This is a genomic window from Pseudomonas sp. MHK4, from assembly GCF_054600775.1.
In genome coordinates this window covers 55,726-149,190 of record NZ_BAAIAK010000014.1, presented here as the reverse complement: position 1 = coordinate 149,190, position 93,465 = coordinate 55,726, and the positions used below count along the sequence as shown (strand labels likewise).

The window sequence follows — 93,465 nt, the reverse complement described above, 5'->3', positions numbered from 1 at the left end:
CGATGGTGGTCAACGATGACGCGGGGAGCCTGACACCCCGCGCCGCTCTCAGGTTTTTCGCGAGCAAGCTCGCTCCTACAGAAACCCACTGTGCAGAACAGGAACGAAGCCCCTGTAGGAGCAAGCTCAGGCAGTCACGGGCCGGATAGCTGTGAGGGGCGCAGCGGGGTGCTTCATCTGTTGCCGATAACGCGGCAGCGCCAGGGCCAGGAACACGCTGGCCAGCATCAGCATCGACACCGATGAGGCCAGGGCGTAGCGCAACGATTCACTGCCCAGGGTCGGCACGAAGAAGTCGCTGAGCATGCCAACGAAAAGCGGCCCGATACCCACGCCCAGGAGGGTCATGGACATGACGAAAATCGCCGTGGCCTGGGCCAGGCGTGTTGCCGGGAAAAGGTGGGTAATGGCGCTCAGGCACGGTGTTGCCCACCACACGCCGAAGAAGGCGAACGCGCTGTAGAACAGGAATGCCTGCGGCACGGCGATGCTGCCGATATGGAACGCCGTGCCTTGCGGCCAGAGGAAGTACGCCAGGGCGAAGGGAATGCTGATCAACGTGCCCAGCAGCGGCACGCCGATTTGCCAGCCGACATCGCGCCGTGCCATGCGGTCGGTGAGCATGCCGCAAACCAGGGTGCCGATGGCCGCGCCACCACCGCCAACCACGCCGACCAGGAATCCGGCCTGTTGCATGTTGAGGCCGTGGGAGCGGATCAAAAAGCTCGGGCTCCAGGTGCCAATCGCGTAGCCGGCAATCGCCGCCGCGCCACCGGTGAGCACCAGCCACAGGAACGAGGGCATGCGAAACAGCTCAGTGAGGGTCTTGAGCCAGCCGTCCTGTTGCAAGGTGGCGCTGCTCAGCGGTACGACCCGCTTGGGCGCACGCACAGTCAACAGCAGTAGCAGGCCGAGGAAAATGCCCGGAGCGCCGATCAACAGGAAGGCGTAGCGCCAGCCATGGTGTTGGGCGATCCAGCCGCCCAGCCCCAGGCCGACAACCGCCCCCAGGCTGGAACCGAGCATCAGGAATGCCAGGGCTGTGGAGCGGCGGTTCGCCGGATACAAATCCGAGACCATGGCCACCGACGGCGCGGTGCCGCCTGCCTCACCCACGGCCACGCCGATCCGCGCCAGCACCAGGGTCAGGAAGTTGCCGGCCATGCCGCAGAGCATGGTCATCAGGCTCCAGGCGATGCAACTGAAGGCGATCACCGGCTTGCGCCCGATGCGGTCCGACAGGCGCCCCAGCGGGAAGCCGAACACGGTGTAGAACACCGCGAAGGTCACACCCGACAGCAAGCCGATGCCGGTATCGGAAATGCCGAACTCGAGCTTCACCGGCTCGATCAGGATCGCCATCAACTGACGGTCGATGTAGTTGAACACATAGATGCTGGCGAGCACGAACAGCGCGTAGTGCGTTCGCCATGTGACAGGGGTGGACTGGTTCACTGCGGGTGCTCCCGGTTTTGTTCTAGTTGGCGCGATGCTCTACGTGCACAGTGTTTTTTTCATCGTCCGTTCAGACCATTTTCGGCTTTGCGCACAAGCCGCCCTGCACCTTGGCAAACCTAGTCTTGTCGGACGATGTTTCGCTCGCGCTCAACGTCAATCATTCAGCCCGTATCCGCTGCCATGCCAGGGTTTGCCATGTTGTAGCAAGCCCTGGGACAGCCTGAAAACAATAAGAAGCTGAGGAATTGAAATGAGCGTCTTGTTCGAGCCGATCGCCCTGGGCGAACTGCAATTGGCCAACCGCATCGTCATGGCCCCCATGACCCGCAGCCGCGCCCTTGCCGATGCGATACCCGGCGGCGATATGGTCGAATACTACCGCCAGCGGGCCAGTGCCGGGTTGATCGTGGCCGAAGGCACCGCGCCGTCCGCCAGCGGCCTGGGCTATTGTCGCACCCCGGCGATCTACAGCGACGAGCAGATCGTCGGCTGGCGGCGGGTCACCGAGGCGGTGCATGCCGAGGGCGGGCGCATCGTTTTGCAGCTGATGCACGTCGGCCGCGCAGCCAGCCGCTACAACAAACCTGCAGGGGCGGCCACGGTGGCGCCTTCGGCCTTGCGTGCACGCACCCAGGTGTTCAGCGACGCTGCCGGGCTGGTGGACACTGACGAACCCCAAGCGCTGACCCTGCAAGGCATCGGCGAGGTCATCGAAGACTATCGCCAGGGCGCATTGAATGCGCGCCTGGCCGGCTTCGACGGGGTCGAACTGCACTGCACCAGCGGTTATCTGCCGATGCAGTTCATGGCCTCCGGTAGCAACCGGCGCAGCGATGTCTACGGCGGCGACGTGACCGGGCGAGTGCGTTTCGCCAAGGACGTGATCGAGGTGATGGCCAGTGCCATCGGCGCCGGTCGTGTCGGCTTTCGCCTGTGCCCCGGCAACCCCTACAACGACATCGACGACCAGGATCCGGCCGCGACGGCGGCCGCCCTGTGCGAAGCCGTGGCGCCGCTGGGCCTGGCGTACCTGCACATCATGCGCTCGCCCCTGGCCGAGCTCGACGCCTTCGCCCTCGCGCGTCGGCACAGCCCCCATGCCTTGATCCTCAACGATGGTTTTGACGGCCCTTCGGCCAGTGCCGCGCTCGCGTCGGGCGAGGGGGCTGCCGTGTCGTTTGGTCGTCACTTTATTGCCAACCCCGACCTGGTGGAGCGCTTGCAGCGTGGCCTGCCTTTGAGTGGTTTCAACCGCAAGACCCTGTATACGCCGGGCCCGGCGGGCTACTCGGATTACAGCGCCTATCAAGCCAATGCCCAGGAGGTGGTGCAATGAACCTGAATGACTTGAGCCAAGGCCTGCCGACCCGCGCGGTCCCACGGGAGCAGACCCAGGCCCTGCTCGACCAGCGCTCGGCCGCCGCCGGGCTGATCAAGCCGAGCGACCGCTACACCCTCGCCGACCGCCTGGAACAACGGGCGAGCGAGCAGGGCGATCGCACCTTCCTGATCTACGGCGAGCAGACCCTGAGCTACGCCGAGGTCGATGCCCGGGCCAACCAGATGGCCCACACCTTTTATGCCAATGGCTTGCGCGCCGGCGATGTCTGCGCCCTGGCCATGGAAAACCGTCCGGCGTTCTTCTGCACCTGGTTCGGCCTGGTCAAGCTCGGAGTGGTGGTGGCCTTCATCAACACCCAGGTCACCGGCCGTGCGCTGCTGCATGCGTTGCAAACCACCGACGCCAAGGCGTTGGTGATCGGCGAGGAGTGCCTGGCCAACGTGCAGGCCACCGAAGGTTTTCCGGACCTGCCGTGCTGGCTGATACGCGACGCGGAAAATCCCTGGAGCGGCCCGCTGCCCAAGGGCATCGACGGGCATTTCGCTGCGCGCCTGGAGAAAGCCCCGCGCACGCCGTTTCCCCGGGATATCCGCGCGCACATCGAGGCCCAGGCCGCGACGCTGCTGATCTTTACCTCGGGCACCACCGGCTTGCCCAAGGCGGCGCGCTACAGCCACATGCGCTGGATGTCCTCGGGCGATGTGATGGAAGTCACCCTGAAGGCTACCTGCGAGGACGTGTTCTATTGCTGCCTGCCGCTGTACCACGGCGCCGCGGCCACTTCGGTGACCTCCACCGCGCTGCGTGCAGGTGCCGCCATTGTAGTGCGCCGCAAGTTCAGCGTGCGCGAGTTCTGGAACGATGTCGCGCGCCACCAGATCAGCATCTTCCAGTACATCGGCGAGATCTGCCGCTACCTGCTCAACCAGCCGGTGCGCGCGGGCGAGCGTGAACACAGCCTGCGCTGCATGCTCGGCGCCGGCCTGTCGCCCGATTCCTGGCAGCGCTGGCTGGAGCGCTTCGGCCCGATCCAGGTGTTCGAGGGCTGGGGCGCCACCGAAGCCAATGCCGCCGTGATCAACGTCGACAACTATTTCGGTTCCTGCGGACGGATACCGGACTGGAACAAGACCAACCTGCGACTGGTGCGGTACGACATCGAAAACGACTGCCATCCACGGGACGAAAACGGTTTCTATCAAGTCTGCAAAGTGGGCGAGGTGGGCGAGGCCATGGGCTTCATCGTCGATCACCCCGAGATCGGTGGCGGGCGTTTCGAGGGCTACACCTCGGCTGAGGCGACGATGAGCAAGATCCGCCGCAATGTGTTTCGCGAGGGCGATGCCTACTGGAGCTCCGGCGACCTGATGCGCGAGGACGCCGACGGTTACTGCTACTTCGTCGACCGTATCGGCGATACCTATCGCTGGAAGAGCGAGAACGTTTCGACCCTGGAAGTGGCGGACGCCCTGGGTGATCTGGCCGGGCTGGAGCTGATCAACATCTATGGCGTCCAGGTGCCGGGCCATGAAGGCCGCGCCGGCATGGCCGCAGTGCTGATGCAGGCGGGCGAGGCATTCGATCCCGCCGCCCTGTACGCCCTCAGCGAAGCACGCCTGCCGCGTTATGCGGCCCCGGTTTTCGTGCGCGTCACCCAGTCAGCAGACCTGACGGCCAGCTACAAGCTGCGCAAGGTCGATCTGCAGCGCCAAGGTTACTGTCCGACTCGCTGCAGCGATCCGCTGTTCATCCGCGACGAACAGGCCCGCAGCTATGTGCCCTATTCGCCAGAAGCCCTGGCGCGTGCCGGCCTGACCCCCTTTGCGGTGGCCGACCATGGCTGATCTCGACGCCAACGGTCACGAACTGCGCAGCGGCCTGCGGTACCCATGGCCGCAGGCGCCGGAGTCCGGGCAGGTGCGCGAAGTGGCGCCGGGCGTGTGGTGGCTGCGCATGCCGCTGCCGTTTCGCCTGGACCACATCAATCTCTATCTGCTGCGCCACACCGATGGCTGGGTGGTGGTGGACACCGGCATGAACACCGCGCAAACCCGTGAAGTCTGGGACCGGGTGCTCAGTGAAGTGTGCGGCGCTCTGCCCGTGCTGGCGGTGGTCTGCACCCACTTTCACTCCGACCATGCCGGGGTGGCCGCCTGGCTCAGCGAGCGTTTTCACTGCCCGGTGTACATGACCGCCAGCGAGTTCCAGTCGTTGCATGTCAGGTTTCCCGCCGATCAGCCGCCGGGCTGGGACTTACTCGATTTCTACCGCAAGGCCGGCGTGACGGACGAGCACAGCCGCGAGATGTTCGCGGTGATGAGCAATGCGCATTTCCTGCCGGCGCCACTCAACCATTACCGCCGTTTGCGCGAGGGCAGCGTCCTGGAGATCGGTGGCCGCAGCTGGCAGGTGGTCATCGGTCGCGGGCACTCGCCGGAACATGCCTGCCTGTATGCCGCCGATGACGGCCTGCTGATCTCCGGCGACCAGGTGTTGCCGCGCATCACCTCCACGGTCGGTGTGCATGCCACGGAGCCCCTGGCCAACCCGCTGCGCGACTGGCTCGATTCCATCGAACACTTGCGCAGCGTGCCCGACAGCGTGCTGGTGCTGCCGGCGCACGAGCGGCCGTTTTTCAATTTGCATGAGCGCCTGGATCAACTGCAAGCCCATCACCAAGGGCACCTGGCGCAGGTGCTGGCCAACTGTGACGAGCCGCGCACCGTGCTCGAACTGATGGCCGTGCTGTTTCCCAGGCTGTCGGGTCGTTTCGACGAACTGATGGCGCTGGGTGAAACGTTGGCCCATGCCAACTACCTGGTGGCCGAAGGGTCGCTGGAACGGGAAGAGGACCGGGGGCGATACCGCTACCGGCGTGCTGTAAGGGGAGCGTGCGCTGTTACCCCGCTCAAGGTGTTTTGAGCGGGCGGCACGGCAGCAGTGTTGAACATTCCAGGCAGCCAGCCGGTTGTCATTGAGGAGAGTCAGTGTGATCAACAAGAACAACAATAACTCCACGGTCATCGGTTCGCGTGCGTTTGAGCTCACCAGCCTGGCGGCAGCCATTGCGCTGGTGTCCACACCGGTGTGGGCAGGCGATACGATCGAGTTTGACAACGGCGCGACCATGGATTGGTCGGTGACCACCAGCTACGGCATCGGTGTGCGCACTGGCAGTCAGAGCGATCGCTTGCTGACGGTCAACGCCGACGATGCCAACCGCAACTTCGACAAGGGCAGCCTGACCACCAACCGCGTGGGCGCGCTGGCGGAAATGATCCTGCGCAAGGACAACTACGGCGCCGTGCTGCGCGGCAGTACCTTCTACGACGACGTCTACCACCGCAAGAACGATAACGACTCGCCTGCCACCGTGAACAAGAACGGCGACAACGACGAGTTCACCAGTGACACCCGCTACTACAGCGGCGGTCGCAGCAAATTCCTGGATGCCTATGTGTTCAGCGGCTGGCGCTTTGACAATGACACCATGCTCGACGTCAAGGCCGGGCGGCACATCGAATCCTGGGGCGAGAGTCTGTTCTACCCGGGTGTGAACGGCGTGCAGAACCCTTCCGACGCGGTAAAAGCGTCGCAGCCGGGTGTCGAAGTCAAGGAAATCCTGTTGCCGGTGGGCCAGTTCTCCGGCTCGTTCCGCCTCAACCCCCAGCTGACCTTCGGTGCCTACGTGCAATACGAATGGAAGGGCACAGAACTGCCGCCGGTGGGCAGCTACCTGTCGGGCAGCGACGTGGTCGGGCCGGGGCGCGAGTTCATCCTGTCCAACGGCCAGAAGATCGCCTACCGCGGCACCGACGAGCCGCGCGATGGCGGCCAGTGGGGCGTGCAGGTGCGCTACCGTCCGGTACCGGCCCTCGAGCTGTCGCTGTTTCACGTCAACTACCACGACAAGAACCCGGCCACCGCCCTGGTCGGCTACGACCCGCTGCCAGTGGGTGGTGGCCGCAATGCCTTCGTCAGCAATGGTTACGAGATCAAGTACTTCGAAGACATCAAGCTGACCGGCATCAGCGCCTCGACCAAGATCGGCGACACCCAGGTCGGCGCCGAATGGTCGTACCGTGACGGTGCGCCGGTGATGGTCAATACCGGCCTTGGCGCGGTACCGGCCAAGGGCAAGGGCCAGCAGATGCAGTTGTCGGCGATCCGTATCCTCGGCGATCGCCCGTGGGCCAGCCAGACCAGCCTGACCGCCGAAATCATCCGCGTGCAGGTCGACAGCGTCGAGTCCACTTCGGCGGCGCCCAACCTGCAAGGCGTGAACCTATTACCTTCCCTGGCACCCCTGGTGGCTCCTTCCGATGACTATACCTACAGCACAGCCGCGGGTTACCGCACCAAGTCTTCCAGTGCCTACACCGTGGGCGCATCGTTCAGTTATCCGGGAGTTCTCCAAGGCTGGGATCTGGAAGTCCCCTTCAGTTTCTCCAACGTCTTCAGCGGCTCCACGCCCATGGCCGGAAGCATTTCCGGCGTCGCCGGCGACCGACGCCTGAGCGCGGGCACGACCTTCAAGTACCTGGGCAACCTGGAACTGGGTTTGAAATACATCGCCTACCTGGGCGAGGCCGATGCGATCGACCGTCCGTTCGCCGACCGCGACTACGCCACGTTCTCGATGAAATACACCTTCTGACCGACCACTCAAGCTCCGCGGCGCCTGATGGCGCCCGGACCTCAAACACAACCTGGAAAACGCCGCAGCGTAACGCTTCGGCATGGAGGCACTATGGGGCTCAAAGGGCATGCGGCCATTGTTGGCAGCGCACAGTACAAACCGGAGAAGTACTCCACCGCGCCCAAGATGTTTCACCTTGAACAAGTCGCCGACCTCGCGGCCCAGGCCCTGCGCGATGCCGGGCTCAAGGCCTCGGACCTCGACGGGCTGGTGATCAACGGCCCGCATTTTCATGAAGCCTCGGTGTTCGTACCGGCGATGGCCGCCGAATACCTGGGCCTGCGCCTGAACTTCGCCGAAGTGGTCGACCTGGGTGGCTGCACGTCGGTGGGCATGGTCTGGCGCGCCGCCGCCGCGATCGAACTGGGGTTGTGCCAGGCCGTGCTGTGCGTGATCCCCGCGCGCATGGCGCCGTTGGGTCCCGACGAGGACCCTGGCTGGATGGCCCGCTCCATGCGTTTCGGCGGACACAGTACGGCGTTTGGCGCGCCCGAGGCCGAGTTCGACCTGCCTTACGGGCACATGGGCCAGAACACCGGCTACGCCATGATCGCCCAGCGTTATGCCGCGCAATACGACTATGACCAGCGGGCGATGGCCAAGATCGCCGTCGACCAGCGCACCAACGCCCTGGCCAACCCGCAAGCGATGTTCTATGGCCAGCCGTTGACCATCGAACAGGTGCTGGCGAGCAAAATGGTCGCTGACCCGTTGCACGTCCTGGAAATCGTCATGCCGGTGGCCGGTGGCGCCGCATTGATCATCACCAGCAAGGAAGTGGCGGCGCGGGCCCGCAAGCGTCCGGCGTTCATTACCGGGTTCGGCGAACACCTGGCGTTCAAGTCGCCGTCCTATGCCGAGGACATGCTGCACACGCCCATTGGTCCGGCTTCGCAGCGGGCCTTTGCCATGGCCGGGCTCAAGCCCAGGGACGTGGATGCCGCGCAGATCTACGACTGCTACACCATCACCACCTTGCTCACCCTGGAAGATGCCGGCTTCTGCGGCAAAGGCGAGGGCATGGCGTTCGTGCGCGAACACGACCTGACCTGGCGCGGCGATTTCCCGATGAACACCCATGGCGGACAACTGAGTTTCGGCCAGTCGGCCTCGGCCGGTGGCATGAGCCAGGTGATCGAAGCGGTGACGCAGATCGCCGGCACCGCCGGTGAACGCCAACTGGGCCGCTGCGACAGCGTCTACGTCTCCGGCACCGGCGGCGTGATGAGCGAGCAGGGCGCATTGATACTTCAGGGAGCATAAGCACATGTCCAACAACAAACCGATGCCGGTCGCGACGCCGATCTCCGCGCCCTTCTGGGAGGGCCTGAAGGCTCGCCGCCTGTTGATCCAGCAATGCAACGCCTGTGCGCACTGGAACTTCTACCCGCGCCGGCATTGCCCGGTGTGCCTGGAACACGACCTGGCCTGGCGCGAAGTCGACGGTGCCGCGACCCTGTACAGCTACACCGTGACGCGCATCGCCACCTTGCCCGACTTCATGGATGAGATGCCGCAAAAACTGGCGGTGGTCGAACTGGCCGAAGGGGTGCGCATCAACACCAACCTGGTCGGCCTCGACGAAACCGAAATCCGCATCGGCATGCCCTTGCAGCCGGTGTTCGCCGAAGTCGACGCCAAGGGCAACCGCCTGCTGCGCTTCACTGGCGTGGACAAGGATGCAGCGGCGTTTGAGTCGCTGCCTGCGCAGGACAACGAACCGGCACCTGCGGCCTCGCAACAGCCTGTCGCCCGGCAGATCGATCTCAACGATGACCCGGCCCTGCAGGAGTTGGTCAGCGAGCAGTTCAGCGACTGGAGCAACGTGGTGGTGGTCGACCAGGCACTGATCGACGCCTTTGCCCAATTGTCGGGCGATGATTACTGGATCCACACCGATCCGGAACGGGCGCGCCTGCAGAGTCCGTTCGGCGGCACCATTGCCCACGGCGCGCTGGTGCAAGTGCTGCAGTCGCGGATGAAACTGGCACTGGGCTTCGAGATCAGCGGTTTCAGCACCCAGATCAACTACGGCTCCGACCGCCTGCGCTTCCCGGCGCCGGTACCGGCCGGCTCGCGCATCCACTCGCGGGCCCGGGTGAAAAAAGTCGAAATCCTCGCCCGTGGCACCCAGTTGACCCTGGAACTCAACATTCATGTGGTGGGCCAGGATCGGCCGTCGGTGATCAACGACCTGGTGATCCTGTACATGGCCTGATCCCCGATCCTTTGTAGGAGCCGGCTTGCCGGCGATGGCGTCAGGTCAGACACCGATTAGTCGACCAACTGGACGCCTTCGCTGGCAAGCCAGCTCCTACAGGGTGCGGTGCCAATCAGTTCGGTTTGCACATAAATACCCCCCATTCCCGCCCCATGTCATTCCCGCCATTGCATAAGCCATTTGGACGATGTGCCCCCCCTCCCATGCGCCGACTATTGCCCCAGAGGCAACGCCCATCTCGATTGCCTCGCATGCCCTGGCGCGTGACAAAAACAAGAGGATCGGCCCTATGACTTGCCTTATCCACGCCAACCCCGAGCAGGAGCGTTGCCCATGCGCTCGGTGATCGGCTACGCGGTTTGCCTGGTGGTCGCCTTGACCATTGGCTACACCTTCTCCCCCAAATCCCCACCGCAAGCGCAACTGCTGGCCACGCGCCCGGACCGGGTGCAGATCAACGGCCTGCTCAATCTTGGTGCGCGCGTGGTCGCCGTGGGCGAGCGGGGCAGCGTCCTGCTCAGCGATGACCAGGGCGTCAGCTGGCAGCCGGCGAGCGTCGCCACCCAGCGCAACGCCACCCTGACCGCCGTGGTGGCCCTGGACGACAAGCGCTTGCTGGCCGTTGGGCATGACGGCTGGATCCTGCGCTCCGAAGATGCCGGCAGCAGCTGGCAGGAAATGCGTTACGACAGCGACCTGGGCGAACCGCTGCTGGGTATCTGGAGCGGCGGTGGCGACAGCGTCATGGCGTTCGGCAGCTTCGGCAAGTTCTATCAATCCGTTGACGCCGGGAAGACCTGGACGCCGCAGTCCCTGGACATCGACAACGCCCACCTCAACAGCATGGCCGGTGGCGACGATGGCCGCCGCATGCTGGTGGGCGAGCAGGGCCTGGTACTGCGCACCACCGACGCCGGCCAGCACTGGCAGAGCTTGCCGGCGTTCTACAGCGGCTCGCTGTTCGGCATCGTGCGCCTGAGCGCGAAAGACTGGGTGAGCTATGGCATGCGCGGGCACGTGTTCGTCAGTCACGACTTCGGCGACAGCTGGACCCAGGTCCAGGTCGGCAATCAACTGCCGTTGTACGGCCATGCATTGCTGCCCGACCACTCGGGCCTGGTGATCGTCGGTGCCGGCAGTTCGGTGGTGCGCCTGGATGCACAGGGTGCGCTGGTCGGCGTCGGGCGTCTGGCCGGGCTCGGTACGTTGACCTCGGCGACGATGGTCGGCACGCGGCTGCTGGTCGGTGGCGAGCGCGGGGTATTGCAGGGTTCAAGTGGCAGCGTCGCTGCCCTCGTGGCCACACAGGCCACCCAGTAAATGAGAGGCGGGCAATGAATCAAGGTAAACACTGGGTGACGCGCTGCGTCGAGACGTGCGCGGACCACCTGATGGCCTGGCGCAAGGGACTGCTGGCGCTATTCGTCCTGGTGACGCTGGGCCTGGGCTACAGCGCCACCCACACGCAACTGGATCCGGGGTTCAACAAACAGATCCCGGTGCGTCATGACTACATGATCAATTTTCTCAAGTTCAGCCGCTATTTCACCGGCGCCAACCGCTTCCTGGTGAGCGTGCGCTGGAAGGGCGAAGGGGACATCTATAACGCCGAGTACCTGGAGACCCTGCGCAAGGTCACCGACGACGTGTTTTTCATTTCCGGGGTCAGCCGCCCCAGCGTGACGTCGCTGTTCACCGCCAACGTGCGCTACATCGAAATTACCGAGGAAGGTTTCTTCGGCGACGTGGTGGTGCCACCGCGCTTCGCCGGTACCGCCGAGGACCTGGCGCAGGTGCGCAGCAACACGGCAGCCTCCGGACAGGTTGGCCGCCTGGTCGCCAACGACCTGAAGTCGGCCATGGTCCGCGCCGACCTGCAGGACATCGATCCCAAGACCGGCCAGGCGGTGTCCTATGTGGAGATCGCCCAGCGCCTGGAAGACATCCGCGCCAAATACAACAGCGCGGATATCGAGATCAACATCGTCGGCTTCGCCAAGCTGGTGGGCGATGTGGTCGAAGGGCTGAACACGGTGATCGGCTTCTTTGTGGTGGCCTTCGTCATCACCGGTTTGCTGCTGTGGTTGTACTCGCGCTCCCTGCGCCTGACCGTGGTCGCGCTGATGGTCGCGTTGCTGCCGGTGGTCTGGCTGCTGGGGCTGTTGCCGCTGCTGGGGTTGGGCATCGATCCGATGTCGATCCTGGTGCCGTTCCTGATCTTCTCCATCGGCGTGTCCCATGCGGTGCAAATGACCAACGCCTGGAAACAGGACGTGCTGGCCGGCAGTACCTCGAAGGACGCGGCGCGTTCGGCGTTCTGCAAGATCTTCATCCCCGGTTCCCTGGCCTTGCTGATGAACGCCCTGGGATTCGCGGTGATCATGCTGATCGACATTCCCATCGTCCACGAACTGGGGGTGACGGCCTGCATCGGCGTTATGCTGATGATCATCACCAACAAACTGATGCTGCCAGTGATTATTTCCTACCTGCGCCTGGAGCCTGCGCTGTTGCGTCGGGCGCAATCGCGGCCGGCGGGCAGGCACCGCCTGTGGTGGCGCCTGTCGGCGCTGGCCGAACCGGGGCCTGCCCTCGGGGTGTTTGTGGTCAGCCTGGTGCTGCTGGCGGCGGGGGCCTACAAGGCGCGCGACCTGGCGGTGGGCGATATCGGCGCCGGTGCGCCGGAGCTGCGGGCCGATTCGCGCTACAACCAGGACAACGCCAGGATCATCGGCAGCTATTCCATAGGGCTCGATGTGATGTCGGTGTTTGTCCAGGTCAAGGGCGTCGAAGAAGGTTGCCTGTCGCCTGCGGTGATGCGTGCGGTGGAGGCCTTCGATTTCCGCATGCGCACAGTCACCGGCGTGCAGTCGATCCAGAGCGTGGCGGACATGGGCAAGCGGGTGATCGCCGGCAACAACGAAGGCAATCCGCGCTGGGCGGCGATTCCGGGCTCGCCCCGGGGTTTGAGCCAGGGCGCGCGGGCCTATATGCCGGATGACGGCCTGGTCACCGACGGCTGCCAGCAGATGCAGATCCTGGTGTTCCTGGCCGATCACGAAGGCAGCACCGTCAGCCATGCGATCGCCGAGGCCAAGCGGATCATTGCCGAAGTCAGCTCGCCGCAAGTCGAATTTCTCCTGGCCGGTGGCAATGTCGGGGTGATGGCGGCCTCCAACGAGGCGGTCAAGCGCGCCGAAGTGATCATGCTCGGCGCGTTATTCGGATCGGTGGCATTGTTTTGCTGGCTGACCTTCTTGTCGATCCGCGCGGTGCTGTGCATTCTGGTGCCGCTGGCGATTGTCGCGATCCTCTGTAACGCATTGATGACCCTGCTGGGGATCGGCCTCAAGGTCGCGACCTTGCCGGTGATGGCGCTGGGGGTGGGCGTGGGTGTCGACTACGGCATTTACCTGTATGAACGGATCCAGCACGAGATGCTGCGTGGCGCCAACCTGCGTGAGGCGTTCTACCAGGCCATGTGCCAACGCGGCACTGCCGCGGTGTTCACGGCCGTGACCATGTCGATCGGCGTCTGCACCTGGGCGTTTGCACCGCTGAAGTTCCAGGCCGACATGGGGGTGCTGCTGTCGTTCATGTTCCTGGTCAACGTGTTGGGGGCGATTTTCCTCCTGCCGGCATTGGCCGCCTGGTTCAATCGCGGGCGCCCACTGGTGACTGAACGGGTACGCCAGCCTGCGCCGGCACAAGGGCAGTTCCGCCTGAAAAACAGCCCGGCGGCGCGTGATACCGCGAACGAAAAATAAACCTGCCGGACCTCTTGTGGAGTCCGCAGGCGCTGGTGAAAACTGGCGGGCAAGTAGCAGTCGAGAGGGGGGAGCCCTGGGTTCCCCCGGCCGAAATTATAAAAATAACAAGGGAAGGGCGCAGTCCTTACCCGAGCGAGATAAGACTATGCAGAACGCTGACTTGACCCATGAAGCCCTGGCCAGTCTTGGCCTCGACCTCACGCGCTACAACCAGTTGGTGGGCGAAATCTACGAAGGCGCCCTTGATCCGAAACTGATGGCCACGGCCCTCAGGAGTTTTCTCAAGCTCTACGATGCCAACTTCGTCACCCTGATCCTGCGGGTGCCGGATCAACCCGATACCGGTGTGATGATCATTGTCGGCGACATCGAAGGCGCCGGTGATGTCTGCTACATGACCTACCCGCAGACCAATTCGCCTTTCTGCAATCAGCCGCTGGACAGCGTGTTCACGGTCGATGACATCATGAGCTCCACGGAGTGGGAACACAGCGCCTACTTCAAGGCGTTCTGCGGTCCCAATGATGTGTATCACGTGATGTGCGCGGACATTTCCACCCCGGACGGCGGCAAGCTGCGCTTTCGCGTCACCCGCCCCAAACAGGCTGCCAACTTCTCGGCCCATGACCGGACGGTATGCGCCAGTTTCCTGCCGCACCTGCGGCGCGCCTCGCAGTTGCATAACCTGCTGGACCGCAGCGAATCGCTGAGCGAGTTGTACTCCCAGGCCATCAGCCGGCTATCGGTAGCGACCCTGGTGCTCGACGAGAGTGGCAGCGTGTTGCAGATCAATCCGGTGGCCCAGGAAATCCTTGCCCGCTCCGATGGCTTGAAGCTGGTAGGCGGGCGCCTGGAAGCAACCTATCCCAGCGACAACCGCGAATTGCAGCGCCTGATTCGCGGCGCGTTCTGCCCGGACGCGCCGAAAAGCGCCGAGGCCATGTCGGTAACGCGGCCCTCGGGACTGGTCAACCTTGGCGTGGTGGTGGAATCCATTCGGTCCCTGGACTGGGCCGAGGAGAAGGGCCAGCCGGCGGCGCTGGTGTACATCCGCGATGCATCGAGCAAGTCGCTGGCCAGCGAAGTCGTGACCAAGCAACTGTTCAACCTGACCAAGGCGGAAACCGCCCTGGCCATGGAACTGGCCAACGGGTTGTCCCTGGAGGAAGCGGCGGAGGTCCTGAACATCCGCCGTAACACGGCGCGGGCGCACTTGCGCTCGATCTTCTCCAAGACCGGCGTGCGACGCCAGACCGAACTGGTGCGCATCATGCTCAACAGCGTGGTGGCCTTGGGCAAGCCGCAACTGGCGTTGAAAATGACCGAGAAAATCAAGGTGCCGCCACTGCAACTGGCCGTGCCGATCTATCGCCAGGCCTGACTTGTAGGAGCCCGGCTTGCCGGCGAACCAGACGCTGCGGTGTATCTGTCGCACCGCGATATCGTTCTTCGCCGGCAAGCCAGGCTCCTACAGGGCGATATCCGATCGCAGTGTGACAGGTGTATCGTCCGCACGGACGATGCCGTCCCGTGATCGCCCTGTCGATACTGGGCGGACCCATCACGGAGAACCACCATGCCAATTACAGCCATCACCGGCAGTGCCTCGGGAATCGGCGCCGCCGTATCCGCTGCCCTGCGCGCCGCCGGCCACCAGGTCATCGGGATCGATCGCAGCAACGCCGAAGTCATTGCCGACCTGTCCACTGCCCAGGGGCGCGACGCCGCCATCGGGCAAGTGCTTGAACTCAGCGGCGGGGTCCTCGACGGGCTGGTCTGCTGCGCCGGGGTCGGTGTCACCGCGCCAAACTGCGGCCTGATCCTGGCGGTCAATTACTTCGGCGTCAGCCAGTTGCTCGACGGCCTGCAAGGGGCGTTGGCCAAGGGCCAACAACCGGCGGCGCTGGTGATCGGCTCTGTCGCGGCGACCCATTCGGGCCCCGACGGCCAAGCGCAGATCGACGCGATGATCGCCGGCGACGAGGCCCAGGCGCTGGTTTTGGCCAACACCCTCGGCCAGCCTCACGTCGCCTATGCCGCCTCCAAATATGCCATCAGCCAGCATGTGCGCAGCCTGGCGGTGAGCTGGGGCAAACAGGGCCTGCGATTGAACGTGGTGGCGCCGGGCGCGGTAGAAACCCCGTTGCACCAGGCCTCGCTGGACGATGCCCGTTTTGGCCAGGCGACCCGCGATTTCGTCGCGCCGCTGGGCCGCGCGGGTCACCCTGACGAGATCGCCGCAGTGGTAGCCTTCCTGCAATCGCCGCAGGCATCGTTTGTCCATGGCAGCGTCGTGTTCGTCGACGGCGGCATGGACGCCATGGTCCGCGCCCCGCGCTTCTAAAAGGAACTTGCATGAACAAGGTGGCATTCATCACCGGCGCAAGCCGTGGTATCGGTCGCGAGGCGGCGCTGGCGTTCGCCCGCGCCGGTTTCGACCTGGCGATCAGCGCCCGTACCCTCAACGAGGGCGAACACCATGAACATGCCCTGCGCGACGCTGCCGGAGCGCCGCTGGCCGGCAGCCTCAATGGTACTGCGCAGGCTTTGCGCGAGCTCGGTTGCCGGGTGCTCGTGGTGCCGATGGACCTGCTCGACAGCGACTCGGCCCTGCACGCCTGCCAGGCGGTACTGGCCGAGTACGGGCGCATCGACGTGCTGATCAACAACGCGATCTACCAGGGCAGCGACCTCAACGCCGGGTTCATGGACCTGCAGGCCCAGACCCTGGAGCGGATGTTCCAGGGCTATATCCTCACGCCATTCCTGCTGACGCGGGCAGTGGCCGAACACATGGTGACGCGCGGTGGCGGGGTGGTGATCAACGTCACCTCCGGCGCCGGCGAAAGCGACCCACCGGTGGCGGCGGGCAAGGGCGGTTGGGGTTACGCCTATGGCGCGGGCAAGGCGGCGGTGTCGCGGTTGTCCGGGGTGCTGAGCACGGAGCTGGGCGAAGCTGGTGTGCGCGCCTACACCCTTAATCCGGGCGTAGTGACCACCGAAGCCCTCAAGGCCACCATCGGCGACAAGGGCCTGATCGCCCTGCGCGCCGGCAGTGCGCCGCCCCATGTACCGGCGGCGGTGATGTTGTGGCTGGCGACTGCCGACCAGGCACCAGGGTTTCAACGGCGGACAATCGCGGCGCAGCCGTTTGCGCTTGAACACGGCATCGTCGCCGACTGGCGTTAAACCTATCCATTGACCCCCTGTAGGAGCGAGCTTGCTCGCGATGGACGTCAACGATAACGCGTGCTTCCTGCATGAACGCGTTGTCGAGTCGTTTTTCGCGAGCAAGCTCGCTCCTACAGGGTTCAGTGATTACGACTGCCGCCGCTGCCGGGCCAGGGTCATGGCGGTGTCTTCGATCATGTCTTCCTGCCCGCCAACCATGCCTCGACGCCCCATTTCAACGAGAATTTCCCGAGCCGACACGCCGTATTTCTTCTCGGCGCGCTTGGCGAACAGCAGGAACGAACCATAGACCCCGGCGTACCCCATGGTCAGGGCATCGCGATCGCTGCGGATCGGGAAGTCCATGATCGGCACCACCAGGTCCTCGGCCACGTCCTGGATGCCAAACACACTGACACCGGTGTCGATGCCCATGCGGTCGCACACCGCAACGAGCACTTCCATCGGTGTGTTGCCGGCGCCGGCTCCAAGGCCCGCGCACGCGGCGTCGATGCGGTTGGCCCCGGCGGCAATCGCGGCGATGGAGTTGGAAACGCCCATCGACAGATTGTGGTGGCCATGGAAACCGATCTCGGTTGCAGGCTTGAGGGCCGCACGCATCGCCGCCACGCGGGCGCTGACGTCGTGGGGCAGCAGGTAGCCCGCCGAGTCGGTCAGGTAGATGCAGTTGGCGCCGTAGCTCTCCATCAGCAAGCCTTGCTTGACCAGGCCTTCCGGGCTGTTCATGTGCGCCATCATCAGGAAGCCGACAGTGTCCATGCCCAGGTTGCGGGCGTGGGAAATGTGCTGTTCGCTGACATCGGCCTCGGTGCAATGGGTGGCCACGCGAATGGTGTTGACCCCCAGCTCATGGGCCATTTTCAGATGATCGACGGTGCCGATGCCCGGCAGCAGCAGGGCCGAGACCTTGGCCTTTTTCATCAGCGGGATCACCGCCGACAGATACTCCTCGTCGGTGTGGGCCGGGAAACCGTAGTTCACCGAACTGCCGCCCAGGCCGTCGCCGTGGGTGACTTCGATCAGCGGCACGCCAGCCGCGTCGAGGCCGCAGGCGATGTCTTTCATCTGTTGCAGGCTGATCTGGTGGCGCTTGGGGTGCATGCCGTCGCGCAGGCACATGTCGTGAACGGTGATGCTTTTGCCGCGAAGATCCATGGTCGGCTCCTTATGCGTGGGCGGGTTGGGCGGTGGCTTGCAGCACCAGTTCGCCCTTGAGGATTTCCTCGGCGAACATCTCGGCGGTGCGTGCCGCGGCGGCGGTCATGATGTCGAGGTTGCCGGCGTACTTGGGCAGGTAGTCGCCCAGGCCTTCGACCTCCATGAAGATCGACACCCGGTTGCCGTCGAACACCGGGCCATTGACCAGCTTGTAGCCAGGCACGTAGCGCTGCACCTGCTCGATCATGGCCTCGATGGCGGCGGTGATCGCCGGCTGGTCGGGTTCGCTCTCGGTCAGGCAGTGCACGGTGTCGCGCATGATCAGTGGCGGCTCGGCGGGGTTGATGATGATGATCGCCTTGCCTTTCTTCGCGCCGCCGACTTTCTCCACCGCGCTTGAGGTGGTGCGGGTGAATTCGTCGATGTTTTTCCGGGTGCCGGGGCCGACCGATTTCGATGCGGCGGTGGCGATGATTTCGGCGTACTCCACCGGCTGCACGCTGGACACCGCGGCCACCAGCGGAATGGTGGCCTGGCCGCCGCAGGTGACCATGTTCACGTTCATCACACCCAGGCCCAGTTGCGCCTTGAGGTTGACCGGTGGCACGCAATACGGGCCGATGGCCGCCGGGGTCAGGTCAATCATCAACACGCCCAGGGCATTGAGCTTGCGCGAGTTCTGCGCGTGCACGTAGGCCGAGGTGGCGTCGAAGGCGATCTGGATCTGGTCTTCGAGGACATGCGGCAGCAGGCCGTCGACACCGTCGGCGGTGGTCTTCAGGCCCAGCTCGCGGGCCCGCGACAGGCCTTCGGAGGTGGCGTCGATGCCGACCATCCACACCGGTTCCAGCACCTCGCTGCGCATCAGTTTGTACAGCAGGTCGGTGCCGATGTTGCCCGGCCCGATCAGCGCGCATTTGATCTTCTTGCTCATGGTTTTCTGGCTCCTGGAAAGGGAAGGGCGATCACGGGACAAAACGCAGGCTGGCTTCGCCGAGCCCGGTCATGGACAGGCTGATATGGTCACCGGCGACCACGGGCACCAGCGGCGCCAGGGCACCGGACAGAATGATTTCGCCGCGGCGGAACGGGATGCCCAGCTCGCCCAGGGTATTGGCCAGCCAGGCCACTGCCGCGCAGGGATGGCCCTGCACCGCCGAGCCCAGGCCCGCGCCTGCCGGTTGGCCGTTCTTGCTCATTTGCATGTGCACGGCAGCGAGGTCCAGTGAGCGCGGGTCGATGCGCTGGGTGCCGAGGGCGAACACACCACAGGAGGCGTTGTCGGCCACGGTGTCCTGGATGCGGATCTGCCAGTCGTCGATCCGCGAATCGACGATCTCGAAGCACGGCACGACCCATTGGCTGGCGGCCAGTACGTCTTCGGCGCTGATGCCCGGGCCTTGCAGGTCTTCACCGAGGATGAAGGCGATTTCGCCTTCGGCCCGCGGCTGGATCAGGTTGTAGCGGGCCAGGCTGACATCGCTGCCATCCTCGACCTGCATGGCGTTGGTGAGGAAGCCGAAGTCCGGTTGGTGGACATCGAGCATCTCTTGCACGGCGCGGCTGGTGACCCCGATTTTCTTGCCGATCACCTGCTCGCCGAGGGCTTCTCGGCGTTGCAGGAAGTGCAGGGAAATCCGGTAGGCCTGCTCCAGGGTGATCTGCGGATAACGGCGGGTCAGGGGGGCCAGCGTCTGCCGGCTGCGCAGGGCGTTGAACAGCTCGTCACCGAGCGCGTTGATCAAGTGGGCGTCCATGGCGAGGGCTCCAGTGGGGGTGGGATAAAAAAAGGCCCGCCCCGACATCATCAGGGGCGAGCCCAAAGGAGTGGGTCAGCCGGGCCAGACCGACGAGTCGGCGCCGCCATCGACATCGATGATCTTGCCGGTCACCCAGGCCGAAGCGGGGCTGGCCAGGTACAGCGCGGCGGCGGCGATGTCTTGCGGGGTGCCCAGGCATTTGAGCGGGGTGTTGGCTTCCATGGCTTCGCGCATGGCGGCGGGCATCACGCCGTTCAGCGCTTCGGTCAGTGTCGGGCCGGGGGCGACGGCGTTGACCCGGATCTGCGGCGCGAAGTCCTGTGCCAACAGGCGGGTCAGATGGCTGAGGGCTGCCTTGGCCGTGCCGTAGGCGCTGAAATGGCGCTGGGCATAACGCGCGGCCACCGAGCTGATATTGATGATGTTGCCGCCACCGGCCTCGCGCATCAGCGGCACGCACAACTGGCAGAAGTCGTAGCTGGTGGTCACGTTGAAATTCAGCACCTGGGCGAACTGCTCAGGGGTCATGGCCAGCGGATCGTTGGGGCCGCCACCGCCGACGTTGTTGACCAGATGGGTGAGGCGGCCCATGTGCTCCACGCTGTGGCGCACCAGTGCCTGGCGTTGTTCGGCATCGTTGACGTCACAGGCGACGGCCAGGGCGCGCCGGCCAAGGGCGCGAACCTCTTCGGCCACGGCCTCTACCTCGTCCAGCGAACGCGCCGAGCACACCACATCGGCGCCGGCTTCGGCATACGCCAGGGCGATTGCCCGCCCGATACCCCGGCCGCTGCCGGTGACGATGGCGACGCTGCCGTGCATCTGGAAACGCTGCAAAATACTCATGGGCCCTTGCTCCGTGGGGTCGACTTTGGATGCGTTTACTATGGCTGCGGTGATCTGGTTGGGCATCGTCTCAACGGACTAGCGGGGTTGTGTGTACATATCCGTTTCTTCGGTAACGGACTAGCGGGGCTGTGTACATATCCGTTCCTGCGGTAACGGCTACTTATGGTTTCGCTCTTTGTAGGAGCGAGCTTGCTCGCGATGGAGGTCAACGATGACGTGGGCGGCCTGACACCCCGCGGTGCTCTCAGGTTTTTCGCGAGCAAGCTCGCTCCTACAAATGACCCGCCGTCAGGGCGCAACCCTGCGGTAACGGCTACCCAGGGTTTCGCCCTTTGTAGGAGCGAGCTTGCTCGCGATGGAGGTCAACGATGACGTGGGCGGCCTGACACCCCGCGGTGCTCTCAGGTTTTTCGCGAGCAAGCTCGCTCCTACAAGTGACTCGCCGTAAGGGCGGAACCTTGAGCCGCCGTTACCGAAGAAACGGATATACCCGCCAAACCCCGATACCCACCCCACCCCTAGTCCGCTTTGACGATGAAGGATTGCCCGCTCGATCCGATGATCCGTCTCAACTCGCGCAGTGGCGCAGTGAGATCGGGAGAATTGAGTGATGCACAGCATGCGAGAAAAGACCCAGGACGAACGTGATCTGCTGGAACGTGCACGCAGCCTGGTGCCGGCACTCAAGGCGCGCACGGCGCAGGCCGACAAGGACTTGAAGGTACCGGTGGAGAGCGTCCTCGAGTTGCAGTCCGCCGGCTTGTTGCGGGCCTTGCAGCCACGGGCGTTCGGTGGTTATGAAGTGGACCCGCGGACCTTCTTCGAAATCCAGACCATCCTCGCCGAGGGTTGCATGTCCACGGCCTGGATCTATGGCGTGATGGGGGTTCATCCCTGGCAACTGGCGCGTTACCCGATCGAAGCGCAGCGCGAAGTCTGGGCCGATGACCACAGCGCACTGATCTGCTCGACCTATATGCCGGCGGCCAAGGTCACAGTGGTCGAGGGCGGTTACCGCATCAGCGGGCGCTGGGGTTTCTCCAGCGGCAGCGAGCACTGCCAGTGGGTGTTCCTGGGGGGCATCCTGCCGCCCGATGGCGACATGCCCGCCGAGCACGGCACCTTCCTGCTGCCGCGCAACGACTATCAGATCGAACGCAACTGGGACGTGATGGGCCTGCGCGGCACCGGCAGCCATGACATCGTGGTCGAGGATGTATTCGTCCCGGCCCATCGCGTGCAACGCACCAACAACTGCACCCTCGAAGCGACGCCCGGGCGCCTGGTCAACAGCAACCCGATCTACGCGATCCCGTTCGCCCAGGTGTTCTCCCGCGCCGTCTCGACCTCGGCCCTCGGCGCCCTGCAGGGCGCGATCAACGAGTTCCGCGACAACGCCGCCAAGCACATCGGCAAGCACGGCGCGCGGACTGCTGACGACCCTGTGGCACAAACCGCCGTGGCCGAAGCGATGATCACCGTCGACAGCCTGCGCCTGGTGCTCGAGCGCAACTACGAGCACCTGATGAGCCTGGCCCGCGCCGGCGAGTACCCGGACACCGAGACCCGCCTGCTGTACCGCTACCAGTCGGCCTATGTGACCAACATCTGCGCCGAACGGGCCAACGACCTGCTGCGCAGCATGGCCGCCTCGGGCCTGTACAACACCAACCCGGTGGCGCGGCTGTTCCGCGACCTGCACCAGGCCCGCGGGCACATCGCCAACAACTACATGGCCTATGGGCGCAGCTACGGCGCGGTGCTGCTCGGCCTGCCCAACCCGGACCCTTACGTCTGAGGCCATGGCGAGCGTTTCGACACCCCTGGGTTTACACCTGTCCGTGCTGCACGGCCAGGTGGTCATGAGTAGCTGACCTATGAACAATTATCTTGCCCTGCGCGTGGCGCGCGTGATCGAGGAAACCGCCGATGCGCGTTCCCTGGTGTTCGACGTGCCGGAGCATCTGGGCGAACGTTTTCGCTATCAACCGGGCCAGTTCCTGACCTTGCGCGTGCCTTTCGAGGACGGCTGGTTGCCCCGTTGTTATTCATTGTCCAGCACACCGTTGCTCGATGAGCCGCTGCGGGTAACAGTCAAGCGCGTGCACGAGGGGCGCGCCTCGAACTGGCTGTGCAGTGAGTTGCAGGCCGGCCAGACCCTGGAGGTGCTGCCACCGGCCGGCGTGTTCGTACCGCGTAGCCTCGACGGCGATTTGCTGCTGTTCGGCGGCGGCAGTGGTGTGACCCCGGTGCTGTCGATCCTGCGTTCGGCGTTGCTCGCCGGAACCGGCCGGGTCCTGCTGATCTACGCCAACCGCGATGAGTCCTCGGTGATTTTCAAGGACGAGCTCCGGCAACTGGCCAGTGCTCATCCGCAACGCCTGCAGATCGTCCATTGGCTCGATTCGGTGCAGGGCATCCCCAGCGTCGGGCAACTGGCGGAGCTGGCGCGGCCGTTTATCGATGCCCAGGCATTTATCTGTGGCCCTGGCCCGTTCATGGATGCGGCGGTCAGTGCGCTCAAGGGCCTGGGCATGCCGGATCGCCGGGTGCACGTCGAGCGTTTCGTCTCGCTGCCCGGTGAAGGCGAGCAGCCGCAGGTAGCCAGCAGTGAGGCGGCCATGGCCGCGCAGTTGGCGGTGCGCCTGGATGGCGAGGACCACCAGCTGGCCTGCGACAGCGGCGAGACCGTGCTGGCCGCCATGGAACGCGCCGGCCTCAACCCGCCCAGCGCCTGCCGTGTCGGTGGTTGCGCCTCGTGCATGTGCACCCTGGAAAGCGGCGAGGTCGAGCTGCTGCACAACGATGCACTGGACGCGGGCGACCTGGCCGAAGGCTGGATCCTGGCCTGCCAGGCAGTGCCCACCAGCGCGCAACTGCGCATCCGCTTCCCCGATTGATGCCTTCAATTATGCCAAGCGCGAGCCCACGATGAATCAGAGCCTGAACCTTGCCGCGCCCCTAAGCGCCGCCCCTGCCACCCTTGCCCAGTTGGTCTTCAGCAGCGCCGAACGTTTTGCCGGGCGCACGGCCATCGAGGACAACGGCCAATGCATCGACTACGCCGAGCTGCCCGAGCGCGTCATGGGCTTTGCCCGGGGCTTGCTGGCCCTGGGCATCCAGGCTGGCGACCGGGTCGGTATCTGGGCGCCGAACAGCGGCGACTGGATCCTCGCGGCGCTGGGCATTCAATGCGCCGGTGCGGTGCTGGTGCCGATCAACACGCGCATGAAGGGCCTTGAGGCCGCCGATGTGCTGGAGCGCAGCGGCTGTCGAGTGCTGTTTGTCCAGCAGCGTTTTCTCGACGTCGACTACCCGGCGCTGCTCGCACCCCATCGGCCGACCAGCCTCGAACACCTGGTGGTGCTCGCTGGCGATACCCCCGGGTTGCCGTCGGACCTGACCCTTGCCCAGTTCCTGCTCGGCGCGGCGACCATCGACGCCGACAGCGCCAGGCGCCGGGCCATGGCGATCGGCCCCGAGGCCATGTGCGACCTGTTGTTCACCTCCGGCACCACCGGCAAACCCAAGGGCGTGATGAGCGGCCATGGCCAGAACCTGCGGGCCTTCACTGAATACGTCAAGGTCATCGGACTGCTGCCGGAAGATCGCTACCTGATCGTCAACCCGTTCTTCCATGCCTTTGGCTACAAGGCCGGCTGGCTGACCTGCCTGATCGGTGGGGCGACCATCCTGCCCCATGCGGTGTTCGACGCCGAACAGGTGTTCCAGCGCATCGCCCGCGAGCGCATCAGCGTGCTGCCCGGTGCGCCGACCCTGTATCTCTCGCTGCTGGCCCATCCGCAGCTTGCGCAGACCGACCTGTCGAGCCTGCGCATCGCGGTGACCGGTTCGGCGAGCATCCCGCCGAGCCTGATCGAGCGCATGCGCAACGAGCTGGGATTCGCCGTGGTGACCACCGCCTACGGCCTGACCGAGTGCGGCGGGCTGGCGACGATCTGTGATCCACAAGACTCGGCGAAGGTGATCGCCGGCACCAGCGGCCGACCGATCGCCGGCACCGAAGTGAGCATCCGCGACCCGCACAACCAGGCGCTGGAAGCCGAGCAGACCGGCGAGATCTGCCTGCGCGGTTTTCACATCATGCAGGGTTATTTCCAGAACCCCGAAGCGACCCGCGAAGCCATCGACGCCGAAGGCTGGCTGCACACCGGCGACGTCGGGCGCCTGGACGAGACGGGCAACCTGATCATCACCGACCGCCTGAAGGACATGTACATCGTCGGCGGCTTCAACTGCTACCCGGCGGAAATCGAAGCGGCGCTGATCAGGCACCCGGCCATTGCCCAGGTGGCGGTGATCGGCATCGCCGATGAACGCATGGGCGAAGTCGGCTGTGCCTGCGTGGTGCTGCGCGAAGGGCGAGAACTCGACGAGGCGCAACTGATCGCCTGGAGCCGGGAGCAGATGGCCAATTACAAGGTGCCGCGCCAAGTGCGTTTCTTTGACGCCTTGCCACTCAACCCGTCAAGCAAGGTGGCGAAGAACGAACTGCGCGCGGTGCTGGCCAACAACGTTCCGGCGTAAGGCGCAGCCATCTCGCCAACACGAAAAAAACAACAACAAAAGGAGAGGAGCATGTTCACGGGAATCACTGTAGCGCGCCAATCGGGAAACTTCAGCGGTGGCCGCTGTCTGTTGGCCACGGCCATCACCATTGCCAGTGCCACGGCCAGCGCCGCACCGAGCATCCAGCTGGGGGAGAACACCACCCTGGATTCGTCGCTGACGGTCAACTACACCGCCTCCATGCGCACCGCCAAGCAGGCCAATCAATACCTCAACGACCCGAACAATGACGACGGCACGCGCAACTTCAAGCGCGGTTCGTTGATCAACAACCGCCTGAGCCTGTTCGGCGAATTGCAACTTCGGCACGACAACCTCGGGGCGGTACTGCGCGGCAGTCAGTTCTACGACGATGTCTACAACCAGAAGAACGCCAACGACTCGCCAGAAACGGTGAACAAGACCGGCCACAACGACGGCTTCAGCGACGAGACCCGGCGCCTGAGCGGCAGCGCGGCGCGCCTGCTCGATGCGTATGTGTATGGAAACTTCGAGCTCGGCGAGACCCAGTACCTGTCGCTCAAGGCCGGACGGCACCTGGTGGCCTGGGGCGAGAGCCTGTTCTGGGCCAACATCAGCCAGGGCCAGGCCCCGGTGGATGCGACCAAGTTCAACGTCCCGGGCACCGAAGCCAAGGACTCGTACCTGCCAGTGGGGCAGGTGTCCGGGTCGTGGTCGCTGAATGAAGACCTGGCGCTGGTGGGCTACTACCAGTACGAGTGGGAAAAGACCCAGCTCAACCCGGTGGGCGATTATTTCGGCAGCGACACCTTCGGTCCCGGTGCCGAGTTTTTCCGTCTGGGCGCCGGGCAGGTTGACCGTCTGCCCAACGGCCTGGCGGTCGGTTACGCCGGTGAGAAAGACGCCAGCGACAGCGGCCAATGGGGCCTGGGCGTGCGCTACCGGATCACCGAGAACACCGAAGTGGGGCTGTTCCATTACCGCTACAACGAACGCGTCGGCTCGCTGTTCTTCGACTTCACCGGCACCACCCAATACTCCTCGCTCAAGGGCATCGGGCATGACGGCACCGCACCGTCCTATCGCCTGGGTTACTTCGAAGACGTCAAGCTGACCGGTGTGAGCTTCAGCTCCAAGGTCGGCGATTCGGTGCAGTACGCCGGTGACCTGAGCTACCGCGATGGCGCCTCGGTCTACCTCAACAACGGCGCGCCGACCACCGGGCAGATCTGGCAGGGCAACCTCAACGCCAGCTACATCCTCGGCCCCAGCCTGCTCGCCCAGCAGACCACGTTCATGGGTGAAGTGGTGCATCAACACATCGACGGAGTGGACAGCCTGACGATCACCGGCGGCGGGGTTGGCGTGGATGGCACCTTCGACCAGTTCGAGTCGAAGACCCAGACCCGTGGCTCGACGCTCCTGGGCGTCGGCGCCTACATGGACTACCCGTCCGTCGCCACGGGCCTGGACCTGAGCACCAAGGTGGTATGGACACAGAACGTCGACGGAAGCGCCTACCAGGGCCTGGGCCGCGACGAGAAGCGCCTGACCGTGGGGGGCGACTTCAAGTACCTGGGCAACTTCCAGGTCGGCATGACCTATGTCGCCTACCTGAGTTCGCCGGACGTCGCCCAGGGCCGCTTGCTGGCTGACCGCGACTACCTGTCGTTCAACGCCAAATACACCTTCTGATGATCATGGCTGCGTCGCGATCCGGCGCCGCAGTCCTTCGTTTTAGCCTGATAACAATAAAGAGAGGCCTGTCATGCATCCTCGTCCGACCCCATCACCGTTCAGCCCGATCGCGATTGGCCCGTTGACCCTGAAAAACCGTTTTATCAAGGCCGCCACCAACGAGGGCATGAGTGCCCAGGGCGTGCCTTCCAAACAACTGGTCAAGCTGCACTCGGCCCTGGTCGCCGGTGGCACCGCCCTGACCACCGTGGCCTATTGCGCGGTGAGCAGCGACGGCCGCACCTTGCCCAACCAGTTGACCCTCAGCCAATCCAGCCTGCCGCATTTCAAGGCCCTGACCGACGGGGTGCACCAGGCCGGTGGTCTGGCCAGCGCACAGATCACCCACGGCGGCTGCTTCACCTTCATCCGCGAACGCTCGACCAAGCGTCCACTGTCAGCCAGCGGCGGCTTCAACAAGATCGGCTTGATGAGCGGCATGTTCCTCAAGCAGGCGATGAACGAAGATGACATGCAGCAAGTGGTGCGCGACTTCGCCCAAGGTGCGCGCCTGGCCCGCCAGGCGGGTTTCGATGCCGTAGAAATCCACATGGGCCACGGCTACCTGCTCAGCCAGTTCATTTCGCCGATGTACAACAAGCGTCGCGACCAGTACGGCGGCAGCCTGGAAAACCGCCTGCGCTTTCCGCGCCGGGTGTTGCGGGCGGTGCTGGATGCGGTCGGCAAGGAGATGGCGGTCATCTGCAAATACAGCGTGACCGAAGGCGTGCGCGCCGGTAACAGCGCCGAAGACGGGGCGCAGATTGCGCGCATGCTGGAAGAGGAGGGGGCGCATTTGCTGGTGCTCAGCGCCGGGATGAACGCCGAGTCGATCACCACCATGTTCGGCTCTTCCTTCCCCAAGGAAAACCGCGTGCAGCAGAAGAACAAGATCATCGCCCTGGCCATGGCCATCCAGCGCCGCAAGGAGCCGACCGTGGAATTCCGCGAGCTGTATCTGCTGGAACATGCGCGCAAGGTGCGCGCGGCGGTGAAAATGCCGTTGGCGTACCTGGGCGGTGCCAAGAGCCTGGCGAGCATTGAACGGATCATGGCCGAGGGATTTGACCTGGTCGCCATAGGCCGGGTATTGCTGGCCGAAAATGATTACGTCAACAAACTCGCCAGTGGCGCCAGCCGCGACTCGATCTGCACCGCCTGCAACCGCTGCGTGGCCATGATGTACACCCCCGGCGGCACCTCCTGCGTACTGGGTAAACCCGGCGACGCCGTGTTGAATAGCCAGAAGGCGGCAGATCGCTAACCACCTCACCTCCCTGTAGGAGCGAGCTTGCTCGCGAAGGTCGATAACGATAACGCGTGCTTTCTGGTTGAACGCGTTGTTCTTGAGTCCTTCGCGAGCAAGCTCGCTCCTACAAAGAAGCGCCTGAGGGTTAGCCGTTCTGCAGGAAGTCGATGCAGCTACGGTTGAACAATTCGCGATGTTCCACCTGGACCCAATGCCCGCACCGATTAAGCACGATGAACCGCGCATTCGGTGCGCCGTCGATGATGCGCTGGGCGCCGCTGATCGGGTTGAAGTGATCGTTGTTGCCCCAGAAACCGAGGATCGGGCACTGGATCTCGCCCAGGCGCGCTTCCATGTTCGGCACCATCATCGTGCTGAACAGGTTCTTCGGCTGGGTCACGGCCACCGCCACGCGTTCCTGCAGCAGGCTTTCCGGCAGGATCGATGCATCGAACAGCTGCAGGCTCATCATGCTGCGCATCTCCTCCATGCCGATGGGGCCGGCGCTGAACAGGCTGACCATGCGTACGATGCCCTCCATCTTGAAGTAGGTTTCCCGTTCCTCGACACCGCCCGGTGCCAGCAGGATCAGGCTCTGGGCCAGTTGCGGAAGACGCAGGGCCAGGCCCAGGGCGATCGCGCCGCCCAGCGAGTTACCCAGCAGCGTGCAACGCCGCACACCGACGGACTCCAGGAACGCCGCCACGCAGTCGACGAAGAAATCCAGGTTGTACTGCACGTCCTCGGGTTTGTCCGAGCGACCGAAACCCGGGAGGTCGAGCACGATATTGCGATAGCCGGCGGCGACCAATTGCGGGTAATTGCCCTTGAAGTTGCTGAAGCCACTGGCGCCCGGCCCGCTGCCGTGCAGCCACAGCACCACGGGGCCTGCGCCCTCATCCAGATAGTGCAGGCGCAGGCCGTTGGGCAGGGTCGCGTAATGGCCGACGGGCAGGGGCAGGTCTACGGGTTGGTTCATGGGGTTCTCCATTGTCTGCGGATTCATGAGGCACAACCGCGCCAGGCGCTGCGGCAGATTGAAGGGGATACAGGCCTGGCGAGGTGCGCGCCAGGCGAATGCTGTGCGCTGACGCCGCCATTCACATCGTCCGTTCAGACCACGCGGCGCTAGTCCCATCGGACGATGTGTGCCCGGGGGCTTGCCGCCAATCATGCAAGTGACGGCTCCATTGCAGCGGGCCGCAGCTTATTCGCACACTTGGAGATTGCTATGAAGTTACTCGATAAAGTGGCCTTCGTGACCGGTGCCGCCCAGGGCATGGGCCAGGCCATCGTGCGTGGTTTTGTCGCCGAAGGTGCCAAGGTGGTGGCTGTCGACCTGAACCAGGCAGCCCTGGCCGAGAGCCTGGCAGATCTCGGCGACCAGGTGCTGGCCCTGGCTTGCAACGTCGCTGACGGCGCCTCCGTGGCCGATGCCATGGGCCAGGCCGAACAGCACTTCGGTGGCCTCGACATCCTGGTCAACAACGCCGGCGTGGGCGGCCTGGACAGCTTCCTCGAAACCCCGGACGAGAGCTGGGCGCGGGTGATCGGGGTGAACCTGGGCGGCACCTTCCTGTGCTGCCGTGAAGGCGCCAGGTTGATGGTCAAGGGTGGCCGCAAGGGCGCGATCATCAACCTTTCCAGCACCGCCGCGCTGACCGGCGAAGGCCCAAGCCACTACTGCGCGTCGAAAGCCGGGGTGATGGGCCTGACCCGCTCGATCGCCCGTGAACTGGCCGCCAGCGGCATCCGCGTCAACACCCTGGTGCCAGGACCGACCAACACCCCGATGATGGCCGGCATCCCCGATGACTACATGCAGACGCTGCTGAAAAACGTGCCCCTGGGCCGTCTGTGCGAGCCCGACGAGATCGCCCGGGTCGCGGTGTTCCTGGCCAGCGAAGACGCCAGTTTCATGACCGGGCAGAACATCGCCGTCAACGGCGGCATGGCCTTTATCTGATCAGGGAGTCACCCATGAGCAAGCGTCTACAAGGAAAAATCGCCTTCGTCACCGGCGCCGGTTCCGGCATTGGCGAAGCCACCGCGCTGCGGTTCGCCGAAGAGGGCGCCACGGTGGTGTTGTGCGGGCGGCGCATCGAGCCGCTGCAAGGCGTGCAGGAAAAAATCCGCGCCCAGGGCGGGCAGGCGGAGATCGCCGTGGCCGATGTCAGTGATGAGCAGGCCTACGTCGGTGCGCTGCAGGCCACCGCGCAACGTCACGGGCGCCTGGACATCCTGGTCAACAACGCGATGGCCTACACCTGGGGTGGCATCGACAGCATGACCACCGCCGACTGGCACGCCAACTTCGCCACCACCGTGGACGGCACCTTCTGGGGCACCCGCACCGCGATGCAATTGATGAAAGCCCAGGGCGGCGGTTCGATCGTCAACATCGCGTCGATCTGCGGCCTGTTCGGCACGGCGTGGATGGCCGGTTACTCGGCCGCCAAGGCGGCGGTGATCAACTTCAGTCGGGCGGCGGCCAGCGAAGGTGCACCGCACAACATCCGCTGCAACGTGATCATTCCCGGCGTGGTCGACACCCCGGCCACGGCCGGCATGCTGGCCGATGCCAAGACCCGCAGCAACACGGAAAAAGTCATCCCGATGAAACGGGTCGGCCTGCCCGTGGAGCTGGCCAACGCCATCGTGTTCCTGGCCAGCGACGAGGCTTCGTATGTCACTGGAGCGAGCCTGGCGGTGGACGGCGGACGCGGTTCGGACCTGTACACGGTGCTCGACTGATGAATCAGGACACCAACACATTGCTTGAGCGCATCGACCGCCTGGAGTCGCTGGATGCGATCCGCCAACTGGCCGGCAAGTACGCCCTGGCCCTGGACATGCGCGACATGGACGCCATGGCCAACTGCTTCGCCCCGGACGTGCGCGTGGGCCGCGACAAGAGCGGTCGTGCGCACCTCAAGGCGTGGCTGGACGAAACCATGCGCAAGCAGTTCCATGGCACCTCCCATCATTTGGGGCAGCACATCATTGAGTTCAGCGATGCCGATCACGCCACCGGCGTGGTCTATTCGAAGAACGAACATGAGACCGGTCCCGAGTGGGTGATCATGCAGATGCTGTACTGGGACGACTACGAGCGGATCGACGGGCGCTGGTGCTTCCGTCGCCGCTTGCCGTGCTACTGGTACGCGACCGACCTGAACAAACCTCCGATCGGCGGCCTGAAAATGCGCTGGCCGGGGCGCGAGCCGTACGCCGGCAGCTTCCACGAGCTGTTTCCGTCCTGGGATGCCTTCTGGGCGCAACGCCCGGACAAGGACGCCTTGCCGCAGATCGCCGAGCCCGCACCGCTGGAGGGCTTCCTCAAGACCCTGCGCCGCGGGGCGGGTGACCCGAAGATTCGGGTGCGCTGAACCTGTAGGAGCTGGCTTGTCGGGTCGCCGCATCGCAGCGAAGGCGTCCGTCCCGCCAACCAATGTGTCGCCTGCCCCGGCGCTTTCGCTGGCAAGCCAGCTCCTACAGTTGATTGTCGCCACTCAGGACGGAGCGGGTGACTGGCCCGCTCTTGTAGGGGCTGGCTTGCCAGCGAAGAGGCCCGTCCCGCCAACCAATGTGTCGCCTGACCCAGCGCTTTCGCTGGCAAGCCAGCTCCTACAGTTGATTGTCGCCACCCAGGACGGAGCGGGTGACTGGCCTGCTCTTGTAGGAGCTGGCTTGCCAGCGAAGAGGCGCGTCCCGCCAACCAATGTGTCGCCTGACCCAGCGCTTTCGCTGGCAATCCAGCTCCTACAGTTGAATGTCGCCACCCACGACGGAGCGGGTGACTGGCCTGCTCTTGTAGGAGCTGGCTTGCCAGCGAAGAGGCGCGTCCCGCCAACCAATGTGTCGCCTGACCCAACGCTTTCGCTGGCAATCCCGGTTCCCCACGCCTTTTCCTGCTTAGTCTCAACGGACGATGAAGCCTCGGCCAGTGCTTCGCACAATGCTCCCCACAAAAGTCATTCAGCCAACGAGGACCCAGGCATGATCGACATTCGCGGTTTGAGCTATTTCGTCTCGCAGATCGAAAACCTCAGTCATTGGCAGCGGTACGCCGAAGACGTGCTGGGCATGCAAGTGAACCCGGCGCCGGGCGGTGGCTTGTACGTGAAAATGGACGAGCGTCCGTTTCGCATGCTGATCGTCGAAGGCAGCGAGGCGCGCTACCTGGCCTCTGGTTGGGAGCTGGCCAACGAGACGGCCTTCAAGGCCGCTCTCGAGCACCTGAGCGCGGCCGGTATCGCGTGGCAGCCGGGCTCCGCCGCCGAGATCGAGCAGCGCGGCGTCCAGGCGCTGGTCAAGGTCAGCGACCCGTCGGGCAACTGCCATGAGCTGAGCTGGGGCCATCGCTCCGATTGCCTGCCGTTCGTGTCACCCCAGGGCGTACCGCGTTTCATCACCGGCGACATGGGCCTGGGCCACACGGTGCTGCCGGCGCCGAACTTCGACGCCACCCTGGCCTTCGCCAAGGATGTCCTGGGCTTCGAGCTGTCGGACATTTTCAACTTCCGTCCCGACCCTTCGGTAGCACCGATCCGCATTCACTTCCTGCATTGCCAGAACGCCCGCCACCACAGCCTGGCGCTGGCCGAGTACCCGGTGCCGTCCGGTTGCGTGCACGTGATGGTCGAGGTCGATTCGATGACCGAAGTCGGCCGCGCCCACGACCGTCTGCACGCCCATGCGGTGAACCTGTCGGCCACCCTCGGCCAGCACCTCAACGACCGCATGACCAGTTTCTACATGAAGACACCGTCCGGCTTCGATCTGGAGTACGGCTTTGGCGGGTTGCAAGTCGACTGGGCCGAGCATTCGGCCTTCGAGTTCACCCGCGTGAGCATTTGGGGGCACGACTTTTCGGTCGGCCAACACTAAGGAATTGTCATGATGAACAAACAACTGACAGCGGCCGATGCGGTCGCTCAATTGCGCGATGGCATGACCATCGGTTTCGGCGGCTGGGGCCCGCGGCGCAAGCCGATGGCGATCGTGCGCGAGATCCTGCGCTCACCGGTCAAGGACCTGACCGTGGTCGCCTATGGCGGTCCGGAGGTGGGCATGCTGTGCGCCGCCGGCAAGGTCAAGAAGCTGGTGTTCGGCTTCGCCACCCTCGATGCCATTCCGCTGGAACCCTACTACCGCAAGGCCCGCGAAGCCGGCGAGCTGGAGTTGATGGAACTCGACGAAGGCATGTTCCAGTGGGGCCTGCGCGCCGCCGGCATGCGCCTGCCGTTCCTGCCCACCCGTTGTGGCCTGGCCACCGACGTGACGCACCTGAATCCGGAACTCAAGACCATCCAGTCGCCCTATGCCGATGGCGAGGTGCTGCTGGCGATGCCGGCGCTCAACCTCGACGTGGCGTTCCTGCACGTCAACGTCGCCGACCGCTTGGGCAACTGCCTGGTGACCGGGCCGGACCCGTATTTCGACCACCTGTTCGCCCGCGCCGCCCAGCAGTGCTTTGTCTCGTGCGAACGCCTGGAAGAACGCCTGGAGCTGAGCGCCGAGCAGGCCCGAGGCAATACCTTCGAACGCTATCTGGTGAGCGGTGTGGTGCATGCACCCCTGGGTGCGCACCCGACGCTCTGCGCCCCCGACTACGGCTGGGACATCAAGCACCTCAAGGGCTATGTCGCCAGCAGCCAGGCGGAAAACGGCTGGCAGGACTATGTGCAGACCTGGATCGCCGGTGGCGAGCAGGCCTATCAGGCACAGAACGGCGGTGCCGACTCCATGGGCGCCTTGCCCCTTCCCGTGTTCTGAGGATTATCGACCATGTCTGCAACCTGTGATTTCACCCTGGCTGAACTGATGATCGTCGCCGCCTCCGAGGCCTGGCGTGGCAATGGCGAGGTGATTGCCTCGGGTCTGGGCGTGATCCCGCGCCTGGGCGCGAGCCTGGCCAAACTGACCCACAGCCCGGAGCTGTTGATGACCGACAGCGAGGCGTTCCTGGTCGAAGAGCCGATTCCGCTGGGCCCGCGTGGCGACTACGTGCCGCGTTACTCGGGCTACATGTCGTTCGAGCGGGTCTTCGAATGCGTGTGGGGCGGACGCCGCCACGCGATGATCGGGCCCACCCAGATCGACCGCTGGGGCCAGACCAACCTGTCCTGTGTCGGCGACTATCAAAAACCCAAGACCGCGATCCTCGGCGTACGCGGCCTGCCCGGCAACAGCATCAACCACCTCAACTCGTTCTTCGTGCCCAGCCATAACAGCCGGGTGTTCGTCAGCGGCGAAGTGGACATGGTCTCCGGTGTCGGCTTCAAGGCCGATCGCTGGCCCGAAGGCGCGCGTCGCGACCTGATGGACATCCGTTGCGTGGTCAGCGACCTCTGCGTCCTCGATTTCAACGGCCCGGACCGTGCGGTGCAGGTGCATTCGTTGCACCCGGGCGTGAGCTTCGAGCAGGTCCAGGACAACACCGGCTTCCCGTTGCTCAAGTCGGCGCAGCTGCACGAAACCGCGCACCCCACCCCTGAGCAGTTGGCCCTGATCCGCCGACTCGACCCCCACGATTACCGCGCCACGGCGATCAAGGGCAACCCGCCCGGCATCCGTACGGCCTGAGGCAAGGACAGCGACCATGCACAGCAGCGACAGTGAATTCATCGTCCGCCAGGACAACGCCGTCTACGAGACGGACACCCCGGTGCTGTACAGCGTGGCCGAGGGTATCGCCACGCTGACGCTGAACCGGCCGACCTTCAACAACGCGCAAAACTCGCAGATGACCTACGCCCTGGACGCCTGCTTTCGCCAGGCGGTGAACGACGACAGCGTCAAGGTCATCGTCCTGCGCGGCAACGGCAAGCACTTCTCGGCGGGCCACGATATCGGCACCCCCGGGCGCGATATCGACAAGCCGTTCGAGCGCGCGCACCTGTGGTGGGACCACACCAACAAGCCCGGTGGCGAGCAACTGTATGCCCGCGAGCAGGAGGTGTACCTGGGCATGTGCCGGCGCTGGCGCGAGCTGCCCAAGCCGACCATCGCCATGGTCCATGGCGCGTGTATCGCAGGGGGGCTGATGCTGGCCTGGGTCTGCGACCTGATCGTCGCCAGCGAGGACGCGTTCTTCCAGGACCCGGTGGTGCGCATGGGCATTCCGGGGGTGGAGTATTTCGCCCATCCCTATGAAATGAACCCGCGCATCGCCAAGGAATTTCTCTTCACCGGCGACCGCATGAGCGCCAATCGGGCTTGGCAGGTGGGCATGGTCAACCGCCTGGTGCCGCGCGATGAGCTGGAGCAGGCCACCTATGCCCTGGCCGCCGGCATCGCCCGTCAGCCACGCATGGGCCTGGCCCTGACCAAGCAGGCGATCAACCACGTCGAGGACCTGCAAGGCAAGCGCACGGCGATGGATGCGGTGTTCGCCTGGCACCACTTTGCCCATGCCCATAACGAGCTGTTGTCCGGCGACAAACTGGGCGGTTTCGACGCCAAGGGCATGGCGCGGGTCAACAAGCAGGCCGAGGATAAAAGCCAATGAACCGCTGGCTCGATACGCCGCTGACCGAGGCCCTCGGTTGCCGTTACCCGATCGTGCAGACCGCCATGGGCTGGGTCGCCGACGCCAACCTGGTGATCGCCACGACCCAGGCCGGGGGCTTCGGTTTCCTGGCCGGGGCGACCATCGCAGCTGCTGAACTGGAAGGCGAAATCCGCAAGGTGATCGACGCCACCGGTGGCAGCAATTTCGGCCTCAACTTCCACATGTTCCAGGACAACGCCGCGCAGTGCGTCGACCTGGCGATCAAGTACCGCCTGCGAGCCGTGAGTTACGGGCGCGGTCCGGACAAACAGACCATCGCGCGCTTCAAGGCAGCCAAGGTGTTGTGCATTCCTACCGTCGGCGCCTTGAAGCATGCGCTCAAGGCGGTGGAACTGGGCGCCGACCTGATCACCATCCAGGGCGGCGAGGGCGGCGGTCATACCGGCGGCGTGCCCAGCTCGATCCTGCTGCCCCAGGTGCTGGCGGCGGTCAAGGTGCCGGTGATCGCGGCCGGCGGATTCGCCACTGGCCGTGGCCTGGCCTCGGTGCTGGCCGCAGGTGGCGCCGGCATCGCCATGGGCACGCGGTTTCTCATGACCCGCGAATCGCCGACCCCGGCCGCGACCCTTGAACGCTACCTGAAGGTCAACGATCCGCAGCAGGTGCGCGTGACTACGGCAGTGGATGGCATGCGCCACCGCATGATCGAAAACCGCTTCATCAATCACCTGGAGCAGGCGGGCCCCTTCGGTCGCCTGCGCATTGCCCTGGGCAGCGCCTGGCAGTGGAAGCAGCAGACCGGCATGAGCCTGGGGCACATGGCTGCAGTGTTTATCCGTGCGTTGCGTGAAGACCCCTCGCAGCTGTCGCAAGTGGTGATGGCCGCCAACCAGCCGGTGCTGTTGCAGCGCTCGATGGTCGATGGCGCCCCGGATGAGGGCATCCTGCCCAGCGGCCAGGTCGCGGCGGCCATCGGCGAATTGCTCAGTTGCCGCGAAGTCATCGAAGGCATCGCCAGCGAGGCCCAGCAATGCCTGGACGCGCTCCTGGCCCGCAGCCAGACCCTCCCATCGAATCGTCCCGCCAGTATTGGAGAACCCCTGTGAACCAGGCCTTTACCACACAACTCAATCAGGGGATCGCTGAACTCGTGATCGCCAAGCCGCCGGTCAATGCCCTCGACAGCCAGCAATGGCACGCCCTGGCGCGGGAGATCGAAGCCCTTGGGGCGAATCCCGAAGTGCGGGTGATCGTGATCCGCGCCGAAGGCCGCGGCTTCTGCGCCGGCGTCGACATCAAGGAGCTGGATCAGTACCCGGAGCGCATCGTCGAGGTCAACGCCGGTAACTACGCCACTTTCAAGGCCGTGCACCGCAACCCGGTGCCGGTGATTGTCGCGGTCCATGGCTTCGTCCTGGGCGGCGGCATCGGCATCACCGGGGCGGCGGACATCGTCGTCGCCTCCGACTGCGCGACCTTCGCCCTGCCGGAAGTCGACCGCGGCGCCATGGGCGGCGGTGCGCATCTGCAGCGCCTGTTCCCGGTGCAAAAAGTCCGCTACCTGTTCTTCACCGGCGACAGCATCGGCGCCCCCGAGGCCCTGCAATACGGTTTTATCGAGCGCGTCGTCAGCAAGGACCAGTTGCGTGAAACCGCCCTGGGCATCGCGGCAAAAATCGCCGAGAAGAGCCCGGCGATGATCCGCATCGCCAAGGAAGCCTTGAACGGTATCGAAGACGGCAACCTGGAAGACAAATACCGCTGGGAGCAGGGCTTCACCATGCAGGCCTACAGCAGCCCGGACTCCGCGGAAACGCGGCGGGCCTTCGTCGAAAAACGCGACGCCAAGTTCTGAGAGATTGCCATGGACCTGACTTACACCCCCAAGCAAAACGCCTTCCGCGCCGAAGTACGGGCCTGGCTGGCGGCCAATCTGCCAAGTGAGCCCTTTGCCAGTTACGACAGTCGCGAAGGTTTTGAACAGCACCGCGCCTGGGAGGCCATGCTGTTCGAAAGCCGTTGGTCGATGGTGATGTGGCCGGCCGAACTGGGCGGTCGCGGCAGCGACTTGATCGAGTGGCTGATCTTCGAGGAAGAGTATTACGGCGCCGGCGCACCGATGCGCATCAACCAGAACGGCCAGCTGTTGCTGGGACCGACCCTGATGGAGTTTGGCACCCAGGAGCAAAAGCAGCGCTTTTTGCCACGCATGGCGGCCAGCCTGGACATGTGGGCACAGGGCTGGTCGGAGCCCAACGCCGGTTCCGACATGGCGGCGATCACCAGCAAGGCGGTACTCGACGGCGACCATTACGTGATCAACGGGCAGAAGACCTGGTCGAGCCGGGCGAACTTCGCCGACTGGCTGTTCGGCCTGTTCCGCAGCGAGCCGGGATCGACTCGTCATCACGGCCTGTCGTTCATCATGGTGCCGCTCGATACGCCAGGGGTGAGCATTCGCCCGATCAAGGCACTCAACGGCAAGGAAGCCTTCGCCGAGGTGTTTTTCGATGACGTTCGGGTCCCCGTGAACAACCTCATCGGTGCCGAAGGGCAGGGCTGGCACGTGGCGATGGCCACCGCCGGCTTCGAGCGTGGTTTGCTGCTGCGTTCACCGGCGCGCTTCCAGTCCACGGCACGCAAGCTGGTCGAACTGTACAAGGCGCATCGCGTCAGCGCCGACCGCGACCCTGGCCTGCGCGATGCCGTGCTGGACACCTGGATGTGCGCCGAGGCCTATGCGATGTCGGCGTACTACACCGTAGGACGCTTGAGCCGGGGCGAGCAGATCGGCGCCGAGTCGAGCATCAACAAGATCATCTGGTCGGAGCTCGACCTGAAGATGCACGAGACTGCCCTGCGCATTCTCGGCACTCGTGGCGAGCTGGTGACAAAGGGCGCATCGGCGGGCGATGCGGCGGGCTGGCTGGAGGGCTTCCTGTTTGCCCAGTCCGGGCCGATCTACGCCGGCACCAACGAAATCCAGCGCAACATCATCGCCGAGCGCATGCTCGGTTTGCCGAAATAAGGAACCGCCATGGACTTCACTTTTAACGATGACCAGTTGGCGTTCCGCGAAGCCATCAGTCGTTTCCTGATGACCGAAGCCGCGCCGGAGATGCTCCGGGAAATCTGGGAGACCGATGCCGGGCGCTCCCGGGACTTGCGCGACAAGATCGCCGGCCAGGGCCTGACCGCCTTGTCGGTGCCCGAGGCCGAAGGTGGTCTGGGCATGGACGATGTGACCTGGGCATTGATGACCCAGGAGCTGGGCTACTACGCCATTCCCGACTCATTGGCCGACACCGCTTATGTTGCCACCGGCTTGCTCGCCGGCCTGCCTGCGGCGCATCCGGCGCGTGCCGACCTGCTGCCGCGGATTGCCGACGGCAGCTTGCGCATGGCGATCAGTCATCCGGTCAATGCCCTGGTCAGCGATGCGCAACTGGCCGAAGTGCTGATCCTCACCCACGGCGATGAGATCCATGTGGTGCCGCGCTCGGAGGTGGAGGTGGAAAATCACACGAGCATCGATGCCTCGCGACGCCTGGGCCAAGTGACATGGGCCCCGTCGCCGGCGACCTGCATTGCCAGTGGCGAACAGGGTCGTGCCTTGCAGGAACGCCTGCTGGACCGTGGTGCGCTGTCGGTGGCCGGGCAACTGCTGGGGCTGGCGCAGCGCATGCTCGACCTGTCGGTGGACTACGTGGCCCAGCGCAAACAGTTCGGCAAGCCGATCGGCAGCTTCCAGGCGGTCAAGCATCACCTGGCCGATGTCGCCCGTTATATCGAGCAGGCCAAGCCGGTGCTGTACCGCGCCGCCCATGCCCTGGCCCGGGGCGACGTCAACGCCGGTGTCCGGGTCTCGCAAGCGCGCCTGGCGGCGAACGAGGCGAGCTGGATCGCCGCCCGCAAAGGCATCCAGGTGCATGGCGCGATGGGGTACACCTGGGAAGTGGACCTGCAGATGTTCATGAAACGCGCCTGGGCCCTCGATGCGTCGTGGGGCGACCGCGGTTTCCACAAAACCCGAGTCGGCGACTACCTGTTCGCCGACGCCACCGGCCTTGCGCCGGGGCATACTTTCGAGGAATGAGTCATGGCCCAGGCCTACATTGTTGATGCACTGCGCAGCCCCACCGGCAGGCGCAAGGGCTCTTTGAGCGAGATCCACGCGATAGACCTGGGCGCCCATGTGCTCAAGGCGCTGGTGGCGCGCAACGTGATTCCCGCCGAGGACTATGACGACGTGATATTCGGTTGCGTCGACACCATCGGTTCCCAGGCCGGCGACATCGCCCGCACCAGTTGGCTGGCCGCCGGCCTGCCCTTGACGGTGCCTGGCACCACGGTGGATCGCCAATGCGGTTCGTCGCAACAGGCGCTGCATTTCGCCGCCCAGGCGGTGATGAGCGGCACCCAGGACGTGGTTGCGGTGGGCGGGGTGCAGACCATGACCCAGATCCCGATTTCCTCGGCGATGCTCGCCGGCCAGCCCCTGGGCTTTGCCGATCCGTTCTCGGGCAGCGTCGGCTGGCGCGCGCGTTTTGGCCAGCAGCCGGTCAACCAGTTCTACGCCGCGCAACGGATTGCCGATCACTGGCAGATCAGTCGCGAGCAAATGGAAGCCTTCGCCCTGCAGAGCCATGAACGCGCCCTGGCGGCCATCGCCAGTGGCCGCTTCGCCCGGGAAATCGTCGCCTGCCAAGGCCTGGCGGTGGATGAAACGCCGCGCCACAGCAGCCTGGCGAAGATGGCCGAATTGCAGCCGGTGGACCCGCAGTTCCCGTCGATCACCGCGGCCGTGTCCAGCCAGACCTGCGATGCCTCGGCGGCGCTGCTGGTGGTGTCCGAGGCGGCGCTCAAACGCTACGACCTGACGCCACGGGCGCGGATTCATCACCTGACGGTGCTCGGTGACGATCCGATCTGGCACCTCACCGCACCGATTGCCGCCACCCGCCGGGCCCTGGCCAAGAGCGGGTTGAGCATGGCCGACATCGACCGGGTCGAGATCAACGAAGCCTTCGCCTCGGTGGTCATGGCCTGGGCCAAGGAGCTCGATTACGACCCGGCGCAAACCAACGTCAATGGCGGCGCGATTGCCCTGGGTCACCCGTTGGGCGCCACCGGCGCACGGTTGATGACGACGCTGCTCAACGAACTGGAATGCAGCGGCGGTCGCTACGGCCTGCAAACCATGTGTGAAGGTGGCGGCCAGGCCAACGTGACCATCATCGAACGCTTGTAATTTTCCATGCGGGGCCGCCGCTTCGGGCGCGCGGCCACCCACTATCTTGAGGAGTCATACATGGCTATCTGTGCAAACCGCACCGTGATCATCACCGGGGCCGGCGGCGGGCTCGGTCGCGCCTACGCCCTGGCGTTCGCCGCGCAAGGGGCCAACGTAGTGGTCAACGATATTCGCGCCGAGGCCGCAGAGGATGTGGCGGGGGAGATTCGCGCCAACGGTGGCCAGGCCATCGCCAACAGCGACGACATCACCACCCTGGCCACTGCCCAGCGCATCGTCGATGCGGCACTGGCGGCGTTCGGTGAAGTGCATGTGCTGATCAACAACGCCGGCGTGTTGCGCGACCGCATGTTCATCAGCCTCAGTGAAGAAGACTGGGACATGGTCATGCGCGTGCACCTCAAGGGCCATTACTGCCTGGCCAACATCCTCGGCCGCCGCTGGCGCGACCTGGCCAAGGCCGGAACGCCGGTGGACGCGCGGATCATCAACACCAGCTCCGGCGCCGGGCTGCAAGGCTCGGTGGGCCAGTCCAATTATTCGGCGGCCAAGGGCGGCATCGCCTCGCTGACCCTGGTGCAAGCGGCGGAACTGGGCCGCTACGGCGTCACCGCCAACGCGCTGGCGCCGGCTGCACGTACCTCGATGACCGAAAGCGCCATGCCCGACGTGGTGAAAAAACCCGAGGACGGCAGCTTTGACGCCTGGGCCGCGGAAAACGTCGCACCGCTGGTGGTTTGGCTGGGCAGCCCGGCGTCGGCCCACGTCAGCGGCCAGGTCTTCGAAAGCCAGGGTGGGCGAATCTCCCTGGGCGATGGCTGGCGCACGGGCGTCACCTGCGACAAGGGCGCGTTGTGGAAAGTCGAAGAGATCGGCGCGGCGGTGGACGCCATCCTCGCCGAAGCGCCGAAGGCGCAGAAAGTCTGGGGAAGCTGAAGCCCCCGACCATCTCCCACGGCCGTACCCGATCCCCTTGTAGGAGCGAGCTTGCTCGCGATGGAGGTCAACGATGACGCGGGGATCCTGCCACCCCGCGCTGCTCTCAGGTTTTTCGCGAGCAAGCTCGCTCCTACAGGGTCTGCTGATGCTCCGCGTCATCGTTCTCCATCTTCATACCCCATTTTGACGATGCGCCCGCATCGCTCCCTCCGTACAACTGCAGCGTATTGATTTCTTCGGAGGTAGACGCTGTGAAACAAGCCCCCCCTTATGTTCCCGGTCATCAATTGCTGGCCGGCAAGTCGGTGTTGATTACCGCGGCGGCAGGTGCCGGTATCGGTTATTCGGCGGCCCGGCGCAGTGCCGAGGAAGGTTGCCGGGCGCTGATGATTTGCGATGTGCATGCGCGGCGGCTGGAGGAGGCGGTGGAGCGTCTCAAGGCCGAGACCGGTCTGCAGGCGATCTATGGCCAGCTGTGCAATGTCACTGTTGAGAGTGAAGTCCAGGCCCTGGTAGCGGCGGCCGAAGAGGCGTTGGGCGGGGTCGATGTGCTGATCAACAACGCGGGCCTGGGTGGCCAGAAGCGCGTGGTGGAGATGAGCGACGAAGAGTGGTTGCGGGTGCTGGATGTGACCCTGACCGGCACCTTCCGCATGACCCGGGCGATGTTGCCGCACATGCAGCGCCGCGGCGCCGGGGCCATCGTCAATAACGCCTCGGTGCTCGGCTGGCGGGCACAGAAGGAACAGGCCCATTACGCTGCCGCCAAGGCCGGGGTGATGGCGCTGACCCGCTGCAGCGCCCTGGAAGCCGCCGAGTTCGGCGTGCGCATCAACGCGGTGTCGCCGTCGATTGCCCTGCACGATTTTCTCAAGAAAGCCTCCAGCGAAGAGCTGCTCGCCAGCCTGGCCGGGCGCGAGGCGTTCGGGCGTGCCGCCGAAGTCTGGGAGGTGGCCAACGTGATGATGTTCCTGGCCAGCGACTATGCCTCCTACATGGTCGGCGAAGTGCTGTCCGTCAGTTCACAGCAAGCTTGAGGATGGGCGCATGAGTTATGTATTCAACAGCGCCCAGGCGTTGCTTGCCGCCGAAGGGCTGGACCTGGGCCACACCGAATGGCTGACCATCAGCCAGCAACGCATCGATCTGTTCGCCGAAGCCACCAGCGATCACCAGTGGATTCACGTCGACCCGGTGCGCGCCGCCAGCGGCCCGTTTGGCGCCTGCATTGCCCACGGCTACCTGACCCAGTCCCTGGCCAATCTGTTCATGCCGCAGTTGCTGCTCCTTGAAAACATGGCCATGGGCGTGAACTACGGCAGCGACCGGGTGCGCTTCCCGGCGCCGGTCAAGGTCGACTCGCGGGTGCGCGGCAGCGGCCAGATCATCCGCGCCGAACAACAGGGCGACGCCGTGCAACTGGTGGTGCGCATCACCGTGGAAGTCGAAGGCCAGGCACGCCCCGGCTGCGTGATCGACACCATCAGCCGCTATACCTTCAACGCCATTTCCGAGTGAGTTAGCCATGGACCAGAATGAAGTCGTCATCGTCGCCACCGCCCGTACCGCGCTGGCCAAGTCGTTTCGCGGATCGTTCAACGATACCGAGGCCCCGGTGTTGGGCGGCCATGTGGTGCGCGCGGTGGTCGAGCGCGCCGGCATCGAGCCTGCCGAGGTCGAGGATGTGATCATGGGCGCGTCGGTGCAGCAGGGCACCCAGGGCTTCAACATCGGCCGGCTCTGCGCCTACACCGGCGGTTTGCCGGACAGCGTGCCGGGCATGGCCGTGGACCGCATGTGTGCCTCGGGCCTGATGAGCATCGGCATGGCCGCCAAGGCCATCATGACCGGCGAGATGAACATCGCCATCGGCGGCGGCGTGGAGTCCCTGTCGCTGACCCAGACCAAACACAAGAACGCCTATCGCGCCCGCTCCGAAGCGGTGCTGCAGGTGATGCCCAGCGCCTATATCCCGATGATCGAGACCGCCGAGATCGTCTCCCGCCGCTATGGCATCAGCCGCGCCGCCCAGGATGAGTATTCGCTGCTTAGCCAGCTGCGCACCGCCGCCGCGCAGCGAGACGGCCTGTTCGACGATGAAATCGTCAGCCTGACCGTGGATAAACTGCTGTTCGCCGCCGATGGCCAGCCCAATGGCCATGAGCGCGTGCAGGTGGTGAAAGACGAGTGCAATCGGCCCAATACGCGCCTGGAGGACCTGGCGGGATTGAAAACGGTGTGGAAGGACGGTAACTGGATCGAGCAGGGCGAGTTCGTCACCGCCGGCAACGCCTCGCAGTTCTCCGACGGTGCCGCGGCCAGCCTGCTGATGAGTCGTGCCGAGGCCAAGCGCCGCGGGTTGACGCCACTGGGCATTTACCGCGGCATTGCGGTGGGTGGCTGCGCGCCTGAGGAAATGGGCATCGGCCCGGTGATCGCGATTCCCAAGCTGCTCAAGCGCTTTGGCTTGAGCGTGAAGGATATTGGCCTGTGGGAGATCAACGAGGCCTTCGCCAGCCAGGTGCTGCATTGCCGCGATGCGCTGCAGATTCCGGCCGATCGCCTGAACGTCAACGGCGGGGCGATTGCCATCGGTCATCCGTTCGGCATGTCCGGCGCGCGCATGGTTGGCCATGCCTTGCTCGAAGGGCGACGTCGCGGTGTGCGGTATGTGGTGATCGCCATGTGCATCGGTGGCGGCATGGGCGCCGCCGGCCTGTTCGAGCTGCCATGAGGCGAGCGGGGCAGCGCCGTCCTGTCGATTAATCCATGGGGCCCGCCGGTCGGGCCCCTCTGCTGGGGAATGGTTATGCAAAGTGGTATGCCCAATGCACAGGTCCTGGCGCTCATGGGCCTGGAGTTGGCCGAGTACGAACGGATCATCGGCAACATCTACGATTCGGCGATGGATACCCGCAGCCTGAGCGACGCGTTGCGCGAGGTGCGGGCGTTGTTCAAGGCCAATTTCGTCACCCTGATCCTGCGGGTCCAGGACGAGCCGCTGTTGTCCCCGATGGTGGTCGCCGGCGATGTCGAGCTGGGGCAGGGCGGTATCAACCATTACGCCTACTACGCCAAATCCAGCCTGTTCGACGGCCTGCCCACCGACACGGTGTTCACCGTCGACGAGCTGATCAGCGACAGCGAATGGTCGAGCTCGGCGTTTTACCTGTTGTACTGCCAACCCTACGATTGCTACCACATGCTCGGTGCCGATATCCGCATGCCGGATGGCGGCACGGTGCGTTTCCGGATCAATCGACCCCAAGCCCAGCCACGGTTCAGTGACGCCGAGCGGGCCATGTGCGCCATGTTGTTGCCGCACCTGCGCCGGGCCTTGCACATGTATTCGCTGCTCGACCGCAGCGAATCGCTGGGCAGCCTGTATTCGCAGACGATCAGCCGCCTGGCGGTGGCGACCATCGTGCTCGATGAGCACGGCACCGTGGTGCAACTCAATCCCGTGGCCCGGGAGATCCTCGACAGCCAGGACGGCCTCAAGGTGGTCGGCGGGCGGCTGGAAGCGACTTACCCCAGTGACAATCGGGAGCTGGCGCGCCTGGTGCGCAATGCTTTCCAGCGCGCCAAACAAGGCGCCAGCAGGAGCGTGCAGGTGGCCGAGGCGACCTCGATTTCTCGCCCATCAGGCCAGGTCAGCCTGGGCGTGGTGGTGGAGTTGATTCCGTCCGAGGACCTGCTCGAAGGCAACGGCAAGCCCACAGTGGTGGTGTACGTGCGCGATGCCGTGAGCAAGTCGCTGGTGAGCACGGTGCTGACGTCGCAGCTGTACAACCTGACCCCGGCGGAAACCACCTTGGCCCTGGAACTGGCCAACGGCCTGTCGCTGGAGGAAGCCTCGGAGTTCTTGAACATCCGCCGCAATACCGCGCGGGCGCACCTGCGTTCGATTTTTTCCAAGACCGGCGTGCGGCGCCAGACGGAGCTGGTGCGGATCATGCTCAACAGCGTGGTCGCCCTGGGCGCGCCGCAGCCGGCGACGGCGCGGCTATGAAGCGGGTGCGCGCCAACATGCGTTAGTCCGTGCGGACGATGCTGCCGGGTTCCCGGGCTGTCGATACTGGGCCACCGTTGTCGAACCTAAGGAGAATAAAAATGACCGGCAGTAATCAGTCCCCTGGCTGGGCGTTGGCGTTGTTATTGGGCTGCTGTGCCATCGGCACGGTGAATGCCGCACCCGAAGATGCCGCCCGCCTGGGCACAGACTTGACGTGCGTGGGCGCGGAAAAAGCCGGCAACGCCGACGGCAGCATTCCCGCCTTCAGCGGCAAATGGCTGGGCGCACCGCCCCACGTCGACTTCAAGGGCACGGGTAACCACCCGGTCGACCCGTACCCGGACGAAAAGCCGCTGTTGGTGATTACCGCGCAGAACATGACGCAGTACAGCAACTTACTGTCTGATGGGCAAAAAGCCCTGTTCAAGCTGTACCCGGGCACCTACAAGATGCCGATCTACCCCTCGCACCGGGATTTCCGCTTCGACGACGCGGTTTGCAAAGCCACCCGCGAGAACGCCGGCATTGCTCGCCTGGTGGATGAGGGTGAAGGGGTGGTGGGTAAAACCGGCGGCACAGCCTTTCCGGTACCGCGCAGCGGCCTGGAACTGTTGAAGAACGCCTCGGCCTTTACCTTGCGTGCCTGGACCGAGGAATACACCTCCGACAACGCCTACGTGCTCAAGGATGGCAACATCAACTGGGGGCGCGTGCATTCGCGCAACCTGGCGCCAGCGCTGGAGCCGGGCAAGATTGGCGAGACCAGCGGCAACTCGTCGTTCTACCTCAACGAAACCCTGTTGCCGCAACGGGACAAGGGCGAGATCAATACCGGCACCGAGTTCTGGAATGACAAGACCGAACCGCGCCAGGCCTGGCGCTACGATCCGGGCACGCGGCGGGTGCGCCAGTCGCCGGGCTATGGCTTCGACATGTCGTTCCCGGGCAGCGGCGGCTCGATCACCGTCGACGAGGTGCGCCTGTTCAACGGTTCAGGGCAGCGTTACGACTGGAAGATCGTCGGCAAGCGCGAGATGTTCATTCCCTACAACACCTATCGCCTGCACGCGGCCAACCTCAAGTACGCCGATCTGCTGACGCCGGGGCACATCAATCCCGATGCCATGCGTTATGAGCGCCATCGAGTGTGGGAGCTCGAAGGCACCCTCAAGCCGGGTTATCGCCACCTGTATGGCAAGCGCAAGTTGTATATCGACGAGGACACCTGGTTTCCGATGCTCGCCGATAACTACGACAACCGTGGCGAGCTGTGGCGGACCTCAATGCTGAATTACTTCTACGCCTACGAAACCCAGCGGCCGCAAGCGGGCGTCGGTCTGTACTACGACCTCAATGCCGGCAGCTACCTAGCGTTCAACCTGATCAACGAACAGCGCAACGGCTACCTGTTGAACAAACCCGGCTTCAGTCCACGGGATTTCGGCCCGGAGGCTGCCCGGCGTTTCGGCCAGTAACCGTCCAGCGCGGCGCCCCTGGTGACAGGGGCGCCCATTGAGAGTGGATCGCGTTTGATCTAGTCCAACTGAAGGATGACCTGCCGGCGTGGCTACTCAATGATGTCGGCCATGGGATCACCCTGTATTTCTTGGGGGCATTGCCTGTCCCCCAAGTCTGCAATCGAGGAACAACAACAATGACCAAACTCGCTGAAATCAACATCGAGAACGCCCAGCGCAGCCACCGTTACGCCCGCGGCTGGCACTGCCTGGGCAATGCCAGCGATTACCGCGATGGCAAGCCCCATACCCTGGAAATCTTCGGCACCCGCCTGGTGGCCTTCGCCGACAGCCAGGGCAACATCAGCATCCTCGATGCCTATTGCCCGCACATGGGCGCCGACCTGTCCCAGGGCACCGTCGAGAACGACCGGCTGGTGTGCCCGTTCCACCACTGGAAGTACGACACCGGCGGCAAATGCGTGGAAATCCCCTACTGCAAGCGCATCCCGCCCAAGGCCAAGACCCGCAGCTGGTTGACCTGCGAGGAAAACAACCTGCTGTTCGTCTGGAACAATCCCGAAGGCCGTGCGCCGAAGGACGGCGTGGTCATTCCGCACCTGCCCGAGATGGACGATCCGGACTGGGTGCATGACTGGAACATCGACACCATGCACATCGAGACCAACCCACGGGAGCTGGTCGATAACCTGGTGGACGCCCAGCACTTCGGGCCGGTGCACGGCACGCCAACCAAGTACTTCGCCAACGTCTTCGAAGGCCACATCGGCCACCAGATTTTCCATGGCGATTCCGAACGCCTGGGCGGCGACCTGATCGCGCCGTCGGCCTACTACGGGCCGGCGACCCACTTCACCCACATCAGCTCGATGTTCGGCGACGTGCGCATCCACGCCATCCTGCTCAACAGCCACGTACCGGTGACACCGAACAGCTTCGACCTGCGCTTCGGTTGCATGGTCAAGCGGGTACCGGGCTGGACCGAAGAACAGAACCAGGAAGTGGCGAGGGCCTACGTCCAGGGCAACCGCGACTCGTTCTACCAGGACGTGGTGATCTGGAAACACAAGATCCGCATCGACAAACCGGTATTGGCGGAAACCGACGGCCCGGTCTACCAGTTGCGCGAGTGGTACGAGCAGTTCTTCACCGATGAGGACGACGTGCCGGCGTTCATGGCAGAGCGTCGCGAGTTCATCACGGTGGACGAGCGCTGACAGCGTGACAGGGCGCCTTGGGTCACTCGAAGGCGCCTTTACAAAGCGGACTGCCCACGCAGTTTCGATTCACAGGCCATGAGAGCACTGACAATGAAAATAAAAAGTCATCTCGCCTATTACGTACCGTTTCTGATCCTGTTTTTCCTGGTGTTGACCGTGCTGGTTTCGGTGCCGCCGGAGTCGGCCAGCGTCAAGGCTTGCAAGCGTTACGCGAGTTGTGTGGCGATGAGTTCGAGTGTTCCGAACTGGATCAATTTTCGCTAGGGGAACTGATCGAGGCGTCACCGGCTTCAGCCGCCAGTTTCAATCGGTCAGCCTTGCTGATGTATTTCGGCTTTTTTGGTGCCAGTTTGGCGCTGGCCTTCTTGGCCTTGGCCTTGAACAACTGTTGCAGCTTTTTTTGACGGTTCATGTTTTTCCACCCGGCTTGTAAATACTTGAATGATATCAGCGTCGCCCGCGCCTGGCAGGGCTTGTTGATCATAGTGGCTATTGCAAATTACCCTGCGCACGACTGACAATGCGAGTCATTATCACTCGCGAATTATTCCATCGTCATGTCCGCCAACGATTTATCCCTGCGCAGCGCCGTCAATGATCTGTATTGCGAGCACCACGGTTGGCTCAATGGCTGGCTACGCAAGCGCCTGGGCAATGCGTTCGATGCGGCGGACCTGGCGCAGGACACTTTCGTGCGGGTGATCAAGGCGCGAAACGCGCTGGAGATTCGCGAGCCGCGACCTTACCTGTCGATGATCGCCAAGGGCTTGCTGATCGATCTGTTTCGCCGACGCTCGCTGGAGCAGTCCTACCTGGAAGCACTGGCCGCCATGCCCGAATGGCAGCAGCCGTCGCTTGAGGAACAGGCGATCCTGTTGCAGGCCCTGGTGGAAATCGACCGTCTGCTGCAAGGGTTGGGAACCAAGGTCAAGCAGACGTTCATCCTGTCCCAGTTCGACGGCCTGACCTACCCGCAGATTGCCGAGCGCTTGAATATCAGCACCCGCACTGTCAACAACTACATGGCCAAGGCCATGGAGCATTGCTGCCTGATGCAGATTCGGTTGCAACTGGCATGAGCCTTTCGCCCGCCGAGTTGCAGGCGATTGGCGCCGCCGCCCGCTGGTATGCCCGACTTCGCTCGGGGATCGCCAGCGATTCCGACCTGGCCGCCGCAGAGGATCGACCGCGGTCGTCACCCGGATTTCGCCGCGCAACAGTTCGAGCACACGGCAGCGGCCTGCAGGCCGAGCCCCAGGCCAACGGTACTTATGTGCTGCGGCCGGTCCCGACTGTCGGCTCGGCGCTGGAACTGGGCGCGACCAACATCAATGGCCAAATGCTGGGCGCAACCACCGAATACAGCGGCTCGTACACCACCGGTGCCGTCACCATCGGCAAGGGCGAGCACTCGCTCAGGGAAACGCCGCAATCGGTCACGGTGATGACGCGCAAGATGCTCGATGACCAGAACCTCAACACCATCGACCAGGTCATGGAAAAGACCCCGGGCATCACCGTCTACGACTCGACCATGGGCGGCAAGTATTTCTACTCCCGCGGCTTTCGCATGTCGGGCCAATACCAGTACGACGGTGTGCCTTTGGACATGGGCAACCTCTATGTCCAGGCCGACAGTTTCAGCCAGGACATGGCGTATTACGACCGGGTGGAAATCCTGCGCGGCGCCGCGGGAATGATGAAAGGGGCGGGTGGCACCGCAGGCGGGGTGAACTTCGTGCGCAAGCGCGGGCAGACCTCGGCGCACACGGACATCACGCTGTCCGGTGGCAGCTGGGACAACTATCGCGGACAGGTCGACACCGGTGGCCCGCTGAACGAATCCGGCACCTTGCGCGGGCGGGCCGTTGTCGCCGAGCAGAGCCGGCATTACTTCGTCGACGACGCGAGTCGCAAGGACCAGGTGTATTACGGCGCGCTGGACGTTGACCTGAGCCCCGACACCACCCTCGGCCTGGGCGTCGCCTATGAAGACGTGGATGCCAACCCTTGCTGGGGCGGCTTGCCGCGTTACCGGGACGGCAGCGACTTGAAGCTCAGTCGCTCGACCTGTCTCGACCCTTCGTGGAACACCTGGCGCAGCCAGCGCACCACCGTTTTCAGCGATCTGACTCACCAGCTCAACGACGACTGGGCCTTGAAGGTCGCCAGCGTCTATACAAAAAACACCCAGGACATCAAGTACGCCTTCGCTTCCGGCGCCGTGACGCCGGGCACCAATACCACCGGCATGCTGGGCAGCCTGTACGACTACGACCAGGTCGACTACGGCCTGGACGCTTACGTGGATGGCAAATTCGACGCATTCGGCCAGCGCCATGAACTGGTCGTGGGCTTCAACGCCAGCCGTTCGAACAAGGACGACTTCTACTCGGTGGCGTTTCTGCCGCAGCGCCAGAATGTGTTCAATCCCGACAAGCATATCCCCGAGCCGGATGACAGTTACTTCATCGATAACTCGTCCCGCGGTGGGCCGGTCAACTCAGTGACCAAACAGAAGGGCGTGTACTCGACCCTGCGCTTGAAGCTGGCTGACCCGCTGACATTCGTCGTCGGCAGTCGGGTGAGCTGGTACAACTCCGATACCGATTCCGACTTCATCAACACCGGCACCTCGGAACACTCCAGCACCACGGAGACCGGGCAGGTGACGCCGTTTGCCGGCGTGCTGCTGGACCTGAACGAGAACCTGACGGCCTACGCCAGCTATGCGCAAATCTTCACTCCGCAAGGCAATTACCGCTCCGAAGACGGTTCGGCGCTCAAGCCGCTGGTGGGCCAGAGCTACGAGCTGGGAATCAAGGGCGCCTGGTTCGACGGTCGCCTGAACAGCTCCTTCAACCTGTTCCGCACCCTCCAGAAGGACCAGGCACAGACTGACTTCAACTCGTCCTGCCCGTCCTCCGATGGTTACTGCTACGTCAACGCCGGCAAGGTGCGCGCCCAGGGTTTCGAGGCCGAGATCAGCGGTGAAGTCATCGAACGCCTGCAACTGCTGGCGGGGTATACCTACACCCAGACCAAGACTCTCGACGACATCGACAGCAGCCTCAATGGCGCGGCGTTCAATAGCTATGTGCCGCGGCATTTGTTGCGCATGTGGGGTGACTACGCCCTGGGCGGATCACTGGAGCGATTCACCATTGGCGCCGGGGTCAACGCGCAAAGCGATAACTTGCGGATCTCTCCCTCTAGCGGCGAGAAAATCACCCAGTCGGGTTATGCGATCTGGAACGGCCGCATCGGCTACCGCATCGACGACACCTGGTCGGTTGCGCTCAACGGCAACAACCTGTTCGACAAGCGCTACTACACCACCATCGGTACCGAGTCCTTCGGTAACTACTACGGTGATCCACGCAACTTCATGTTGTCGGTCAAGGCGAGCTTCTGACGCTGCGATGACAAGGTTGTGCGGCCGATGAAGAAATGCCCGGGTCGCAAGAGCCGGGCGTTTATGCTCTAAATCAGGTGCAAATGTGCGCGGAGCCGGCCTGGAAAAACCGGTGTCGTCGAGGCGCGCGGTCATGGGCTGACGGGAGATCATCTGCACATTTTGATCATTAAGTTGTAAGTTTCGGTCATTGAGCGGCGGCGGTTGGGCTCTTAGTCTGTCGAACATGACTGACGGGGGCCGTAGAGCGCCCGCTTTTTCCGTGATCGCTCGCTGTGGAGTTACCGATGACCGCCGCCCATTACCCGCACCTGCTGGCCCCGCTGGACCTGGGATTCACCACGTTGCGCAACCGCACCTTGATGGGTTCGATGCACACCGGCCTTGAAGAAAAGCCCGGCGGTTTCGAGCGCATGGCGGCGTACTTCGCCGAGCGTGCCCGTGGCGGTGTCGGCCTGATGGTCACCGGCGGTATCGGCCCGAACGACGAAGGCGGCGTGTATTCCGGTGCGGCCAAGCTGACCACCGAGGAAGAAGCGCTCAAGCACCGCATCGTCACCCGCGCGGTGCACGAGGCGGGCGGCAAGATCTGCATGCAGATCCTCCACGCCGGTCGTTATGCCTACAGCCCGAAACAGGTTGCGCCAAGCGCGATCCAGGCGCCAATCAACCCGTTCAGGCCCAAGGAGCTGGACGAAGAGGGCATCGAGAAGCAGATCAGCGATTTCGTCACCTGCGGGGCCCTGGCCCAGCAGGCCGAGTACGACGGTGTCGAGATCATGGGCTCCGAAGGTTATTTCATTAACCAGTTCCTCGCTGCCCACACCAACCACCGCACCGACCGCTGGGGCGGCAGCTACGAAAACCGCATGCGCCTGCCGGTGGAAATCGTCCGTCGCGTGCGGGAGGCGGTTGGCCCGAACTTCATCATCATTTTCCGCCTGTCGATGCTCGACCTGGTCGAAGGCGGCAGCACCTGGGACGAAATCGTGCTGCTGGCCAAGGCCATCGAGCAAGCCGGTGCGACGATCATCAACACCGGTATCGGCTGGCACGAAGCGCGGATTCCGACCATCGCCACCAAGGTGCCACGCGCAGCCTTCAGCAAGGTCACGGCCAAGCTGCGCGGCTCGGTGAACATCCCGCTGATCACCACCAACCGCATCAACACCCCGGAAATCGCCGAGCAGATCATCAAAGAGGGCGATGCCGACATGGTCTCCATGGCGCGGCCGTTCCTCGCCGACCCGGACTTCGTCAACAAGGCCGCCGAAGGCCGCGCCGATGAAATCAACACCTGCATCGGCTGCAACCAGGCGTGCCTGGACCACACCTTCGGCGGCAAGTTGACCAGTTGCCTGGTCAACCCGCGTGCCTGCCACGAAACCGAACTCAACTATGTACCGGTGCAGCAGATCAAGAAAATCGCCGTGGTCGGTGCCGGGCCTGCGGGGTTGTCCGCCGCGACCGTGGCGGCCGAGCGTGGACATGCGGTGACGTTGTTCGATTCGGCCAGCGAAATCGGCGGACAGTTCAACGTCGCCAAGCGGGTGCCAGGCAAGGAAGAGTTCTTCGAGACCCTGCGTTACTTCGCTCGCAAGCTGCAGACCACCAATGTCGAGGTGTGCCTGAACACCCGCGTCGATGTGGCGAAGCTGGTCGAGGGCGGCTACGACGAAATCATCCTGGCCACCGGCATTGCGCCGCGCTTGCCGGCGATTCCGGGGGTGGAGAATGCCAAGGTGCTGAGCTACCTGGACGTGCTGCTTGAGCGCAAACCGGTGGGCAAGCGTGTGGCAGTGATTGGCGCTGGCGGTATCGGCTTCGACGTCTCGGAGTTCCTGGTTCACCAGGGCCAGGCCACCAGCCTGAATCGCGATGAGTTCTGGAAGGAGTGGGGCATCGATACGCACCTGGAAGCCCGCGGCGGTGTCGCCGGCATCAAGGCGGCGCCCCATGCCCCGGCCCGCGAAGTGTTCCTGCTGCAACGCAAGAAATCCAAGGTCGGCGACGGCCTGGGCAAGACCACCGGCTGGATTCACCGCACCGGTCTGAAGAACAAGCAGGTGCAGATGCTCAACAGCGTCGAGTATTTGAAGATCGACGACGAAGGCCTGCACATCCGCATCGGCGAAACCGCTGAACCGCAAGTGCTGCCAGTGGACAACATCGTGATCTGCGCCGGGCAGGACCCACTGCGCGAGTTGCAGGACGGCCTGGTGGCGGCGGGGCAGAACGTGCATCTGATCGGCGGCGCGGACGTTGCGGCGGAGCTGGATGCCAAGCGCGCGATCAACCAGGGTTCGCGACTGGCTGCTCAATTGTAATACGCAGGCCCAGCGTGCCAATGGCCATCGCCGGCAGGCCAGCTCCCACATTTGATCTGTGTCGTTCACAGATCCCCTGTGGGAGCCGGCCTGCCGGCGATGGCGTCGGCAAGCCTGCTAAGATGCCGGCTCTTTACCCTGAGCAGGCATCAATGCTTTCTCCACCCGAAAACTGGCCACCCCAGGCCCCACTCGATCCCCTCCACCTCGACTGGCTCACCGCAGCCGGCATCGAACTCGCCATCCTGCGCCTGGACCAGATCGACCCGCTGATCAGCGGCAACAAATGGTTCAAGCTCACCGAACACCTCAAGGCCGCTGACCGTGCCAGCGCCAAGGGCATCATCAGCCTCGGCGGCGCCCATTCCAATCACCTGCATGCCCTGGCCGCTGCCGGCAAACGTTTCGGTTTCGCCACGGTCGGCCTGTTGCGCGGGCACCCTCAGCAAACGCCGACGGTGAACGATTTGCAGGCGTTCGGCATGCAACTGCACTGGCTCGGTTATGCCGGCTATCGGGCGCGGCATCAACCGGGTTTCTGGGCGCCATGGCAGGTGCAGTATCCCGATCTGCTGGCGGTCCCGGAAGGCGGTGGCGGTTTGCCGGGGGCACAAGGCTGCCTGCCGCTCAAGGCATTGGCCTGCCGGCAAGTGAATGACCTGGGCTGGAACGACTACGACGCTTGGTGGCTGGCCTGCGGCACCGGCACGACCCTGGCCGGGCTGGTCATGGCCGAGGCGGGTGAGCACCCGGTCTACGGCGCGCTGGCGGTGCCCGACGATCATGGGGTGGCACAGCAGGTCGAGCGCATCCTGGCGCAGGCGGGGGTGAGTGATTCGTCTTACGAACTGTTCGACGCCAGCCGGGGTGGCTTTGCCAAGGTCGATCCGTTTTTGCTCGAATTCATCGAGCAGGCCGAACAAGCCAGCGGCATCCCACTGGAACCGCTGTACACCGGCAAGGCGTTGCTGGCGCTGAAACAGCAGGTAGAGGCAGGCAAGTTTGCCCCAGGCACGCGGCTGATCTTTATCCACACCGGTGGTTTGCAAGGCCGCCGGGGTTTTAGCTCCAAAACCTGAAAAGCACCGCAATCCATTGTGGGAGCGTCAGCTTCCGGTATTGCTGTTGACCCGCTTGGGCATCATTCGCAGCAGGGTGTTGTCGCCCACCACATAGTGGTGATACAGCCCGGCGACGGCGTGCAGGCCGATCAGCCAGTAGCCGATGGTGCCACCGAGTTCGTGCCAGCCCTGGATCTGCTTGGCCAGGTCCTTGTTTTGCGCGACCAGCAGGGGCAGGTCGAAGCCGTAGAACATCACCTGGTTACCTTTGGCGCTGGTGACCAGCCAGCCCAGGATCGGCATGGCGATCATGAAGAGGTACAGCGCCCAGTGCATCAATTTGGCCAGCAGCGTTTGCCACTTGGGCGAAGCCGGAAAGATCTGCGGCGCCGGGCCAAGGCTGCGGGCGAACAGGCGTAGCCAGACCAGCACGAAGACGGTCAGGCCGAGCATGAAGTGCGATTCGACGATCAGCGTTCGCCCACCGCTGCCCTTGGGAAACAGGCCACGCAGTTCGATACAGGCGTAAACCAGCGCCAGCAGGACCAGCATCAACCAATGCAGCGCGATCGAGACGGTGCTGTAGCGCGAGTTGGAGTTTTTCCACGGCATACGGTGTTCCTCACAGGTCCGGTTTGAAGCCACCGTTCTTGATCGACGGCGTGCTTTAACTGTAATCCTGTTTCGTCGCACTTGCCTGTGACTCAATGACGCTGAATGCTCTATTGACAGTAAAAACGCATACCCACTGTAGGAGCGAGCTTGCTCGCGAAGGTCTCGACAGCGCCACGGTTATCCAGAGAGTGCGCGTCATCGTTGGCGACCTTCGCGAGCAAGCTCGCTCCTACAGTATTTTGGGATCAGTTGGTCTGCGGCATCTCGCCTTTGGCCAGGCGCTGGTTGATATCGGCAATCACTTCTGGCAAATCGCTGATGGTGTCGATCATGTAGTGCGGGCGCGAGGCTTCGAACAGTGCGTGGATGCGCTTGCGCTCGCTGGCCAACTGGTCGCTGCCGAGGGCGCGATAGCCTTCGTAGTCCAGGCCCAGCGCGTTGCCCGAACAGATCAGCGCGACGGTCCACATGCCGGCACGACGGCCTTCGAGGATGCCTGGCACGGTGTCGTCGATCTTCACACACGCGGCGACGTCGTCGATGCCCAGCGCGATCACGTTGGCCAATGCCTGGGCTGGCCATGGGCGGCCGTTCGGCACTTCGTCGGTGGCAACCACGTGGTCGGCCACGTAACCGTTGGTGGCGGCCAGTTCGACGACTTTGTCCATGACCTGTTTCGGATAGCCGGAGCAGGAACCGATCTTGATCCCTTGCTGGCGCAAGCCGGCGATGGTGTCCAGGGCGCCTGGAATCAGCGCCGAGTGCTCGGCGATTTTCTCGATCTGCAGCGGCATGAAGCGTTGGTAGATGGCGGTGACGTCATCGTCGGTCGGCGTACGGCCGAATACCTTGCGATAGCGTTCGGCGACTTGCGGCTGGTCGCACAGGGTGCGGATGTGGTCCCACTTACCCATGCCCATCGGGCCACGGGCCTCTTCGATGGAGACCTGGACGTCGAACTCGGCGAAGGCCTCGACGAAAATCTGCGTCGGCGCGAACGAGCCGAAGTCGACCACGGTGCCGGCCCAGTCGAGGATGGCGGCCTGGAGTTTGGTTGGGTTGGTGTAGTTCATGTCTGGAAATCCTTTGGCTACTGGCTAATTGGGGGCTGCTTTAACTGTGGGAGCCAGCCTGCTGGCGATGAGTGCCTGACATTCAGCGGATGTGTTGGCTGGCAGTCCGCTATCGCGAGCAGGCTCGCTCCCACAGGGGAAGTGCGGTGGGGGTTAGATCTCCAGCACTTCCATCTCGCGCAATACTTCGCCGATGGCCGCGACGGCTTCGCGCATTTCTGAAGGTTGCACATGGCCAATGCAGCCCACACGGAACGTCTCGACCTGGGTCAGTTTGCCCGGGTAGAGGATGTAACCCTTGGCCTTGACCCGCTCGTAGAATTCCTTGAACTGATAACGCGGATCTTTCGGCGCATGGAAGGTGGCGATGATTGGCGCCTGGATGGCGGCCGGCAGGAAGCTGCGCAGGCCCAGCCCGGCCATCTCTTCCATCAGGGCCTGGCAGTTGGCGGCGTAGCGCTGGTGGCGGGCTGGCAGGCCGCCTTCTTCGTTGTATTGCAGCAGGGCTTCGTGCAACGCGGCGACCACGTGGGTCGGCGGGGTGAAGCGCCATTGCCCGGTCTTGGCCATGTAGGTGTGCTGGTCGTGCAGGTCCATCGCCAGGGAGTGCGAGTTGCCGGCGGCGTTGGCCAGGGATTCCTTGCGGGCGAACACGAAACCCATGCCCGGCACGCCTTCCAGGCATTTGCCGGAAGCGGCGATCAGCGCGTCGAACGGCACCTGTTGGGCGTCCACCGGCAGCGCGCCGAAGGAGCTCATGGCATCGATGATCAGGCGTTTGCCGTGTTGCTCGACTACTTGGGCGATTTCCTGCAGCGGATTGAGGATGCCGGTGCTGGTTTCGCAGTGAATCAGGGCCACGTGGGTGATGCCGGTATCGGCGCGCAGGAGGCGGTCGACGTCGGCGGCGGTGGTCGGTTCGTCTTCGGCGGTTTCGAAGGTGCTGAAGGAGCGCCCGAGTACTTCGCAGATCTTCGCCAGGCGTTTGCCGTAGGCGCCGTTGATCAGCACCAGGACCTTGCCGTCGCGTGGCACCAGGGTGCCGATGGCCGCTTCGACGGCGAAGGTGCCGCTGCCTTGCAGGGGCACGCAGTGGTGGCTGGCGGCGCCGTTGATGATCGCCAGCAATTGTTCGCAGAGGCTGGCAGTCAGCTGGTTGAAGCGGTCATCCCATGAACCCCAGTCAACCATCATCGCCTGACGGGTGCGGGGCGACGTGGTCAACGGGCCGGGGGTGAGCAGGATGGGGGCGGCAGTACTCATTCTCGTGTCCTCGCAATCGATGGGATGAAGCGTTGGTGCCTAAATTGCAATTTGCCGAGTTATCAATCAAATTGTTTGTTGTTATGCCAGCCATCAGTGAGAGTTATTCATGAACCTGTTTCAGCTGCGTGCGTTCGATGCCGTGGCCCGGGAGGGCAGCTTCACCCGCGCCGCCGAGCGGCTGTTCATCAGCCAGCCGGCGGTCACCGGCCACATCAAGTCGCTTGAAGAGCACTACCAGATCACCCTGTTGCGCCGCACCGCCCGGCGGGTGGAGCTGACGGAGGAGGGCACCAAGCTGGCGGCGATCACCCGGGCGATGTTCGGCCTGGCCGAGGAGGCCCAAGCGATGTTGGAGGCCAACCGGCAGCTGCTCACCGGGCGCCTGGAAGTGGCGGCGGACGGCCCGCACATGGTCATGCCGATGCTCGCGAGCCTGCGCGCGCGTTATCCGGGGATCACCGTGAACCTGCGCCTGGGCAATGCCCAGGAAACCCTGGCGGCGCTGTTGTCCGAACATGCCGACGTGGCGGTATTGACCGAAGTCGAGCCGCGCAAGGGCCTGCATTTGCAAGCCCTGAGCGAATCACGGATCTGCGCTTTGGTGCCCGAGGGTCATCCCTGGGCGCGGCGCACCCAAGGCGTACCGCTCAAGGAACTGGACCAGGTGATCATGGTGTTGCGTGAACCGAGCTCGATCACCCGGCGCACCTTTGATGAGGCCTGCGTCCAGGCGCAGGTCAATCCGCGGGTGCTGCTGGAGCTGGACAGCCGGGAAGCGGTGACCGAGGCGGTCGCCGCCGAGTTGGGGGTGGGGGTGGTGTCGTCGGTGGAGGTCAGCCATGACCCGCGGGTGGCGGCGGTGCCGATCATTGGCGAGGGGTTGGTCAATCGGCACATGATGGGGTGCATGGAGCGGCGGCGGGACTTGCGCTTGATCCAGGCGTTTTTTGGCTTGGCGCCAGTCAGGTAGACCGAGTCGCCTGCATCGCCAGCAGGCTAGCTCCCACAGTGTTTTACGCCGTACACAAAATTGGTAATAGCATAAATCCCTGTGGGAGCTAGCCTGCTGGCGATAGGGCCGGACCTGCTTATGCAAGACTCTCGCGAACCATCTGCAGAAACGTCGCCACCACCCGCCGCGAACTCTGCTCGCGCAAGCACACCAGGGTCTCGGTCAAACGCCGTTTGCAATCGACAATCGGCAACGCGCATACCCGCGAATCCGCACCGAATTCCGCCGCCGACACCACGCCTACTCCAATCCCCACCACCACCGCCTCCCGCGCGGCTTCGCGACCTTCGACCTGAATCGCCGGGCGAATGCGAAAACCCGCGCCGGCCATTTCTTCTTCCAGGGTCTGGCGGGTCACCGAACCGATTTCCCGCAGCACCAGCGGCGTGTCGTCCAGGTCGGCGAGGGTGATGGAATCGCGATCCGCCCACGGATGATTGCGCGACACGAACGCCACCATCGGGTCGTTGCGCAGCGGCAGCGAGATCAATCGTTCGTCGCTCACCTCACGGCCGAGCAACGCCAGGTCGGCCTGATAGTTGAACAGGCGGAACAGCGACTCATCGGTGTTGCCGGTTTCGATCTTCACGCTGATGCCGGGGTAGCGCTCGCAGAACCGGGCGATCTGCGGCAGCACGTGCACCGGCGCATCCACCGCCAGGATCAGGCTGCCGGTCTGCAACGCCTGGGAGTCCTGCAACAACTCCTGGGCCTCGGCTTCGATCACGAACAGTTTCTGGGTGACGCTCAGCAAACGCTCGCCCAGGTCGGTCAGGCGTACCGAGCGCTTGTTGCGGTGGAACAGCAGCACGCCGTAGCGCTCTTCGAGTTTGCGCACCTGGTCGGAAATTGCCGGCTGGGTGAGAAACAACCGCTCGGCGGCTTTGGTGAAGCTTCCATGCACGGCCACGGCATGGAAGGCTTTGAGCTGGGCGTGGGAAACCGACATGGGAATCTCCAGTAACAAGCTGAGCTTATTTTGGAAATACGATAAATCGATTTCACTTATTAATCAGTAATTGTTTTTATCCACCTCAGCCCCGGTGACTGCTCAGTCGAACAGCGCGGGTGCCATGAGCCTGTGCGTGCAACAACAGGACTCATCTGACCGGAATCGCCCACAGGGACAAGGTGATTTCGCAGTGCTCAACAATAAAAACACAGGCGTTTTCTTCCAATTCTGCCGGCACACTCACACCCTGAGGTCAGAACCACAATGAACAAGCACATCGGCACCATCAAGCGTTGGCGCGTGCAGATCTTCGCGATCACCTGGCTCGCCTACGCCGCTTTCTACTTCACCCGCAAAGCGTTTTCCGTTGCCAAGCTCGGCATCGGCGAAGACCCGACGTTCATGCTCGACAAGATGGCCATGGCCAACCTCGACGCCATTTACCTGACCGCCTACGCCATCGGCCAATTCACCTGGGGCATCCTGGCCGACCGCTTCGGGCCGCGGGTGGTGGTCCTCGGCGGTTTGCTGATATCGGCGGCGGCCGCGCTGGTGATGGGCAGTTTCGCCACCCTGCCGATCTTCGCCACCTGCATGCTGGTTCAAGGCCTGGCGCAGTCCACCGGTTGGTCGGGGCTGTGCAAGAACCTCGGTAGTTTCTTTCCCGCCGAACAGCGCGGGCGGGTGCTGGGCCTATGGAGTTCCTGCTACGCCTTTGGCGGACTGGTGGCATCGCCATTCGCCGGATGGTGGGCGTATACGCTGATTGGCTCCTGGCACGCAGCGTTCATTTCCAGTGCGGCGGTGGTTGGGCTGGTCGCCGTGCTGTTTTTTATTTTCCAACGCAACAAACCTGAAGACGTGGGCTTGCCGGCCGTGGAGCCTGAGCCTGAGCTGAGTGCTGAAGAGGCTTATGCCCAAAGCAAGATCAGCGTGCTGGAGCCGCTCAAGGAAATCCTGCGCAACCGCACCGTGCTGATTCTTGGCCTGGCGTACTTCATGTTGAAACCGGCGCGCTACGCGATCCTGCTGTGGGGGCCGGTGATCGTTTTCGAACAGATGCCCTCGGTGGGCAAGGTCGGCGCTGCGATCATTCCCACGGCGTTCGAACTGGCCGGGTTGCTCGGACCGATCATGATCGGCCTGGCCTCGGACAAACTGTTCGGCGCCCGGCGCATGCCGGCCTGTGTCATCAGCCTGCTGGCGCTGACCGTATCGCTGGCCTTCTTCATGGGCGCCCTGCACACCGGCAGTGTGATGCTGGTGGTGGCGCTGTTGTTTGTCATGGGCCTGACGCTCTATGGACCTGACTCGATGATCAGCGGCGCGGCCGCCATCGATTTCGGCACCGCCAAGGCTGGTGCCACGGCCGCCGGGTTCGTCAACGGTTGCGGTTCGGTGGGGGCGATTCTCGGCGGATTGCTGCCAGGCTACTTCGACACCGTCACCGTGTTCATTGTCTTCGCCGGCTGCGCGCTGTTCTCGGCACTGGTGCTGGTCCCGCACTGGAACAGTCGTCCCGGGGGCCTGGGTACTCACTATGCCTACGTACCCAACCGGGCGATGACCATCAAACCCCTGCGTACCTGAATCCTCTCCCTCGTCGCCTGCTGCGCTCGCGGCAGGCTGGCGTGTGGACAACTGACTGGAGATTGACCCATGAGACCCTTTTGGCTGGAGCAGGCCCTGAAGGCGGATGCATCCGAAACCTGTCCGCCACTGCAAGGCGACAACCGCGCCGACGTGTGCATCGTCGGCGGCGGTTATACCGGCTTGTGGACCGCGATCATGCTCAAGGAACAGGACCCGGAACTGGACGTGGTGCTGATCGAAGCGGACATCTGCGGCGCCGGTGCCAGCGGGCGCAACGGTGGATGCGCGCTGTCGTGGTCGGCCAAATACTTCACCCTTGAGCGACTGTTCGGCGTTGAGGAGGCGGTGCGCCTGGTCAAGGAGTCGGAACGCAGCATCCACGCCATCGGCGCCTTCTGCGAGCAGTATGGGGTGGAGGCCGATTACCGCCTCGACGGCACCCTCTACACCGCCACCAACCGTGCGCAATGCGGCTCGACCGACGCGGTGATTGCGGCGCTGGAACGCAACGGCATCAACTCCTTCACCCAGCGCCCCGTGGCCGATGTACAGCGCATGGCCGGTTCGGCCAAACACCTGGAAGGCTGGTTTTCCCCGGCGGCCGCCAGTGTGCAACCGGGCAAGCTGGTGCGTGGCTTGCGCCGGGTCGCCTTGCAACTGGGCGTGAGAATTCACGAAAACACCGCGATGACCGGGCTGGAGGAGGGCAAGCCGGCAGGGATACAGACCCCGCACGGGACAATTCGCGCCGACCGGGTGGTGCTGGCGATGAACGCCTGGATGGCCCGTGCATTCGCGCAGTTCGAACGCAGCGTGGCGATCGTTTCCAGCGACATGCTGATCACCGAACCGCGGCCCGACCTGCTGAGCGAAATCGGTTTGACCAGCGGCGTCACGGTGCTCGATTCGCGGATATTCGTGCATTACTACCACAACACCCCGGACGGCCGGATCATGCTCGGCAAGGGCGGCAACACTTTCGCCTATGGCGGGCGCATGCTGCCGGTGTTCGATCAGCCATCGCCCTATGCCGGCCTGTTGCAGCACAGCCTGGCGGATTTCTTTCCGGCCTTTGCCGAGGTCAAGGTCGAAGCGACATGGAACGGTCCCTCGGATCGATCGGTGACCGGGCTGCCGTTCTTCGGTCAGATGAGCGCCAGTGGCAACGTGTTCTACGGCTTTGGTTATTCGGGCAGCGGGGTCGGGCCCTGCCACATGGGTGGGCAAATTCTCGCATCGATGGTCCGGGGCCTGGACAACCCCTGGACCCGCTCACCGCTGGTGAACGGGCCGCTGGGCTTTTTTCCGCCGGAACCGATTCGCTATCTCGGCTCGTTGATGGTGCGCAACGCCATCCGCCGCAAGGAGCGTGCCGAGGACCACGGGCGCCGGCCACGGCACCTGGACGTGCGCCTGGCGAAGTTCGCCGCCGCGGCCGGCAAAGCCGACAAGGGCTGAGGCTCACGGCTGGTCGTCCGGGCGATTGATCAGCCAGTCGAGGAGCAGGCGGGTATCAGAGTGGCGGGTGTCGGCGCGCACCGCCGGCGGGCTGCGGCGCTGCTCCGTGCTGGCGCAGAACACCGGGCGGTCGGGGTCGCTGTCGAGAAAGCTGACCCAGCCGTCGCTGCCGGCCATTGGCAGCTGGATCGGTTGCGCCGGAGCCTGCGACATTGTTAGTGCGACCGGGAGCCAGAGGCCCTCTACGGGATTGACCTCCATGTCGGGCCACAAACTGACCTGCAAACGACCTTGATCATCCTGTGCCGCGTGCTGTCCGGCCGGGCCACAGACCCGGGCCGGCTGCAAACCGGGTATGCGCGGCCTGGCCTGGTCCAGGGGTGGTCGAAATACCGTCGACCAGGGAATGGCCGTGAACTGATTGCGGTAGCGCCGGGGCCTGCTGTCCTCAGCCAGGATCGAACCCTGCTGTCCCTGATGCCGCGCCTGGCAGACCAGCCATTGATCGTTGAATCCCGGCACGGGATGGTCTTCAACCTGCACGATGCGGGCGCTGCGTAACAAGGGCTGATTGCTTTGGCCGTGAAGCTGCAACTGCTGGCAACGCATGCGCTGCAGATCGCGGCGGTCGAGCTGATCGCGATGACGCGGCGCCTGGTTGGAGTGGGGTGCATACGCGTGGGTAAAAGCGTGATTGGCCGCCCCTTCACCCACCTGGGAAGCACCGGGATTTTTCGCATTCGTTCGTGGGAAAACGGCTTGTGTGTCGTGACGCTGGAACAGCTCGCTGATCACAGGTGTAGCGCATTCTTCTGCTTCATCGCCCTGGAACGGCATCAACAGCGGCTCCTGGGGAAAGCTCATGTTGTCGTCGGCCAACACCAGTACATGGCCGTGAGGGGAGTGTTCGAAGTGGTAGTGAATGCCATCTTCCTCGCACAGGCGCTGCAGCAAGGCCAGGTCGGTTTCCTCGTACTGGATGCAAAAAGGCCGCAGGGGATAGTGCCCGTCTGCCAGTTCCAGGCGGTAGCTGTCTGCGTGCAAGGCATGTTCCTCCAGCAGCTGGCGCAAGATCATCGGCACGCTGAGGCGCTGGAAGACCCGCCGCGATCGGTACCGATCCAGCGCTTGAAGGGCCGGCACCAGCACCAGTTTGTAGCCGATCCGGCCTCGCCCCCGCTGTTCGCAGCTGGCGCTGTGGAGCACGCCATGAATGCCTTGGCCATGTCCAAGGTCGAGCAGTGCCGGTTGTTGCAGCAGCCGCTCAAGGTTGAGGGCCGGTGCCAGGCCGATCACTTCGATATCGAATCGATAGGGTTGGTTGAGGGCCTCGCGCCCACTGAACTGCACCACTTGCATATTCAGCTGGTCGTCGAGGAGTGTCAGGGTAAAGGGACTTTCCTTGTCGTTGTGCATCGATCGCGCTTCTACCATGGAGTACGGCCTGCGAGGGTACGAAACCCGCAGGCCTTGTGGACATGGCAAAGCGAAATTTCAGAATTGCCCTACAACCATCGGTAAAGATGTCGACTCGTGGATGAGATTTTTTGGTCGATTGCCAACTTTAGGCCGTATAAACTTGGCGGCATGCGTCGGCCAATAGATGTTTCGGCGCCATAGACAAGAGAGTGAGTAATGGGCGCACAGTGGAAGGTTAAACACAAAGAAGCGGCAGCCAATGCCAAGGGCAAGATCTTCGGCAAACTGGTGAAGGAAATCACCATTGCTGCGCGCAACGGTGCCGATACCGCGACCAACGCACACCTGCGTCTGGTGGTCGAACAGGCCAAGAAAGCTTCGATGCCCAAGGAAACACTGGATCGTGCCATCAAGAAGGGTGCGGGCCTGTTGGGCGAGACCGTGCAATACCACCGCGTAACCTATGAAGGCTTCGCGCCGCATCAGGTGCCGCTGATCGTTGAATGCGTGACGGACAACATCAACCGTACCGTCGCTGAAATCCGCGTGGCCTTCCGCAAGGGCCAATTGGGCGCTTCCGGTTCGGTGGCCTGGGATTTCAACCACGTGGGCATGATCGAAGCCTCGCCAGACACCCCGGACGCCGATCCGGAGATGGCCGCCATCGAAGCCGGCGCGCAGGATTTCGAGCCGGGTGAAGACGGCGCGACGCTGTTCCTGACCGAACCTACGGACCTGGACGCCGTACAGAAAGCCCTGCCTGAGCAAGGTTTCACGGTGTTGTCGGCCAAATTGGGCTACCAGCCGAAGAACCCGGTCAGCGGCCTGAGCGATGAGCAGATGGCTGAAGTCGAAGCTTTCCTTGAAGGCCTCGATAACCATGATGACGTGCAGGACATGTTTGTCGGCCTGGCCGGCTAAACATCTCTCGCAGTTAACCCGATCTACTGTAGGAGCGAGCTTGCTCGCGATGGACGTCAACGATCACGCGGGGAGCCTGACACTCCGCGGTGCTCTCGGGTTCTTCGCGAGCAAGCTCGCTCCTACAGATCTTTTGATCTTGCCCCGCGTCAAACACCCTCCCGCACCTCCACCAACTGCCCCAACCGACTACGCGTACGCGCCAGGTCAATCGCATCACCGCCCAAACGTTCGCGCAGGGAGCATTGGCCCAGCAAGGTCAGGTGCTTGTCCTGGTCATACAAGACGTCAACGAGGTTGATGAAACGCTGTTGGGCGGCAATCGTGCATTCGGCGAGGTCGGGCAGGTCGTCGATGATCCAGTGGTCGAAGCGCCGGCACAGTTCCAGGTAATCCATGACCGCCGTGGGGTGATCGCACAGGTCGCTGAAGGTGAAGCCGATGGTGCGCCCTTCGCAGTAGCGGGCCGAAAGATGGCGAGCGCCGACCGGCAGGGCAATGGCCGGCGCGTTCGGTCCGGGCAGGTTCGCTGCCTGGCGTTGCGCCAGCGTGGCGGGCCAGACGTATCGACCCTGGGTGAACAGCTGATGCGCATGGGTCCTGGCCTGGCTGCGGTAGTCGTGGGGGCCGCCGACTTCCATGACCTGCATGCGCGCATTGATCAGGTCGATCACCGGTTTGAAGCGCGCATGGTAAAGCGGGTTGGGCAGCAGGCCTTCCGGCGGGTAGTTGGAGGTGACCAGCAGCAGGATCCCGCGCTGGAACAGCGCCTTGAACAGCCGCGTGATGAGCATCGCATCGCCGATGTCGTGGACGTGAAACTCGTCGAAACACAGCACCCGGCAATCGCTCAGCAACTCATCCAGCGTGGTCGCCAGCGCATCCGGTTGCTCGCGATGGCTGAACATGCCTTGGTGCAGCTGGGCAAAAAAACCGTGGAAGTGCAGGCGCTGCTTCTGGGCGAGGGGGATCGCCTGGAAAAAGCCGTCGAGCAGCCAACTCTTGCCGCGCCCGACGGCGCCATGCAGGTAGAGCCCGGGCAGGGCCTTGCCCGAGGTGCCCAACAGGGTCGAGGCGTGCTGCGCCATGCAGTCGATCACCCGTTGCTGGCTGTGGCTGAGGGTGTAGCCCTGGGAACCCGCCTTGTGGTGAAAGTAATCGTGGATGACCCGGGCATTCGCGCAGTGACGGTCAGCCCCTGCCGATCCCTTGTCGAAAAGGCGGCGCAACGATGGCCAGCGCGGTTTGAGTCGCGAATGCTTGGGCGGTCTAACGGCCACTGTGATGTCCCCGTGATCTTCAGGCGGGCTCCGGGAGCCGCGGCGGCGTAGTTTAACCAGATAGATAGTTTTGCTTCCAGCGGGTTTTCAGGCCGCACACGTCCCTTTATATGACGCAATACCCTACGCCATCGGTCAACTAATTACAAAGCAACCTAACTATTACGTTGACATTGACTGCCTAGGCAGTAATATCTCGACATACATTCACTGCCTAGGCAGCTAATTGGTGTTCAGATGAAGCATTTCACGCCAGACGATTTCCACAATTGCCACCTCGGCCTGCTACTTGGACGCGCCGCGCTGCTCAAGGACCGCATCATCGACACGCACATGGAACCCCATGGCATCACCGCCGCGCAGTTCAAGGTGTTGATCATCATCGCCCAGTACGGCGTCGATTCGCCGGGCGAACTGTGCCGGCACCTGTCCCTGGACAGCGGTTCGATGACCCGCATGCTCGATCGTCTGGAACAGAAAGGTTTCCTCGCACGCCAGCGCTCCGAGGCAGACCGCCGTCAGGTGCGGTTGGTGCTGACCGAAGAAGGCCAGAAGCTGGCCGATCGTCTGCCGCACATCGGCGCCGAAGCCATGAATGAACTGGCCGGTGGCATCACGCCGGAAGAATTGAAAACCCTGGAGTCGATCCTCAAGAAAATCCTGATAGCGGCCGGTGACTCGATCACCCTGCTGCGGGTAGGTGACCAATGAACCGTAAAACCTTGCGCACCGGCCTGAGCCTGGTGCTGTTGGCCATGAGCCTGGCCGGTTGTGCCAGCTACAGTGGCCTGAACACCGAAGGCGTCAGCCTCGAGGCGAAAAACCTCAAGGCCGGGCAATCCCTCAGCGGCGTGACGCTGTCGCAGGCGGCCTGGCCGAAAAGCGACTGGTGGAAAAGTCTCGGCGATCCGCAGCTCGACGGCCTGATCCGCGAAGCCCTGCGCGACAGCCCCGACATGCAGATCGCCGACGCCCGCGCCCACCAGGCCAGCGCCGCGGCCTACGCCGCCGACGCCGCGCGGATGCCGACCCTGGATGCCAGCGCCGGCGTCAGCCGTTCGCGCCTGGCCCGGGACCAGGACCCGCTGGGGCAGGGCGACAACTACGCCACCGTGCGCAACATCAGCGCCACCTTCAATTACAACTTCGACCTCTGGGGCGGTCAGCGTGATGCCTGGGAAGCCGCGCTGGGCCAGGCGCGTGCCGCCGAAGTCGACCAGCAGGCCGCGCAGTTGACCCTGTCCGCTGACGTGGCCCGCGCCTACAGCGATCTGGGCCAGGCGCACATCGTCCATGACCTGTCCGCCGAAGACCTCAAGCGCACCCGGCAAATGCTCGACCTGAGCCAGCGCCGCTTGAGTTCCGGGATCGACAGCCAGTACCAGTTCCAGCAGACCGAAAGCCTGGAAGCCACCTCCCAAGCCAATCTGATCGACGCCGAAAAACGCCTGCAAAGCGCCAAGATCGCCCTGGCGGTGCTGCTGGGCAAAGGCCCCGATCGCGGCAACGAAATCGCCCGGCCGAACATTCTCAAGCCCGGTGCCGTGGCCTTGCCGTCGGTACTGCCGGCCGAACTGCTTGGACGGCGTCCGGACCTGGTGGCAGCGCGCTGGCGGGTTGAAGCGGCGAGCAAGAATATCGACGCCGGCAAAACCCAGTTCTATCCGAACTTGAACCTCAGCGCCGCGGCCGGTGCCGAATCGTTATTGGGTGATGCGATGTTTGGTTCTGCCAGTCGCTACTTCAACGTCGCTCCGACGATTTCCGTGCCGATTTTCGACGGTGGCCGTTTGCGCGCCGACCTCGATTCCCGCGACGCCGACTACGACCTGGCGGTGGCGCAGTACAACAAAAGCCTGGTCAGGGCGCTGGGCGACGTCAGCGACAGCATCAACCAGTTGCGTGACATCGGTCGGCAGATCGCTGCCCAGCAGCACGCCACCGACATCGCCCAGGATTCCTACAACACCGTGGTCCAGCGCTACGGTTCCGGCATCGGTAACTATCTGGACGTGCTCAGCATCGAGCAGCAGTTGCTCCAGGCCCAGCGTCAGCTGGCCAACCTGAATGCCGAGCAGATCGACTTGTCGATCCAGCTGATCCAGGCGCTGGGCGGCGGTTTCCAGCCTGAGGCCATTGCCTCGGCCAACACCGCGCCAGCCACGCTGACCCACTAATTCAAGGTATTTGTCATGGCCACTGCCCATACAACTTCAACCCCTGAAACCCCACCCGCCAATCCCGATTCGGGCAAGCGCAAGTTCATGCTGCTGGTCCTGGCCGTGGTGGTCGCGCTGGGCGGCGCGGGCGTCTGGGCCTACCACGAGTTCTACGGGCGCTGGAGCGAAAGCACCGATGACGCCTATGTGAACGGCAACGTGGTGGAAATTACCCCGCTGGTCACCGGTACGGTCGTCAGCATCGGTGCCGACGATGGCGATCTGGTCCACGAAGGCCAGGTGCTGGTCAACTTCGACCCGAACGACGCCGAAGTCGGCCTGCAAAGCGCCCAGGCCAACCTGGCCCGCACCGTGCGCCAGGTTCGCGGCCTGTACAGCGACGTCGACGGCATGAAAGCCCAGGTCAACGCGCAACAAGCCGAAGTGCAGAAAGCCCAGGACAACTTCAACCGGCGGAAAAATCTGGCGGTCGGCGGGGCGATTTCCCAGGAGGAGCTGTCCCACGCCCGCGACGACCTGACCTCGGCGCAAAACGCTTTGGCCAACGCGCAACAGAAGCTCAAGACCACCAGCGCACTGGTCGATGATACCGTGGTTTCATCGCACCCGGACGTGATGGCCGCCGCTGCGCAATTGCGCCAGGCCTACCTGAACAACGCCCGCAGCACCCTGATCGCACCGGTTACCGGCTACGTGGCCAAGCGCAGCGTGCAACTGGGGCAGCGGGTGCAGCCGGGCGAGGCGCTGATGGCGGTGATCCCGCTGGATCAACTGTGGATCGACGCCAACTTCAAGGAAACCCAGTTGCGCAATATGCGTATCGGCCAACCGGTGGACATCGAATCCGATCTCTATGGCAGCAGCGTGAAATACAGCGGCACCATCGACAGCCTCGGTGCCGGCACCGGTAGCGCATTTGCCTTGCTGCCGGCGCAGAACGCCACCGGCAACTGGATCAAGATCGTGCAGCGGGTGCCGGTGCGCATTCATATCAATGCCCAGCAGTTGGCCGAGCATCCCTTGCGCGTTGGCCTGTCGACCGTGGTCGATGTCAGCCTGCGTGACCAGAGCGGCCCGGTGCTGGCGCAACAGCCGCCGCAAAAGGCGTCGTTCAGCACCGGCATCTATGACCGCCAGTTGACCGAGGCCGACGCCATGATCACCCAGTTGATCCACGACAACAGCGCCGCGGTCAGCAAGACCGTCCATCGCTGAACCGCCATCACACCGCCCCCCCCTGTAGGAGCGAGCTTGCTCGCGATGGTGGGTCAGCTACATCAATGTCGACTGACACTCCATCGCGAGCAGGCTCGCTCCCACAAAGGCCAGCTGCGTCTGTAACGGGCGCAGCGCCAATCAGGTTCCAAAGGATTCGCGATGAGCAATAACGCGTCTTTCACGCCCCCCAGCCTGGTGCTGAGCACCATCGGCCTGTCGCTGGCGACCTTCATGCAGGTGCTCGACACCACCATCGCCAACGTGGCGCTGCCGACGATTTCCGGCAACCTGGGGGTGAGCTCGGAGCAGGGCACCTGGGTCATCACCTCCTTTGCGGTGAGCAATGCCATCGCGTTGCCGCTGACCGGTTGGCTCAGCCGGCGGTTCGGTGAGGTGAAGCTGTTCCTGTGGGCAACCGTGCTGTTCGTGTTGGCCTCGTTTCTCTGCGGTATTTCCACCTCGATGCCGGAACTGATCGGCTTTCGGGTGCTGCAAGGCCTGGTGGCCGGGCCGTTGTACCCGATGACCCAGACGCTGCTGATCGCCGTTTACCCACCCGCCAGGCGCGGCATGGCCCTGGCGTTGCTGGCGATGGTCACGGTGGTCGCGCCCATTGCAGGTCCGATCCTCGGCGGCTGGATCACCGACAGCTACAGCTGGCCGTGGATCTTCTTCATCAACGTGCCGATCGGCATCTTTGCGGTCATGGTCGTGCGTTCGCAGCTCAAGGCGCGGCCGGTGGTGACCAGTTATCAACCGATGGATTACGTCGGTTTGATCAGCCTGGTCATCGGCGTCGGGGCGTTGCAGATCATCCTCGACAAGGGCAATGACCTCGACTGGTTCGAATCGAGCTTCATCCTCATCGGCGCGGCCATTTCGGTGATTGCCCTGGCGGTGTTCGTGATCTGGGAAATGACCGACCGCCACCCCGTGGTCAACCTGCGGCTGTTTGCCTACCGCAACTTCCGCATCGGCACCCTGGTGCTGGTGTTGGGCTACGCCGGGTTCTTCGGGATCAACCTGATCCTGCCGCAATGGCTGCAAACCCAGATGGGCTACACGGCCACCTGGGCCGGCCTGGCGGTGGCGCCGATCGGGATCCTGCCGGTGCTGATGTCGCCGTTTGTCGGCAAGTACGCGCACAAGTTCGACCTGCGCTTGTTGGCGGGCATTGCGTTCCTGGCCATCGGCCTGAGCTGTTTCATGCGCGCCGGCTTTACCAACGAAGTGGACTACCAGCACATCGCCCTGGTGCAGTTGTTCATGGGCATTGGCGTGGCGTTGTTCTTCATGCCGACCTTGAGCATCCTGATGTCGGACTTGCCTCCGAGCCAGATCGCCGATGGCGCGGGCTTGGCGACGTTCCTGCGCACCCTGGGCGGCAGCTTCGCGGCGTCGTTGACCACCTGGATCTGGATCCGCCGGGCCGACCAGCACCATGCGTACATGAGCGAAAGCATCAGCACCTATGAACCTGCAACCCGCGAGGCCCTGCATTCATTGGGTGGTGCGAGCAACCAGGCGTACGCGCAGCTTGACCATGTGTTGACCAGCCAGGCGTACATGCTCTCCACCGTGGATTACTTCACGTTGCTGGGGTGTGCGTTCATGGGGTTGATCGTGATCGTCTGGCTGGCGAAACCGCCGTTTGCAGCGAAGGCGGGGCCTGAAGCCAGCGGTCACTGAGCCAAACACAAAACCCTGTGGGAGCGGGGTTGTGTGTGATTTTTAGATCGAGGGTGGCGCCAACTGCGGAGGCGGGGCAAAATCGAATGGCGCTAACGCAAACCCTTGCTCATCTACCTGCAACGCCCACCCTTGCTTGTCCCAATCCCCCAGCACAATGCGCCGTGCCGCCTGTTCCCCCAGCTGCAGCTTGTGGATGGCAGGGCGGTGGGTGTGGCCGTGGATCAGGGTCTTGACCCCGTACTGCTGCATGATCCGCGGAATCTCCAGGGGCGTGACATCGACGATGTCATTGGCCTTCATCCGCGTCTGCGCACGGCTTTCGCTGCGTAGCTTGCGCGCCAGCTTTTGCCGGGTACGCAGCGGCAAGTGGCGCAGGATGAACAGGGTGATCGGGTTGCGCAGGTAGCGACGCAGCTTCATGTAGGCTTCGTCGCGAGTACAGAGGCTGTCGCCGTGCATCAACAGCACGGGTTCACCATTGAACTGCACGACACTCGGATCTTTCAGCAGGGTGCAGCCGGCCTGTTTGCAGAACGCCTTGCCCAACATGAAGTCGCGATTGCCGTGCATCAGGAAAATCGCCGTGCCGCTGTCGCTCAACTCGCGCAGGGCCTGGCAGATGGAATGCTGGAACGGCGTCATGGCATCGTCGCCAATCCACGCCTCGAAAAAGTCGCCCAGAATGTATAGGGCACTCGCCGAACGGGCGCGTCCGGCGAGCAAATCCAGAAACGCCCGGGTAATGTCCGGGCGCGCATCGATCAGATGCAAGTCTGAAATCAGCAGTATCACTCAATGATCTCGGCTTTCTCGATGATCACGTCGTCTGCCGGAACGTCCTGGTGGCCGGACTTGGAAGTGGTGGCCACGCCTTTGATCTTGTCGACAACGTCGGTGCCGGCGGTCACTTTGCCGAATACCGCGTAGCCCCAGCCTTGCACGTTCTTGCCGCTGTGGTTGAGGAAGCTGTTGTCAGCCACGTTGATGAAGAACTGCGCGGAAGCCGAATGCGGCTCCATGGTGCGGGCCATGGCGACGGTGTACTTGTCGTTGGAAAGACCGTTGTCAGCTTCGTTCTGGATGCTTGGGCGCTTGTCTTTCTTTTCTTTCATGCCTGGCTCGAAACCGCCGCCCTGGATCATGAAGTTACCGATGACACGGTGGAAAACGGTGTTTTCGTAGTGACCGGCTTTAACGTACTCGACGAAGTTGGCCACGGTGATCGGGGCTTTGTCGGCGTTCAGTTCGAGGACGATGTCGCCGAAGTTGGTAGTCAGTTTGACTTGGGTCATGTTCGTTACTCATCAAGAGGAATTCGTGGTGTTGGGACAGTCTGTCCCGCAACCGGTTCAGCCAGTCTCGGCCAAGGTGCGCAGTTTAGCGTGACAGGCGCGAATTTCGAGGCTGTTTTTTCATTTACGGCCTATTAAATACGACGGTTTACAGGGTGCGCACTGTCAGGTACTTGACGGCATCGGCTATGATAGCGGCTTTGTTTTGTCCGGCCTTCACTACGGCCACGCACCAGTACGTTCAAGGATCCTATGAGCAAGCCCACTGTCGACCCTACCTCGAATGCCAAGACCGGCCCTGCCGTGCCGGTCAACTTCCTGCGGCCGATCATCCAGGCAGACCTGGACTCGGGCAAGCACACGCAGATCGTCACCCGGTTCCCGCCTGAGCCCAACGGCTACCTGCACATCGGCCACGCCAAGTCGATCTGTGTGAACTTCGGCCTGGCCCAGGAGTTCGGCGGCGTCACGCACCTGCGTTTCGACGACACCAACCCGGCCAAGGAAGACCAGGAATACATCGATGCGATCGAAAGCGACGTCAAATGGCTGGGCTTCGAATGGTCCGGTGAAGTGCGCTACGCCTCGCAGTATTTCGACCAGTTGCACGACTGGGCGGTGGAGCTGATCAAGTCCGGCAAGGCCTATGTCGACGACCTGACCCCTGAACAAGCCAAGGAATACCGCGGCAGCCTGACCGAGCCTGGCAAGAACAGCCCGTTCCGCGACCGTTCGGTTGAAGAGAACCTCGACTGGTTCGCCCGCATGCGCGCCGGTGAATTCCCGGACGGCGCACGCGTACTGCGCGCCAAGATCGACATGGCCTCGCCGAACATGAACCTGCGCGACCCGATCATGTATCGCATCCGTCACGCGCATCACCACCAGACCGGTGACAAGTGGTGCATCTACCCGAACTACGACTTCACCCACGGTCAGTCGGACGCCATCGAAGGCATCACCCACTCGATCTGCACCCTGGAATTCGAAAGCCACCGTCCGCTGTACGAGTGGTTCCTCGACAACCTGCCGGTGCCGGCCAACCCGCGCCAGTACGAGTTCAGCCGCCTGAACCTGAACTACACCATCACCAGCAAGCGCAAGCTCAAGCAGCTGGTCGATGAAAAGCACGTCAACGGTTGGGACGATCCGCGCATGTCCACGCTGTCGGGCTTCCGCCGCCGTGGCTACACGCCGAAGTCGATCCGCAACTTCTGCGAAATGATCGGCACCAACCGTTCCGACGGCGTGGTCGACTTCGGCATGCTCGAATTCAGCATCCGTGACGACCTCGACCAGAGCGCCCCGCGTGCCATGTGCGTGCTGCGTCCGCTGAAAGTCGTGATCACCAACTACCCGCAAGGCCAGGTCGAGAACCTCGAACTGCCGTGCCACCCGAAAGAAGACATGGGCGTGCGCGTATTGCCGTTCGCCCGTGAGATCTACATCGACCGTGAAGACTTCATGGAAGAGCCACCAAAAGGCTACAAGCGCCTGGAGCCGAACGGCGAAGTGCGCCTGCGCGGCAGCTACGTGATCCGCGCCGACGAAGCGATCAAGGACGCCGATGGCAACATCGTCGAGCTGCGTTGCTCGTACGATCCGGACACCCTGGGCAAGAACCCCGAAGGCCGCAAGGTCAAGGGCGTGGTGCACTGGGTGCCGGCCGCTGCCAGCGTCGAGTGCGAAGTACGCCTGTACGATCGCCTGTTCCGCTCTGCGAACCCGGAAAAGGCTGAAGACAGCGCCAGTTTCCTGGACAACATCAACCCTGACTCGCTGCAGGTACTCACCGGTTGTCGTGCCGAGCCTTCGCTTGGCAATGCACAGCCGGAAGACCGTTTCCAGTTCGAGCGCGAAGGTTACTTCGTCGCGGATATCAAGGACTCGAAACCGGGCGCTCCGGTCTTCAACCGTACCGTGACCCTGCGTGACTCCTGGGGCCAGTGATTCAAGGAAATAACGTGCTAACGATCTACAACACGCTCACCAAGAGCAAAGAAGTCTTCAAGCCGCTCGATGGCAACAAGGTGCGCATGTACGTGTGCGGCATGACCGTGTACGACTACTGCCACCTGGGCCACGGCCGCAGCATGGTCGCGTTCGACCTGGTGACCCGCTGGTTGCGCTTCAGCGGTTACGACCTGACCTACGTGCGCAACATTACCGACATCGACGACAAGATCATCAACCGGGCCAATGAGAACGGCGAGTCGTTCGAAACCTTGACCGAGCGCATGATCGCGGCGATGCACGAAGACGAAGCGCGCCTGAACATCAAGAAGCCGGACATGGAGCCGCGCGCCACGGATCACATCCCAGGCATGCACGCGATGATCCAGACCCTGATCGACAAGGGCTACGCGTACGCCCCGGGCAATGGCGACGTGTACTACCGCGTCGGCAAGTTCATGGGCTACGGCAAGCTGTCGCGCAAGAAGATCGAAGACCTGCGCATCGGCGCGCGCATCGAAGTCGACGAGTCCAAGCAGGACCCGCTGGACTTCGTGCTGTGGAAAGCCGCCAAGCCGGGCGAGCCGAGCTGGGAATCGCCATGGGGCGCCGGGCGTCCGGGCTGGCACATCGAGTGCTCGGTGATGTCGACCTGCTGCCTGGGCGAGACCTTCGACATTCATGGCGGCGGCAGCGACCTCGAGTTCCCGCACCACGAAAACGAAATCGCCCAGAGCGAAGCGGCCACCGGCAAGACCTACGCCAACGCGTGGATGCATTGCGGCATGATCCGCATCAATGGCGAGAAGATGTCCAAGTCCTTGAACAACTTCTTCACCATCCGCGACGTGCTCGACAAGTACCACCCGGAAGTCGTGCGTTACCTGCTGGTATCGAGCCATTACCGCAGCGCGATCAACTACTCGGAAGACAACCTCAAGGACGCCAAGGGCGCCCTGGAGCGTTTCTACCACGCGTTGAAAGGCCTGCCGAGCGTGGCGCCGGCGGGCGGCGAAGCCTTCGTCGAGCGTTTCACCCAGGTGATGAACGACGACTTCGGCACGCCGGAAGCCTGCGCGGTGCTGTTCGAGATGGTCCGCGAGATCAACCGCCTGCGCGAGAGCGATCTGAACGCAGCGGCCGGCCTGGCTGCCCGTTTGAAAGAACTGGCCAGCGTGTTGGGCGTGTTGCAGCTTGAAGCCGATGACTTCCTGCAGGCCGGTGCCGAAGGGCGCGTGGACGCGGCTGAAGTCGAAGCGCTGATCGCCGCGCGCCTGGCGGCACGTGCCGGCAAGGACTGGGCCGAATCCGACCGCATCCGCGACCAGCTCACCGCCATGGGCGTAGTGCTGGAAGACGGCAAGGGCGGGACGACGTGGCGTTTGGCTGACTGATAGCGGCTTGCGTTACAAACAAAACCCGCCTTGTGCGGGTTTTGTTTTTTTCAAGATGGCTTTTAACCCTCCGACTGACGCAACCGTTTGTAGAGGGTGTTGCGACTTACGCCAAGCCTGCGCGCCAGATGCGAAATATTCCCCCCCACCGCCTGCAACTGCCGATTCAACTCATCGGCATCATCAAGATCCACCACCAGCGGCTCCGCCGTCTCCACCGGTTCCATCTCCAGATCGACAAAAAAATCGTCCGGCAAATGCTCCGGTCGCACCGGCTGTTCCTCGGCCATGGCCAGCGCCACCTGCATCACGCTGCTGACTTGCCTTAGATTCCCCGGCCACGGATGACGGCTGAACAGTTCCAGCACTTCGCGACTCAATCCTGCCCATTGCGAGGGCTCGCGGTGCTGTTCCCACAAGCGTTTGAACAGCGCCTCCTTATCACTGCGCTCCCTCAACGGCGGCAGTTCCAGGGTCAGGCCGCCGATGCGGTAGTACAAGTCTTCGCGAAAGCGCCCCAGTTGCACCTGCTCGCGCAACGAACGGTTGGTCGCGGAAATGATGCGGATATCCACCGGGAACAACTCGCTGCTGCCCACCGGCTGCACGCAGCGCTCCTGCAACACACGGAGCAAACGGGCCTGGGTCGGCAGCGGCATGTCGCCGATTTCATCGAGGAACAGCGTGCCCTTGTCCGCCTTGCGGATCAGGCCGATGCTGCCTTTCTGGTTGGCCCCGGTGAATGCGCCTTTTTCATAGCCGAACAGTTCTGACTCTACCAGTTCAGCGGGGATCGCCGCACAGTTCACGGCGATAAACGCCTGTTTGCTGCGCGAGCTGGCCTGGTGCAGGGCCTTGACGAACACTTCCTTGCCGACCCCGGTTTCGCCGTGGATCAACAACGGAATGTCTTTTTCCAGCAAGCGCTCGGCCTGGCGCACGGCTTTTTCCACGCGGCTGTCGCCGAAGTGCAGGGTGTTGAGGCTAATCGCTGCCGGTGCCGGTACGGGGGGCTCAACGAACACTCTGGCCTGGATCGGCACCTGCTTCGGACGCTTGAGCAGGCACTGGAAGCGATTACGCCCGCAGGACTGGAGCGAGAAGGGCAGGCCTTCGGGTTGATTCAACAGCTCCAGCAGCGAGACCTTGAACAGGCTCTCGACACTGACCCGCGACAGGCGCACGCCGAGCAGGTTGTCGGCGCGGCGGTTGGCGGACAGCACCTGGCCGCTCTCGTCGAAGATCAGCAATCCGGCCCACTGGCTGTCGAGGTTGTTCAGGCCGGTGTTGAAGGTCAGTTGAAAATGCTGGCCGTGGAACAGGTTGAGGATCAGCCGGTTCTCCACGGTCTGGCTCATCATCTTGACCATGCCCAGGGTATGGGAGGGCGGCAGGTAGCTGTCGCTGGACACATCCAGCACGGCGATGACCTTGCGCTCGGCATCGAAAATCGGCGCCGCGGAACCGGTCATGAAGCGGTTGGCCTTGAGAAAGTGTTCATCGTGCTCAATGTGCACCGCCTGCTCGCAGGCCAGTGCGGTACCGATCGCATTGGTCCCGCTGCAGCGTTCCATCCAGCTGGCGCCCGCGCTGAAACCACGGGTCAGGCTCGGCTGGATAAACCGTTGGGTACCCCAGGACGTCAGCACCTGGCCCTGATTGTCGGCGAGCATGATCAGGCAATTGGAGTTGCTGAGGATGTTTTCGTAATAGGGCAGCACTTCCTGGTGGGTGGTCTGCACCAGTGAGTGCTGGCTCTCCAGCAACTGGGCGATGCCTTCAGCCGGCAGCTGGTCGAACGCCGGGGTGCTCTGGTGATCGAGACCGAACGCACGGCAGCGGGACCAGGAGTCCTGGATGATGGCGTCGTGGGACAGCGGCGAGGCAGGTGCGGCCATGGCAGTCGATCTCTGGGCAAGCTTTTATTGTTCTTATGATTTTTTCGCACACGCCACATACCTGTAGGAGCCCGGCTTGCCGGCGAAGGCGATTTCGATGACGCCTTCGCCGGCAAGCCGGGCTCCTACGGGGGTCGTGAACAGTCCATAGATTGTTGTTCACTATTGTTCATTGTCAATCGGTGAACTGTTCAATTGTTCATTTCAGGTTGTTCATTTCTGTTCAGCTACGAACGTTGGTTCATCACGTTTTTATAAAAATTCCAGCTGGATCAATGGCCTGAGATTTTTGGCACGAAAGTCGCTCTGTCACCCAGGTCGCTTGACTCCAAAAATAAAAAAGGCCGAGCCATGTCGTTAACCCTGGAACATGTCAGCCGCACCGTCGAGGGCCAGATCTGGATCGACGATGCGTGCCTGCGTTTCGAACCCGGATCCTTCAATGTTCTGCTCGGGCGCACGCTGTCGGGCAAGACCAGCCTCATGCGCCTGATGGCCGGGCTGGACAAGCCCGACAGCGGGCGCATCCTGATGAATGGCGTCGATGTCACCCAGCGCCCGGTGCGCCTGCGCAACGTGTCGATGGTGTATCAGCAGTTCATCAATTACCCGACCATGACCGTCTTCGAGAACATCGCCTCGCCGCTGCGCCAGGCTGGTGTGTCCAATGATCAGATCCAGAGCAAGGTGCTGGAAACCGCGAAAATGCTGCGCATCGAGAAATTCCTGCAGCGTTATCCGCTGGAACTGTCCGGTGGCCAGCAGCAACGCACGGCCATGGCCCGGGCGCTGGTCAAGGATGCTGAACTGATCCTGTTCGATGAGCCGCTGGTCAACCTCGACTACAAATTGCGCGAGGAACTGCGCCAGGAAATGCGCGAGCTGTTCAAGGCGCGCCACACCATCGCCATCTACGCCACCACCGAGCCCAACGAAGCCCTGGCCCTGGGCGGTACCACCACCATTCTGCATGAGGGCCGGGTGATCCAGAGTGGCCAGTCCTCCGAGGTCTACCATCAGCCGCAGACCGTGCTGGCGGCCGAGTTGTTCTCCGAGCCGCCAATCAACCTGATGCCGGGGCGCATTGCCGGCAACGAAGTGAGCTTCGCCAATTTCGTGCACTTCCCGCTCAACGTCGATTTGCGCCCGGTGGGCGAGGGTGAATTTCGTTTTGGCGTGCGCCCCAGCCATATCTCGCTGGTGCCAAGCAACGACGATGACCTGGAACTGGCGGTGACCGTTGAAGTTGCGGAAATCAGCGGCTCGGAAACCTTCCTGCACGTGCGCAACGAGCATTTCCTGCTGGTGCTGCACCTGCCCGGCGTTCACGAGTACGACGTCGATGCGCCGATCCGCATCTACATCCCGACCCATAAACTGTTTGTGTTCGATGCGCAGGGGCGGCTGGTCCAGGCGCCTGGCCGGCGCGTCGCGAGGGTTGCCTGATGGCCGAAATCCGTTTGCAGAACCTCGCCCACAGCTACACCAGCACGCCGAGCGGTCCCGAGGATTACGCGATCCGCCAGATGGATCACATCTGGGAGCAGGGCGGCGCCTACGCGTTGCTCGGCCCGTCGGGCTGCGGCAAGTCGACCCTGCTCAACATCATTTCCGGCCTGCTCAGCCCGTCCCAGGGCCATGTGCTGTTCGATGGCAAGGCGGTCAACAACCTGACCCCGGAAAAACGCAACATCGCCCAGGTTTTCCAGTTTCCGGTGGTCTACGACACCATGACGGTGTTCGACAACCTGGCCTTCCCATTGCGTAACCAGGGCATGGCCGAGGCGAAGATCCACACCAAGGTGCAGGAAATTGCCGAAGTCCTCGACCTGCAAAGTCTGCTGAGCAAAAAAGCCAGCAACCTCACCGCCGACGAAAAACAGAAAGTCTCCATGGGTCGCGGGCTGGTGCGCGATGACGTCTCGGCGATCCTTTTCGACGAGCCGCTGACGGTGATCGACCCGCACCTGAAGTGGAAGCTGCGTCGCAAGCTCAAGCAGATCCACGAGCAGTTCAACATCACCATGGTCTACGTCACCCACGATCAATTGGAGGCCTCGACCTTCGCCGACAAGATCGCGGTGATGTACGGCGGGCAGATCGTGCAGTTCGGCACTCCGCGGGAATTGTTCGAACGGCCGAGCCACACCTTTGTCGGTTATTTCATCGGCAGTCCGGGGATGAACCTGATCGAGGTGCAGCCGCAACCCGGTGGTGTCGGTTTCGCTTCGACCCATTTGCCACTGTCCGAAGCCATGCAGAAGCGCATCGCCGAAGCAACCTGGAAAACCCTGAAGGTCGGCATTCGCCCTGAGTTCATTCATGTCTGGGACGAGCCTTTTGATGACGCGCTACGGGCACAAGTCGTACACGTCGAAGACCTCGGCACCTACAAGATCATGACCCTGAACCTCGACGGCGCGCCGCTCAAAGTGCGCCTGGCCGAAGACAAACCGGTGCCCGAAGGCACGGCGTACATCAGTTTTCCGGCGCAGTGGCTGATGGTCTACGCCGATGATTTCCTGCTCGAAGCCAGTGCCAACCAAGAGGCGCAGCCATGAACAAGGTGCAGAACAACAAGGCCTGGTGGCTGGTGCTGCCGGTGTTCCTGTTGGTGGCGTTCAGTGCGGTGATCCCGATGATGACCGTGGTCAACTACTCGGTGCAGGACATTTTCGACCAGTCCAGCCGCTACTTCGTCGGTGCCGACTGGTACAGGCAAGTGCTGCTCGATCCACGCCTGCACGACTCGTTGCTGCGCCAGTTCATCTACTCGGCTTGCGTGCTGCTGATCGAAATCCCCCTGGGCATCGCGATCGCCTTGACCATGCCGACCAAGGGGCGCTGGTCGTCGGTGGTGCTGATCATCCTGGCGATTCCCTTGCTGATCCCGTGGAACGTGGTCGGTACCATCTGGCAGATCTTCGGCCGGGCCGACATCGGTCTGCTGGGGGCGAGCCTCAAGGCCATGGGCATCAACTACAACTATGCGGCGAACACCATGGACGCCTGGGTCACCGTGCTGGTGATGGATGTCTGGCACTGGACCTCGCTGGTGGCGCTGTTGTGTTTCTCCGGGTTGCGGGCGATTCCGGACGTGTACTACCAGGCGGCGCGGATTGATCGGGCGTCCGCCTGGGCGGTGTTCCGGCATATCCAGCTGCCCAAGCTCAAGAGCGTGCTGTTGATCGCCGTGATGCTGCGCTTCATGGACAGTTTCATGATCTACACCGAGCCGTTCGTGCTGACCGGGGGCGGGCCGGGCAACGCCACGACTTTCCTCAGCCAGACCCTGACGCAGATGGCGATCGGGCAGTTCGACCTGGGGCCGGCCGCCGCGTTCTCGCTGGTGTACTTCCTGATCATCCTGTTGGTGTCCTGGTTGTTCTATACCGCCATGACTCACTCTGACGCCAACCGCTGAGGCCAATCATGAGCATGAGAAAGCTGATTCCACTGCTGATCTACATCCTGTTCCTGCTGGTGCCGATCTACTGGCTGCTGAACATGTCCTTCAAGAGCAACAGTGAAATCCTCGGCGGCCTGACGCTTTTCCCACAGGATTTCACCCTGGCCAACTACAAGGTGATCTTCACCGATCCGAGCTGGTACACCGGTTACATCAACTCGGCGTACTACGTCAGCCTCAACACCATCATCTCCCTGAGCGTGGCATTGCCGGCGGCCTATGCGTTCTCGCGCTACCGCTTCCTCGGCGACAAGCACCTGTTCTTCTGGCTGCTGACCAACCGCATGGCGCCGCCAGCGGTGTTCCTGTTGCCATTCTTCCAGCTGTATTCATCGATCGGCCTGTTCGACACCCACATCGCGGTGGCCCTGGCGCACTGCCTGTTCAACGTGCCGCTGGCGGTGTGGATTCTCGAAGGCTTCATGTCGGGCGTGCCCAAGGAAATCGACGAAACGGCCTACATCGACGGCTACAGTTTTCCCAAGTTCTTCGTGAAGATTTTCATCCCGCTGATCGGCTCCGGCATCGGCGTCACGGCGTTTTTCTGCTTCATGTTTTCCTGGGTCGAGCTGCTGCTGGCGCGAACCCTGACTTCGGTGAACGCCAAGCCCATCGCAGCGGTGATGACCCGCACGGTCTCGGCGTCGGGTATCGACTGGGGCGTGCTGGCGGCGGCGGGGGTGTTGACCATCCTGCCGGGCATGCTGGTGATCTGGTTTGTGCGCAACCACGTGGCCAAGGGCTTTGCCCTGGGCCGGGTATGAGGAACTGATGATGGAATGGATGAGTTGGACGGTCCCCACGGCGGCGTTCTTCACTGTCATTGCCTTGATCCTGGTGGGCATGACCACCTGGGAGTTGCGTTCGCCGAGCATCCTCAGGCGAGGCTTTTTACCGATTGCCACCACCCGTGGCGATCGATTGTTCATCGGTCTTCTCGGCAGCGCCTACCTGCATTTGCTGGTCATCGGCGTGACCGACTGGAGCATCTGGGTCGCCTTCGCGATGTCCCTGGTGTGGCTGTTGGCTGTGATGCGTTGGGGCTAGTCGAATCGCTCGGCAATGTTGCTCCGAAACTCAATAAGGAGGTCTCTATGTTCGACAAAAACAATAAGCTGCGACATAGCATTTCATTGGCAGCCCTGCTGGCACTCAGCGGTTTGAGCGCGTCTGCCTGGGCCGATGCCTATGAAGACGCTGCGAAGAAATGGATCGGCAGTGAATTCAAACCGTCGACCCTGACGGCCGATCAGCAACTCGAAGAGCTGAAGTGGTTCATCAAGGCGGCGGAGCCGTTTCGCGGAATGAGCATCAAGGTGGTGTCGGAAACCATCGCTACCCACGAATACGAGTCCAAGGTGCTGGCCAAGGCCTTTACCGAAATCACCGGGATCAAGTTGACCCACGACCTGCTGCAGGAAGGCGACGTGGTGGAAAAGCTGCAGACCCAGATGCAATCGGACAAGAACATCTATGACGGCTGGGTCAACGACTCGGACCTGATCGGTACGCATTTCCGATACGGCAAGACCGAATCGATCACCGACCTGATGGCCAACGAGGGCAAGAACTTCACCTCGCCGACCCTGGACATCAAGGATTTCATCGGCATCTCCTTCACCACCGCGCCGGACGGCAAGATCTATCAACTGCCCGACCAGCAGTTTGCCAACCTGTACTGGTTCCGCGCCGACTGGTTCGAGCGCGCAGACCTCAAGGCCAAGTTCAAGGAAAAATACGGCTACGAGTTGGGCGTTCCGGTGAACTGGTCGGCCTATGAAGACATCGCCAAATTCTTCAGCGAGGACGTCAAGGAAATCGATGGCAAGCGTGTCTACGGGCACATGGACTACGGCAAGAAAGACCCGTCCCTGGGCTGGCGCTTCACCGATGCCTGGTTCTCCATGGCCGGTGGCGGCGACAAGGGCATCCCCAACGGCTTGCCGGTGGACGAGTGGGGCATCCGGGTCGAGGATTGCCACCCGGTCGGTTCCAGCGTGACCCGTGGCGGCGACACCAACGGCCCGGCGGCGGTGTTCGCCACCACCAAATACGTCGACTGGCTGAAGAAGTACGCGCCACCGGAAGCGGCGGGCATGACCTTCTCCGAATCAGGTCCCGTGCCGTCCCAGGGCAACATCGCCCAGCAGATCTTCTGGTACACCGCCTTCACCGCCGACATGACCAAGCCGGGCCTGGCGGTGATGAACGCCGACGGCACGCCAAAATGGCGCATGGCGCCGTCGCCGCGGGGGCCGTATTGGGAGGAGGGCATGAAGCTGGGGTATCAGGACGTGGGTTCCTGGACGTTCATGAAGTCCACGCCCGAGAAACAGAAACTCGCGGCCTGGCTGTACGCGCAGTTCGTGACCTCGAAAACCGTCTCGCTGAAGAAAACCATCGTCGGCCTGACCCCGATCCGCGAGTCGGACATCAACTCGCAAGCCATGACCGACCTGGCACCGAAGCTCGGCGGCCTGGTGGAGTTCTACCGCAGCCCGGCCCGCGTGCAATGGACCCCGACCGGCACCAACGTGCCGGACTATCCGCGTCTTGCGCAGTTGTGGTGGAGTCACATCGCCGAAGCGGCCAGCGGCGAGAAAACACCACAAGAAGCCCTGGACGGGCTCGCCAAGGATCAGGACGCGATCATGAGCCGTCTGGAACGCTCTAAGGCACAAGCCACCTGCGCGCCGAAAATGAACCCCGAGCGCGATGCGCAATACTGGTTCGATCAACCCGGTGCACCGAAACCGAAACTGGCGAACGAGAAGCCTCAGGGCGAAACCGTGAGTTATGCCGAGCTGCTGAAATCGTGGGAGGCGGCGCGCAAGTAAAGTGCTGAAGTCGTGAAATGCGAACGGCACCGGAAGGTGCCGTTTTTGTGTCTGTCCCGACGCCATCGCGAGCAAGCTTGCTCCTACAATTGATCGGCGGTGTTCGCGATTTGTATGTCCACAGAAGATCCCCCGTGGGAGCGAGCTTACTCGCGATGAGGGTATTACAGGCACTGCATCAATTAGAGTAGGCCGATCAGACTAAAACAGCTAAGTCCGTATATTTGGCAACCAACGGGTTGGCAGTGAGAAGCTTCATGGGTTCAGTCGTGGCTGTTGCAACAATGAGGCGGTCGAACGGATCACGGTGGTGATGCTCGAGGTCTTTCACAGCAATGGCATGCTCGGAAGTTACCGGCAATTCGATGAACCCGCTTTCGAGGCAGTACTGCCGGATTTCCTCCAGATCAATGCTCAGCTTACCCAGTCCGACTTTGATCGCCATCTCCCAGAAGGACGCTGCGCTGACATAAATATCGGCAGCGTTCTCAATGAGCTTTCTGGCCTTGCCGGAGAGCCTCTGATCATCACTGAGTGTCCAGAGCAAAATGTGCGTGTCGAGCAAAAGCCTCATTCGTGAGCGCCTTCAAAAGCATCGAGCATTTCGTCTGGCAGGGGCGCGTCAAAGTCTCGTGGAAGTACCAGTTTGCCTTTCATGGTTCCGATTCGCTGTCCGCAGGCTTTTCCTATCGGAACCAGGCGCGCAAGGGCTCGACCATGTTTGGCAATCGTGATGACCTGTCCGGCTGCTGCGTCATCGACGAGTTTGGACAGATTGTTTTTGGCTTCAGCCAATGGAACGATGATCATCGCTTCTCTCCCGTATTCTGGACAAATATAGCCAGAATTTTCGCGCACGGCAAAGAAGCGAGATTGCTCGGCATTGGCCGGGGAATATTTGGAACGTTTCACTCTATTGCTCAGCACCGTGACATTGCCTTGGCGCTCGGCAGCCAAGGCATCGAAGCCTTCTACCAGTTCGGAAAAGATGTCACGTTTCATTGTTGGCTCTCGCATTGGTTTCTCAATCTGGAAGTTCTTCAAGATAGAGCCAAATGCTCAGTTCTGGATGTAGGACGAGGCGGGTAATACCGCGTGAGCTTTCTGGAATTGTTGGAGGAGGAGTGCGTGCCGGTAATAAGTCCTACAAACGCAAAAACGGCACCCGAAGGTGCCGTTTCTGTTTTCTGCCAAGTGTCGCTTAAGCGATCAACCCGCCAGACCCGATTGCTGTACCAGGCTCAACAATGGCTGTGGATACAGGCCGAGGAAGAACGCCAGTACCGCGATGGCCAGCAGCATCACGCCGCCTGCGCGTTGTTCCCAGTGCAGCTGGGCATCGTGGCGACGCAGGTTCGGTTCGATCAGGTACAGGGTGACCATGACGCGCAGGTAGTAGAACACGCCGATGGCGCTGCCCAGTACCAGGGAGCCGACCAGCCACCATTGTTGCGACTGCACACCGGTGGCGATGATGTAGAACTTGCCGATGAAGCCCGCGGTCAGCGGGATACCGGCCAGGGACAGCATCATCACGGTCAATACTGCGGTCAGGTACGGACGGCGCCAGAACAGGCCGCGGTATTCGTACAGGGCATCGGCGTCACGGCCGTTGTACGGCGAGGACATCAGGGTGATCACGCCGAACGCGCCGAGGCTGGTGATCACGTAGGTGACCAGGTACACGCCGATGGCTTCCACGGCCAGGCCCTTGCTCGCCACCAGGGCGATCAGCAGGTAGCCGAAGTGAGCGATGGACGAGTAACCCAGCAGACGCTTGAGGTTGCTCTGGGTCAGGGCCAGCAGGTTACCGAACAGGATCGACGCGATGGCGATGATGGTCAGCACGTTGCTCAGCACGCCGCTGCTTGCAGCAGGGGAGATCTGGAACAGACGCACCATTACCGCGAACACCGCCACTTTCGAAGCGGTGGCGAGGAACGCTGCAACCGGCGCCGGAGCACCTTCGTACACGTCCGGGGTCCACAGGTGGAACGGTACCAGCGACAGCTTGAACGCCAGGCCGATCAGCATCATGCCCAGGCCCAGTTGCGCCAGGGAGCTTGGCATGCCGGTGGCCGCCAGGGCCTGGCCGATGCCGGTGAAGCTCAGGGAACCGGCGTCGGCGTAGAGCAGGGCCATGCCGAACAACAGGAACGCGGAGCCGGCAGCCGACAGCACCATGTACTTGATGCCGGCTTCCAGCGAGCGCTTGTTGAAGAAGGCGTAGGCCACCAGGCCGTAGACCGGTACCGACAGCAGTTCCAGGCCGACGAACAAGCCTGCCAGGTGCTGCGCGCTGACCAATACCAGGCCACCGGCGGCGGCCATCAGGATCAGCAGGTACAGTTCTTCACGGTTTCCCGGGTAACCCGAACCGCCATCGCCGAGGTAGGCGTGGGCAAGGGTCACACAAGCGAGGGTGGCGACCAGGATCAGCGCCATGTACAGGCAGGCGAAGGTGTCGATCTGCAGCAGTGGAGTCACCGCCAGGGGCGCGACTTTCAGGGCCGGCAGGATCGACAGCAGTGCCAGGTTCAGACCCGCCACGGACAACAGGAAGGTCTGGGAGTGGTTGCGGCGCCAGGCAATCGCCAGCATCACCACGATGATCGTGGCGCTGGTGATCAACAACGGCGCTAGCGCGATAAAGTGTTGAGTCGTGAATTCCATAGCGCTCTTACCGGGCCGAAGCGAGTTGAGTGAAGGCGGTGCCGAGCCACTGCTGCACGCCATGCATCGTCGCGGCAGAGGTATCGAGGAACGGTTGCGGGTACACGCCGATGTAGATCAGCAGTGCTGCCAGGCCGACCACCATGATCATTTCGCGACCGTCCATGCCATGCAGTACCGCGTCCGATTTGGCCGGGCCGAAGTAGGCACGGTGGATCATGATCAGCGAGTAGACCGAACCGAACACCAGGCCGGTGGTGGCGATGATGGTGACCCATGGAGCGATCGGGAAGGTGCCGATCAGGATCAGGAACTCACCCACGAAGTTACCGGTACCCGGCAAGCCCAGGGAAGCGGCTGCGAAGAACAGGCTGAGGGCCGGCAGGTAGGCGATCTTCGACCACAGGCCACCCATCTCACGCATGTCGCGGGTGTGGGTGCGCTCGTACAGTTGGCCACTGAGGATAAAGAGTGCCGCCGCCGACAGGCCGTGGGCCAGCATCTGCATTACCGCGCCCTGCAGCGCCAGTTGGCTGCCGGAGTAGATGCCGATCAGGACGAAGCCCATGTGGGATACGGACGAGAAGGCGATCAGACGCTTGATGTCGGTTTGCGCGAACGCCAGGAACGCACCGTAGAAGATCCCGATCAGACCCAGGGTCATGGCGATCGGCGCGAACTCGGCCGAGGCATTCGGGAACAGCGGCAAGGCGAAACGCAGCAGACCGTAGGCCGCGGTCTTCAGCAAGATACCGGCGAGGTCGACGGAACCTGCGGTCGGCGCCTGGGCGTGAGCGTCAGGCAACCAGGAGTGGAACGGCACGACTGGCAGCTTGACCGCGAAGGCGATGAAGAAGCCGAGCATCAGGATGTACTCGGTGGTCAACGACATCTTGGTCTTCAACAGGTCGGCGTAGTTGAAGGTAATCACGCCGGTGTCGTTGAAGTTGACCAGGACCAGACCGAGGATCGCCACCAGCATGATCAGGCCGGAAGCCTGAGTGAAGATGAAGAACTTGGTCGCCGCGTAGATCCGGGTTTTCTTGCCGTCCGAAGAACTGTGACCCCAAAGCGCGATGAGGAAGTACATCGGCACCAGCATCATTTCCCAGAAGAAGAAGAACATGAACAGGTCGAGGGCGAGGAACACGCCAACGACACCGCCCAGGATCCACATCAGGTTCAGGTGGAAGAAGCCCACGTGACGCTGGATCTCTTTCCACGAGCAGAGTACCGAGAGCACACCCAGCAGACCGGTCAGCATGATCATCAACAGCGACAGGCCGTCGAGGGCCAGGTGCACGTTGATGCCGAAGCGCTGGATCCAGACGTGCTTGAACTCAAGCGCCCAGGTCGGGTCGGCGCCAGGCTTTGGTGCAAAGGAATAATCGCCGTTGGCCCACAGCCAGAGGCCGAGAGCGAGCAACAGGGACATGGTGATCAGCGCAATCCAGCGGGGGAGGGTGGCGCCGAAGCGCTCACCCATCCAGCACAGCAGGCCGCCGATGAAGGGGATCAGGATTAGCCAAGGCAGAATCATGACGGGTTCGTTTCCTTTCGCAAATTCGCAAGGTTCATATCAGACCGCTACTAGCACGACGGCGCCGATGACCAGCACGGCACCAGCAGCCATCGAGGCGGCGTACCAACGCAGTTGACCGGTCTCGGTACGGCTCAGGGCGGTGTGACCGCCTTTGGCCATGCGCGGGATCAGACCGATGGTCTGGTCGAGCGGGTCTTTGCGCAGGATGTGGCTGATCGCCAGGTATGGCTTGACGAACAGTTTGTCGTAGATCCAGTCGAAGCCCCAGGCAGCGAACCACCAGGCCGAGAGGAATCGGCCGATGCCGCTGTTGGCGACGGCGGTGACGAAGCGACGCTTGCCGAGGAACAGCAGCGCGGCCAGCAGGATACCGGACAGGGCGATGGCGCCCGAGGCGATTTCCAGGCTGTGCTTGGCTTCGCCTCCGGCATGGCCGACGCTTTGCGGCAGCACACCGTGCAGCGGCGGAACGATCATCGCGCCGATGGCGGTGGACAATACGATCAGCACCGACAGTGGCAGCCAGTGGGCGATACCGTGACCGGCGTGGGCTTCGGTCTTCGCTTCACCGTGGAACGCGATGAAGATCAGGCGGAAGGTGTATAGCGAAGTCATGAACGCGCCGACCAGACCTGCGTAGAGCAGACCCTGGTTGCCGCTGGCGAACGCTTCCCAGAGGATTTCGTCCTTGGAGTAGAAGCCCGCGGTCACCAGTGGCAAGGCCGCCAGGGCCGCGCCGCCGACGATGAAGCTGGCGTAGGCCAGAGGCAGTTTCTTCCACAGGCCGCCCATCTTGAAGATGTTCTGCTCGTGGTGGCAGGCAACGATCACCGCACCGGAGGCAAGGAACAGCAGGGCCTTGAAGAAGGCGTGGGTCATCAGGTGGAAGATCGCGCCATCCCAGGCACCGACGCCCAGGGCCAGGAACATGTAGCCGATCTGGCTCATGGTCGAGTAGGCGAGGATACGCTTGATGTCGGTCTGGACCAGAGCCGCGAAACCGGCCAGAACCAGGGTCACGCCGCCAACCAGGCCCACCAGGTGCAGGATTTCCGGCGCCAGGGTGAACAGGCCGTGGGTACGGGCGATCAGGTAGACACCGGCGGTCACCATGGTTGCGGCGTGGATCAGTGCCGAAACCGGGGTAGGACCGGCCATCGCGTCCGCCAGCCAGGTTTGCAGCGGCAGTTGTGCGGATTTACCGACGGCGCCGCCCAGCAGCATCAGGGTGGCCATGACCATCCAGAAGTCGCCGGCCTGGAATTTCTGCGGTGCCAGCACCAGCAGTTCCTGGACATTCAGCGTGCCCAGCTGGGCAAACAGGATGAACAGGCCGATGGCCATGAACACGTCGCCGATACGGGTGACGATGAAGGCCTTGAGTGCCGCGTTACCGTTGTTGCGGTTGCTGTAGTAGAAACCGATCAACAGGTACGAGCACAGGCCCACGCCTTCCCAGCCGAAGTACAGGAACAACAGGTTATCGCCCAGCACCAGGAACAGCATGCTGGCGATGAACAGGTTGGTGTAGGCGAAGAAGCGCGAGTAACCGGCTTCACCGCGCATGTACCAGGACGCGAACAGGTGGATCAGGAAACCGACGCCGACGACCACACCGAGCATGGTCAGCGACAGGCCGTCCAGGTACAGGGCGAAGTTCGGCGTGAGGCCTTCCACCGCCATCCACTGCCACAACACCTGGGTGTAGTGACCGCCTTGTGGCGGGGCGACGTTGAATTGCCAGATCACGTAGGCGGTGACGATCGCCGACAGACCGATGGAGCCGACGCCAATCAGCGCGGCGAGGTTTTCCGAGATGCGTCCACGGGAGAACGACAGCAGCAGGAAACCTATGAGAGGGAATACGAAAGTCAGATAGAGAAGATTCATCCGCGCATCTCACTGGCAGCGTCGATATCGAGCGTGTGGAAGCGGCGATACAGTTGCAGCAGGATCGCCAGGCCAATACTGGCCTCGGCGGCTGCCAGGCTGATCACCAGGATGAACATGATCTGTCCATCCGGTTGAGCCCAGCGGCTACCGGCAACGATGAACGCCAGGGCGGAGGCATTCATCATGACCTCCAGGCTCATCAGCACGAAGAGGATGTTGCGGCGGACCATCAGGCCGACCAGACCGAGGCAGAACAGGATGCCGGCGACCGCCAGACCATGCTCCATGGGGATAGCAGGCATCGTCATTGCTCCTTGGCTTCGTTACGGCCCAAATGGAACGCCGTGACGGCTGCGGCGAGCAGCAGCATCGAGGCGAGTTCGACCACCAGCAGGTAAGGGCCGAACAGGCTGATGCCCACGGCCTTGGCGTCTACGGTGGTGTGGCCGACGGCCTGGCCGCTCTGGTGGGCGAACAGCACATACAGCAGTTCAACCAGCAGCAGGGCGCCGAGGACGACCGGGCCGAGCCAGATGCCGGGCTTGAGCCAGACGCGCTCCTGCTGGACCGAGGCCGGGCCCAGGTTCAGCATCATCACCACGAACACGAACAGCACCATGATGGCGCCAGCGTAGGCAATCACTTCCAGGACACCGGCAAACGGTGCGCCGAGGGCGAAGAACGTCATGGCCACGGCGATCAGCGAAATGATCAGGTAGAGCAGGGCGTGCACAGGGTTGGTGTTGGTGATCACGCGAAGCGTGGACACCACAGCGATACCCGATGCGAAATAGAAAGCGAATTCCATCTTTCTTCCTTAAGGCAGCAAGCTCTTCACGTTGATCGGTTCGGCTTCATTCTGCGCGGAGCCTTTTGGCTTACCGGCAATCGCCATACCTGCAACACGATAGAAGTTGTAATCAGGGTTTTTGCCGGGGCCGGAGATCAGCAGATCTTCTTTCTCGTAAACCAGGTCCTGACGTTTGAACTCGGCCATTTCGAAATCCGGCGTGAGCTGGATCGCGGTGGTCGGGCAGGCTTCCTCGCAGAGGCCGCAGAAAATGCAGCGCGAGAAGTTGATGCGGAAGAAGTCCGGGTACCAGCGACCGTCTTCGGTTTCAGCTTTCTGCAGCGAGATGCAACCGACCGGGCACGCCACGGCGCACAGGTTGCAGGCTACACAACGCTCTTCGCCGTCGGGGTCACGGGTCAGGACGATACGTCCACGGTAGCGCGGCGGCAGGTAGACCGGTTCTTCCGGGTACTGCAGCGTGTCGCGCTTGCGGAAGGCGTGGCCGAAGATCATCACCAGGCTGCGAAGCTGGGTGTAGAAGCCATGCACGATGTCAAATATGTACTTCATGATTCTCTATCCTCACTGAGCCGCGACGGCGGGCGTGTTGAGCAACACGATCGCAGCGGTCACCAGCATGTTGACGAGGGTCAGCGGCAAGCAGAACTTCCAGCTGAAATCCATCACTTGGTCATACCGTGGGCGCGGAATCGAAGCGCGCAGCAGGATGAAGATCATGATGAAGAACGCGGTTTTCAGTGCGAACCAGATGAACGGGATCTGCGGCAGGATGCCGAACGGACCGTGCCAGCCACCGAAGAACAAGGTCACCAGCAGCGCCGAAATCAACACGATGCCGATGTACTCGCCGACGAAGAACATGCCCCACTTCATGCCGGCGTATTCAATGTGGTAACCGTCGGCCAGTTCCTGTTCCGCTTCCGGCTGGTCGAACGGGTGACGGTGAGTCACGGCCACGCCAGCGATGAAGAAGGTCAGGAAACCGAAGATCTGCGGAATGATGAACCACAGGTTCTGCGCCTGGTAGTCGACGATGTCGCGCATGTTGAACGAGCCAACCTGGATCACGATGCCCATCAGCGACAGGCCCATGAACACTTCGTACGACACGGTTTGCGCCGAAGCGCGCAAGCTACCCAGCAGGGCGAACTTGTTGTTGCTCGACCAGCCGGCGAACAGCACCGCATAGACCGACAGGCCGGCCATGGCGAAGAAGAACAGGATGCCGATGTTCAGGTCCGCCACGCCCCAGGTCGGGGTGATCGGGATGATCGCGAAGGCAATCAGCAGGGCGCTCATGGCGACTACCGGTGCCAGGGTGAAGATCATCTTGTCGGCGAACGGAGGCGTCCAGTCTTCCTTGAAGAACATCTTGATCATGTCGGCGGCGATCTGGAACGCGCCGAACGGACCGACGCGGTTCGGACCGTAACGGTCCTGCCAGAGGGCGAGCAGACGACGCTCGACCCAACTGAGCAGGGCGCCGCAGACCACCACGGCGAGCAGGATCACCACGGCCTTGAGGACCGCGAGGATGATGTCGATCACCTCAGGAGTGAACCAGGTCATTGAGCTGCCTCCTGCAGACCGTCAACGGAAAAGCCTGCGATCGCTGGCGGAATGCCGGCGATGCCCGCAGGCAATGCCACCAGACCGGCGCCCAGCTCTTCGTTGATGCGCAGCGGCAGACGAAGGGTCTGGCCGGCTACGTTCAAGCTCAGCAAGGCACCGTCGTTGACACCCAGGCGGTCGGCTTCGGACTTGGCCAGGGCAACATAAGCAGCCGGGATGCGTTCCTGTACCGGCGCG

The 93,465-nt window shown here is 63.0% G+C and carries 81 protein-coding genes and 2 pseudogenes (1 of these 83 only partly in view); 57 read left to right on the top strand and 26 right to left on the bottom strand.

Annotated elements, in window-relative coordinates; genetic code table 11:
• Positions 1-126: 126 nt before the first annotated feature.
• Positions 127-1,455, bottom strand: coding sequence for a spinster family MFS transporter (locus tag ACYP2Q_RS27060; RefSeq protein WP_459733273.1), 1,329 nt, complete (start codon positions 1,453-1,455; stop codon positions 127-129).
• A 253-nt stretch (positions 1,456-1,708) separates the two neighbouring features.
• Between ACYP2Q_RS27060 and ACYP2Q_RS27055 the strand changes: the two genes are divergently transcribed.
• From ACYP2Q_RS27055 to ACYP2Q_RS27005, 11 genes are all read left to right on the top strand, one after another.
• A complete protein-coding gene (locus tag ACYP2Q_RS27055; protein ID WP_459733272.1) occupies positions 1,709-2,794 on the top strand; it encodes an alkene reductase in 1,086 nt (361 codons plus the stop codon).
• Positions 2,791-4,644, top strand: a complete 1,854-nt coding sequence (locus ACYP2Q_RS27050; RefSeq protein WP_459733271.1) for a long-chain-acyl-CoA synthetase — start codon at positions 2,791-2,793, stop codon at positions 4,642-4,644. Before ACYP2Q_RS27055 ends, ACYP2Q_RS27050 begins: the two co-directional genes overlap by 4 nt.
• Positions 4,637-5,722 carry an MBL fold metallo-hydrolase gene (locus ACYP2Q_RS27045; protein ID WP_459733270.1) on the top strand — a complete coding sequence of 362 codons (1,086 nt, stop codon included), beginning with the start codon at positions 4,637-4,639 and terminating at the stop codon, positions 5,720-5,722. Before ACYP2Q_RS27050 ends, ACYP2Q_RS27045 begins: the two co-directional genes overlap by 8 nt.
• 67 nt (positions 5,723-5,789) lie before the next feature.
• On the top strand, positions 5,790-7,457 hold the full coding sequence (locus ACYP2Q_RS27040; protein WP_459733269.1) for a DUF1302 domain-containing protein: 1,668 nt from the start codon (positions 5,790-5,792) through the stop codon (positions 7,455-7,457).
• A 93-nt stretch (positions 7,458-7,550) separates the two neighbouring features.
• Positions 7,551-8,762: a thiolase family protein gene (locus ACYP2Q_RS27035; RefSeq protein WP_459733268.1), complete on the top strand. Its 1,212-nt coding sequence runs from the start codon at positions 7,551-7,553 to the stop codon at positions 8,760-8,762.
• A 4-nt stretch (positions 8,763-8,766) separates the two neighbouring features.
• A complete protein-coding gene (locus ACYP2Q_RS27030; RefSeq protein WP_459733267.1) occupies positions 8,767-9,717 on the top strand; it encodes a bifunctional OB-fold nucleic acid binding domain-containing protein/MaoC family dehydratase in 951 nt (316 codons plus the stop codon).
• A 336-nt stretch (positions 9,718-10,053) separates the two neighbouring features.
• Positions 10,054-11,040, top strand: coding sequence for a WD40/YVTN/BNR-like repeat-containing protein (locus ACYP2Q_RS27025; RefSeq protein WP_459733266.1), 987 nt, complete (start codon positions 10,054-10,056; stop codon positions 11,038-11,040).
• Between the two features lie 14 nt (positions 11,041-11,054).
• Positions 11,055-13,487 (top strand): efflux RND transporter permease subunit, encoded by a 2,433-nt coding sequence (locus tag ACYP2Q_RS27020; protein WP_459733265.1) that lies wholly within the window; start codon positions 11,055-11,057, stop codon positions 13,485-13,487.
• 148 nt (positions 13,488-13,635) lie between these two features.
• Positions 13,636-14,871 carry a LuxR C-terminal-related transcriptional regulator gene (locus ACYP2Q_RS27015; RefSeq protein WP_459733264.1) on the top strand — a complete coding sequence of 412 codons (1,236 nt, stop codon included), beginning with the start codon at positions 13,636-13,638 and terminating at the stop codon, positions 14,869-14,871.
• A 195-nt stretch (positions 14,872-15,066) separates the two neighbouring features.
• On the top strand, positions 15,067-15,834 hold the full coding sequence (locus tag ACYP2Q_RS27010) for an SDR family oxidoreductase (RefSeq protein ID WP_459733263.1): 768 nt from the start codon (positions 15,067-15,069) through the stop codon (positions 15,832-15,834).
• An 11-nt stretch (positions 15,835-15,845) separates the two neighbouring features.
• The gene (locus ACYP2Q_RS27005) at positions 15,846-16,679 is read left to right on the top strand and encodes an SDR family NAD(P)-dependent oxidoreductase (protein ID WP_459733262.1); all 834 of its coding nucleotides are present in this window, start codon (positions 15,846-15,848) and stop codon (positions 16,677-16,679) included.
• 129 nt (positions 16,680-16,808) lie between these two features.
• Here ACYP2Q_RS27005 and dmpG read toward each other — a convergent pair whose 3' ends face one another.
• From dmpG to ACYP2Q_RS26985, 4 genes are all read right to left on the bottom strand, one after another.
• Positions 16,809-17,837, bottom strand: a complete 1,029-nt coding sequence (gene dmpG / locus ACYP2Q_RS27000; protein WP_459733261.1) for a 4-hydroxy-2-oxovalerate aldolase — start codon at positions 17,835-17,837, stop codon at positions 16,809-16,811.
• A gap of 10 nt (positions 17,838-17,847) precedes the next feature.
• Entirely contained in the window at positions 17,848-18,774 is a 927-nt protein-coding gene (locus ACYP2Q_RS26995) for an acetaldehyde dehydrogenase (acetylating) (RefSeq protein WP_459733260.1), read from the bottom strand.
• A gap of 31 nt (positions 18,775-18,805) precedes the next feature.
• The gene (locus tag ACYP2Q_RS26990; RefSeq protein ID WP_459733259.1) at positions 18,806-19,597 is read right to left on the bottom strand and encodes a fumarylacetoacetate hydrolase family protein; all 792 of its coding nucleotides are present in this window, start codon (positions 19,595-19,597) and stop codon (positions 18,806-18,808) included.
• Positions 19,598-19,672: 75 nt separating this feature from the next.
• A complete protein-coding gene (locus ACYP2Q_RS26985; protein WP_459733258.1) occupies positions 19,673-20,446 on the bottom strand; it encodes a glucose 1-dehydrogenase in 774 nt (257 codons plus the stop codon).
• A 165-nt stretch (positions 20,447-20,611) separates the two neighbouring features.
• On the opposite strand from ACYP2Q_RS26985, the pseudogene ACYP2Q_RS26980 reads away from it, so the two are divergent.
• The 6 genes and pseudogenes from ACYP2Q_RS26980 to ACYP2Q_RS26955 form a co-directional block, all read left to right on the top strand.
• A pseudogene (locus tag ACYP2Q_RS26980) lies at positions 20,612-20,725 on the top strand (outer membrane lipoprotein carrier protein LolA); the annotation flags it as partial.
• A gap of 334 nt (positions 20,726-21,059) precedes the next feature.
• Positions 21,060-22,247 (top strand): acyl-CoA dehydrogenase family protein, encoded by a 1,188-nt coding sequence (locus ACYP2Q_RS26975; RefSeq protein ID WP_459733257.1) that lies wholly within the window; start codon positions 21,060-21,062, stop codon positions 22,245-22,247.
• A 79-nt stretch (positions 22,248-22,326) separates the two neighbouring features.
• A complete protein-coding gene (locus tag ACYP2Q_RS26970; RefSeq protein ID WP_459733256.1) occupies positions 22,327-23,349 on the top strand; it encodes a 2Fe-2S iron-sulfur cluster-binding protein in 1,023 nt (340 codons plus the stop codon).
• 31 nt (positions 23,350-23,380) lie between these two features.
• Positions 23,381-24,997, top strand: coding sequence for a FadD3 family acyl-CoA ligase (locus tag ACYP2Q_RS26965; protein ID WP_459733255.1), 1,617 nt, complete (start codon positions 23,381-23,383; stop codon positions 24,995-24,997).
• Positions 24,998-25,048: 51 nt separating this feature from the next.
• Positions 25,049-26,695, top strand: a complete 1,647-nt coding sequence (locus tag ACYP2Q_RS26960) for a DUF1302 domain-containing protein (protein ID WP_459733254.1) — start codon at positions 25,049-25,051, stop codon at positions 26,693-26,695.
• 73 nt (positions 26,696-26,768) lie between these two features.
• Positions 26,769-28,001 carry an NADH:flavin oxidoreductase gene (locus ACYP2Q_RS26955; RefSeq protein WP_459733253.1) on the top strand — a complete coding sequence of 411 codons (1,233 nt, stop codon included), beginning with the start codon at positions 26,769-26,771 and terminating at the stop codon, positions 27,999-28,001.
• Positions 28,002-28,131: 130 nt separating this feature from the next.
• On the opposite strand, the gene ACYP2Q_RS26950 is transcribed toward ACYP2Q_RS26955, so the two are convergent.
• A complete protein-coding gene (locus ACYP2Q_RS26950) occupies positions 28,132-28,965 on the bottom strand; it encodes an alpha/beta fold hydrolase (RefSeq protein WP_459733252.1) in 834 nt (277 codons plus the stop codon).
• Positions 28,966-29,217: 252 nt separating this feature from the next.
• Here ACYP2Q_RS26950 and ACYP2Q_RS26945 point away from each other — a divergent pair, with 252 nt between their 5' ends.
• The 20 genes from ACYP2Q_RS26945 (at position 29,218) to ACYP2Q_RS26850 (ending at position 48,672) form a co-directional block, all read left to right on the top strand.
• A complete protein-coding gene (locus ACYP2Q_RS26945; RefSeq protein WP_459733251.1) occupies positions 29,218-29,952 on the top strand; it encodes an SDR family NAD(P)-dependent oxidoreductase in 735 nt (244 codons plus the stop codon).
• Between the two features lie 14 nt (positions 29,953-29,966).
• Entirely contained in the window at positions 29,967-30,740 is a 774-nt protein-coding gene (locus ACYP2Q_RS26940; protein ID WP_459733250.1) for an SDR family NAD(P)-dependent oxidoreductase, read from the top strand.
• A complete protein-coding gene (locus ACYP2Q_RS26935; RefSeq protein WP_459733249.1) occupies positions 30,740-31,375 on the top strand; it encodes a nuclear transport factor 2 family protein in 636 nt (211 codons plus the stop codon). Before ACYP2Q_RS26940 ends, ACYP2Q_RS26935 begins: the two co-directional genes overlap by 1 nt.
• A gap of 610 nt (positions 31,376-31,985) precedes the next feature.
• Positions 31,986-32,876 (top strand): VOC family protein, encoded by an 891-nt coding sequence (locus tag ACYP2Q_RS26930; RefSeq protein ID WP_459733248.1) that lies wholly within the window; start codon positions 31,986-31,988, stop codon positions 32,874-32,876.
• A gap of 12 nt (positions 32,877-32,888) precedes the next feature.
• Positions 32,889-33,764, top strand: a complete 876-nt coding sequence (locus ACYP2Q_RS26925) for a CoA transferase subunit A (protein ID WP_459733276.1) — start codon at positions 32,889-32,891, stop codon at positions 33,762-33,764.
• 12 nt (positions 33,765-33,776) lie between these two features.
• Positions 33,777-34,574, top strand: coding sequence for a CoA-transferase subunit beta (locus ACYP2Q_RS26920; RefSeq protein ID WP_459733247.1), 798 nt, complete (start codon positions 33,777-33,779; stop codon positions 34,572-34,574).
• Between the two features lie 16 nt (positions 34,575-34,590).
• Positions 34,591-35,499 (top strand): enoyl-CoA hydratase, encoded by a 909-nt coding sequence (locus ACYP2Q_RS26915; RefSeq protein ID WP_459733246.1) that lies wholly within the window; start codon positions 34,591-34,593, stop codon positions 35,497-35,499.
• Positions 35,496-36,608 carry an NAD(P)H-dependent flavin oxidoreductase gene (locus tag ACYP2Q_RS26910; RefSeq protein ID WP_459733245.1) on the top strand — a complete coding sequence of 371 codons (1,113 nt, stop codon included), beginning with the start codon at positions 35,496-35,498 and terminating at the stop codon, positions 36,606-36,608. The genes ACYP2Q_RS26915 and ACYP2Q_RS26910 overlap by 4 nt, the downstream gene beginning before the upstream one ends.
• The gene (locus tag ACYP2Q_RS26905; protein ID WP_459733244.1) at positions 36,605-37,357 is read left to right on the top strand and encodes an enoyl-CoA hydratase family protein; all 753 of its coding nucleotides are present in this window, start codon (positions 36,605-36,607) and stop codon (positions 37,355-37,357) included. Before ACYP2Q_RS26910 ends, ACYP2Q_RS26905 begins: the two co-directional genes overlap by 4 nt.
• Before the next feature lie 9 nt (positions 37,358-37,366).
• On the top strand, positions 37,367-38,530 hold the full coding sequence (locus tag ACYP2Q_RS26900) for an acyl-CoA dehydrogenase family protein (RefSeq protein WP_459733243.1): 1,164 nt from the start codon (positions 37,367-37,369) through the stop codon (positions 38,528-38,530).
• Positions 38,531-38,539: 9 nt separating this feature from the next.
• A complete protein-coding gene (locus ACYP2Q_RS26895; protein ID WP_459733242.1) occupies positions 38,540-39,598 on the top strand; it encodes an acyl-CoA dehydrogenase family protein in 1,059 nt (352 codons plus the stop codon).
• A gap of 3 nt (positions 39,599-39,601) precedes the next feature.
• Positions 39,602-40,753, top strand: a complete 1,152-nt coding sequence (locus ACYP2Q_RS26890; protein ID WP_459733241.1) for an acetyl-CoA C-acetyltransferase — start codon at positions 39,602-39,604, stop codon at positions 40,751-40,753.
• A 60-nt stretch (positions 40,754-40,813) separates the two neighbouring features.
• The gene (locus ACYP2Q_RS26885; RefSeq protein ID WP_459733240.1) at positions 40,814-41,692 is read left to right on the top strand and encodes an SDR family oxidoreductase; all 879 of its coding nucleotides are present in this window, start codon (positions 40,814-40,816) and stop codon (positions 41,690-41,692) included.
• A 254-nt stretch (positions 41,693-41,946) separates the two neighbouring features.
• Positions 41,947-42,732 carry an SDR family oxidoreductase gene (locus ACYP2Q_RS26880; protein WP_459733239.1) on the top strand — a complete coding sequence of 262 codons (786 nt, stop codon included), beginning with the start codon at positions 41,947-41,949 and terminating at the stop codon, positions 42,730-42,732.
• 10 nt (positions 42,733-42,742) lie between these two features.
• Positions 42,743-43,213 (top strand): MaoC family dehydratase, encoded by a 471-nt coding sequence (locus ACYP2Q_RS26875; RefSeq protein WP_459733238.1) that lies wholly within the window; start codon positions 42,743-42,745, stop codon positions 43,211-43,213.
• Between the two features lie 7 nt (positions 43,214-43,220).
• Positions 43,221-44,429, top strand: coding sequence for an acetyl-CoA C-acyltransferase (locus tag ACYP2Q_RS26870; protein WP_459733237.1), 1,209 nt, complete (start codon positions 43,221-43,223; stop codon positions 44,427-44,429).
• 75 nt (positions 44,430-44,504) lie between these two features.
• A complete protein-coding gene (locus ACYP2Q_RS26865; protein ID WP_459733236.1) occupies positions 44,505-45,707 on the top strand; it encodes a helix-turn-helix transcriptional regulator in 1,203 nt (400 codons plus the stop codon).
• A gap of 101 nt (positions 45,708-45,808) precedes the next feature.
• Positions 45,809-47,185, top strand: coding sequence for a DUF1329 domain-containing protein (locus tag ACYP2Q_RS26860; protein WP_459733235.1), 1,377 nt, complete (start codon positions 45,809-45,811; stop codon positions 47,183-47,185).
• A gap of 179 nt (positions 47,186-47,364) precedes the next feature.
• Positions 47,365-48,405, top strand: a complete 1,041-nt coding sequence (locus ACYP2Q_RS26855) for a Rieske 2Fe-2S domain-containing protein (RefSeq protein WP_459733234.1) — start codon at positions 47,365-47,367, stop codon at positions 48,403-48,405.
• 93 nt (positions 48,406-48,498) lie between these two features.
• A complete protein-coding gene (locus ACYP2Q_RS26850) occupies positions 48,499-48,672 on the top strand; it encodes a hypothetical protein (protein WP_459733233.1) in 174 nt (57 codons plus the stop codon).
• Here the strand turns inward: ACYP2Q_RS26850 and ACYP2Q_RS26845 are convergent.
• The gene (locus tag ACYP2Q_RS26845) at positions 48,659-48,820 is read right to left on the bottom strand and encodes a DUF2986 domain-containing protein (RefSeq protein WP_459733232.1); all 162 of its coding nucleotides are present in this window, start codon (positions 48,818-48,820) and stop codon (positions 48,659-48,661) included. The two genes, ACYP2Q_RS26850 and ACYP2Q_RS26845, sit on opposite strands and share 14 nt — an antisense overlap.
• Positions 48,821-48,965: 145 nt before the next feature.
• Between ACYP2Q_RS26845 and ACYP2Q_RS26840 the strand changes: the two genes are divergently transcribed.
• The 4 genes and pseudogenes from ACYP2Q_RS26840 (at position 48,966) to ACYP2Q_RS26825 (ending at position 55,229) form a co-directional block, all read left to right on the top strand.
• Entirely contained in the window at positions 48,966-49,487 is a 522-nt protein-coding gene (locus ACYP2Q_RS26840) for a sigma-70 family RNA polymerase sigma factor (protein ID WP_459733231.1), read from the top strand.
• 110 nt (positions 49,488-49,597) lie between these two features.
• Positions 49,598-51,823 (top strand): annotated as a pseudogene (locus tag ACYP2Q_RS26835) (TonB-dependent siderophore receptor); the annotation flags it as partial.
• A 287-nt stretch (positions 51,824-52,110) separates the two neighbouring features.
• Positions 52,111-54,150, top strand: a complete 2,040-nt coding sequence (locus tag ACYP2Q_RS26830; RefSeq protein WP_459733230.1) for a 2,4-dienoyl-CoA reductase FMN-binding domain-containing protein — start codon at positions 52,111-52,113, stop codon at positions 54,148-54,150.
• 152 nt (positions 54,151-54,302) lie between these two features.
• A complete protein-coding gene (locus ACYP2Q_RS26825; RefSeq protein ID WP_459733229.1) occupies positions 54,303-55,229 on the top strand; it encodes a 1-aminocyclopropane-1-carboxylate deaminase/D-cysteine desulfhydrase in 927 nt (308 codons plus the stop codon).
• A 27-nt stretch (positions 55,230-55,256) separates the two neighbouring features.
• Here the strand turns inward: ACYP2Q_RS26825 and ACYP2Q_RS26820 are convergent, their stop codons facing one another.
• The 3 genes from ACYP2Q_RS26820 to ACYP2Q_RS26810 form a co-directional block, all read right to left on the bottom strand.
• Complete coding sequence (locus ACYP2Q_RS26820; RefSeq protein WP_459733228.1) at positions 55,257-55,823, bottom strand: cytochrome b; 567 nt, start codon at positions 55,821-55,823, stop codon at positions 55,257-55,259.
• A gap of 248 nt (positions 55,824-56,071) precedes the next feature.
• Positions 56,072-56,899, bottom strand: coding sequence for a phosphonoacetaldehyde hydrolase (gene phnX / locus ACYP2Q_RS26815; protein ID WP_459733227.1), 828 nt, complete (start codon positions 56,897-56,899; stop codon positions 56,072-56,074).
• Positions 56,900-57,052: 153 nt separating this feature from the next.
• Entirely contained in the window at positions 57,053-58,162 is a 1,110-nt protein-coding gene (locus tag ACYP2Q_RS26810) for a 2-aminoethylphosphonate--pyruvate transaminase (RefSeq protein WP_459733226.1), read from the bottom strand.
• A gap of 109 nt (positions 58,163-58,271) precedes the next feature.
• Between ACYP2Q_RS26810 and ACYP2Q_RS26805 the strand changes: the two genes are divergently transcribed.
• Positions 58,272-59,135, top strand: coding sequence for a LysR substrate-binding domain-containing protein (locus ACYP2Q_RS26805; protein ID WP_459733225.1), 864 nt, complete (start codon positions 58,272-58,274; stop codon positions 59,133-59,135).
• Between the two features lie 118 nt (positions 59,136-59,253).
• Here the strand turns inward: ACYP2Q_RS26805 and ACYP2Q_RS26800 are convergent, their stop codons facing one another.
• On the bottom strand, positions 59,254-60,126 hold the full coding sequence (locus tag ACYP2Q_RS26800; protein ID WP_459733224.1) for a LysR family transcriptional regulator: 873 nt from the start codon (positions 60,124-60,126) through the stop codon (positions 59,254-59,256).
• A gap of 267 nt (positions 60,127-60,393) precedes the next feature.
• On the opposite strand from ACYP2Q_RS26800, the gene ACYP2Q_RS26795 reads away from it, so the two are divergent.
• Together ACYP2Q_RS26795 and ACYP2Q_RS26790 are read left to right on the top strand one after the other, a co-directional pair.
• Positions 60,394-61,719 (top strand): MFS transporter, encoded by a 1,326-nt coding sequence (locus ACYP2Q_RS26795; RefSeq protein ID WP_459733223.1) that lies wholly within the window; start codon positions 60,394-60,396, stop codon positions 61,717-61,719.
• 69 nt (positions 61,720-61,788) lie between these two features.
• Positions 61,789-63,180: an FAD-dependent oxidoreductase gene (locus tag ACYP2Q_RS26790; protein WP_459733222.1), complete on the top strand. Its 1,392-nt coding sequence runs from the start codon at positions 61,789-61,791 to the stop codon at positions 63,178-63,180.
• 3 nt (positions 63,181-63,183) lie between these two features.
• On the opposite strand, the gene ACYP2Q_RS26785 is transcribed toward ACYP2Q_RS26790, so the two are convergent.
• Complete coding sequence (locus tag ACYP2Q_RS26785; RefSeq protein ID WP_459733275.1) at positions 63,184-64,596, bottom strand: type VI secretion system Vgr family protein; 1,413 nt, start codon at positions 64,594-64,596, stop codon at positions 63,184-63,186.
• Positions 64,597-64,815: 219 nt separating this feature from the next.
• Between ACYP2Q_RS26785 and ACYP2Q_RS26780 the strand changes: the two genes are divergently transcribed.
• The gene (locus tag ACYP2Q_RS26780) at positions 64,816-65,520 is read left to right on the top strand and encodes a YebC/PmpR family DNA-binding transcriptional regulator (protein ID WP_008063883.1); all 705 of its coding nucleotides are present in this window, start codon (positions 64,816-64,818) and stop codon (positions 65,518-65,520) included.
• 149 nt (positions 65,521-65,669) lie between these two features.
• Here ACYP2Q_RS26780 and zapE read toward each other — a convergent pair whose 3' ends face one another.
• On the bottom strand, positions 65,670-66,800 hold the full coding sequence (zapE, locus tag ACYP2Q_RS26775; RefSeq protein ID WP_459733221.1) for a cell division protein ZapE: 1,131 nt from the start codon (positions 66,798-66,800) through the stop codon (positions 65,670-65,672).
• A 237-nt stretch (positions 66,801-67,037) separates the two neighbouring features.
• Between zapE and ACYP2Q_RS26770 the strand changes: the two genes are divergently transcribed.
• The 4 genes from ACYP2Q_RS26770 (at position 67,038) to ACYP2Q_RS26755 (ending at position 71,887) form a co-directional block, all read left to right on the top strand.
• Positions 67,038-67,511 carry a MarR family winged helix-turn-helix transcriptional regulator gene (locus ACYP2Q_RS26770; protein ID WP_459733220.1) on the top strand — a complete coding sequence of 158 codons (474 nt, stop codon included), beginning with the start codon at positions 67,038-67,040 and terminating at the stop codon, positions 67,509-67,511.
• The gene (locus ACYP2Q_RS26765) at positions 67,508-68,977 is read left to right on the top strand and encodes an efflux transporter outer membrane subunit (protein ID WP_459733219.1); all 1,470 of its coding nucleotides are present in this window, start codon (positions 67,508-67,510) and stop codon (positions 68,975-68,977) included. The genes ACYP2Q_RS26770 and ACYP2Q_RS26765 overlap by 4 nt, the downstream gene beginning before the upstream one ends.
• A 15-nt stretch (positions 68,978-68,992) precedes the next feature.
• A complete protein-coding gene (locus tag ACYP2Q_RS26760; protein WP_459733218.1) occupies positions 68,993-70,195 on the top strand; it encodes an HlyD family secretion protein in 1,203 nt (400 codons plus the stop codon).
• A 162-nt stretch (positions 70,196-70,357) separates the two neighbouring features.
• Positions 70,358-71,887 carry a DHA2 family efflux MFS transporter permease subunit gene (locus ACYP2Q_RS26755; RefSeq protein WP_459733217.1) on the top strand — a complete coding sequence of 510 codons (1,530 nt, stop codon included), beginning with the start codon at positions 70,358-70,360 and terminating at the stop codon, positions 71,885-71,887.
• 42 nt (positions 71,888-71,929) lie between these two features.
• On the opposite strand, the gene lpxH is transcribed toward ACYP2Q_RS26755, so the two are convergent.
• Positions 71,930-72,682 (bottom strand): UDP-2,3-diacylglucosamine diphosphatase, encoded by a 753-nt coding sequence (gene lpxH, locus ACYP2Q_RS26750; protein ID WP_459733216.1) that lies wholly within the window; start codon positions 72,680-72,682, stop codon positions 71,930-71,932.
• On the bottom strand, positions 72,679-73,182 hold the full coding sequence (locus ACYP2Q_RS26745) for a peptidylprolyl isomerase (protein WP_008053603.1): 504 nt from the start codon (positions 73,180-73,182) through the stop codon (positions 72,679-72,681). The genes lpxH and ACYP2Q_RS26745 overlap by 4 nt, the downstream gene beginning before the upstream one ends.
• 252 nt (positions 73,183-73,434) lie before the next feature.
• Here ACYP2Q_RS26745 and ACYP2Q_RS26740 point away from each other — a divergent pair, with 252 nt between their 5' ends.
• Both ACYP2Q_RS26740 and cysS read left to right on the top strand, forming a co-directional pair.
• Entirely contained in the window at positions 73,435-75,132 is a 1,698-nt protein-coding gene (locus ACYP2Q_RS26740) for a glutamine--tRNA ligase/YqeY domain fusion protein (RefSeq protein WP_459733215.1), read from the top strand.
• 14 nt (positions 75,133-75,146) lie between these two features.
• Positions 75,147-76,529, top strand: coding sequence for a cysteine--tRNA ligase (cysS, locus tag ACYP2Q_RS26735; RefSeq protein WP_459733214.1), 1,383 nt, complete (start codon positions 75,147-75,149; stop codon positions 76,527-76,529).
• A 62-nt stretch (positions 76,530-76,591) separates the two neighbouring features.
• Here the strand turns inward: cysS and ACYP2Q_RS26730 are convergent, their stop codons facing one another.
• Entirely contained in the window at positions 76,592-78,427 is a 1,836-nt protein-coding gene (locus ACYP2Q_RS26730; protein ID WP_459733213.1) for a sigma-54-dependent Fis family transcriptional regulator, read from the bottom strand.
• A 351-nt stretch (positions 78,428-78,778) separates the two neighbouring features.
• Here ACYP2Q_RS26730 and ACYP2Q_RS26725 point away from each other — a divergent pair, with 351 nt between their 5' ends.
• The 6 genes from ACYP2Q_RS26725 to ACYP2Q_RS26700 are packed head-to-tail and all read left to right on the top strand — an operon-like array spanning position 78,779 to position 84,733.
• On the top strand, positions 78,779-79,873 hold the full coding sequence (locus ACYP2Q_RS26725) for an ABC transporter ATP-binding protein (RefSeq protein WP_459733212.1): 1,095 nt from the start codon (positions 78,779-78,781) through the stop codon (positions 79,871-79,873).
• The gene (locus ACYP2Q_RS26720; protein WP_459733211.1) at positions 79,873-80,988 is read left to right on the top strand and encodes an ABC transporter ATP-binding protein; all 1,116 of its coding nucleotides are present in this window, start codon (positions 79,873-79,875) and stop codon (positions 80,986-80,988) included. Before ACYP2Q_RS26725 ends, ACYP2Q_RS26720 begins: the two co-directional genes overlap by 1 nt.
• The gene (locus ACYP2Q_RS26715; RefSeq protein WP_053161460.1) at positions 80,985-81,851 is read left to right on the top strand and encodes a carbohydrate ABC transporter permease; all 867 of its coding nucleotides are present in this window, start codon (positions 80,985-80,987) and stop codon (positions 81,849-81,851) included. Before ACYP2Q_RS26720 ends, ACYP2Q_RS26715 begins: the two co-directional genes overlap by 4 nt.
• Positions 81,852-81,859: 8 nt before the next feature.
• Complete coding sequence (locus tag ACYP2Q_RS26710) at positions 81,860-82,660, top strand: carbohydrate ABC transporter permease (RefSeq protein ID WP_459733210.1); 801 nt, start codon at positions 81,860-81,862, stop codon at positions 82,658-82,660.
• 10 nt (positions 82,661-82,670) lie between these two features.
• A complete protein-coding gene (locus ACYP2Q_RS26705) occupies positions 82,671-82,943 on the top strand; it encodes a DUF2160 domain-containing protein (protein ID WP_274074749.1) in 273 nt (90 codons plus the stop codon).
• 47 nt (positions 82,944-82,990) lie between these two features.
• Positions 82,991-84,733, top strand: coding sequence for an ABC transporter substrate-binding protein (locus ACYP2Q_RS26700; protein WP_459733209.1), 1,743 nt, complete (start codon positions 82,991-82,993; stop codon positions 84,731-84,733).
• 196 nt (positions 84,734-84,929) lie between these two features.
• Here ACYP2Q_RS26700 and ACYP2Q_RS26695 read toward each other — a convergent pair whose 3' ends face one another.
• From ACYP2Q_RS26695 to nuoG, 10 genes are all read right to left on the bottom strand, one after another.
• Complete coding sequence (locus ACYP2Q_RS26695; protein ID WP_459733208.1) at positions 84,930-85,307, bottom strand: type II toxin-antitoxin system VapC family toxin; 378 nt, start codon at positions 85,305-85,307, stop codon at positions 84,930-84,932.
• Positions 85,304-85,735 carry a type II toxin-antitoxin system Phd/YefM family antitoxin gene (locus tag ACYP2Q_RS26690; RefSeq protein WP_459733207.1) on the bottom strand — a complete coding sequence of 144 codons (432 nt, stop codon included), beginning with the start codon at positions 85,733-85,735 and terminating at the stop codon, positions 85,304-85,306. The genes ACYP2Q_RS26695 and ACYP2Q_RS26690 overlap by 4 nt, the downstream gene beginning before the upstream one ends.
• A 207-nt stretch (positions 85,736-85,942) precedes the next feature.
• Positions 85,943-87,406: an NADH-quinone oxidoreductase subunit NuoN gene (gene nuoN / locus ACYP2Q_RS26685; protein WP_046817157.1), complete on the bottom strand. Its 1,464-nt coding sequence runs from the start codon at positions 87,404-87,406 to the stop codon at positions 85,943-85,945.
• Between the two features lie 7 nt (positions 87,407-87,413).
• The gene (gene nuoM, locus ACYP2Q_RS26680; RefSeq protein ID WP_459733206.1) at positions 87,414-88,946 is read right to left on the bottom strand and encodes an NADH-quinone oxidoreductase subunit M; all 1,533 of its coding nucleotides are present in this window, start codon (positions 88,944-88,946) and stop codon (positions 87,414-87,416) included.
• A 39-nt stretch (positions 88,947-88,985) separates the two neighbouring features.
• Positions 88,986-90,839: an NADH-quinone oxidoreductase subunit L gene (gene nuoL / locus ACYP2Q_RS26675; protein ID WP_459733205.1), complete on the bottom strand. Its 1,854-nt coding sequence runs from the start codon at positions 90,837-90,839 to the stop codon at positions 88,986-88,988.
• Entirely contained in the window at positions 90,836-91,144 is a 309-nt protein-coding gene (nuoK, locus tag ACYP2Q_RS26670) for an NADH-quinone oxidoreductase subunit NuoK (protein ID WP_007946416.1), read from the bottom strand. The genes nuoL and nuoK overlap by 4 nt, the downstream gene beginning before the upstream one ends.
• A 2-nt stretch (positions 91,145-91,146) precedes the next feature.
• A complete protein-coding gene (gene nuoJ, locus ACYP2Q_RS26665) occupies positions 91,147-91,650 on the bottom strand; it encodes an NADH-quinone oxidoreductase subunit J (RefSeq protein WP_274074754.1) in 504 nt (167 codons plus the stop codon).
• Between the two features lie 9 nt (positions 91,651-91,659).
• Complete coding sequence (nuoI, locus tag ACYP2Q_RS26660; protein WP_007970449.1) at positions 91,660-92,205, bottom strand: NADH-quinone oxidoreductase subunit NuoI; 546 nt, start codon at positions 92,203-92,205, stop codon at positions 91,660-91,662.
• A gap of 12 nt (positions 92,206-92,217) precedes the next feature.
• Positions 92,218-93,225, bottom strand: a complete 1,008-nt coding sequence (gene nuoH, locus ACYP2Q_RS26655; protein WP_274074755.1) for an NADH-quinone oxidoreductase subunit NuoH — start codon at positions 93,223-93,225, stop codon at positions 92,218-92,220.
• Positions 93,222-93,465, bottom strand: the 3' end of a protein-coding gene (nuoG, locus tag ACYP2Q_RS26650) for an NADH-quinone oxidoreductase subunit NuoG (RefSeq protein WP_459733204.1). It continues 2,471 nt past the right edge of the window; 244 of the gene's 2,715 nt are visible here — the last part of the coding sequence; its start codon lies beyond the right edge, outside the window — the gene reads right to left on this strand; it ends in the stop codon at positions 93,222-93,224. The genes nuoH and nuoG overlap by 4 nt, the downstream gene beginning before the upstream one ends.

Excerpts from the sequence above, each read along its gene's own strand:
- ACYP2Q_RS26745 (WP_008053603.1), bottom strand. The coding sequence starts at position 73,182 with ATGACCCAAGTCAAACTGACTACCAACTTCGGCGACATCGTCCTCGAA.
- ACYP2Q_RS26825 (WP_459733229.1), top strand. The coding sequence starts at position 54,303 with ATGCTTTCTCCACCCGAAAACTGGCCACCCCAGGCCCCACTCGATCCC.
- ACYP2Q_RS26870 (WP_459733237.1), top strand. The coding sequence starts at position 43,221 with ATGGACCAGAATGAAGTCGTCATCGTCGCCACCGCCCGTACCGCGCTG.
- ACYP2Q_RS27050 (WP_459733271.1), top strand. The coding sequence starts at position 2,791 with ATGAACCTGAATGACTTGAGCCAAGGCCTGCCGACCCGCGCGGTCCCA.
- ACYP2Q_RS26795 (WP_459733223.1), top strand. The coding sequence starts at position 60,394 with ATGAACAAGCACATCGGCACCATCAAGCGTTGGCGCGTGCAGATCTTC.
- ACYP2Q_RS26715 (WP_053161460.1), top strand. The coding sequence starts at position 80,985 with ATGAACAAGGTGCAGAACAACAAGGCCTGGTGGCTGGTGCTGCCGGTG.
- ACYP2Q_RS26760 (WP_459733218.1), top strand. The coding sequence starts at position 68,993 with ATGGCCACTGCCCATACAACTTCAACCCCTGAAACCCCACCCGCCAAT.
- nuoK (WP_007946416.1), bottom strand. The coding sequence starts at position 91,144 with ATGCCTGCTATCCCCATGGAGCATGGTCTGGCGGTCGCCGGCATCCTG.
- ACYP2Q_RS26940 (WP_459733250.1), top strand. The coding sequence starts at position 29,967 with ATGAGCAAGCGTCTACAAGGAAAAATCGCCTTCGTCACCGGCGCCGGT.
- ACYP2Q_RS26820 (WP_459733228.1), bottom strand. The coding sequence starts at position 55,823 with ATGCCGTGGAAAAACTCCAACTCGCGCTACAGCACCGTCTCGATCGCG.
- ACYP2Q_RS27045 (WP_459733270.1), top strand. The coding sequence starts at position 4,637 with ATGGCTGATCTCGACGCCAACGGTCACGAACTGCGCAGCGGCCTGCGG.
- ACYP2Q_RS26885 (WP_459733240.1), top strand. The coding sequence starts at position 40,814 with ATGGCTATCTGTGCAAACCGCACCGTGATCATCACCGGGGCCGGCGGC.
- ACYP2Q_RS26930 (WP_459733248.1), top strand. The coding sequence starts at position 31,986 with ATGATCGACATTCGCGGTTTGAGCTATTTCGTCTCGCAGATCGAAAAC.
- ACYP2Q_RS26790 (WP_459733222.1), top strand. The coding sequence starts at position 61,789 with ATGAGACCCTTTTGGCTGGAGCAGGCCCTGAAGGCGGATGCATCCGAA.
- ACYP2Q_RS26950 (WP_459733252.1), bottom strand. The coding sequence starts at position 28,965 with ATGAACCAACCCGTAGACCTGCCCCTGCCCGTCGGCCATTACGCGACC.
- ACYP2Q_RS26690 (WP_459733207.1), bottom strand. The coding sequence starts at position 85,735 with ATGAAACGTGACATCTTTTCCGAACTGGTAGAAGGCTTCGATGCCTTG.
- ACYP2Q_RS26805 (WP_459733225.1), top strand. The coding sequence starts at position 58,272 with ATGAACCTGTTTCAGCTGCGTGCGTTCGATGCCGTGGCCCGGGAGGGC.
- ACYP2Q_RS26945 (WP_459733251.1), top strand. The coding sequence starts at position 29,218 with ATGAAGTTACTCGATAAAGTGGCCTTCGTGACCGGTGCCGCCCAGGGC.
- ACYP2Q_RS26875 (WP_459733238.1), top strand. The coding sequence starts at position 42,743 with ATGAGTTATGTATTCAACAGCGCCCAGGCGTTGCTTGCCGCCGAAGGG.
- ACYP2Q_RS26840 (WP_459733231.1), top strand. The coding sequence starts at position 48,966 with ATGTCCGCCAACGATTTATCCCTGCGCAGCGCCGTCAATGATCTGTAT.
- nuoN (WP_046817157.1), bottom strand. The coding sequence starts at position 87,406 with ATGGAATTCACGACTCAACACTTTATCGCGCTAGCGCCGTTGTTGATC.
- ACYP2Q_RS27055 (WP_459733272.1), top strand. The coding sequence starts at position 1,709 with ATGAGCGTCTTGTTCGAGCCGATCGCCCTGGGCGAACTGCAATTGGCC.
- ACYP2Q_RS26890 (WP_459733241.1), top strand. The coding sequence starts at position 39,602 with ATGGCCCAGGCCTACATTGTTGATGCACTGCGCAGCCCCACCGGCAGG.
- ACYP2Q_RS26725 (WP_459733212.1), top strand. The coding sequence starts at position 78,779 with ATGTCGTTAACCCTGGAACATGTCAGCCGCACCGTCGAGGGCCAGATC.
- ACYP2Q_RS26700 (WP_459733209.1), top strand. The coding sequence starts at position 82,991 with ATGTTCGACAAAAACAATAAGCTGCGACATAGCATTTCATTGGCAGCC.
- ACYP2Q_RS27025 (WP_459733266.1), top strand. The coding sequence starts at position 10,054 with ATGCGCTCGGTGATCGGCTACGCGGTTTGCCTGGTGGTCGCCTTGACC.
- ACYP2Q_RS26970 (WP_459733256.1), top strand. The coding sequence starts at position 22,327 with ATGAACAATTATCTTGCCCTGCGCGTGGCGCGCGTGATCGAGGAAACC.
- ACYP2Q_RS26985 (WP_459733258.1), bottom strand. The coding sequence starts at position 20,446 with ATGAGTATTTTGCAGCGTTTCCAGATGCACGGCAGCGTCGCCATCGTC.
- ACYP2Q_RS26935 (WP_459733249.1), top strand. The coding sequence starts at position 30,740 with ATGAATCAGGACACCAACACATTGCTTGAGCGCATCGACCGCCTGGAG.
- ACYP2Q_RS26800 (WP_459733224.1), bottom strand. The coding sequence starts at position 60,126 with ATGTCGGTTTCCCACGCCCAGCTCAAAGCCTTCCATGCCGTGGCCGTG.
- ACYP2Q_RS26900 (WP_459733243.1), top strand. The coding sequence starts at position 37,367 with ATGGACCTGACTTACACCCCCAAGCAAAACGCCTTCCGCGCCGAAGTA.
- ACYP2Q_RS26995 (WP_459733260.1), bottom strand. The coding sequence starts at position 18,774 with ATGAGCAAGAAGATCAAATGCGCGCTGATCGGGCCGGGCAACATCGGC.
- ACYP2Q_RS26785 (WP_459733275.1), bottom strand. The coding sequence starts at position 64,596 with ATGCACAACGACAAGGAAAGTCCCTTTACCCTGACACTCCTCGACGAC.
- ACYP2Q_RS26720 (WP_459733211.1), top strand. The coding sequence starts at position 79,873 with ATGGCCGAAATCCGTTTGCAGAACCTCGCCCACAGCTACACCAGCACG.
- ACYP2Q_RS27015 (WP_459733264.1), top strand. The coding sequence starts at position 13,636 with ATGCAGAACGCTGACTTGACCCATGAAGCCCTGGCCAGTCTTGGCCTC.
- ACYP2Q_RS26765 (WP_459733219.1), top strand. The coding sequence starts at position 67,508 with ATGAACCGTAAAACCTTGCGCACCGGCCTGAGCCTGGTGCTGTTGGCC.
- ACYP2Q_RS26895 (WP_459733242.1), top strand. The coding sequence starts at position 38,540 with ATGGACTTCACTTTTAACGATGACCAGTTGGCGTTCCGCGAAGCCATC.
- ACYP2Q_RS26730 (WP_459733213.1), bottom strand. The coding sequence starts at position 78,427 with ATGGCCGCACCTGCCTCGCCGCTGTCCCACGACGCCATCATCCAGGAC.
- ACYP2Q_RS26780 (WP_008063883.1), top strand. The coding sequence starts at position 64,816 with ATGGGCGCACAGTGGAAGGTTAAACACAAAGAAGCGGCAGCCAATGCC.
- ACYP2Q_RS26710 (WP_459733210.1), top strand. The coding sequence starts at position 81,860 with ATGAGCATGAGAAAGCTGATTCCACTGCTGATCTACATCCTGTTCCTG.
- ACYP2Q_RS26965 (WP_459733255.1), top strand. The coding sequence starts at position 23,381 with ATGAATCAGAGCCTGAACCTTGCCGCGCCCCTAAGCGCCGCCCCTGCC.
- ACYP2Q_RS26695 (WP_459733208.1), bottom strand. The coding sequence starts at position 85,307 with ATGAGGCTTTTGCTCGACACGCACATTTTGCTCTGGACACTCAGTGAT.
- nuoH (WP_274074755.1), bottom strand. The coding sequence starts at position 93,225 with ATGACCTGGTTCACTCCTGAGGTGATCGACATCATCCTCGCGGTCCTC.
- nuoI (WP_007970449.1), bottom strand. The coding sequence starts at position 92,205 with ATGAAGTACATATTTGACATCGTGCATGGCTTCTACACCCAGCTTCGC.
- ACYP2Q_RS26910 (WP_459733245.1), top strand. The coding sequence starts at position 35,496 with ATGAACCGCTGGCTCGATACGCCGCTGACCGAGGCCCTCGGTTGCCGT.
- ACYP2Q_RS26755 (WP_459733217.1), top strand. The coding sequence starts at position 70,358 with ATGAGCAATAACGCGTCTTTCACGCCCCCCAGCCTGGTGCTGAGCACC.
- nuoM (WP_459733206.1), bottom strand. The coding sequence starts at position 88,946 with ATGATTCTGCCTTGGCTAATCCTGATCCCCTTCATCGGCGGCCTGCTG.
- nuoJ (WP_274074754.1), bottom strand. The coding sequence starts at position 91,650 with ATGGAATTCGCTTTCTATTTCGCATCGGGTATCGCTGTGGTGTCCACG.
- ACYP2Q_RS26920 (WP_459733247.1), top strand. The coding sequence starts at position 33,777 with ATGTCTGCAACCTGTGATTTCACCCTGGCTGAACTGATGATCGTCGCC.
- ACYP2Q_RS27035 (WP_459733268.1), top strand. The coding sequence starts at position 7,551 with ATGGGGCTCAAAGGGCATGCGGCCATTGTTGGCAGCGCACAGTACAAA.
- ACYP2Q_RS26960 (WP_459733254.1), top strand. The coding sequence starts at position 25,049 with ATGTTCACGGGAATCACTGTAGCGCGCCAATCGGGAAACTTCAGCGGT.
- ACYP2Q_RS26860 (WP_459733235.1), top strand. The coding sequence starts at position 45,809 with ATGACCGGCAGTAATCAGTCCCCTGGCTGGGCGTTGGCGTTGTTATTG.
- ACYP2Q_RS26770 (WP_459733220.1), top strand. The coding sequence starts at position 67,038 with ATGAAGCATTTCACGCCAGACGATTTCCACAATTGCCACCTCGGCCTG.
- ACYP2Q_RS26855 (WP_459733234.1), top strand. The coding sequence starts at position 47,365 with ATGACCAAACTCGCTGAAATCAACATCGAGAACGCCCAGCGCAGCCAC.
- ACYP2Q_RS26915 (WP_459733246.1), top strand. The coding sequence starts at position 34,591 with ATGCACAGCAGCGACAGTGAATTCATCGTCCGCCAGGACAACGCCGTC.
- nuoL (WP_459733205.1), bottom strand. The coding sequence starts at position 90,839 with ATGAATCTTCTCTATCTGACTTTCGTATTCCCTCTCATAGGTTTCCTG.
- ACYP2Q_RS26845 (WP_459733232.1), bottom strand. The coding sequence starts at position 48,820 with ATGAACCGTCAAAAAAAGCTGCAACAGTTGTTCAAGGCCAAGGCCAAG.
- ACYP2Q_RS26830 (WP_459733230.1), top strand. The coding sequence starts at position 52,111 with ATGACCGCCGCCCATTACCCGCACCTGCTGGCCCCGCTGGACCTGGGA.
- ACYP2Q_RS26705 (WP_274074749.1), top strand. The coding sequence starts at position 82,671 with ATGGAATGGATGAGTTGGACGGTCCCCACGGCGGCGTTCTTCACTGTC.
- dmpG (WP_459733261.1), bottom strand. The coding sequence starts at position 17,837 with ATGGATCTTCGCGGCAAAAGCATCACCGTTCACGACATGTGCCTGCGC.
- ACYP2Q_RS26990 (WP_459733259.1), bottom strand. The coding sequence starts at position 19,597 with ATGGACGCCCACTTGATCAACGCGCTCGGTGACGAGCTGTTCAACGCC.
- ACYP2Q_RS26975 (WP_459733257.1), top strand. The coding sequence starts at position 21,060 with ATGCACAGCATGCGAGAAAAGACCCAGGACGAACGTGATCTGCTGGAA.
- ACYP2Q_RS27005 (WP_459733262.1), top strand. The coding sequence starts at position 15,846 with ATGAACAAGGTGGCATTCATCACCGGCGCAAGCCGTGGTATCGGTCGC.
- ACYP2Q_RS27010 (WP_459733263.1), top strand. The coding sequence starts at position 15,067 with ATGCCAATTACAGCCATCACCGGCAGTGCCTCGGGAATCGGCGCCGCC.
- ACYP2Q_RS27020 (WP_459733265.1), top strand. The coding sequence starts at position 11,055 with ATGAATCAAGGTAAACACTGGGTGACGCGCTGCGTCGAGACGTGCGCG.
- ACYP2Q_RS26955 (WP_459733253.1), top strand. The coding sequence starts at position 26,769 with ATGCATCCTCGTCCGACCCCATCACCGTTCAGCCCGATCGCGATTGGC.
- ACYP2Q_RS26865 (WP_459733236.1), top strand. The coding sequence starts at position 44,505 with ATGCAAAGTGGTATGCCCAATGCACAGGTCCTGGCGCTCATGGGCCTG.
- ACYP2Q_RS26925 (WP_459733276.1), top strand. The coding sequence starts at position 32,889 with ATGAACAAACAACTGACAGCGGCCGATGCGGTCGCTCAATTGCGCGAT.
- ACYP2Q_RS26810 (WP_459733226.1), bottom strand. The coding sequence starts at position 58,162 with ATGAGTACTGCCGCCCCCATCCTGCTCACCCCCGGCCCGTTGACCACG.
- phnX (WP_459733227.1), bottom strand. The coding sequence starts at position 56,899 with ATGAACTACACCAACCCAACCAAACTCCAGGCCGCCATCCTCGACTGG.
- ACYP2Q_RS26850 (WP_459733233.1), top strand. The coding sequence starts at position 48,499 with ATGAAAATAAAAAGTCATCTCGCCTATTACGTACCGTTTCTGATCCTG.
- ACYP2Q_RS26740 (WP_459733215.1), top strand. The coding sequence starts at position 73,435 with ATGAGCAAGCCCACTGTCGACCCTACCTCGAATGCCAAGACCGGCCCT.
- ACYP2Q_RS27030 (WP_459733267.1), top strand. The coding sequence starts at position 8,767 with ATGTCCAACAACAAACCGATGCCGGTCGCGACGCCGATCTCCGCGCCC.